Annotated in this window: 115 protein-coding genes, 6 tRNA genes and 1 pseudogene (1 of these 122 only partly in view); 83 read left to right on the top strand and 39 right to left on the bottom strand. The window is 59.9% G+C overall.

What is annotated here, in order from left to right; translation table 11 throughout:
• Positions 1-98 precede the first annotated feature (98 nt).
• The 3 genes from EGJ27_RS08660 to EGJ27_RS25050 are packed head-to-tail and all read left to right on the top strand — an operon-like array spanning position 99 to position 1,863.
• On the top strand, positions 99-329 hold the full coding sequence (locus tag EGJ27_RS08660) for a Cro/CI family transcriptional regulator (protein ID WP_125830315.1): 231 nt from the start codon (positions 99-101) through the stop codon (positions 327-329).
• The gene (locus EGJ27_RS08655; RefSeq protein WP_125830314.1) at positions 326-955 is read left to right on the top strand and encodes a hypothetical protein; all 630 of its coding nucleotides are present in this window, start codon (positions 326-328) and stop codon (positions 953-955) included. Before EGJ27_RS08660 ends, EGJ27_RS08655 begins: the two co-directional genes overlap by 4 nt.
• The gene (locus EGJ27_RS25050; RefSeq protein WP_256672719.1) at positions 955-1,863 is read left to right on the top strand and encodes a hypothetical protein; all 909 of its coding nucleotides are present in this window, start codon (positions 955-957) and stop codon (positions 1,861-1,863) included. Before EGJ27_RS08655 ends, EGJ27_RS25050 begins: the two co-directional genes overlap by 1 nt.
• Positions 1,864-2,528: 665 nt before the next feature.
• On the opposite strand, the gene EGJ27_RS08645 is transcribed toward EGJ27_RS25050, so the two are convergent.
• The 3 genes from EGJ27_RS08645 to EGJ27_RS08635 form a co-directional block, all read right to left on the bottom strand.
• On the bottom strand, positions 2,529-2,804 hold the full coding sequence (locus EGJ27_RS08645) for an ogr/Delta-like zinc finger family protein (protein WP_125830313.1): 276 nt from the start codon (positions 2,802-2,804) through the stop codon (positions 2,529-2,531).
• A gap of 74 nt (positions 2,805-2,878) precedes the next feature.
• Complete coding sequence (locus tag EGJ27_RS08640; protein WP_125830713.1) at positions 2,879-3,748, bottom strand: phage portal protein; 870 nt, start codon at positions 3,746-3,748, stop codon at positions 2,879-2,881.
• On the bottom strand, positions 3,660-5,717 hold the full coding sequence (locus EGJ27_RS08635) for a terminase large subunit domain-containing protein (RefSeq protein ID WP_125830312.1): 2,058 nt from the start codon (positions 5,715-5,717) through the stop codon (positions 3,660-3,662). Before EGJ27_RS08635 ends, EGJ27_RS08640 begins: the two co-directional genes overlap by 89 nt.
• 162 nt (positions 5,718-5,879) lie before the next feature.
• Here EGJ27_RS08635 and EGJ27_RS08630 point away from each other — a divergent pair, with 162 nt between their 5' ends.
• From EGJ27_RS08630 to EGJ27_RS08520, 24 genes are all read left to right on the top strand, one after another.
• Entirely contained in the window at positions 5,880-6,803 is a 924-nt protein-coding gene (locus EGJ27_RS08630; protein WP_125830311.1) for a GPO family capsid scaffolding protein, read from the top strand.
• Position 6,804: 1 nt separating this feature from the next.
• On the top strand, positions 6,805-7,821 hold the full coding sequence (locus EGJ27_RS08625; RefSeq protein WP_125830310.1) for a phage major capsid protein, P2 family: 1,017 nt from the start codon (positions 6,805-6,807) through the stop codon (positions 7,819-7,821).
• Entirely contained in the window at positions 7,821-8,546 is a 726-nt protein-coding gene (gene gpM, locus EGJ27_RS08620; RefSeq protein ID WP_125830309.1) for a phage terminase small subunit, read from the top strand. Before EGJ27_RS08625 ends, gpM begins: the two co-directional genes overlap by 1 nt.
• 97 nt (positions 8,547-8,643) lie before the next feature.
• Entirely contained in the window at positions 8,644-9,108 is a 465-nt protein-coding gene (locus EGJ27_RS08615; RefSeq protein ID WP_125830308.1) for a head completion/stabilization protein, read from the top strand.
• Positions 9,105-9,548 (top strand): phage tail protein, encoded by a 444-nt coding sequence (locus EGJ27_RS08610; protein WP_125830307.1) that lies wholly within the window; start codon positions 9,105-9,107, stop codon positions 9,546-9,548. Before EGJ27_RS08615 ends, EGJ27_RS08610 begins: the two co-directional genes overlap by 4 nt.
• Positions 9,538-10,215 (top strand): phage virion morphogenesis protein, encoded by a 678-nt coding sequence (locus tag EGJ27_RS08605; protein WP_125830306.1) that lies wholly within the window; start codon positions 9,538-9,540, stop codon positions 10,213-10,215. Before EGJ27_RS08610 ends, EGJ27_RS08605 begins: the two co-directional genes overlap by 11 nt.
• An 11-nt stretch (positions 10,216-10,226) precedes the next feature.
• Complete coding sequence (locus tag EGJ27_RS08600) at positions 10,227-11,339, top strand: DUF2586 domain-containing protein (protein WP_125830305.1); 1,113 nt, start codon at positions 10,227-10,229, stop codon at positions 11,337-11,339.
• Positions 11,340-11,342: 3 nt separating this feature from the next.
• A complete protein-coding gene (locus tag EGJ27_RS08595; protein ID WP_125830304.1) occupies positions 11,343-11,795 on the top strand; it encodes a DUF2597 family protein in 453 nt (150 codons plus the stop codon).
• Positions 11,795-12,007 carry a TraR/DksA family transcriptional regulator gene (locus EGJ27_RS08590; protein ID WP_125830303.1) on the top strand — a complete coding sequence of 71 codons (213 nt, stop codon included), beginning with the start codon at positions 11,795-11,797 and terminating at the stop codon, positions 12,005-12,007. Before EGJ27_RS08595 ends, EGJ27_RS08590 begins: the two co-directional genes overlap by 1 nt.
• The gene (locus tag EGJ27_RS08585) at positions 12,004-12,210 is read left to right on the top strand and encodes a hypothetical protein (protein ID WP_125830302.1); all 207 of its coding nucleotides are present in this window, start codon (positions 12,004-12,006) and stop codon (positions 12,208-12,210) included. Before EGJ27_RS08590 ends, EGJ27_RS08585 begins: the two co-directional genes overlap by 4 nt.
• Positions 12,207-12,731 (top strand): lysozyme, encoded by a 525-nt coding sequence (locus tag EGJ27_RS08580; protein ID WP_125830301.1) that lies wholly within the window; start codon positions 12,207-12,209, stop codon positions 12,729-12,731. The genes EGJ27_RS08585 and EGJ27_RS08580 overlap by 4 nt, the downstream gene beginning before the upstream one ends.
• On the top strand, positions 12,728-13,207 hold the full coding sequence (locus tag EGJ27_RS08575; protein ID WP_125830300.1) for a lysis system i-spanin subunit Rz: 480 nt from the start codon (positions 12,728-12,730) through the stop codon (positions 13,205-13,207). Before EGJ27_RS08580 ends, EGJ27_RS08575 begins: the two co-directional genes overlap by 4 nt.
• A 23-nt stretch (positions 13,208-13,230) precedes the next feature.
• The gene (locus EGJ27_RS08570; RefSeq protein WP_125830299.1) at positions 13,231-13,521 is read left to right on the top strand and encodes a putative phage tail assembly chaperone; all 291 of its coding nucleotides are present in this window, start codon (positions 13,231-13,233) and stop codon (positions 13,519-13,521) included.
• 20 nt (positions 13,522-13,541) lie between these two features.
• Entirely contained in the window at positions 13,542-13,685 is a 144-nt protein-coding gene (locus EGJ27_RS24775) for a hypothetical protein (RefSeq protein ID WP_158619342.1), read from the top strand.
• Between the two features lie 5 nt (positions 13,686-13,690).
• Entirely contained in the window at positions 13,691-15,973 is a 2,283-nt protein-coding gene (locus EGJ27_RS08565) for a phage tail tape measure protein (RefSeq protein WP_125830298.1), read from the top strand.
• Positions 15,973-16,290 carry a DUF2590 family protein gene (locus EGJ27_RS08560; protein WP_125830297.1) on the top strand — a complete coding sequence of 106 codons (318 nt, stop codon included), beginning with the start codon at positions 15,973-15,975 and terminating at the stop codon, positions 16,288-16,290. The genes EGJ27_RS08565 and EGJ27_RS08560 overlap by 1 nt, the downstream gene beginning before the upstream one ends.
• Positions 16,287-17,456 carry a baseplate J/gp47 family protein gene (locus EGJ27_RS08555; protein WP_125830296.1) on the top strand — a complete coding sequence of 390 codons (1,170 nt, stop codon included), beginning with the start codon at positions 16,287-16,289 and terminating at the stop codon, positions 17,454-17,456. The genes EGJ27_RS08560 and EGJ27_RS08555 overlap by 4 nt, the downstream gene beginning before the upstream one ends.
• Entirely contained in the window at positions 17,453-17,977 is a 525-nt protein-coding gene (locus tag EGJ27_RS08550; protein ID WP_125830295.1) for a phage tail protein, read from the top strand. The genes EGJ27_RS08555 and EGJ27_RS08550 overlap by 4 nt, the downstream gene beginning before the upstream one ends.
• Before the next feature lie 8 nt (positions 17,978-17,985).
• On the top strand, positions 17,986-20,115 hold the full coding sequence (locus EGJ27_RS08545) for a phage tail protein (protein ID WP_125830294.1): 2,130 nt from the start codon (positions 17,986-17,988) through the stop codon (positions 20,113-20,115).
• A complete protein-coding gene (locus tag EGJ27_RS08540; protein WP_125830293.1) occupies positions 20,112-20,582 on the top strand; it encodes a hypothetical protein in 471 nt (156 codons plus the stop codon). The genes EGJ27_RS08545 and EGJ27_RS08540 overlap by 4 nt, the downstream gene beginning before the upstream one ends.
• Positions 20,572-21,504, top strand: coding sequence for a hypothetical protein (locus EGJ27_RS08535; protein ID WP_125830292.1), 933 nt, complete (start codon positions 20,572-20,574; stop codon positions 21,502-21,504). The genes EGJ27_RS08540 and EGJ27_RS08535 overlap by 11 nt, the downstream gene beginning before the upstream one ends.
• Positions 21,501-22,043, top strand: coding sequence for a DNA-binding protein (locus tag EGJ27_RS08530; RefSeq protein ID WP_125830291.1), 543 nt, complete (start codon positions 21,501-21,503; stop codon positions 22,041-22,043). The genes EGJ27_RS08535 and EGJ27_RS08530 overlap by 4 nt, the downstream gene beginning before the upstream one ends.
• Positions 22,040-22,750: a hypothetical protein gene (locus EGJ27_RS08525; protein WP_125830290.1), complete on the top strand. Its 711-nt coding sequence runs from the start codon at positions 22,040-22,042 to the stop codon at positions 22,748-22,750. Before EGJ27_RS08530 ends, EGJ27_RS08525 begins: the two co-directional genes overlap by 4 nt.
• Positions 22,723-23,694, top strand: coding sequence for a hypothetical protein (locus tag EGJ27_RS08520; RefSeq protein WP_125830289.1), 972 nt, complete (start codon positions 22,723-22,725; stop codon positions 23,692-23,694). Before EGJ27_RS08525 ends, EGJ27_RS08520 begins: the two co-directional genes overlap by 28 nt.
• 53 nt (positions 23,695-23,747) lie before the next feature.
• On the opposite strand, the gene EGJ27_RS08515 is transcribed toward EGJ27_RS08520, so the two are convergent.
• Together EGJ27_RS08515 and EGJ27_RS08510 are read right to left on the bottom strand one after the other, a co-directional pair.
• Positions 23,748-23,951: a hypothetical protein gene (locus EGJ27_RS08515; RefSeq protein ID WP_256672718.1), complete on the bottom strand. Its 204-nt coding sequence runs from the start codon at positions 23,949-23,951 to the stop codon at positions 23,748-23,750.
• A 190-nt stretch (positions 23,952-24,141) separates the two neighbouring features.
• The gene (locus tag EGJ27_RS08510; protein WP_125830287.1) at positions 24,142-25,359 is read right to left on the bottom strand and encodes a phytanoyl-CoA dioxygenase family protein; all 1,218 of its coding nucleotides are present in this window, start codon (positions 25,357-25,359) and stop codon (positions 24,142-24,144) included.
• A 296-nt stretch (positions 25,360-25,655) separates the two neighbouring features.
• Between EGJ27_RS08510 and EGJ27_RS08505 the strand changes: the two genes are divergently transcribed.
• Positions 25,656-26,450 (top strand): DNA adenine methylase, encoded by a 795-nt coding sequence (locus tag EGJ27_RS08505; protein ID WP_125830286.1) that lies wholly within the window; start codon positions 25,656-25,658, stop codon positions 26,448-26,450.
• Positions 26,451-26,453: 3 nt separating this feature from the next.
• Entirely contained in the window at positions 26,454-27,059 is a 606-nt protein-coding gene (locus EGJ27_RS08500) for a hypothetical protein (protein ID WP_125830285.1), read from the top strand.
• A gap of 336 nt (positions 27,060-27,395) precedes the next feature.
• Here the strand turns inward: EGJ27_RS08500 and EGJ27_RS08495 are convergent, their stop codons facing one another.
• Together EGJ27_RS08495 and EGJ27_RS08490 are read right to left on the bottom strand one after the other, a co-directional pair.
• Positions 27,396-27,698, bottom strand: coding sequence for a DNA-binding transcriptional regulator (locus EGJ27_RS08495; protein ID WP_125830284.1), 303 nt, complete (start codon positions 27,696-27,698; stop codon positions 27,396-27,398).
• Positions 27,698-28,012, bottom strand: coding sequence for a hypothetical protein (locus EGJ27_RS08490; protein WP_125830283.1), 315 nt, complete (start codon positions 28,010-28,012; stop codon positions 27,698-27,700). The genes EGJ27_RS08495 and EGJ27_RS08490 overlap by 1 nt, the downstream gene beginning before the upstream one ends.
• Positions 28,013-28,238: 226 nt before the next feature.
• On the opposite strand from EGJ27_RS08490, the gene EGJ27_RS08485 reads away from it, so the two are divergent.
• On the top strand, positions 28,239-30,134 hold the full coding sequence (locus EGJ27_RS08485) for a potassium transporter Kup (RefSeq protein WP_125830282.1): 1,896 nt from the start codon (positions 28,239-28,241) through the stop codon (positions 30,132-30,134).
• Between the two features lie 72 nt (positions 30,135-30,206).
• On the opposite strand, the gene EGJ27_RS08480 is transcribed toward EGJ27_RS08485, so the two are convergent.
• The 4 genes from EGJ27_RS08480 to EGJ27_RS08465 form a co-directional block, all read right to left on the bottom strand.
• Positions 30,207-31,538, bottom strand: coding sequence for a virulence factor family protein (locus EGJ27_RS08480; RefSeq protein WP_125830281.1), 1,332 nt, complete (start codon positions 31,536-31,538; stop codon positions 30,207-30,209).
• Positions 31,538-34,180, bottom strand: coding sequence for a bifunctional lysylphosphatidylglycerol flippase/synthetase MprF (gene mprF / locus EGJ27_RS08475; protein ID WP_125830280.1), 2,643 nt, complete (start codon positions 34,178-34,180; stop codon positions 31,538-31,540). The genes EGJ27_RS08480 and mprF overlap by 1 nt, the downstream gene beginning before the upstream one ends.
• A 352-nt stretch (positions 34,181-34,532) precedes the next feature.
• A tRNA-Met gene (locus EGJ27_RS08470) sits at positions 34,533-34,609 on the bottom strand.
• Positions 34,610-34,834: 225 nt separating this feature from the next.
• Positions 34,835-34,911: transfer RNA gene (locus tag EGJ27_RS08465), tRNA-Met, on the bottom strand.
• Positions 34,912-35,167: 256 nt separating this feature from the next.
• On the opposite strand from EGJ27_RS08465, the gene dinB reads away from it, so the two are divergent.
• Positions 35,168-36,226, top strand: a complete 1,059-nt coding sequence (gene dinB / locus EGJ27_RS08460; RefSeq protein WP_125830279.1) for a DNA polymerase IV — start codon at positions 35,168-35,170, stop codon at positions 36,224-36,226.
• 32 nt (positions 36,227-36,258) lie between these two features.
• Here the strand turns inward: dinB and EGJ27_RS08455 are convergent, their stop codons facing one another.
• The 3 genes from EGJ27_RS08455 to EGJ27_RS08445 form a co-directional block, all read right to left on the bottom strand.
• Positions 36,259-37,209 (bottom strand): hypothetical protein, encoded by a 951-nt coding sequence (locus tag EGJ27_RS08455; RefSeq protein ID WP_125830278.1) that lies wholly within the window; start codon positions 37,207-37,209, stop codon positions 36,259-36,261.
• 71 nt (positions 37,210-37,280) lie between these two features.
• Positions 37,281-38,996 (bottom strand): proline--tRNA ligase, encoded by a 1,716-nt coding sequence (locus EGJ27_RS08450; RefSeq protein WP_125830277.1) that lies wholly within the window; start codon positions 38,994-38,996, stop codon positions 37,281-37,283.
• Between the two features lie 171 nt (positions 38,997-39,167).
• Positions 39,168-40,511 carry an OprD family porin gene (locus EGJ27_RS08445; RefSeq protein ID WP_125830276.1) on the bottom strand — a complete coding sequence of 448 codons (1,344 nt, stop codon included), beginning with the start codon at positions 40,509-40,511 and terminating at the stop codon, positions 39,168-39,170.
• An 852-nt stretch (positions 40,512-41,363) separates the two neighbouring features.
• Here EGJ27_RS08445 and EGJ27_RS08440 point away from each other — a divergent pair.
• Both EGJ27_RS08440 and EGJ27_RS08435 read left to right on the top strand, forming a co-directional pair.
• On the top strand, positions 41,364-41,786 hold the full coding sequence (locus EGJ27_RS08440; RefSeq protein WP_125830712.1) for an HIT domain-containing protein: 423 nt from the start codon (positions 41,364-41,366) through the stop codon (positions 41,784-41,786).
• 5 nt (positions 41,787-41,791) lie between these two features.
• A complete protein-coding gene (locus tag EGJ27_RS08435) occupies positions 41,792-41,998 on the top strand; it encodes a SlyX family protein (protein WP_125830275.1) in 207 nt (68 codons plus the stop codon).
• 55 nt (positions 41,999-42,053) lie between these two features.
• Here EGJ27_RS08435 and EGJ27_RS25295 read toward each other — a convergent pair whose 3' ends face one another.
• Positions 42,054-42,275, bottom strand: a complete 222-nt coding sequence (locus EGJ27_RS25295; RefSeq protein ID WP_004667445.1) for a cold shock domain-containing protein — start codon at positions 42,273-42,275, stop codon at positions 42,054-42,056.
• 105 nt (positions 42,276-42,380) lie between these two features.
• Positions 42,381-42,659 (bottom strand): annotated as a pseudogene (locus EGJ27_RS25290) (cold shock domain-containing protein membrane protein); the annotation flags it as partial.
• Positions 42,660-43,119: 460 nt separating this feature from the next.
• Between EGJ27_RS25290 and EGJ27_RS08420 the strand changes: the two are divergent.
• The 18 genes from EGJ27_RS08420 to nadA all read left to right on the top strand — a co-directional run bounded on the left by EGJ27_RS08420 (position 43,120) and on the right by nadA (position 58,207).
• Complete coding sequence (locus EGJ27_RS08420; RefSeq protein ID WP_125830274.1) at positions 43,120-43,593, top strand: Dps family protein; 474 nt, start codon at positions 43,120-43,122, stop codon at positions 43,591-43,593.
• A 350-nt stretch (positions 43,594-43,943) separates the two neighbouring features.
• Entirely contained in the window at positions 43,944-44,285 is a 342-nt protein-coding gene (locus tag EGJ27_RS08415; protein WP_177522982.1) for a ribbon-helix-helix domain-containing protein, read from the top strand.
• A gap of 291 nt (positions 44,286-44,576) precedes the next feature.
• Positions 44,577-46,352: an aspartate--tRNA ligase gene (gene aspS / locus EGJ27_RS08410; RefSeq protein ID WP_125830272.1), complete on the top strand. Its 1,776-nt coding sequence runs from the start codon at positions 44,577-44,579 to the stop codon at positions 46,350-46,352.
• A 117-nt stretch (positions 46,353-46,469) separates the two neighbouring features.
• Complete coding sequence (locus EGJ27_RS08405) at positions 46,470-47,216, top strand: YebC/PmpR family DNA-binding transcriptional regulator (protein WP_125830271.1); 747 nt, start codon at positions 46,470-46,472, stop codon at positions 47,214-47,216.
• A gap of 128 nt (positions 47,217-47,344) precedes the next feature.
• Complete coding sequence (gene ruvC / locus EGJ27_RS08400) at positions 47,345-47,869, top strand: crossover junction endodeoxyribonuclease RuvC (RefSeq protein ID WP_125830270.1); 525 nt, start codon at positions 47,345-47,347, stop codon at positions 47,867-47,869.
• A 106-nt stretch (positions 47,870-47,975) separates the two neighbouring features.
• Positions 47,976-48,584: a Holliday junction branch migration protein RuvA gene (gene ruvA, locus EGJ27_RS08395; RefSeq protein WP_125830269.1), complete on the top strand. Its 609-nt coding sequence runs from the start codon at positions 47,976-47,978 to the stop codon at positions 48,582-48,584.
• A complete protein-coding gene (gene ruvB / locus EGJ27_RS08390) occupies positions 48,585-49,646 on the top strand; it encodes a Holliday junction branch migration DNA helicase RuvB (RefSeq protein WP_125830268.1) in 1,062 nt (353 codons plus the stop codon).
• A 132-nt stretch (positions 49,647-49,778) separates the two neighbouring features.
• Complete coding sequence (gene ybgC, locus EGJ27_RS08385; RefSeq protein WP_125830267.1) at positions 49,779-50,246, top strand: tol-pal system-associated acyl-CoA thioesterase; 468 nt, start codon at positions 49,779-49,781, stop codon at positions 50,244-50,246.
• Complete coding sequence (gene tolQ / locus EGJ27_RS08380; protein ID WP_125830266.1) at positions 50,236-50,931, top strand: protein TolQ; 696 nt, start codon at positions 50,236-50,238, stop codon at positions 50,929-50,931. The genes ybgC and tolQ overlap by 11 nt, the downstream gene beginning before the upstream one ends.
• A 14-nt stretch (positions 50,932-50,945) precedes the next feature.
• Positions 50,946-51,410 carry a protein TolR gene (gene tolR, locus EGJ27_RS08375; RefSeq protein ID WP_125830265.1) on the top strand — a complete coding sequence of 155 codons (465 nt, stop codon included), beginning with the start codon at positions 50,946-50,948 and terminating at the stop codon, positions 51,408-51,410.
• Positions 51,410-52,471, top strand: coding sequence for a cell envelope integrity protein TolA (gene tolA, locus EGJ27_RS08370; protein WP_125830264.1), 1,062 nt, complete (start codon positions 51,410-51,412; stop codon positions 52,469-52,471). Before tolR ends, tolA begins: the two co-directional genes overlap by 1 nt.
• A 47-nt stretch (positions 52,472-52,518) precedes the next feature.
• Entirely contained in the window at positions 52,519-53,769 is a 1,251-nt protein-coding gene (gene tolB, locus EGJ27_RS08365; RefSeq protein ID WP_256672714.1) for a Tol-Pal system beta propeller repeat protein TolB, read from the top strand.
• Between the two features lie 51 nt (positions 53,770-53,820).
• Positions 53,821-54,318, top strand: a complete 498-nt coding sequence (gene pal / locus EGJ27_RS08360; protein WP_025994450.1) for a peptidoglycan-associated lipoprotein Pal — start codon at positions 53,821-53,823, stop codon at positions 54,316-54,318.
• 6 nt (positions 54,319-54,324) lie between these two features.
• A complete protein-coding gene (gene ybgF, locus EGJ27_RS08355; RefSeq protein WP_125830262.1) occupies positions 54,325-55,140 on the top strand; it encodes a tol-pal system protein YbgF in 816 nt (271 codons plus the stop codon).
• 171 nt (positions 55,141-55,311) lie between these two features.
• A complete protein-coding gene (gene queE / locus EGJ27_RS08350; protein ID WP_125830261.1) occupies positions 55,312-55,959 on the top strand; it encodes a 7-carboxy-7-deazaguanine synthase QueE in 648 nt (215 codons plus the stop codon).
• Position 55,960: 1 nt separating this feature from the next.
• Positions 55,961-56,650: a 7-cyano-7-deazaguanine synthase QueC gene (gene queC, locus EGJ27_RS08345; protein ID WP_125830260.1), complete on the top strand. Its 690-nt coding sequence runs from the start codon at positions 55,961-55,963 to the stop codon at positions 56,648-56,650.
• A 63-nt stretch (positions 56,651-56,713) separates the two neighbouring features.
• Positions 56,714-56,789 (top strand) — tRNA-Lys (locus EGJ27_RS08340).
• A 359-nt stretch (positions 56,790-57,148) separates the two neighbouring features.
• Positions 57,149-58,207, top strand: coding sequence for a quinolinate synthase NadA (gene nadA, locus EGJ27_RS08335; protein ID WP_125830259.1), 1,059 nt, complete (start codon positions 57,149-57,151; stop codon positions 58,205-58,207).
• A gap of 94 nt (positions 58,208-58,301) precedes the next feature.
• Here nadA and EGJ27_RS08330 read toward each other — a convergent pair whose 3' ends face one another.
• Positions 58,302-59,735: a M48 family metalloprotease gene (locus EGJ27_RS08330; protein WP_125830258.1), complete on the bottom strand. Its 1,434-nt coding sequence runs from the start codon at positions 59,733-59,735 to the stop codon at positions 58,302-58,304.
• 163 nt (positions 59,736-59,898) lie between these two features.
• On the opposite strand from EGJ27_RS08330, the gene EGJ27_RS08325 reads away from it, so the two are divergent.
• A complete protein-coding gene (locus tag EGJ27_RS08325) occupies positions 59,899-60,150 on the top strand; it encodes a sulfurtransferase TusA family protein (RefSeq protein ID WP_125830257.1) in 252 nt (83 codons plus the stop codon).
• 79 nt (positions 60,151-60,229) lie between these two features.
• Here EGJ27_RS08325 and EGJ27_RS08320 read toward each other — a convergent pair whose 3' ends face one another.
• Positions 60,230-60,700 (bottom strand): peroxiredoxin, encoded by a 471-nt coding sequence (locus EGJ27_RS08320; protein ID WP_125830256.1) that lies wholly within the window; start codon positions 60,698-60,700, stop codon positions 60,230-60,232.
• Positions 60,701-60,710: 10 nt separating this feature from the next.
• Positions 60,711-61,274 carry a glycine cleavage system protein R gene (locus EGJ27_RS08315; RefSeq protein ID WP_125830255.1) on the bottom strand — a complete coding sequence of 188 codons (564 nt, stop codon included), beginning with the start codon at positions 61,272-61,274 and terminating at the stop codon, positions 60,711-60,713.
• A 324-nt stretch (positions 61,275-61,598) separates the two neighbouring features.
• Between EGJ27_RS08315 and dapA the strand changes: the two genes are divergently transcribed.
• The 7 genes from dapA (at position 61,599) to EGJ27_RS08280 (ending at position 68,365) form a co-directional block, all read left to right on the top strand.
• Positions 61,599-62,477, top strand: a complete 879-nt coding sequence (gene dapA, locus EGJ27_RS08310) for a 4-hydroxy-tetrahydrodipicolinate synthase (protein WP_125830254.1) — start codon at positions 61,599-61,601, stop codon at positions 62,475-62,477.
• 18 nt (positions 62,478-62,495) lie between these two features.
• A complete protein-coding gene (gene bamC, locus EGJ27_RS08305; RefSeq protein WP_125830253.1) occupies positions 62,496-63,611 on the top strand; it encodes an outer membrane protein assembly factor BamC in 1,116 nt (371 codons plus the stop codon).
• Entirely contained in the window at positions 63,612-64,370 is a 759-nt protein-coding gene (locus tag EGJ27_RS08300; RefSeq protein ID WP_125830252.1) for an MBL fold metallo-hydrolase, read from the top strand.
• Positions 64,371-64,398: 28 nt separating this feature from the next.
• Positions 64,399-65,109: a phosphoribosylaminoimidazolesuccinocarboxamide synthase gene (gene purC, locus EGJ27_RS08295; RefSeq protein WP_125830251.1), complete on the top strand. Its 711-nt coding sequence runs from the start codon at positions 64,399-64,401 to the stop codon at positions 65,107-65,109.
• Positions 65,110-65,200: 91 nt separating this feature from the next.
• Positions 65,201-65,290 (top strand) — tRNA-Ser (locus EGJ27_RS08290).
• Positions 65,291-65,747: 457 nt separating this feature from the next.
• The gene (locus tag EGJ27_RS08285; RefSeq protein ID WP_158619340.1) at positions 65,748-67,232 is read left to right on the top strand and encodes a TIR domain-containing anti-phage reverse transcriptase; all 1,485 of its coding nucleotides are present in this window, start codon (positions 65,748-65,750) and stop codon (positions 67,230-67,232) included.
• Between the two features lie 548 nt (positions 67,233-67,780).
• Positions 67,781-68,365: an inovirus-type Gp2 protein gene (locus EGJ27_RS08280; RefSeq protein ID WP_125830249.1), complete on the top strand. Its 585-nt coding sequence runs from the start codon at positions 67,781-67,783 to the stop codon at positions 68,363-68,365.
• On the opposite strand, the gene EGJ27_RS08275 is transcribed toward EGJ27_RS08280, so the two are convergent.
• Positions 68,310-68,774 carry a hypothetical protein gene (locus EGJ27_RS08275; protein WP_125830248.1) on the bottom strand — a complete coding sequence of 155 codons (465 nt, stop codon included), beginning with the start codon at positions 68,772-68,774 and terminating at the stop codon, positions 68,310-68,312. The two genes, EGJ27_RS08280 and EGJ27_RS08275, sit on opposite strands and share 56 nt — an antisense overlap.
• Before the next feature lie 531 nt (positions 68,775-69,305).
• Between EGJ27_RS08275 and EGJ27_RS08265 the strand changes: the two genes are divergently transcribed.
• Complete coding sequence (locus EGJ27_RS08265) at positions 69,306-69,938, top strand: recombinase family protein (protein ID WP_125830246.1); 633 nt, start codon at positions 69,306-69,308, stop codon at positions 69,936-69,938.
• A 73-nt stretch (positions 69,939-70,011) separates the two neighbouring features.
• Here the strand turns inward: EGJ27_RS08265 and EGJ27_RS08260 are convergent, their stop codons facing one another.
• From EGJ27_RS08260 to EGJ27_RS08250, 3 genes are all read right to left on the bottom strand, one after another.
• The gene (locus EGJ27_RS08260; protein WP_125830245.1) at positions 70,012-71,481 is read right to left on the bottom strand and encodes a tyrosine-type recombinase/integrase; all 1,470 of its coding nucleotides are present in this window, start codon (positions 71,479-71,481) and stop codon (positions 70,012-70,014) included.
• A gap of 864 nt (positions 71,482-72,345) precedes the next feature.
• Positions 72,346-72,627 carry a hypothetical protein gene (locus EGJ27_RS08255; RefSeq protein WP_125830244.1) on the bottom strand — a complete coding sequence of 94 codons (282 nt, stop codon included), beginning with the start codon at positions 72,625-72,627 and terminating at the stop codon, positions 72,346-72,348.
• Between the two features lie 103 nt (positions 72,628-72,730).
• Positions 72,731-73,375, bottom strand: coding sequence for an HAD-IA family hydrolase (locus EGJ27_RS08250; protein ID WP_125830243.1), 645 nt, complete (start codon positions 73,373-73,375; stop codon positions 72,731-72,733).
• Positions 73,376-73,684: 309 nt separating this feature from the next.
• Between EGJ27_RS08250 and EGJ27_RS08245 the strand changes: the two genes are divergently transcribed.
• The 4 genes from EGJ27_RS08245 to EGJ27_RS08230 all read left to right on the top strand — a co-directional run bounded on the left by EGJ27_RS08245 (position 73,685) and on the right by EGJ27_RS08230 (position 78,016).
• A complete protein-coding gene (locus EGJ27_RS08245; RefSeq protein ID WP_125830242.1) occupies positions 73,685-75,376 on the top strand; it encodes an NAD-dependent malic enzyme in 1,692 nt (563 codons plus the stop codon).
• A gap of 180 nt (positions 75,377-75,556) precedes the next feature.
• Positions 75,557-76,690 carry a ribonuclease D gene (gene rnd / locus EGJ27_RS08240; RefSeq protein WP_125830241.1) on the top strand — a complete coding sequence of 378 codons (1,134 nt, stop codon included), beginning with the start codon at positions 75,557-75,559 and terminating at the stop codon, positions 76,688-76,690.
• Positions 76,687-76,980 carry a YcgL domain-containing protein gene (locus EGJ27_RS08235; RefSeq protein ID WP_125830240.1) on the top strand — a complete coding sequence of 98 codons (294 nt, stop codon included), beginning with the start codon at positions 76,687-76,689 and terminating at the stop codon, positions 76,978-76,980. The genes rnd and EGJ27_RS08235 overlap by 4 nt, the downstream gene beginning before the upstream one ends.
• Positions 76,981-77,083: 103 nt before the next feature.
• Positions 77,084-78,016 carry a D-2-hydroxyacid dehydrogenase gene (locus EGJ27_RS08230; RefSeq protein ID WP_125830239.1) on the top strand — a complete coding sequence of 311 codons (933 nt, stop codon included), beginning with the start codon at positions 77,084-77,086 and terminating at the stop codon, positions 78,014-78,016.
• A gap of 119 nt (positions 78,017-78,135) precedes the next feature.
• Here EGJ27_RS08230 and EGJ27_RS08225 read toward each other — a convergent pair whose 3' ends face one another.
• Positions 78,136-78,729 carry a nitroreductase family protein gene (locus EGJ27_RS08225; RefSeq protein WP_125830238.1) on the bottom strand — a complete coding sequence of 198 codons (594 nt, stop codon included), beginning with the start codon at positions 78,727-78,729 and terminating at the stop codon, positions 78,136-78,138.
• Between the two features lie 187 nt (positions 78,730-78,916).
• Here EGJ27_RS08225 and EGJ27_RS08220 point away from each other — a divergent pair, with 187 nt between their 5' ends.
• Complete coding sequence (locus EGJ27_RS08220; RefSeq protein WP_125830237.1) at positions 78,917-79,366, top strand: YcgN family cysteine cluster protein; 450 nt, start codon at positions 78,917-78,919, stop codon at positions 79,364-79,366.
• Positions 79,367-79,370: 4 nt separating this feature from the next.
• Here the strand turns inward: EGJ27_RS08220 and EGJ27_RS08215 are convergent, their stop codons facing one another.
• Both EGJ27_RS08215 and EGJ27_RS08210 read right to left on the bottom strand, forming a co-directional pair.
• Positions 79,371-79,754 (bottom strand): DUF2892 domain-containing protein, encoded by a 384-nt coding sequence (locus EGJ27_RS08215; protein ID WP_125830236.1) that lies wholly within the window; start codon positions 79,752-79,754, stop codon positions 79,371-79,373.
• Positions 79,755-79,831: 77 nt separating this feature from the next.
• The gene (locus tag EGJ27_RS08210) at positions 79,832-80,332 is read right to left on the bottom strand and encodes an RNA methyltransferase (protein ID WP_125830235.1); all 501 of its coding nucleotides are present in this window, start codon (positions 80,330-80,332) and stop codon (positions 79,832-79,834) included.
• Between the two features lie 257 nt (positions 80,333-80,589).
• Between EGJ27_RS08210 and EGJ27_RS08205 the strand changes: the two genes are divergently transcribed.
• Positions 80,590-81,267 (top strand): histidine phosphatase family protein, encoded by a 678-nt coding sequence (locus EGJ27_RS08205; protein ID WP_256672713.1) that lies wholly within the window; start codon positions 80,590-80,592, stop codon positions 81,265-81,267.
• Positions 81,268-81,413: 146 nt separating this feature from the next.
• The gene (locus tag EGJ27_RS08200; protein WP_125830234.1) at positions 81,414-82,148 is read left to right on the top strand and encodes a phosphatase PAP2 family protein; all 735 of its coding nucleotides are present in this window, start codon (positions 81,414-81,416) and stop codon (positions 82,146-82,148) included.
• Here EGJ27_RS08200 and EGJ27_RS08195 read toward each other — a convergent pair.
• The 5 genes from EGJ27_RS08195 to EGJ27_RS08175 all read right to left on the bottom strand — a co-directional run bounded on the left by EGJ27_RS08195 (position 82,145) and on the right by EGJ27_RS08175 (position 87,894).
• Positions 82,145-83,005, bottom strand: a complete 861-nt coding sequence (locus EGJ27_RS08195; protein ID WP_125830233.1) for a copper resistance protein B — start codon at positions 83,003-83,005, stop codon at positions 82,145-82,147. The genes EGJ27_RS08200 and EGJ27_RS08195 overlap by 4 nt on opposite strands.
• Positions 83,002-84,708, bottom strand: coding sequence for a copper resistance system multicopper oxidase (locus EGJ27_RS08190; RefSeq protein ID WP_125830232.1), 1,707 nt, complete (start codon positions 84,706-84,708; stop codon positions 83,002-83,004). Before EGJ27_RS08190 ends, EGJ27_RS08195 begins: the two co-directional genes overlap by 4 nt.
• 125 nt (positions 84,709-84,833) lie before the next feature.
• Entirely contained in the window at positions 84,834-85,208 is a 375-nt protein-coding gene (locus EGJ27_RS08185; RefSeq protein ID WP_125830231.1) for a YajD family HNH nuclease, read from the bottom strand.
• Positions 85,209-85,273: 65 nt separating this feature from the next.
• Positions 85,274-85,750 (bottom strand): cyclic nucleotide-binding domain-containing protein, encoded by a 477-nt coding sequence (locus EGJ27_RS08180; RefSeq protein ID WP_125830230.1) that lies wholly within the window; start codon positions 85,748-85,750, stop codon positions 85,274-85,276.
• 83 nt (positions 85,751-85,833) lie between these two features.
• Positions 85,834-87,894: a S9 family peptidase gene (locus EGJ27_RS08175; protein WP_125830229.1), complete on the bottom strand. Its 2,061-nt coding sequence runs from the start codon at positions 87,892-87,894 to the stop codon at positions 85,834-85,836.
• A 133-nt stretch (positions 87,895-88,027) separates the two neighbouring features.
• Here EGJ27_RS08175 and EGJ27_RS08170 point away from each other — a divergent pair, with 133 nt between their 5' ends.
• From EGJ27_RS08170 to EGJ27_RS08145, 6 genes are all read left to right on the top strand, one after another.
• Positions 88,028-88,498, top strand: coding sequence for an MFS transporter (locus tag EGJ27_RS08170; protein ID WP_125830228.1), 471 nt, complete (start codon positions 88,028-88,030; stop codon positions 88,496-88,498).
• 60 nt (positions 88,499-88,558) lie between these two features.
• The gene (locus tag EGJ27_RS08165; RefSeq protein ID WP_125830227.1) at positions 88,559-89,344 is read left to right on the top strand and encodes a class II glutamine amidotransferase; all 786 of its coding nucleotides are present in this window, start codon (positions 88,559-88,561) and stop codon (positions 89,342-89,344) included.
• Positions 89,345-89,391: 47 nt separating this feature from the next.
• Complete coding sequence (locus EGJ27_RS08160) at positions 89,392-89,916, top strand: DUF2937 family protein (RefSeq protein WP_125830226.1); 525 nt, start codon at positions 89,392-89,394, stop codon at positions 89,914-89,916.
• 212 nt (positions 89,917-90,128) lie between these two features.
• On the top strand, positions 90,129-90,881 hold the full coding sequence (locus EGJ27_RS08155) for a 5-oxoprolinase subunit PxpA (protein WP_125830225.1): 753 nt from the start codon (positions 90,129-90,131) through the stop codon (positions 90,879-90,881).
• Complete coding sequence (pxpB, locus tag EGJ27_RS08150) at positions 90,878-91,582, top strand: 5-oxoprolinase subunit PxpB (protein WP_125830224.1); 705 nt, start codon at positions 90,878-90,880, stop codon at positions 91,580-91,582. The genes EGJ27_RS08155 and pxpB overlap by 4 nt, the downstream gene beginning before the upstream one ends.
• Positions 91,579-92,502, top strand: a complete 924-nt coding sequence (locus tag EGJ27_RS08145; RefSeq protein WP_125830223.1) for a biotin-dependent carboxyltransferase family protein — start codon at positions 91,579-91,581, stop codon at positions 92,500-92,502. Before pxpB ends, EGJ27_RS08145 begins: the two co-directional genes overlap by 4 nt.
• 10 nt (positions 92,503-92,512) lie before the next feature.
• Here EGJ27_RS08145 and EGJ27_RS08140 read toward each other — a convergent pair whose 3' ends face one another.
• The 4 genes from EGJ27_RS08140 to EGJ27_RS08125 form a co-directional block, all read right to left on the bottom strand.
• Complete coding sequence (locus EGJ27_RS08140; protein WP_256672711.1) at positions 92,513-93,229, bottom strand: WbqC family protein; 717 nt, start codon at positions 93,227-93,229, stop codon at positions 92,513-92,515.
• A 282-nt stretch (positions 93,230-93,511) separates the two neighbouring features.
• Positions 93,512-94,690 (bottom strand): VWA domain-containing protein, encoded by a 1,179-nt coding sequence (locus EGJ27_RS08135; RefSeq protein ID WP_125830222.1) that lies wholly within the window; start codon positions 94,688-94,690, stop codon positions 93,512-93,514.
• A gap of 34 nt (positions 94,691-94,724) precedes the next feature.
• Positions 94,725-95,570, bottom strand: a complete 846-nt coding sequence (locus EGJ27_RS08130; protein ID WP_125830221.1) for a MoxR family ATPase — start codon at positions 95,568-95,570, stop codon at positions 94,725-94,727.
• Between the two features lie 254 nt (positions 95,571-95,824).
• The gene (locus tag EGJ27_RS08125) at positions 95,825-96,895 is read right to left on the bottom strand and encodes a DUF748 domain-containing protein (RefSeq protein ID WP_125830220.1); all 1,071 of its coding nucleotides are present in this window, start codon (positions 96,893-96,895) and stop codon (positions 95,825-95,827) included.
• A 125-nt stretch (positions 96,896-97,020) separates the two neighbouring features.
• On the opposite strand from EGJ27_RS08125, the gene cysK reads away from it, so the two are divergent.
• The 3 genes from cysK (at position 97,021) to aceK (ending at position 100,897) form a co-directional block, all read left to right on the top strand.
• Positions 97,021-97,995: a cysteine synthase A gene (gene cysK / locus EGJ27_RS08120; protein ID WP_125830219.1), complete on the top strand. Its 975-nt coding sequence runs from the start codon at positions 97,021-97,023 to the stop codon at positions 97,993-97,995.
• A 146-nt stretch (positions 97,996-98,141) separates the two neighbouring features.
• Positions 98,142-99,080: an aspartyl/asparaginyl beta-hydroxylase domain-containing protein gene (locus EGJ27_RS08115; RefSeq protein ID WP_125830218.1), complete on the top strand. Its 939-nt coding sequence runs from the start codon at positions 98,142-98,144 to the stop codon at positions 99,078-99,080.
• Between the two features lie 65 nt (positions 99,081-99,145).
• The gene (aceK, locus tag EGJ27_RS08110; protein ID WP_125830217.1) at positions 99,146-100,897 is read left to right on the top strand and encodes a bifunctional isocitrate dehydrogenase kinase/phosphatase; all 1,752 of its coding nucleotides are present in this window, start codon (positions 99,146-99,148) and stop codon (positions 100,895-100,897) included.
• 6 nt (positions 100,898-100,903) lie between these two features.
• Here the strand turns inward: aceK and EGJ27_RS08105 are convergent, their stop codons facing one another.
• Entirely contained in the window at positions 100,904-104,374 is a 3,471-nt protein-coding gene (locus EGJ27_RS08105) for a PAS domain-containing hybrid sensor histidine kinase/response regulator (RefSeq protein ID WP_125830216.1), read from the bottom strand.
• 268 nt (positions 104,375-104,642) lie between these two features.
• Between EGJ27_RS08105 and EGJ27_RS08100 the strand changes: the two genes are divergently transcribed.
• The 4 genes from EGJ27_RS08100 to EGJ27_RS08090 all read left to right on the top strand — a co-directional run bounded on the left by EGJ27_RS08100 (position 104,643) and on the right by EGJ27_RS08090 (position 107,439).
• The gene (locus EGJ27_RS08100) at positions 104,643-106,517 is read left to right on the top strand and encodes an MFS transporter (RefSeq protein ID WP_125830215.1); all 1,875 of its coding nucleotides are present in this window, start codon (positions 104,643-104,645) and stop codon (positions 106,515-106,517) included.
• Positions 106,518-106,642: 125 nt separating this feature from the next.
• On the top strand, positions 106,643-106,930 hold the full coding sequence (locus EGJ27_RS25185; protein WP_306085278.1) for a hypothetical protein: 288 nt from the start codon (positions 106,643-106,645) through the stop codon (positions 106,928-106,930).
• Positions 106,875-107,030 (top strand): hypothetical protein, encoded by a 156-nt coding sequence (locus EGJ27_RS25180; RefSeq protein WP_306085276.1) that lies wholly within the window; start codon positions 106,875-106,877, stop codon positions 107,028-107,030. Before EGJ27_RS25185 ends, EGJ27_RS25180 begins: the two co-directional genes overlap by 56 nt.
• Positions 107,008-107,439 carry a hypothetical protein gene (locus tag EGJ27_RS08090; protein ID WP_125830214.1) on the top strand — a complete coding sequence of 144 codons (432 nt, stop codon included), beginning with the start codon at positions 107,008-107,010 and terminating at the stop codon, positions 107,437-107,439. Before EGJ27_RS25180 ends, EGJ27_RS08090 begins: the two co-directional genes overlap by 23 nt.
• A 28-nt stretch (positions 107,440-107,467) precedes the next feature.
• On the opposite strand, the gene EGJ27_RS08085 is transcribed toward EGJ27_RS08090, so the two are convergent.
• Positions 107,468-108,430: a bile acid:sodium symporter family protein gene (locus EGJ27_RS08085; RefSeq protein WP_125830213.1), complete on the bottom strand. Its 963-nt coding sequence runs from the start codon at positions 108,428-108,430 to the stop codon at positions 107,468-107,470.
• A 211-nt stretch (positions 108,431-108,641) separates the two neighbouring features.
• Entirely contained in the window at positions 108,642-109,562 is a 921-nt protein-coding gene (gene rdgC / locus EGJ27_RS08080) for a recombination-associated protein RdgC (RefSeq protein WP_125830212.1), read from the bottom strand.
• A gap of 162 nt (positions 109,563-109,724) precedes the next feature.
• Between rdgC and EGJ27_RS08075 the strand changes: the two genes are divergently transcribed.
• The 3 genes from EGJ27_RS08075 (at position 109,725) to EGJ27_RS08065 (ending at position 111,009) form a co-directional block, all read left to right on the top strand.
• A tRNA-Val gene (locus tag EGJ27_RS08075) sits at positions 109,725-109,800 on the top strand.
• A gap of 21 nt (positions 109,801-109,821) precedes the next feature.
• Positions 109,822-109,898: transfer RNA gene (locus tag EGJ27_RS08070), tRNA-Asp, on the top strand.
• Positions 109,899-110,079: 181 nt separating this feature from the next.
• The gene (locus EGJ27_RS08065; RefSeq protein ID WP_125830211.1) at positions 110,080-111,009 is read left to right on the top strand and encodes an AEC family transporter; all 930 of its coding nucleotides are present in this window, start codon (positions 110,080-110,082) and stop codon (positions 111,007-111,009) included.
• A gap of 44 nt (positions 111,010-111,053) precedes the next feature.
• Here the strand turns inward: EGJ27_RS08065 and EGJ27_RS08060 are convergent, their stop codons facing one another.
• Positions 111,054-111,767: the 3' portion of a dicarboxylate/amino acid:cation symporter gene (locus EGJ27_RS08060; RefSeq protein ID WP_125830210.1), read on the bottom strand. It continues 597 nt past the right edge of the window; only the last 714 of its 1,311 coding nucleotides appear in the window; its start codon lies off the right edge, out of view; the stop codon is at positions 111,054-111,056.

The following is a 111,767-nucleotide window of genomic DNA, read 5'->3' as shown; positions in this document are numbered from 1 at the left end:
GAGTTAGGATCGCTGTGTAAGCCTGTGGCGTATTTATCTTGATCCAATAAAAGCCATAGGCTAATATCCGGGCTTCGCAGACCCAGAGGTGTAGAGCCGTGGAACAAATATCGTTGAGAGATTTCGTCAGGAAGGTCGGGCAGGCCCGGGTTGCTCGCGCTCTTGGCGTCAAACCCGCATCTATTGCAAAAGCCTTAAAAATGGGTCGCAACATTGAAGTCACCGTCGCTGATGATGGTAGTTGCGTAGCTTCTGAGGTGCGTCCATTCCCGTCCAATGCCCAAGATGACCCGGCGTCTGTCCAAGCTAATAGCAGCAGCGCCGCATGAACACGTCTAACCCCGGACAGCTGTCGATCTCCCGTGATCAAGTCTTGGTTGCCCATGCCGCAGATATGATCGTGCGGACCGGTTTCAGCCAGGACGACTTCGCCCAGGCGCTGAGCAGCAATCTGCACATATTGATTCCCGAGAAGGCCACCGGTAAGGACGTGCCAGACTTCGATAAGTTGGCCCTTGGCAATGACACTACGGAGTTCCTGCGAGCATCGGGAGCATGGCTGCGCCGGGTGAGCCGGTGGTTAAGTGGTGAGGTGGACCTGCCTAGCTGGATCGAGGAGGCATGGGTCCAGTCATTGACTGGCGAGTTCCATGAATGCTGCGTCAATGAGCTGGCAAGCCGCCATGGCCTGACCGGCGCGCGCCAGGTTGATGGCGATGGTAACCCGGTAGGTGCCTTCGGCCTGCTAGTTTCCAGGCTCGGCAGCGTTGTGCAGCTCGGCAGCGAGATCCTTGAGGACGGTCGGATTGACGTCGAGGACTTGAACTCCCTTCCAGAATTTGTTGAGCGTCTGCTGTCCGTCGAAGCGCGTAGCTGCGAGCTGCGGCTGCGTGCCGAGGCAGTACTGCAGAAGCAGTCTGCATCCCCAGTACTGCACCAGGTGAAAACGCGATAGTGAATTCCCTGGATAAGAACAGCGCCCCGCGCACCAATCGCAAGGCCGGCCCAGTTAAGAGCCGGCCTACTGCTGTGCGTCGCGACAAGAAGGATCCTCACTCAGCGCTGCGTGCGCCGATCCGGCCCGAGCGATATCGTGAGAAGCGAACGCTAACCGCTGAACAGCGCAAAAACCCGCTTCTGCGTATGGCGTTCGCACGGCTTAGCCAAGCACCCGAGCTACGAGGCCAGTATTTGCGTGCCCTGGACACCCTCCACGGCAGTCGCCGGACGCGGTCTGAGAAGTTTGATGCACTGGCCAAGACGTGCGAGCAGATCCTGCTGCGTTTGGACCTGGCCACGGGCGTATTGGGCTGGCTTGATGTCGAGCGGGGTGAATACTTTCTGAACACTCAATGCGGCATTGCAGAAGACAGCGGCGTGTCTGCGCCGGCGTTCAATCGTTTGATCCACAGTCTTGAGACAGTAGGCTACGCCTATCGCCGGATCGAACGCGTCCGCCTCGACGAGAAGGACGCGGCCGGTCTGAATTTGGTCCGCACGCGAGTTTTGATCCGCCTGACCGAACAATTTTTCGCAGACCTTGGTCTGCGGTACTTGTGGTATCGAGCAAAAAAAGCTGCGAATAAAAAGCGTGAAAAAGAGCTGCGCCAGGTTGGTGATATTCGTATGGCTCGACAAGAACGCGCTTCCCTGGAGCAACTGAGACGCGAGAAGTCGCGGCGGAACTGGGAGAACAGCGAAGCTCGCAAAGCAGCGCAGAACGACCTGCCGGCCCCGGCATCACCATCTGAGATTTCACGTGGGCCAGAGCCACCCAGACAGCACGATCGAGGCGCTGTGAAGCCGTCAGCCCTCATGGATCGACTCTTAACCAAGATCGGCAAGACCCCCCCGCTTAGTTAATCGCATCCCCTGCGAGGCCAGACCACGTCTGGCAGCTCCAAAAACCCCTTTCACTCGCCTACCGCTGCTGGTTGTACCGGCAAAACGCCACCCGTGCGTCTATTTTCCAGCGTCATTTTCTCGCTCCGCCGGCGGAAGCACCGAGCAACCGTAAAGCATTTGAATTAAATGGAATTTTAAACCCCCTCCAGCAACCCCGATGGGTATAAAAAGAGACTTACGGTGTGTTCTGGGAGGCCGCAGTGTTGGGTACAAGATGATGCCTTCGCCCAAGGGCTCAGCTCGCTACGCTCAGCTTTCTAGAGGATCGCGGGCTGCGCGCCCGCACCAGCGGCAGGGCAGTGCCCTGCACCCATCCCCGGATCACCTGCACCATGTGCAGGCAGTCCGGGGGGCGAAGAGCGGTAATTGAGCGCGCCGAGGTGCAGTCGAAATCTTGCCGCCGGCGCACGCGGGCCAAGCGCGGAGGCGCAGCCGGAATTTTCGGGTGCGGGTTTGTCAGACAACCGGCCGCTGCGCGGGTTCCGCCGCGCCGCTATTGCGGTCCGTCAACTGAGATAGGGGAGGCGGCTTATATGCCTGCTGTGCAGGCATGTAGGCGGTGGTGCGTGGGAAGATTCTAGGCAGGCGTCACGACGCGTGGAGCGGCAGAATCAGCAGACGAGTCAGATTCCCGGCTGCTGTCCGAGTTGGGCGATTAGTTGTTGCTTCTGCGCTGGCGTCATGTCGCGCAGCTGGTCGAGCAGACGATCGTCAACCTCCAGGGTGTCGAGCCTGCGAACGGGAGCGTTGAGCGAGTGCGAGAAGGTCAGGTGGGCGACCCAGGTGTGTCCGCATTCGGGGTTCAGGCACAAGCAATACAGCTTGGTGAAGCCCTTGGTTTGTTCCCTGCTGGAGCTGATTTTTCCTTTGCTATTGCAGGCTGTGCAGTAGACGCGCATTGGCCCCTCCGTCGTTCTTTTACATGGCAGCATTTTGCCACATTTTCAAGTGAAACACCCTGGATTCTGGTGTTTTATACAGTGCTTTCTGCTTGAGTTGGCACCGGTCTCCAGCTGAATCTTCTGTCTTGGCGTAGGCACTGATTTGCCTGGTCAAACAGCTGGCAGATCGGCCTGATTTCGTTGCTGGTGTACACGCGATCGATCTTCTCGATGTCGCCGAATCCCGCGCTGTTCTCCGGAATGATGCCGGCGAGGGCAGGGTTCATGCGCCACGCCGCGATGACGTCGTTTCGCGTGATGTTCTTGACCTTCTCCAACTCGTCCTTGGCCTGAAAGTCACCCACCGGGATGATCTGGATGGCGTTTTCCTTGCCGTTGGGAATGTTGACGAACATTGACCGGAAGTTGCCCACGCCCTTGCTGGAGCTGATCTGGGCGCGCAGCTCATCTTCGTCTTCCTCGGTCATGTCCGGATCATTGGTGTAGAAGATGTATCCGGCGTGGGCTCCATTGCTGTAGTACCGGCGGCGAAAAAGTGTTGCCGCCTCATTGAGCAGCAGCGCCTGCAGGCCGCCGAGATAGTCCGGGATCCCGTAGATATTCTGCTCCACGTCGTAATCCATGACGTGCTCGATCTCCTCCTGGTCGAATTCCATTTCCTCGTTGTCGGGCAGCAGCATCACGTACCCACCGCCGACCTTCACGCGCATGTTGATGGCGGGCAGGTGCTCCAGCTCCAGGACTTCGCCGAACGCGCTGCGGTTGCGATAGAGATACGCCTCGCCGAACACCATGTAGTCCAGTCCCGCACGGCCCATGGTCTGGGCGCTGCAGCCGGCTGACGGGACGAACTCACGCAGCAGCAGGTTGCGCTTGAATTTGGGGATTGCGCCGTGGTGCGCGTTGGCACGCAGCAGCTTGGCCAGGCCCGCCCGCGACACCGGCGGCTTGTAGATCTTGCCGTCGTCGCTGGGGAACACCCCCACGTACTCGCCGATGTTGCCGCTCAGGACCTGCTCCGGCTCGCCGAACGTGAACGACCGGACGGGCTGCTGCTGTGGGGCCTGCTGTCTGACCTGGTGTTTTTTGCGTCGATTGGGCATTGCTTCCGCTCATGAGGTAGCGGCTACGACGCCGCTTGTTCGTGTTCAAGGGTTCGTTGGCCAGGGCATGCATGATTGCCCAGGCGATATCGGCGTGGCCGGTGGCTTCCGTGCGGCTGGCGCTGTAGGTGATCTGGCCACCGTTGGTGGTGCCGCGCTTGATGGTCAGGAACGCCTGGGCGATATCCGTCCAGCCGGCATCCCACTCGATGCGGCTGCCCTGGATCGTGTCCTGGGCCTTGAGCACCAGCGTGTTCTTGGCCTCAAGGCTGTAGTGGATCGGTGTGACCTTCGCGTAGAAGTCCCGCACCAGGTCGAATACGCCGTAGCCCACGCCGGTGATGTCGATGCCGATATGCTGGACGTTGAAGCGCTCGGTGAGCTTTTTGACCTGGGCGGCCTGATGAGTGAACGACGTCCCTCGCCAACTGTGCTTTTCCAGGATCCGGAACTTGGCCCCCGGTTCGAGCGGCGGCGCAACCACCACGCAGGTGGCATCGTCGCGGGTCCGGCTCGGGTCGTAGCCGAGCCAGACCGGACTGTTGCCGAACGGGCGGTCCAGTTCGGGGTTGTAGTCGTCCCACAACGTAAGGTCGGAGTAACAGCGCTCCAGGTCCTTGAGGCCGAAAGCGCTCTGCGTGCTGTCGATGAACTTGCAGTAGAACAGCTGCTGAAACTTGTCTTCGTCGTACTCCAACTGCAGCTGCTCGATGTCGAACAGATCGCACCCGCCGGCGATCGCATCGTCCAGCGTGATCGTCTTGCGCCATTGACCGTCTGGGCACAGTGCGCCTTTCGTGTAGGCCGCCTCGGTCGGCCACTCGCCGCCGGCTTTCTTGCCGCGCTTGCTGTTGCGGAAGGCCTCGCCGGTCCAGAACGGATACGCCTGGTGCGACACAGCGCTGGGCGTCGAGAAGTAGGTTTTGCGCCACTTCTTGTGGGTGCCCATGGCGCTGGCCACCGTGCTCAGTTTCTCGAAGTCACGGATCCAGAAATATTCGTCGACGTAGACGTGGCCATGGTAGCCCTGGGCGGTGCTGCTGTTGGTGCTCAGGAATCGCAGCTCGGCACCGTTGCTCAGGGTGATCGGGTTGCCGGTCAGCTCGATGCCAAACCACTTCTGGGCAAATCCGATGATGTAGCTGCGGAAGATCTCCGACTGCGCCCGGGAGGCCGACAAGAACACCTGGTTGTCGCCGGTCAGCACGGCGTCCATGAACGCCTCCCCGGCGAAGTAGTAGGTCAACCCCACCTGGCGACTTTTGAGGATGTTCCGGATCCGGCACGTCAGCGGGTTCTGTTTGGCCTCGAACAGCTCTTTCTGGTAGTCGAACATCTGGCTGATGAACTTATCCAGGAAGTCGACTTCAGTGAGGCCGCTGACGTCGTTCTTGGCCTTCTTCTCGCGCTTCTTCTCGCTCTTGTCGCCTCGGCCGCCACGCGGTTTGCGGGCAGGCTCGTTTCGGCCGCTGCTGTCGTCGTCCTCGCTGGCCGGCGCACCTGGTGCCGCCGGCACCGACTTGACGCATTGCTTCGCCAGCCGCTCGCGCAGGGTCGTCAGCCGGTCGAGTTCGTCCAGCTCGCCCTTGCTGAGGACGTCGGTTTTTTCCAGCAGTAAGGTGATACGCCGACTGACCGCCGTCAGCGGTTCCTCGTCAGTGAGCATGTCTTCCCAGCCCCCGACGCGGATCCAGTGATAGACGATCCGGATGTTGGGCAGGTTGAGCTGCGCCTGAATTTCCTTGGCCTTGTAGCGGCGCAGAAACAGGCGTTTGGCGGCTTCTTTAACTTCGGTCGAGTAGTACATGGGCCGCAGTCTATGCGGCGAAAACAAGGAAAACGTGTGGATAAAATCCGCATTTGTCCTCGATTTCAAAACAAGGACGAATGCGGATTTTATTCGTTTGTTGAGGCGGTCGGCGCTCCCTATCTTGGGGCCTCACTTCATCGATGAGCGCAGTCCAAGCCAATGCCCCGTTCCCTTGTAAGCTTCTGGAAACGAGTTGCCACCAGTGGTCCCACCATTGATGGGCGCGTGATTACCGTCCAGGAACTGCGCGACATCGCCGAGACGTACAACACCGCTACCTACACGGCGACGATCTGGTCCGAGCATGAGCGCTGGCCGGGCTCATACGGCACCGTGTTTGCCGTCCGGCTGCTGGAGAGTGTGGACGGATTGAAGCCAGGCCAAGTCGCACTGGAGGCGCAGCTCAAGCCTAACGACAAGCTCCTGGCTTTGAATGACCAGGGCGAAAAGCTGTTCACCAGCATCGAGATCACCCCGAATTTTGCGAATACCGGCAAAGCCTATCTGTCGGGTCTGGCCGTCACCGACTCGCCGGCAAGCCTTGGCACTCAGGAACTCTACTTTTCCCGCAAGACCGGCCAGCCGGTGCATTTCGCTGCCGCCGTGCCCCTCGGCTCCCTTCAGGAAGATGAATCAAAGAGCGAGCTGGCCAAGCTGTTCAGCGCCTTGGCCGGACTGTTCAAGGGCTTCGCCTCGGAGCCGGCCGCCGAAGACAACCCAACCCCAACCACCGAGAGCAAACCCCCAATGGATGAAGCTACCGCAACGGCCCTCAAGGCCCTGCTGGCACAGCTGCTGGTCGTCGCTGCCGGCATCCAGGCTGTGATTGAGCCTGCCGCCGCAGATGCACCCGAGCCTGAACAGGCTCCGATCGACGAGGTAACCACCGCTGTGGACGCGATCGTCACCACCGCCGAAGAGGAGCGCGAATTCGCCCGCACCGGTGGCGCGTCGAACAAGGCCGTTCTGGCTGCGCTGACGGAAATGCAGAAGCAGTTTTCCGCGCTCCAGAACACCCCGACCGGCCGTGTAGTTCCTCGCACGACCGGTCCCGCTGCCACCACTGCCAAGAAGGTGCTCTGACATGGCCCAGTCTTTGAGCAAATACGGCGCGCAGATGTTCGCCAAGTTGCAACTGGCGCTGGCCGAGAGCTACGGCGTTGAGCTGGCCAGCAAGACGTTCAGCGTTGAGCCGACCATTGCCCAGGAACTCAACGACGCGATCACGGCCAAGTCGGACTTCCTGAGCCGCATCAACGTCATCGGCGTGACCGAGATTAAAGGACAGAAGGTATTCCTAGGCGTCTCTGGTCCTGTGACCGGCCGGACTAACACCAAGACCAAAGATCGCGAAGCCAAGGACGCATCGGCCCTGGATGACAGCACCTACGAGCTGTTCTCCACCGAATCCGACGTCAGCCTGCCTTACGCCAAGATCGACGCCTGGGCGAAGTTCCCGGACTTCCAGCAGCGCTATTCCGCCGCCGTGCAGAAGCAGATCGCGCTGGATCGCATCATGATCGGCTTCCACGGCCTTAAAGCCGAGGCGCAGACCGACATCGTCACTTACCCGATGCTCCAGGACGTGAACAAGGGCTGGCTGCAGATCGCCCGTGAGCAGATCCCGGCGCAAGTGCTCAAGGAAGGTAAGGAAGTCGGTAAGGTGACCCTGGGCGTTGGCGGCGACTACGCCAACCTTGATGCCCTGGTACACGACACCAAGCAACTGGTGGACGAGCGTCTGCGCGACGGCGGCGACCTGGTGGCGATCATTGGCAGCGACCTGCTGGCCGCTGACAAAGCCAAGCTGTACGCCAAGCAAGGCGACATCCCAACCGAGAAAGAACGCATTGAAGACGCTCAGGTCATCGCCACTTACGGCGGTCTGCCGAGCTTCAGCGTGCCGTTCTTCCCGGTCAATGCCGTGGTCGTCACCAGTTGGGACAACCTGTCGATCTACTTCCAGGACTCCAGCTGGCGCAAGCAGACCGTGGACAACCCCAAGCGCTCCCGCATTGAGGACTACAACAGCCGCAATGAAGGTTACGTGATCGAGCAGCTGGAAAAGTTCGCGCTGACCGAAAACGTGGAGCTGGTCTGATGAGCTTGGCCCTGGCGCATAAACGTCGCACCCAGGCCCTCGGCAGCGCAGCGCTTGTAAGCGCTGCGGCCGCCGCCGCCTTGCCGTACTCGGCTGCCGAAGCCTTGAGCAGCCCCGCCAATGCGCGCAAGCACCTGGCCCTGCAGGAAGCGGCACTGGATCAGGATCTTGAACGCCTGAGCGCGATCAAGGGGCTGGCCGGGCGTCAGGACCTCAAGCGCAACGAGCTGCTGCCCAAGTACCAGGACTACATCCAGCGCTACTGCGAGTCGGGTCTGAACTTCCCGAACCGCGTCCTGGTGCAGGTGTTGATCTGGCTGTTCGACACCGAGCAGTTCGTGGACGGAATGGAGCTGGCCGACATCGCCATCGAGCAAGGCCAGCAGATGCCTGAGCGCTTCAAGCGCCGCGACATCCAGACCTTCGTCGCCGATGCGGTCATCGAGTGGGCTTACGCCGAATACAACGCCAATCGCAGCCCGGAGCCGTACCTGTCCGATCTGCTGCCGCGTGTGGACGGCGAATGGGACCTGACCGAACAGATCCCGAGCAAGTACCACAAGTTGATCGGCATGCGCGCCATGGAGGCGGGGGAGCTGGAAACAGCACTCAAGCATCTGGAGCGCTCGACCGAGCTGTACGCGAAGGCCGGTAACGAAACACGCATCAAAAAGTGCCGGCTGGCACTGGCCAAACAGCGAGCCGGCATCACCGGCACCGAATAACCGACTACCCCCCGCAGGGAGCTGCCACGGAAAGACCGAGTCATTCATGACCCCGGCCTCTCCCGAAGCCGCAACCTGCCCTATTTGAGTGGCCAGCATGAGCGGATTTGGCGGTAAGCCCACCAGCCTGGTGGAACAGAACATCGAGAACGACGGCTTCTGGCCGGACCTCTCCGTGTCCGAGTTCCAGAAGGGCTACCGGCTTCCGGCTGAGTACCTGCAGGACATGCTGGTCGCTGAACTGACCACGGCCATGGTCGAGGTAAACACCGACCTGGCCAAGTGCAAAGCGCGCTGGCAGGACGCTGGAGTGTCAAGCGTTGAGTCTGCAGACACCACCGTCCTGCCAGAGCGCACATACAAGGTCGCGCTGTACAAGCGGGCCGTCTACACCCGGGCGAAAGCCACCCTGTTGACCCAGTTCGCGACGGTGACCCGCCGCGACGTGGCCGAGAACACTGCCAAGGAGCTGCCCGAGCGCGGCGAAGTCTTCCTGGAGTTCTGCCAGCAGGCAGTGCGCGCCCTGCAGGGCCGTGGCCGCATTACGGCGGTGCTGCTGTGATCAAGCTCCGTGCCCTGACCACCTACCTGATCGAACGCGGCCTGGTTGCCCCGGAACAGCTCGACAGCTGGACCGACCAGGTGCAGGTGGAATTGATCTGGAAGCCCGACACCCAGGGCATGCACATGGGCGACATGAACTACGGCGCGACCATTGCCATCGAGCGGTTCGCGGACAACCCGGCGCGTCTGTTCGCCCTGGTGGGCAGCTGGCTGGAAACCCACGACCAAGACCGCGACGGCCTGCCTGCCGTGGTGTTCGATGTGGTTATGCTCGACAACGACCTGGCTGACGTCGACATCAAGCTGTCGTTCATCGAGGCGCAGTACCTGGCCGAGGATCTGGAAGGCGAGATCGAGGCCTACGGCAAGACCTGGTCGTTCGTGCCGTTCGATCTGTGGATCGCGGAATCCGGTGAGGTGACCAGCCATGGCGCGTAGCACGTTCGAGCTGGACATTCGCGGCATGCTCGAAGCCCAGGATCTGCTGGCCCTGATGGAGCTGCCCGTGCCCAAGCGCAAGCGGTTGCTCAACAACGTCAGCAAGCGCGTGCGCAGCCTGAGCCGTCAGCGGATCCGTAACCAGGAGAATCTGGACGGCACGCAGTTTGAGGCGCGCAAGGACACCAGCAAGGGCAAGAAGAAGATGGAGGCGGGCCTTGGCAAGTTGCTGGAGGTCACCCGCCTGAGCCCCAACGAGGCCGAGCTGGGGTGGCGCAACCAGCTGACCCGCTGGATCGCCTCGCAGCAACACAACGGCGTATCCGAACGCCGCACTGCCGCACAAATGCGCCAGTGGAACCGGGTGCCGCCTGGCACCGCGGCTACCGAGAAACAGGCCAAACGCCTGCGTCAGCTGGGCTTCAAGGTCCGTCAGCCGGGCAAGAAAGCCGCGTCCCGTCCGGCCGTTGCCTGGATCCAGCAACACCTGAACTACGCCCGGGCGGGATTGTTGATCCGCGTCCTGGACACCGAACGAACCGCGACAACCGGCGCGCAGAGCTGGGACATCACCCTGCCGAAACGCCAGTTCCTCGGCGCAAGCAACAGCGAAACCAGCCAGCTGGTGAACCTGGTGCTGCAGCAAATCATCAATTCACCCCGCTAACGAGGCATCACATGGCACTCGGCAAAGTCAGCGTCAACAATCTCAACCTCGGCCAGGGTGCCGTGACCGAGATCGAGCGCTATTTCCTGTTCATCGGCCCGGCGTCCAAGAACGTCGGGAAGCTCATCCCCCTGGACACCCAAAGCGATCTGGACGTCCAGCTGGGCATTCCGGACAGCGACCTCAAAACCCAGATTACCGCTGCGCGCCTCAACGGCGGCGATCGCTGGGCGTGTGTCGCGGCCCCGATCGGCAACGACATCACTTGGCAGCAGGCGTTGGAAAGCGCGACCCGCAGCTATTCGTTTGAAGCGGTCGTGATCGTCGCGCCTGCCACGACACAGGCTGAGCTGGCCGCCATGCATACGGCTGCCGTCAATCTGGGCAACACCCTTGGCCGCCGCATTTTCGTGATGGCGGCGACAGCAGGCATCGCTCCCCAGCTCAGCTGGGATGCGTATGTGGTCGAGCAGAAAGCGCTCGTCGACGGCCTAGCCGCGCCTCGCGTTCTGGCGGTCCCTCAACTCCACGGTAACAACCTCGGCGTGCTGGCCGGCCGCCTGGCGAACGCCGCCGTGAGCGTGGCCGACACGCCCATGCGGGTCGCGACCGGTGCAGTCGTGGGGCTAGGCGCAGAACCCGTCGATCTGGACGGTATCCCGCTGCCGTCAGCCGTGCTCTCCCAGCTGGACGCCGCACGCCTTTCGGTACCGCAGAGCTATCCGGACTACCCGGGCACGTTCTGGGGCGACGGCAACATGCTTGACGCTCCGGGCAGCGACTTCCAGGTGATCGAGAACCTGCGTGTGGTCGACAAGGCCGCGCGCCAGGTGCGGATCCTGTTGATTCAGTACGTCGGCAATCGCAGCCTCAACAGTTCAGCCAACAGCATGGCCACCACGGTCTCGAAGCTGATGACTCCGCTGCGTGCAATGGCCAAGTCCACCACCTTTGCTGGCCGTGTGTTCCCGGGCGAGATCGAGCAGCCCAAGGACGGTGACATCGTCCTGAACTGGAAGACCAAGACGGCCGTCGAGGCTTACCTGAAGTTGCGCCCCCTCAATTGCCCGAAAGACCTGACCGCGAACATCGCGCTGGATCTCTCGACCACCGAAACGGAGTAAGTCATGGCTGCAAAGATTGGCGGCAAGAATTTTGACGTGAACTTGGGCGATTCACTCGTTCACGTCGAGGCGGCGACCCTGGACATCACCGATAACAGCACGGTCGCCCAGACAAAAGGCGTGCCCAACGGGCACGTCGACGGCGACGTAGCGGCGGCCGGCGAGATCGAGGTGGATACCACCAACTTCAACCTGATCGTCGAGCAGGCCAAATCGGCGGGCAGCTTCCGCGAGCTGGAGCCGTTCGACATCGTGTTCTTCGCCAAGGCCGGTGAGGAGGAACTGCGCATCGAGGCATTCGGCTGCAAGTTGCGCGTCTCCAGCCTGCTGAGCATCGATCCAAAGGGCGGCGCGAAGAACACCCACAAGATCCCGTTCGACGTGACGTCGCCAGACTTCGTGAAGATCAACGGCGTGCCATACCTGAGCGCTGCAGAGATCGAGGGTCTGACCTGATGGTTTGCCCGTTCGATCGCGCCCAGGCCCTAGAGCAGCGGCAACGCGACCAGGCCATTGCGGCCCAACTCGCCCGCAAGCGCCCGAGCGGGCCAAGTCTGACCCATTGCCAGGACTGCGACGCAGAGATCCCGGCAGCGCGCCAGGCGCTGGGCGGTATGACCCGTTGCGTGCCGTGCCAGTCCACTTTCGAGAAAGAGGCTCGTCGATGAGCGCGAATCAGGTTGTTCAGGACACCGCGATTGCGGTGGCCAAGGTATCGCCCGCCATCGGTGTAGCCGCCACGGGTGCCACCGGTGCCGTCGACTGGTCGGCAGTGGCCTACATGCTGACCGCCCTCTACATGGTGCTGCAGATCGTGCTGCTGGCCCCCAAGTACCGGCAGATGCTGCGCGACTGGAAGGTAAAGCCATGAGCCTGCGCGCCAAGATCGCCGCCGGCGTCATTGTGCTCTGCAGCGGCACGCTGACCGCGTTCCTGGGCCACTGGGAAGGCGAGGGGCAGAACATCGTCTATGCCGACCAACTCGCCCAGGGATTGCCGACCGTGTGCAAGGGCATTACCCGCTACACCAGCCCGCAGCCGGTGATCGTCGGTGACTATTGGTCCGACGCGCGCTGCGCCGAAGTGGAATCCCTGGTGATCGCCAAGGGGCAACTGACCCTGGCCGATTGCCTGACCAACCAGGCGATCGGGCAGAACACTTTCGACGCCCTGAGCAGCCACGCACACAACGTCGGCACGCCGAGCACCTGCGCCAGTCGGGCCGTGGGCCTGATCAACGCCGGACGCATTGCCGAAGGCTGCAAGGCGTTGGCATGGGGCACGGATGGCCGGCCTGTGTGGGCATCGGTGACCCAGGCCAACGGCAAGAAGCGCTTCATTCAAGGGCTGCATAACCGCCGCCTCGCTGAAGTGAGGCTGTGCCTGTCATGACCATCGGCCCGCTGCAGCTGCTGTTTCGCGCCCTGTTCGTTGGCCTGGTGATCTGGCTCGCCGTCGACTGGGCGCTTGACCGGTACGACACCGTTGTCCAGCAACGCGACAGCGCCGTCAGCGAGCGCGATGCCCTGCGCGAGGCTGCACGCATCACCAGAGAAAAGCTCGCCGCCCGCGATTCAATCGACCTTCAACGCACCGAGGAACTGAACCGTGCGCTTACCAAGAACAGCGACCTGCAGCGCGCTGTCGCTGCTGGTCTTGACCGGTTGCGCGTCCACGCCACCTGTCCAGCCGTACACAGCGCCGCCGGCACCGCCGGCGTGGCTGATGCAGACGCCGCCGAACTCACAGCAGACGCTCGATCGGCTTATTTCACCCTCCGGGACGAACTCGCCCGCAGTCGGGAAATGATTCTCGGCCTGCAGGACTACATCCGCCAGGTCGTGCAAAGCACACCGGCACAACCCTGAACCACACACTATTGGAAAGCACCATGACCGAAGTAAACCGCGACATCACCCTGGAAATCGGCGAGCAGGAATTCACCTTCAGCCTGACGCCCCAGGACATCACCAAGTACTTCAACTCGACGACCCAGGCCAACAAGGTCGCCCCGGCGCACAACCTGCTGATGGGCACTGTAAAGCAGGACGAGAAAGCCGCGCTCAAGCCGCTGCTGGAAAACCCGGTCAGCACCATGACCATCGCCGGCGCGCTGCTTGAGGAGTACTCGCCTGACGTGGAAGTGATCGTAAAAAAGCCATCGCGCACGCCGAAGGCCTGACCGAAGACGGACTGGGCCAGTTGCTGGCCCTGACCCAACGCTGGCTACCCGGCGCGCCGCCCTCGATCGAGAACATGGGCACCGCCAAGTGGCTGGAAGACGAACACTGGAGACGCATGGAAATAGCCGTGGCCAACGGCATTTCTGTTGCCTTTAACGGATAACCCTGATGGCTGACCGTTCCGCCCGCCTGGCTTTCATCCTGAGCCTGACCGACAAGGTCAGCGCGCCCCTGGGCAAGGTGAAAACCAGCTTTACCGACCTTGCCGACCAGGGCCAGCAGAACATCGTCAAGATGGGCGCGGGCCTGGCCGGGATGGTGGGCGCAGGCGTGGCCATCACCGAATCCCTGGAACCGGCGTTGGAAGTCAATCGGGCACTGGGGGACGTACGTGCGCTGGGTGTTGCTGAAGATGCGCTAACCGCGCTCAACAGCAAGGCGCTGGAATTCTCCGTGACTTACGCGACCAGCGCCGCCGAGTTCGTGGCGTCGTCGCGCACCATTGAAGGCGCGATCAAGGGCTTGGTCGGCGACCAGCTGGCATCAATCACCGCCGCAAGCGGCCTGCTGGCCAAGGTGACCAAAGCCGACGCCGAAACTACCAGCGCCTATCTCGGCACCATGTACACCCTGTTCAAGACCGAAGCCGACAAGATGGGCAAGGTCGAATGGGTCGAGCAGCTGACGGGGCAGACCGCCCTGGCGGTGAAGCTGTTCCGCACCGACGGCGCGCAGCTCAAGGACGCCTTCAAGGAAGTCGGAGCGATCGCCACCACGGCCGGCATCAGCGTGGCCGAGCAGATGGCGGTGATCGGTACGCTGTCGAGCACCATGGAGGGCGGCGACGCCGGCGGGCGTTACAAGGCGTTTTTCGAGAACATCGGAGCTGCTGCAGAGAAAACCGGCCTGTCATTCACCGACGCCGCCGGCAACACGCTGCCGATGATCCAGATCCTGGACAAGCTGCAGGGCAAGTATGGCGACCTGACCACGGCGGCTGCCGGCACCAAGCTGACCGAGGCCTTCGGCGGGGAGGGTGCCCAGGTGATCGCGGCCCTGGCCAAGGACACCGACCGCCTGCGCAGCGGCATCAGCGAGCTGGGCAAGGTGCGCGGCCTGGAGAACGCCGAGAAGATGGCCAAGGCCATGGTCGACCCGTGGCAGCAGTTCACAGCCGCGGTGCAGGCGTTGCGCATCGCCTTCGGCCAGGCGCTGATTCCGATGCTTACGCCACTGATGGACCGGCTGGTCGGTATTGCGTCAACGCTGACCCGCTGGACGCAGCTATTCCCCAACATCACTCGCGTGCTGGGCATCACCGTACTGGCCGTGTTCGGCCTGGTCGCGGCGATGTCCGCCATGACCCTGGTGGTCGGCGTCAGCAAGATGGTCTGGCTGGCCCTGGTGACGGTTTGGAAGATCCTGACCTGGACCGGTTTCCGCTCGATCGCCATGTTCCTTTACCACACCGTCATGGTGACTGCGTTCGTGGTCGGCCTGGTCGCGATGTACTCCTGGATGGCTCTGGTGCGCACCGGTATGTTGCTGTGGCAGGGCGCGATCTGGCTGGTCAACGCCGCGATGCTCGCCAACCCCGTGCTGCTGATCGTCGCCGGCATCCTCGCCCTGGGCGTGGCTGTCGTGGCAGCGGTCGTGTACTGGGATCAATGGACGGCGGCGCTGATGAACACCGCCGCGTTCCAGTGGATCAGCGACAAGTTGGCCAGCCTTTCGAACTGGTTCGGCGCGATGGGCGGCTGGTCCGGCATTGCCAAGGCCGCGTGGGACAGCATCCTGGCGACCGTGAAGGGCGCAATCAACGGCCTGATCGAGATGGCCAACAAGATTCCCGGCGTCAACATCGAGACGACCTTTGGCGAATTGCCGGAACCACCCAAGGTGCCAGACGTGCCAGGCGCGGTGGTGACGCCCGGTCCGGAGTTGCCCGGCGTTACCAGTCCCCCAGTCGGCACCATTCCCGGGCCGACAGCTGCAGCTCAACCGATCGTGGCTCCGCGCGTCGAGGTGCTGCCTGGGCCGCCGGTGAGCCTCCCGCAACCCAACCTTCTGCCCTTCCAGCCGCTGCAGCTTCCAGTCCCGCAGATCCAGGAAGTCGGCCCGGTCAAGATGCCAGCGGCGTCTGTTGATCTGTTGCCCATGCCGGCCAAGACCGCACTGCCAGAGCGCGTCGAGAAGACCGTTCAGCTCCCAGCCCAGGCAGAGCAGGGCATTGAAGCCCGTAAGGCGGTCTCGGCGAATACCTCGATCAGCCCCACCAAACCCCAGGCCGTCCCGAAAGGAGGACTGATGCAAACGTTCCAGAACCAAATGAGCGCCGCAAGCCCGAACGGCCGGCCTCCAGTGCACGTCGAGAAGATCGATATTCACAATGCCAAGCCCATGACCCCGCTGGAAATGGAAAACATGCTGGCCATGTCGGTGGGTGGCTGATGAGCGAGTATGTGGATCTGCTGATCATGGACAACGACCTGGTGCTCGATCCTGCCCGTCAGCCGATGCTGGTCGACGACCGCGCTTCGATCGCTCAGGACATTGCGCACCTGATCCGCGAAAGCGGCCTGCTGATCACGCTGGTGGCCGAGCGCGATCGCCTGCGTCAGCGAGACTGCATTCAGCAGATGGAATTGCTGGTCGAGGATGACGAACGCCTGGTGCCCGGTACCGCGCAGATCGAGCAGATCCGCCCTGGTGTTTACCTGGTGATGGCCACGACCGTGAAGTTCGGTCCTCTGGAGATCACCCTATGACTGTGGATTTCAAAAAGGCGCTGAGTGATTCGGGCGTACCGACCACCGAGGCGCAGCTGAAGCAGGCGTGGGAAAAGCTGGCTGTTGAGCAGGGCAGCACGCTGAGCAACACCAGCGCATACAGTCCGTTCTGGCGAATCATCACCGCACTGGTCACCAAGCCTGTGCTTTGGCTGCTGGAGTTCGTCAGCGGCACCGTGCTGCCAAACTTCTTTGTGAAAACCGCGACCGGCCAGTGGCTGGATATGCTGGCCTGGGCGGTCAACGTCGAGCGCAAGTCAGCGACGGTGGCCGCTGGTGAACTGCTGTTCACGCGAGCCAACACCGGCGGCGAACTGGAAGTGCCGATCGGCACGGTGATCCAGTCACCAACCCTCAACGGTCATATTTATCAGCTGGCCACGACCGAGCCGCGCAGTTTCGAGGAAGGCCAGAGCCAACTGGTCGTACCGGTCAAGGCCGTGGGTGCGGGCAGTGGCTATAACCTCGCGCCTGGTTACTACGCCGTGCTGCCCCAGGCGGTGCCTGGCATCGTCCAGGTGGTCAATACCACCGATTGGCTGCAGACACCCGGTGCGGATGCCGAGCATGACGATCAGCTGCGCCTGCGCGTGCGCAACCAGTTCTCGGCGGTCAACCAGTGGCACACCGATGCGGTGTACCGGGCGATCATCACCGGCTTCCCTGGCGTGGCAGCGGACGGCGTGTATTTCGAGCACGGCGCGCCGCGTGGTCCGGGCAGCGCCAATGCCTTTGTGCTGTTCGACGCCGGCGTGCCGGCCGACACCTTTCTTGAACAGATCAATACGCATATCCGCGACGGCGGCAACCATGGCCACGGCGACGATCTGCTGGCCATGGCCATGCCTGAAACCTTCCACGCAATCAGCGTTAACGTCTGGCCGGTGGCCAACCTTACCGCGCTGCAGTTGCAGACGCTGCAGACCGAAGTCGGGCTGTTCATTCGGGCTGCGTTTCGCGAAAGCACACAGAGTGACTATGCCCCTACGCGGACGTTTCCTCAGTCGCGCTTTAGCTTCAGTCGGCTAACAGAAGAGCTGCACGTCCAGTTTCCAAACATCAGTTCGTTGCGGTTCGCCAATGCCGACATCGTGTCCGCGTTGACCATCCCTCGGATCCAGAGTCTGGCGGTGGTGTTGCAATGATCAAGCTCAAATTGCCGTTCTGGCTGGAAGGCCCGGAGCTGACCACGCTGGTGGCCACCGCGCAGATCTGGTGGGAGCGGGCGACCGAGTGGCTGCGCTGGCCGTACCTGCAGTTCGATCCCGACACCTGCCACTTGTCCATTCTCGAACTGTGGGCATGGCAGCGGGACGTCACGCGCTTTGCCAACGAGCCGGAGAGCCTGTTCCGGCTGCGGGTCAAGTACGCCTTCATCAACTCTGTGGACGCCGGCAGCACTGCAGGGCTGAAACGGATCCTGGAGCGCCTGGGCGTCGGCTATGCCGAGATCCAGGAGCGTATGCCCGATCGGGACTGGGACGTGGTCCTGCTCACGCTGAGCGACTCGCAATTGTCCGAAAACCCCGACCTGCTGCGGGTGCTGATCCGTCAGTACGGCCGTACCTGCAGACGGTATGACTTTGTGACTATCACCCCCGTGCGGCTGGTGGTCGCCCTGGTTGACTTCAATGACGATCAGCAAACGCTGGTCGCCAGCCTTTAGGAGCCCTCATGGCTGCAAGCATTACCCTCGCCGGCGAAAAGCTGATTGCTCAGAAGCAAGCGGCGAACCTTCCCCTGACCGTCGCCCGGTTCATTCTGGCCAACGTGCCAGGCCTCAACGTGACCGGCCCGGTCGATCGCGCCGGCGTGAAGCCCGCGGCGGCGCAGATCATGTACACCGCAAACGTCACCCAGCAGGGTTACGTCAACCCGAACCAGGTCGTTTACAGCCTGCTGATGGGCACCGATATCGGTGACTTCGACTGGAACTGGATCGGACTGGAGACCAGTGACAACGTGCTGCTGTCGGTGGCTTACGTGCCGCTCCAGCAAAAGCGCAAGAACGTGCTGCCCGATCAGATCGGGAACAACGTGACCCGCAATTTTCTGGTGGTGTTCGACGGCGCGCAGCAGCTGACCAACATCAAGATCGATGCCAGCACCTGGCAGTTCGACTACACCGCGCGAATGAAGGGTATCGACGAGCGCGAGCGCCTGAGCAACCGTGACATGTTCGGTCGCGCCTGCTTTTTCGGTAGCGCGCTGCAACTGCAGAAGATCGGTGACGCCTATCAGGTCGCCCCCGGCACCGCGTACGTTGAAGGCGTGCGCTTGCAGCTAGGCGAAGCGCTGCCGGTGACCGTGCCGACTATTCCAAACAAGGCCTGGCTGGATGTCGTGCTGCAGCGCGAGTTGAACGACGTGGTCGCATCTTTCAAGGTCGTGTTCGGCCAGGAAGGGAAGGCCGACTACATCGATGGCGCATCGGCCCGTCACTACCTGGTGCCGCTGGCCGACATCAACGGCACCACCAACCTGGTCGACCTGCGTCCGATCGAGGCGATCGACCGCGAGCTGATCAAACACTTGGCGGCGCGTGTCGGGGACTATCCGGATCTGCGTGCGCGGGCCACGACCAAAGAAGACGTCGACCTCGGGAATATTCCCAATGCGATCAGCGATGACGTGAGCAGCAACAGCAGCGCCGTACTGGCCACTACCAGGATGGTCAGTGCGGTCCGTGCTGCGCTGGACAAAGTGATCGCGGCAATCATCGACGGCACCACCGTCGTTGGCAGAGCCGCTCGCTTGTCCACGGCGCGGGCATTTCGTTTCAAGGGCGCGGCGACAGGTAGCGCCAATTTTGACGGCGGGAACGATGTCGACATCGAGCTGACTTTGGCAGACAGCGGTGTGGTAGCTGGCTCGTTCACGAAAGTGGCCGTCAACGGTAAAGGTCTTGTCACTGGCGGCAGCAATCCTACAACGGCGGCCGGCTACGGTATCAGAGACGTGTACACGGCCACGCAGGTGGACAATATGGTAGGCGGGCGTGTCATAGCCGACGCGATTACCCATGCCGGTTTTGCCTCCGACAGCGTTGATTACCCGTATTTTCGTCGTTTGTCGGACCAAGGCGTTTACTACCTGCAGCCGCGAATTGGCTACACGACCCTGCAGCAGGGCGGAGGCATTGGCCAGAAAGCCAACAAGATCTATATCGGCTGGTCGGATGTCGGACTCAAAGCGACGGTGGACGGCGTAGATCTCGGCCGGATCTGGACCGAGTACAGCTTCAATCCGGACAGCAAGGCCAACAAGGCCAATTCGATCGCCGGTTACGGGATTCTCGACGCCTATACGACCAGCCAGATCAACACGCTGCTGAACCAACGAGTTGCGGCGGACGCGATTCAAACTGCTGGTTTTGCTGCCGACAACCCGGACCTTCCTTACTTCCGTCGAACCTCAACCGGCCTCGTCCACTATCTGCAGCCCCGCCTGGGCTTCACGCCTCCCCAGCAGGGCGGGGGTGCCAACCAGGCCGCTAACACGTTGCGGCTCGGTTGGTCGACCAAGGGTTCAGGCCTGCGCCTGCAGGTCGACACGCTGGACCAAGGACTGCTGTGGGGAGAGGCGAATTTCTATCGCCCAGAGGGGAGCAACTTCATTTCTGCTCAAGGTGGATCTTCATCCATCCAACTGCCTCCGGGCGGCACCTGGTGCTATTCATTCATGCATTTCGGCGCTGCCGGCAACGGCATTACCGGACGCAGCGGTCAGGCTCCTGGCGGGACAGTCATTCAGTTCACTGGTGGCGACACAACTTATGGATTTGCGTGGAGATTCGCAGCATGACTGAGCAAGCATTGGCACTGATTGAAGATACCCCGCAGCCTGTGGCTTGGGTGTTCTCAGATGTCGCCGTCAAAACTGACGGTACGTTCGTGGTGACGCTGGAAGGTAACCGGTGTCATGTGACACAGGACTACAACCCATCGTTGTACCAGGCGGTTCTCGACCACCTGGACGCCGGGGGAGAGTCATCGGAGTACGCCGAAGACATTCTCGTTGAAGCCGACCCGCTGCTTCTGGGCAGGCTGTGGGTTGAGGCCAGCCTCAAAGATTCCGAACCACTCGTTTCCGAGTACCGTGATGCGCGGGATCTGGGCACCGCGCTGCCCATCACGGCCACGCAGTTCAGCGAATTGTTGACCTGGCGTCAGGTGGTTCGCGAGTGGCCGCAGGTTGCAGGCTACCCCGACGCGGCTACCCGGCCTGCCGTTCCGGCCTGGATTCAGAAGGTGCTCAGCAATGGCAATTGACTGGGCACCGGTCAGGCTGCGCTGGCCGGAGCAAGCCACGCAGTGGATGAGCCAGATGGGATCTGCTCGCGACCTCATACAGACCGAGATGGCCAGCACAGGTGAGCGCGTATCAAAACTGGCCGACATCGCCACGACCAGCCCTGGCCAGATCGCCGGAGTTGCAGGCGCGGCCATCAGCGCAGGGCGCAGCGCGCTTACCCAGCAATTCGAGAACGTGCCTTCCTGCATTGTGGTGACGCCGTTCCAGCACGGTATCGGCCAGGGAAGCGGTGGCCATCAGCGCTTCCTGTCCGCGCCCAACCTGCTGCAGCTGCTCGCCGACAAATTGACCGATACCACCGACGCGGTACGGCCGCAGGGCCAGCAGAGCGCGTTGGTGGTCATGTTCCTGGCAACACGGTTGGACCAGCTTGCAACAACGCTGGGCCGGTTCAACGCGGTGCTGCCGATGCCTGACCTTGTCAAAGCCGAACGGCGTGCAGAACACCTGGCCCGCCTGGAAGTTGAAAAGTGGGTGATGCCCAGCGCGGGACAAATGCCGCTATGGGGCCAGTTGCCCCTGCAGCGTTGCCCGATCACCAAGCTGGCCAGCCAGTCCATGGCAGGTCAACTGGCTGTGCTGGAGGGCTACGCCGCAGACAGCTCGCCGATGGCTGACCTTGCAGATCTGCAGGCGCGCAAAAAGGCTCAGGCTCAGGAGCGTGACCAGCAATTGGCCGACCTGAAAGCCCAATTCACCAACAGCGCAGACGACGTATCGATTCAGTCGCGTGCGCTTGGGCCAGGTGACGCTGGCCAGCTGCGGCGCGAATTGCTCAGTGGCGAGTCACCGGGTCATGAGTGGCCGCTGTGTGCCGGCGCGCTTCTGGTCGGATCCGCCGAGGGCCTGAGTTTCGTTCGCGAGTTGGTGGGCCTATGACGTTATTGCTAAACGGTGAACAGATCATCGGCAACCGCATGAAGCTGACGGCCAACTTGCGGATCGAGGCGGACGAGCTGGGCGGCCAAACCTCCGGTACCGAAAAATCGCACAAGGGTTTCAAGCCCAAAACACTGACCGTCGCGCTCACGGTCCCTTACAAGGGGCTGGAGAATCTGCGCACCATCATGCGCCTGGCTGAGGCCACCGAAGCGGGCGGACAACTGCGCACCTATCGCATCGTCAATGATACGGCCAAGGCGTTCGGCATTCGCCAAGTGACGTTCTCTGACGGTGTGAGCGCCCGCGAGGACGATTCACTGGCGCAATGGATCATTCAGTTCACCCTGAGCGAAAAGTTATCGAATCCGGAAAAGGTGGAGAACCGCCGGGCCAGCAACAGCGTGACCTCGCAATCCGCCCCGGGAGACGGGGTATCGGGCAGCGGGGGATCAGATACGTCAGGTTCGCCTGCAGAACTCACCGGCTTTGAAGCCGTGCTGAAGAAGGTGGACACCTACCTGGGCGGCACGGCATGAGCATGAAGTTGCACAAGGTGCTGACGATCGGCGGGGAAGTGCTCCAGCTGGTGAACGACGACGTCCGCCTCGATCTTAGAAGCCCAGGCCGAGCGACGTTCACAATCCGCGCCGGCGCAACCGTGAAAGGGTTGGTGACGCTCGATATCGGCTACAACGAAGCGGCGCTGCAGCGGCACTTCATTGGCTACGTGGAGCGGTGCACAGCCACCAACGGGATCGAGCAGGTAGTGCTGTGTCGAGAATTAGCTGCGGTGCTCGCCAATCCGTTGCCGCTGAACCTGCGTCATGCAGATCTGCGCTCAGTGCTGGCCGAGATCAGCACCAAGACGGGGCTGCGCTTCCGGGTGCCTGATCAGGCTTACACCCGCATCAAAACGCCGTTTTTCTACAACCTCGCGGCCGGCTATCAAGCCCTGGACAGCGTTGCGCGCGTGTTCGGAATAAAGGACTGCATCTGGCAGCAGCAGGGCGACGGCGAAATCTACGTCGGCACATGGGCGGACAGCTTCTACGGTGCCCGATCGCCGCTGCAGCTTCCGGTCAACCTGTTTGACGGGTACCAGGGAAACCAGAGCGCGATGATCGCCGCCTTACCGGGCTTGCGACCAGGCGTATCAATCAACCAGGGCGAGCGCATCACCAATGTGACGCTGGCTGGCACACAGATGGCTATCAAATGGACGACGCAATCAAGCGCAGCGTAGAGCGCCAGTTTCCCGAACTCACCGGCGGATATCACCTGCCACGCTTCGCCCGCGTGGTTGCGGTCGCCGACGCGCCGGCCAGCGCCGGTCTCTGTGACGACTTCCGCCCTCGCTACGCCGTCGACGTCGAAGTGCTGACTTCTGACGGCGAGGCTGATCCGGATCTGCCTGTGCTGACCGGCGTGCCGCTGCCGCTGGCAAACGGTGGCCAGGAGATGGGCATGTACGGATTCCCGGAAGAGGGCACGCAGGTCGTGGTCTGTTTTGCCTATGGTTTGCCGCACAAGCCCTACATCCAGACGATCCTGCCCCACGGGCTGACTTTGCCGAGGGTGCCCAAGGGCGACCAGATCTGGCAGCACAGCGAAGCGGTGCAACAGCGCGTCGACGCGGACGGCAACTGGACGCGCCAGACCGATGGCAAGATCCGTGACCAGGCGATCGAGCGGGAGGTGGAAGCGATGGCCAATACCGAGAGCTTCCAGAGCCACACCAGGACCGTGGACGACCATTCGACCGAATCGGTAGGAGGCGTGAAAAAGATCGAGGCGCTGGGCGCGCTCAAGCTGCTGTCAGGTGGATCCGCGAGCCTGGCAGCGGTCGACGACCTCCACCAGGCGACTGGCCGAGATCTGAACCTGGTGGTCGGGCAGAAGCACAACGCAACGGTCGGCGGCGATATGCAAGAGCGCATAGAAGGGCTGCGTCAGAGCCTTGTCCAGGAGAGCCAGCGCTTCCAGGCACCCAAAAGCTGGGTAGGGTCCGAAAGCGTCAACATCTTCCAGATCTTGTGCGACACGCTGGATTTACTGCAGCAAATGAATGGCCAGATCGCTGGGCACGTGCACGGGTCATCCCCTGTACCAAGCAACGCTGCGGCTTTCACCTCAGGGGGGGCAACTGCAGCGCAGCTGCTTGCCAAACTCAAGTCTGTAACCCTATAGGAACGGCAGGGCCAGAGCGTTCCGGCTCACACAGTGACCGCTCCAACGCTGCCTCAGTCTGGATACTGATCTTTCTTCAGCAGTGCAAGGCGCTCCCCGACCTCTTTCTCGAAGCCGAGATAGAGGTCCTCGATTACAGCCTCGCTATAACCTCCTGAAGTTTCAAGACCAAGCACGAAACCATCAGCTCGCTGCTCTGCCATGCGCAAGGCCTGGATTGTTTCAGCAGCCTCTACCGAACCAAGAAGACGCAGCACGAGCTGTTTTACTCGTGGGGGCAAAACCTGGTCTCTCAAACAGGGACGTCTCATGATGCTCTTTCCACACCCAATGCCTGCGTACCGTCACCCGCTGTAGTTTTGCTGGTGCTTGGGGGCACCAGCATGGGATAGAGAGCGACCAGCTATTGCGTGCAACGGTACCGCAATAACAATCGGAACGTTGCTTTTAGGGCCTAGGAGGGAGCGTTCCAGCCGCTTCACCGGGCACTGGCTGATGGGCTCTATACATCCAAAGGCCGCCGTCCTTCGGAACGAGTTCAGGACCCTTGGCGCAGTCGGATTCACCGTAGTAGTGAAATACTAGACTCTTGCGCGTGCGGGAAGGGTCGTTGATCGGACTCCCGCCATGAAGCAGGTAGCAGCTCCAAATGAACACGTCGCCTTTTTTTGCAGCGAATATCTTAGGCTCCAGATTGAGGCGGGCTACTTCTTCTTCCATGTATTCATGCCACTGGTTCATTTCACTCGGAATGAAATGAGTGGAACCATCTGAGAAGACGTGCTGCTTGATCTTATGGCTGCCTGGATAATACCGAAGAGGGCCGGCATCTAAGTGGCAGTCTTCTAATGCGACCCATATCGCGATCAAGTTATGAGGCGTCTGCGGTGTCATGTAAATAGCGTCAACATGATCGGGTTGACTGCTGCCTTGATCAAAACTCAGCGAGTTGCAAAGAACGGTTGTTTCGCCCAAAAGATCATTCAGGATCGGGGTGATTCTTTTGTTGATCGCGAGATTCCTGATCTCTGGAAGCTCCAGATATAAGTCGTTCAACTTGAATCTGTGTGTTGCGCGGTCAGAGCTATCCACGTCCATCAGCCGCTTGCGCATGCCTGTTACGAGGTCGTCAACCACGATCCGTTGGTGCGATTCGGACCACGCTTGCTGCTGAGCGGCGCAGGCTGCATCTATCTCTTTTTCCGAATAAAAGCCTGGGAGTGCATAGAAACCGTCGCGGTCCCACTGTTCTTTGCTTACCTTAACGCGTTCGTTTCTTTCAAAAAAACTCATAAAGCCCATCTTGACCTCCATACCTGTATGGGAAAAGTCTGAGTGATGGCGAATCATCATGCAAGGGGCAGTGCGGGAGAAAAGGACTGGCGTAAAATCGATGATATTCGTCTGGATAGACGACCAGCCCGTTGCATATCCGGCGCAATGGGCAGCGCACCGAAAAATTGCCCAAGGCCATGTGAAAATCACTTCTTGCAAAAAAAATCTTCCTGAAAAATCACTTATCCCCCTCCCGCCGACGGGCTTCGTGTCCCAAAAAAGTGCAAACACTCGGTGTGGTGTAAATGATGCTTCCGGCCAGGCAGGCTGCGGCGTCGCTCTGGGCTGCGGCGTTTGCATAACGTGCAAAGCTTTGCGAAGAAATGTCATGAGCTTGCACTGGATACTGCGAGCCGGCGCAAAACCATCGGTTCCGTGAGCGCCCGGCCCGTTTGGACAAAAAAAGGAAAACGGTCGAATAGGCAGGTTTTCATGTCCAGCATCGCTGAGTTTCAACAAGGAAAAGTAAAAAACGTCTACTGCTCGCCGCTACGCGTAGAGCCGCCTAGTACGTGGGTTACAGCCACCATGGAAAGGTATGAAACTTTGCATAAATACGCATCGCAATGTAACGCTTTCAGGTATCATCAAATACTGTTCATGCATACAGTATAAGGATCGTTTTGATGTCCTCACCCATCATTCCCTGGATGGGCGGCAAGCGCCGTCTCGCCGACCGTTTGATTCCATTGTTCCCCCCACATGAATGCTATGTGGAAGTGTTTGCAGGTGGGGCTGCTCTGTACTTTATGCGGCCCCAAGGCGCGCCTGTGGAGGTTCTTAACGACATAAATGGCGACCTGGTAACGCTATACCGGGTGGTGCAAAACCATCTTGAGGAGTTTGTCCGCCAGTTCAAATGGGCGCTCAGTTCCAGGCAGGTTTTCGAATGGCAGAAGATGACTCGACCTGAGACGTTGACAGACATTCAGAGAGCTGCGCGTTTCTTCTACCTGCAGCACCACGCCTTCGCCGGCAAAGTGACTGGTCAAACCTTCGGCACAGCTACGACGGGGCCGGCCATCAACCTGCTGCGCATAGAAGAGAATCTGTCTGCGGCTTGGCAGCGCTTATCGGGAACTTACGTGGAGAACCTACCTTGGCTTGATTGCGCCGAAAGGTACGACCGCGCCCATACGTTCCACTACATGGATCCGCCATACTGGCAGACGGCTGGATATGGAGTGGACTTTGCCTTTGAGAATTACGAGCGTATGGCTGACTTCATGGGGCGGTGCAAAGGGAAGGTGATGGTAAGCATTAATGACCACCCGGACATCCAGGAAGTGTTCAAGGACTACCATTTCGAGCGGGTTAGCTTGCGTTACAGCACCAACAACCAAAGAGTGGGAAAAGCAGAGGTAACGGACGAGCTGGTGATTACCAACTGGGAACCCTCAGCCCTCGGAGGTTTGTTTTAAGCGTTGTTGAAAGCCTTTTTAGCGCCACACAGCGATTTGCTTAAAGTAGGCTATCATGCGGCAACGTTAAGGGAGCTGGCAATGGGCTGTTATTCAAGGAATTTCACGCTTTCTATATTAAGAGATAAGCCTTATTTCAATAGGCTCTCAAAGTTTTTGATTGAGCAAGTCGTTGGACTGTCCTGCAACAGTCTTGCTTACTTCACGCGGGCTTTGGACGCACTAGAGGAGGGAAAACCAACGACGCGATTCCCTGGCGACTTTGGCCAGGCCGGGCTTTTGGCTGGCTATGGGCATGTTCATTTCAAACGGGAAGACTGGGCAGCGTGCAACTTAGCACTCGAAAACAGGCTGCCCGTCACTCTGAGTATCGATGACGCGCTGGAGCAGATAGTCCAGTCGCTGCTGCAGAAGGGGAAAGGGTATGAAGGCGTGAAAGCCACTGCTGAGCGGTTCGCTGATCGCGCATCATCAAGGGCGACAGGGGACTGGGTAATCTACCGGAATGGGGACAGCGGATTTGAGTATCTCGCCATTCATGAGCATACAGAGCGCGGCTCAGCGGAGGAGCAAAGCTTGAGACGACTGTTGGATGCGCTGCAGATGTAACCCTGGTCCACTCAGTTCAAAACCCGAAAGATGGAGCCCGGTGTCTCAGCAGGACGTCGGGTTTTTTTCCGCACAGATGCCAAGTTTATTCTGAGTATCGTTCGGGCATCCGAGTGAGACAAATCCGACCTTTGGGGCGGACGGCGTGGTGACGGTGGACATGGCAAACCTCGGCGTAAGGGCTGCCCGGCGAAAATCGCACAGGCGCCGACTGGGCGCTTGTGGCGCCTCTGATCAAAAAGTGCGCAATTCTAGCGGCGAGCGCGGTCGATGACCAGTGTTTAACGGAGATTTGCGACGGTTCGTGATAACCAGAGCAATGCTGTAGCGCAATGCTCAGGCAGGACGGTTTTGATTCAAGGCAGCCATGACATGTACCGGATCATTATGAAGAGCCCGCAGTAAGGCACGAGCGGGGCCTTCGGGCTCGCGGCGGCCCTGTTCCCAGTTGCGCAAAGTGCCGACAGCCACGTCGATGCTTTTGGCGAACGTCGCTTGCGATTGTCCTGTTGCCTGGCGGATCTTTTTTACTTGAAGCGCATTAACGTGAAATTCGCGTGACGGCTCGCGCTCTCCGCAAGCGATCTCATCCATTTGTTTCATGCTGTCTACAAGCCGATCAAAGAGATTGATTTCCATCACTTCCATCCTTTATTGATTGCACGTAGCTGCGCTTTTTGCTTATCAGTCAAAGAATCCATTATTCCTTTCCGGTAAATCAGCAGCATACGAATCTGATAGGCAGAGCAAAGGTGGTAATAGATTATCCGGACTCCGCTGCTCTTGCCTTTTCCATGAGCTGCCCAGCGGATTTTTCTGAGGCCGCCAGTGTCCTCGATGAGGGCACCAGATCGTGGGTCCTCTGCCAAGTGCCGCTGAAGCATTCCGTATTCTTCGTCACTCAGGTGGTCTTTGAGGTCCGCGGTAAAAATTGGAGTCTCAATGAAAATCATGCATTCCCTGCTATGCGTCATTGGCGTAGCCGAATTTTAAGCTGGTGCACTTCCCTTGTGCAACGGGCGGCCGATAACCTGAGGTAAACGAAGAATTACCACCCCTGCTGCGCTATGCTTCGCGCCGCTGCACTCCAGGTTGTCAATACAGAGTGCCAAACAGAATTGTTGCGTAGTGTGAAGTCGAAAACGCTTCGGCTATCGAGTCGGGTTTCAGGAGTAGCGGATGAGTCAAGCAGGCAGTCATGCTGAGTCGGGGGGCGCGGCCAAGCCATTGGGGTTGCTGATCGCGGCCGTGGGCGTGGTGTATGGAGATATCGGCACCAGTCCGCTGTATACGCTCAAGGAGGTCTTTCAGGGCGGCTATGGGGTTCAGGTCACGCATGACGCGATACTTGGCGTGTTGTCGCTGATTTTCTGGTCGTTGATCTGGGTCGTGTCCTTCAAGTACATGGTGTTCATCCTGCGCGCCGACAACCAGGGCGAGGGCGGCATCATGGCGCTGACTGCGCTGGCGCGGCGTGCGACTGCCAGGTTTCCGAAGTTGCAGATGATGATGGTGGTCTTCGGTCTGTTCGGTGCCGCGCTGTTTTACGGCGACAGCATGATTACCCCGGCAGTCTCGGTGCTCTCGGCGATGGAAGGGCTGGAACTGGCGTTCGACGGTCTCGAAAACTGGATTGTGCCGATGGCGCTGGTGGTGCTGGTCGGGTTGTTCCTTATCCAGAAGCACGGCACGGCACGGATCGGCGTGCTGTTCGGGCCGGTCATGGTCATCTGGTTCCTGGTGCTGGCGGCTCTGGGTATCTACGGCATCCTGCATACGCCGGAAGTGCTGCACGCGGTGAATCCTTCATGGGGCGTGCGCTTCTTTGTCCTTCATCCGGGAATCGGCGTCGCCATTCTCGGCGCGGTGGTGCTGGCGCTGACCGGTGCCGAAGCCTTGTATGCCGACATGGGGCATTTCGGCCGCAAGCCCATTTCCCGCGCGTGGTTCATTCTGGTGTTGCCGGCACTGCTGCTCAACTATTTCGGCCAGGGCGCCCTGGTGCTGGAGCATCCCGAAGCGGTGCGCAATCCGTTCTACTTGCTGGCGCCGAACTGGGCGCTGCTGCCATTGATCGGACTGTCGACCATGGCGACCATCATCGCCTCCCAGGCCGTGATTTCCGGCGCGTTCTCCATGACGTTGCAGGCGATCCAGTTGGGCTATATCCCTCGCATGTATATCCAGCACACCTCCAGTGACGCGCAAGGCCAGATCTACATCGGTGCCGTGAACTGGGCGCTGATGGCCGGCGTGATCCTGCTGGTGCTGGGCTTCGAGTCTTCCGGCGCGCTGGCTTCGGCCTACGGTGTAGCGGTAACCGGCACCATGCTGTGCACCACGATCCTGGTGTCGTCGGTCATGTTGCTGCTGTGGAAGTGGCCGCCGCTGTTGGCCGTCCCGTTATTGCTGGGCCTGTTGCTGGTGGACGGTCTGTTCTTTGCCGCCAACGTTCCGAAAGTGATACAGGGCGGGGCATTTCCGGTTCTGGCCGGTGCGGTGTTGTTTATCCTGATGACCACCTGGAAGCGCGGTAAACAAGTGCTGGTCGAGCGCATCGACGAAGGCGGGTTGCCGTTGCCGATCTTCATCGGCAGCATCCGCGTGCAACCGCCGCATCGCGTTCAGGGTACGGCGGTTTTTCTGACTGCACGCTCGGACGCCGTGCCTCACGCGTTGCTGCACAACATGCTGCATAACCAGGTGCTGCACGAACAGGTGGTGCTGTTGACCGTGGTGTATGAGGATCGACCGCGGGTGCCGGTGAGTGAGCGATTCGAGATCGAATCCCACGGCGAGGGCTTCTATCGGGTCATTCTGCATTTCGGCTTTATCGACGAGCCGGACGTTCCCGCGGCGCTCGGCCTCTGTCAGCTTGCGGATCTGGATTTCAGCCCGATGCGCACTACCTATTTCCTGAGCCGGGAAACCGTCATCCCTTCGAACATGGAAGGCATGGCGCGTTGGCGCCGCGTGTTGTTCGCCTTCATGCTCAAGAACGCCAACGGCAACCTGCGGTTCTTCAAGCTGCCTTCCAACCGGGTGATCGAGTTGGGAACGCAGGTCGAGATGTAGAACTCGCCGGCCAGATACGAAAAATCCCGGTCACCTCACAGTGCCGGGATTTTTCATGCCTGGTTGAACGGCTTACTCAGCCGCAGGTTTGACCTGACGCTTGTCGATGGCGTCGATCAGGCGCTTGGCCAGGGCAGGGTAGTCCTCGTCGAAGTGATGGCCGCCGGGCAGCTTCACCGCTTCGCCGACCGCAGTAGAGTCGGTGCAGCCACTGGTCTTCGCCTCTTCGACGCCGTATACACAGAACACCTTGGCAGGCGGCAGCTTAGCCATTTCCGGACCGGTGATTGCTTCTTCGCCTGCCTTGCCCAGCCAGCCGTCAACGCGAATCTCGAAACTTCCGGAGCGTGCGAAGGCCAGCAGAATGATGCCGTCGATACGGTTCTGGTCTTGCGCTGCGAGACGGTTGTAGACCGCAGGCATGACGTCGGCGCCGAATGAATAACCGGCCAGGATGAAGCGCTTGGCACCCCATTTCTGACGATAGTGATTCATAAGATCTGTCAGATCGATGGCGGTCTGTTCCGGAGTTTTGTGTTCCCAGTAGTAGCGCAGCACATCGATGCCCACCACCGGATAGCCCATCTTCGCCATGTCGCCGGCCACGACCTTGTCCAGGTCGCGCCAGCCGCCGTCGCCGGACATGAACAGCGTTACTGTATCCGACGGTTTGCTGGCCGGGACTTCCACGATCGGAACGCCCAGCCCGCCGCCGTCGTTCTCACCCAGCAGCATATGGCGCAGTTCGGTGTTCAACACTTGCGGCAGAGGGATATCGTAGTCGCTGATGCTGGTAGCGGCATTTGCCTGATCCCGCACGAATGCGGCACTCGGATCGTCCGGCGCGTCGTTCCACGCGGCCAGCCAGTGGCCATGCGGCGCGGTTTGCGGGAGCGGCACGTCGCAGATGCGCGGTGGCGTGTCGCCTTCCTCCACTACCGGCGGCGGATTGGAAACATGCTCAAGGGCAAAGCCGACGGAGATCGCCTGGGCCTTGTCGTCCTTCTGGCCTGCCAGCCAGCGCCAGGCCAGGGTTGCGCCCGGGCCGATGCCGGCGACCAGCGCGGGTGCGCCGTCCAGGCTTTGCAGTGCCGTCTGAAACGTCTTCTGCTGCTGGACGCAACCATCCTTGGGCAGCACCACCTGAACGATGCGCGCCGAGGCATCCTTGCTGATGGCCAGCAGTTGTTTGTCGCTGAGCATCTCTTCGGCGGTCACCGCCAGGGCAATACGCGTCTTGACGCGGGTGGCGGGGGTCACGCTGATCAGCGCGGCGCCGTCATCCAGGGTCGAACGCTCGAGGCTGGCTGGCGGTGCCGGTCGGCTCCACAGCCAGACACCCAGGGCCACGAGAAATACACAGGCCAGTGCGATCAGCACATAGCGCCAGGAACGTCGAATCATCAGCGTTTCACCAATCCAGTCAGGCCGCCCGCAATCAGGGCGGCAGTGTCAGCCAGTGCCACGAGCGGATCGAGTCCGGCCGGCACGGCCATATAGCGGGGTTCCCAGTCCGGCTGGAACTTGTCCTTGAAGCGGCGCAGGCCCTGGAAGTTGTAGAGCTGTTCGCCACGACGAAACACCATTGAGCCCAGACGCTGAGTCAGGGGTGCGCCGCGCCGTGGTTGCAGGCCGGACAACGGCACCATGCCCAGGCTGAAGCGGGCATAGCCTTGCTGTTTGTAATGTTGGATCAGGCCCACCATCATGAATTCCATGGTCAACTTCGGCGCGTCCGGGTGAGCGCGCATCAGGTCCAGGCTTGCAAGTTCATGGCTGGAGGTTTCCAGCAGGTTGGCGAATGCCACCGGCTTGCCTTCGAAGTGAACGATGGCGATGCGGAAATACTGCAGATAGGCCGGGCTGAACCGGCCCAGGGAAAAGCCTTTCTCACGCACGTTCTTGCCGGTCAGCCAGGCGTCGGAGATCACCTTGAGTTCGTCTATCGGCGCTTGCCCTGTCTCATAGATCTCCAGCGACAAGCCGTCGCGACCGCCGCGATTCCAGGTGTAGCGCAGGTCCTTCATCTCCTTGCCCTTGGCGTCGATGTCGAACCGGCGCAGATCGACCCGGGCTTCTTCGCCCAGCTTGATCGCCGTCAGGCCGATGTCCATGTAGAACGGCAGGTTCTCTGCTCGTACCTGATAGAACACAGGGCGCGCGTGGTGGACGTCGCACAGGTCGCGGAACTGCCAGATCAGCTCGGCACGTTGCTGCGTCGGTCCGATCGGATCGTAGAGTGCGACCAGGCTGCGTCCGCGATGGGAATACATCAGGAAGGCGTTGCCGTCGGGATGAAACAGAATCGCCTTGTCGCCGGTCAGGACCAGGCCGCCATCCGGTTGGCTGGACGCCCTGAGAATCTCTGCCGCCTTCTTCAGGTCTTCGCTGTCGGGCAACTTGATCACCGGGCGTGCGGTGCGCAGCAGCCAGGTCAGCGATACCACCACCAGCAGCACCGCGCTGCCCAGCGCTGAGCGCAGGCCGCGCGGCGCATCGGCATCCAGGGTGAACTGCCACCAGAGCTGATGGCTGTAGGGCACATCCTGATAGGCGAACAGCAGCAGCCATATAGAAGCACCGACCACGCAGGCGCTGGCAATCAGGTAGAGCGGCGAGAATGGCAGCTCCAGCAATCGGCTCGGGCGATAGAACGAGCGACGAAACGTAGCCAGCAAGGCTGCGGTCAGCAGCAGCAGACTGGCTTCTTCCCAGTCAAAGCCTTTGAGCATCGAACACGCCGCACCGACCAGCAGCAAAATGACCGTCAGCATCCAGGCTGCCGAAAGGCGCCTGCGCAGCCCTTGGGCCAGCAGCAGGCACAACACACCCACCAGGCTGGCGCCGAAGTGCGACGCGTCGATCAGGCGATGGGGAATCATGAAGCCGACGCTTTCCAGGCGAGTATCGATTTCAGGAGTGGCGCCAGAGAAGAGCAGCACCACCCCCGACAAAAAAACCAGTAAGGCCAGGATCGGGGCTGCAAGCCCGGACGCGACCCGGATTGCCTGCTTGGTAGGCAGCAGGCGTTGCGCTTCGGTGAACAGCAAGGTCAGGCATGCCAGCAGCAACGGCAACACTACATAGATCAAACGGTACAGCAACAGCGCGGCGGCCAGCGGCGCGGCGCCCAGTTCGTTGGCAAAGGCCGCCAGCAGAATGGCCTCGAACACGCCGACGCCGCCGGGCACATGGCTGAGCACCCCGGCGGCCAGCGCCAGCAGGTAGATGAGCATGAACGCGCCCAGGGGCGGCGCCTGCGGTAGCAACAGATACAGCACCAGCGCCGCAGCCGCCACGTCCAGGGCGGTGATCACCAGTTGGATCAGGGTCAGGCGCAAGTCCGGCAGGCGCAAGGTGCGGCGTCCGGCGCGGACCAGGATGTTGTGCGGAATATCCTGTTCCGGCAGGCGGCGGCGATACACCGCGACCGCCAGCAAGGCGCTGCCGATCAGCACCACGATGGCAACCACAGCCAGCACGCTGACCGGAAGCTTGAGTGCCAGCGAGGCGCCGGACAGGTTGCTCAGGGTGGCAAGCGCAGCCAGAGGCGGTAGCGCGCAACCCAATGACAGGCTGGCGAACACGGTCATCCGGGCGATTTCCATCGCACCTACGCCGTATCGGGAATAGAGGCGGTAACGCACCGATCCGCCTGAAAGCATCGACAGGCCCACCGCGTTGCCGATGGCGAACGAGGTAAATCCGCCCAGGACCAGTGTGCGGGTTGGCAGCTTGACGTTGGCATAGCGGCTGGCCGACAGCTCGTAACCCATCAGGATCACGTAGCCGATCACGGCCGCCAGCAGCGCGCCGCCGAGCGAGGGCAGGGGCACTGCGAACAGGGCATCGCGCAGTGCATAGAAGTCCATTTCGATCAGCATGTGCCGACAGGCGATCAGCGCCATGCCGAACAACATCAGCATGACCGCCAGGCCAATGGGCTGTCGGTATTTGCTCAGCCACTCAAGCCAGCGCAGGCTGGTACGAGGGATCGGTTGATTCGCAGCTTCTGCTTCATTGGAATCTGACGGGTTATCGCGCATCAATCACTCCTTGGATCGTGCGCGACAGGATGGAGGTATACAGCCAAGTTACCAATCCCTACGCAAAAAATATTTCGAGATGTTAGCGCGTGAACGTCTAACGAGCGAATAGCCAGTGCAGCGGGGTGAGGCTGTCCCGCTGTGATTCAGCTGTGATTCAGCTTAGTAACCATCCTATCGGCAGAAGAATAAAAAACTGTCGAGGGGATCGGCATCCGACGCGGGCGGGACGAGAGCGTTTCCGCAGAGCAAGCGTTATTGCCTTGGGTATCAGGCGGTTAGCCGCAGGGACGGGACCTTTTTCTTGCACGCACAAAAAAGGCCACTCTTTCGAGTAGCCTTCTTTGATGTTTGGTTGCGGGAGCCGGATTTGAACCGACGACCTTCGGGTTATGAGCCCGACGAGCTACCAGACTGCTCCATCCCGCGTCTGTGTGGCGGCATTCTACAGTGGAACGCCAGGGTGTCAACCGCTAATACTGAAAACCGGCAAATGAGTGGTTTTTAATGATCGGCGGGCCTAAGTGACTAGGGCGAAAGGATTTTGCATGGTTGTGTAGAAGCGGATCGCCGTGCGGTCCGCGCTCACATCATCCTCCACAAAACCTGCGCGCACAAAAAAGGCCACTCTTTCGAGTAGCCTTTTTTGATGTTTGGTTGCGGGAGCCGGATTTGAACCGACGACCTTCGGGTTATGAGCCCGACGAGCTACCAGACTGCTCCATCCCGCGTCTGTGTGGCGGCATTCTACAGAGGAACGCGAGGGTGTCAACCGTTAATTCTGGAAAACTGCTTTTTCTTCAATTGGTTACCCTCTGCCCACACTGGTCCGGGCGCGCTGCGGCGCGTGCCGCACGGGCGTTTCCCGCAATGAGCGCTGTCTTTTCTGATCCTGTGGGCGACGTTTAACCTTCAATCGACGTGTCACATCGCGACGCCAATGAGATACTGCGCGGCCCATTGTCAGTTAAACGCTTCAGGCTATCGATGCAGCGCAAGATCATCCATATCGACTGTGACTGCTTTTATGCAGCCATCGAAATGCGCGACGACCCGAGTCTCGCGGGCAAGCCGCTGGCGGTGGGTGGCGCTGCGGACCGCCGCGGGGTGATCGCGACCTGCAATTACGAGGCGCGAGCCTATGGCGTACGCTCGGCGATGTCCTCTCACCACGCGTTGAAGCTGTGTCCGGACCTGACTATCGTCAAGCCACGTTTTGATGCCTATAAAGAAGCATCGCGGGAAATCCACACGATCTTTCGCGACTACACCGATCTGATCGAGCCGCTGTCTCTGGACGAGGCTTATCTGGATGTCTCACAGGCCAGCCATTTCGCTGGCAGCGCGACCCGCATCGCCCAGGACATTCGCCGCCGAGTCTCGAACCAATTGCATATCACCGTCTCGGCCGGCGTGGCGCCTAACAAATTTTTGGCCAAAATCGCCAGCGACTGGAAGAAGCCCAACGGTTTGTTCGTCATTACGCCCGACAAGGTCGAGGAGTTTGTGGCTGTGCTGCCGGTCAACAAACTGCATGGTGTGGGCAAAGTGACTGCCGACAAGCTCGCACGATTGGGGATTGCGACCTGCACCGATCTGCGTAGCTGGAACCGATTGGCGTTGGTACGGGAATTCGGCAGCTTTGGCGAGCGGCTCTGGAATCTCGCGCATGGAATTGATGATCGTCCCGTGCATAACGATAGTCGGCGTCAGTCAGTGAGTGTCGAAAATACCTACGACAAGGACCTTCCGGACCTGGCTAGCTGTCAGGCCAAGTTGCCGGCCTTGCTGGAGACCCTGGAAGGCAGAATCACGCGCATGGAAGGGCAGTATCGTGCCGGCAAGCCGTTCGTAAAGGTGAAGTTTCACGATTTCACTCAGACGACGCTGGAGCAGGCTGGTGCGGGAAGGGATCTGGGCAGTTATGAGCAGTTGCTGGCTCAGGCCTTCGCCCGGGGCAACAGGCCGGTTCGGTTGCTGGGCATCGGTGTGCGTTTGCACGACCTGCGCGCCGCCCATGAGCAACTGGAATTATTTGCCCGATAGAGGCTCCGGTTCAGAGCCTCGGTCGTCAGGGTTTATTGTGCAGAAGGCGCGACCAGTCGACCGGCATCCTTGGCCAGGGCTTTGAGAAACTCAGCTTGCAGTTGCGGATCGTTGCGGGTCAGTTCGATCAGGCTTTGCTCAAGTTCACTGGCCTGTTCTTCCAGCCCCAGCTCCGAGAGGCGCTTGACCCGATGAACCCACTGGCTGACCTCGTCATCTTCCAGATCGTCATAGATCAGTGCATGGGCTTCCAGCAGCTTGCCCCGTAGCGATCGGCTGACCGGCAGGCTAGCGTCGGCACGCGCGTTGTCCTGCTCATCTTCCACGTTGATGTAAAGACGAGTGACACGACTCAGGTCCTGTTCGGCGAACGGGCTGTCGAGCAGGTTCACACGCAGAACACCATTACGGTCGGTACTCAACTCGTGGGTTTCATTGCCCGCCTTGACCAGCACCGGGCGCTCGTTCCACGGCAGCGTCGAGTTTTCGATGCGCTTGTCAGTCTGCACTTCGTCGATCCCGGCCAGGTTCTGCTGGGCGCGACCGTTGGACGGTGCATTCATGAAAGGATTGAGCCCGGCCACGCCGTAGCTGATCCAGTCGCGGGTCACGCTGTCCGGAAGAGTGCCCAGCGCGATGATATTGACCACGTTAGCGCCGACACCGGCGACCACTGCGACCGCGCCCAGGGGAATCTCGTAGATTTCCCGCCAGGGCTGGTAAGGCGTATAGCGATCGTAATGGCGGGTTACTTCGAAGTCGGTGACCTCGAAGGACTTGTATTCGTGGATCCGCACGCGACGCTGCGGCAGCTCCAGTGTCTTTGGCTCACCGAGATCGACCTGCAGCTTGTGCTCAAGCAGTTTCCGCTCGATGCGCTCTTCATGCTCACTGCGCTGAGACAAGTGATTGGCACAACCGCTGACCATGAAAGCGCCGCACAGGACGACGCTGCCGAGGGTTAAGGTGCTTGGTTTGAACATGGGATCTCTTGATGCGGATAGGGCGGGGTGACAGGCGTGCCCCGGCGAATGTTCGCCGGGGCACAAGCCGGTCAGCGCTTCACGCGGCCCTTGATGAACGACAGCACGTCTGCAACCGCAATGGCTTGAGGTTGCGACTCGGTTCGACTCTTGTACTCAAGATTGCCTTCGGCCAGGCCGCGGTCGCTGACCACGATGCGATGCGGAATACCGATCAGCTCCATGTCCGCGAACTTGATGCCCGGGCTGGTTTTCTTGTCGCGGTCGTCGAGCAGCACTTCGAAACCGGCGGCAGTCAGCTCGGCGTACAGATTGTCGGTCGCCTCGCGCACCGCGTCGGTTTCGTAGCGCAGCGGCACCAGGGCGATCTGGAATGGCGCCAGGGTGTCATTCCAGATGATGCCGTTCTCGTCGCTGTTCTGCTCGATGGCCGCGGCGACCACGCGGGAAACGCCGATGCCGTAGCAGCCCATGGACAGGTTGACCGGCTTGCCGTTCTCGCCCAGCACCTGGCACTTCATCGCTTCGCTGTACTTGGTACCCAGCTGGAAGATATGACCGACTTCGATGCCGCGCTTGATTTCCAGCGTGCCCTTGCCGTCCGGGCTCGGGTCGCCGGCGACCACGTTACGCAGGTCGGCAACGGTCGGGACCGGCAGGTCGCGTTCCCAGTTGACGCCGAAGTAGTGCTTGTCGTCGACATTGGCGCCTACGCTGAAGTCACTCATCAGCTCGACGGAGCGGTCGATGATGCACGGCAACGGCAGGTTGATCGGGCCAAGCGAGCCGGCACCGGCGCCGATGGCGTCGCGCAGCTCGGCATCGGAGGCCATGACCAGCGGGCTGGCGACCTGCTCCAGTTTGGAGGCCTTGATTTCATTGAGTTCGTGATCGCCACGCACGATCAACGCGATCAGCTTGCCTTCTTCGGCTGCATGGACGATCAGCGTCTTGACGGTCTTCTCGATCGGCAGGCCATAACCTTCGACCAGTTGGGCGATGGTCTTGGCGTCCGGGGTATCGACCAGGCGCAGCTCTTCGGTCGGTGCAGGCCGCGACGTCTCGCGCGGCACGGCTTCGGCCTTCTCGATGTTGGCGGCGTAGTCCGACGCATCGCTGAACACGATGTCGTCTTCACCGGATTCGGCCAGTACGTGGAACTCGTGGGAACCTGCACCGCCGATCGAACCGTTGTCCGCCTCGACCGGGCGAAATTTCAGGCCCAGGCGAGTGAAGATGTTGCTGTATGCCTGATGCATGCGGTCGTAAGTTTCCTGCAGCGAAGCAGGGTCGGCGTGGAAGGAGTACGCGTCCTTCATGATGAATTCGCGACCGCGCATCAAACCGAAGCGTGGCCGGATCTCGTCACGGAATTTGGTCTGGATCTGGTACATGTTGATCGGCAGCTGCTTGTAGCTGTTCAGCTCGTTGCGCGCCAGATCGGTGATGACTTCCTCGTGGGTCGGACCCAGGCAGAACTCGCGGCTGTGCCGGTCGACCAGGCGCATCAGTTCCGGGCCGTATTGTTCCCAACGCCCCGATTCCTGCCAGAGCTCGGCAGGCTGGATGCCCGGCATCAGAATTTCGAGCGCGCCGGCAGCGTCCATCTCCTGGCGAACGATGGCTTCTACCTTGCGCAATACACGCAGGCCCATGGGCAGCCAGGTGTAGAGGCCGGAAGCCAGTTTGCGGATCATGCCGGCACGCAGCATCAGCTGATGGCTGACCACTACCGCATCGGAAGGAGTTTCTTTCTGTGTGGCGAGCAAAAATTGACTGGTGCGCATGGTTGGCCGTTGTCGGTTGCTGTGACTGGAAATGACCCGGCATTGTACGGCGGTGTGCCGGTCGCGTACAGGGCGAGGCGGCCATGCAGGGCGCATCAGCAGGTTATTGATGCTGCAAGAAAAAACCCGGCCAGTGCCGGGTTTTTTCAATGGAGCGAGTTGCCTGGACGATTACAGGATCGAAATCGGGTAGTCGACGATCAGGCGGAACTCGTTGACATCGCCTTCGCCCTGATCGGCGTTGGCGCGGTGCCAGGCTTGACGGATGCGGAAGGACAGGTCTTTGGCCGGGCCGGTCTGAAGCACGTATTTGGCTTCGAAGTTGGTTTCGTGGTGTCTGCCGTCGGCGCCGTAAAGCGGGACGCCGGTTTCGGAATTGCGATACGCAGAGTCCGTTGGCGCCTTGGTGCCGTCGATGTCGGTACCCTTGATGTAGCGGGTCATGAAGCTCAGGCCCGGAACGCCGTAGGGCGCCATGTTCAGGTCGTAACGAATCTGCCAGGACTTCTCGCCAGGACCGTTGAAGTCGGAGTACTGGATCGAGTTGTTCAGGAAGATCGAGTCGCCGCCGCGGTTGTTATCACCAATACCGATGTAGTCGAACGGGGTGTCGCCGTGGACTTTCTGGTAGGCCAGGGTCAGGGTGTGCGCTGCTGCGAACGAGTAGGCAACCGAACCGGACCAGGTGGTGTTGCTGATCGAGCCGGCTTCGGCACTGCCTTCATCCGTAGTGCGATAGATATTCGCATCGAAAGCCAGCGACTGGTCATCGCTCAACGGCAGGGCGTAGTTCACGTTACCGTAGTATTGATCCCAGATGTCTTCGAGCTTGGCGGCGTAGAACGCAACACCCAGGCTGTCGCTGATGGCATATTTGCCGCCCACGAAATCTGCGCTGTTAGCTTCGACGCCGGCATAGTTGGCAAAGATGGCGCCGCTGTGGGAGGTGTCGTCCTGACTGGTGCCGGAGTAGAAATGGCCGGCTTCCAGATCAAGGCCTGTGATCTCGCTGCTTTGCAGGCTCAGGCCGCTGGCGGTCTGTGGCAGCAGGCGGGAACCGCCGACCGCGAATACAGGGGAGGTAGGCTGCATGTCGCCGACCTTCAGCTCGGTTTTCGAGACGCGGAACTTGACCGCGCCGCCTACCTTGCCCTGAGTCTCTTCGTTTGCTCCTGAGCTGCTGCTGACAAGGTTGCCCGAACCCGAGTACTTGTCCGGCCCCCACAGCTTCAGACCAAAGTAGCCGAATGCATCCACGCCTACGCCGACAGTGCCCTGAGTGTAGCCGGAGGAGAAGTTGGCCCAAAGCCCTTGGGTCCAGTCACGGTCGTCCTGGTTGCCGTCGCCTTTCTTGTCACGGTTGTAATAGTAATTGCGCAGCTTCAGATCAAAGGCGCTGCCCTCGACAAAGCCCTTGGCTTCAGCTTGATCGCTGACGAACGGCGCGGCCGTTGCCAGTTGTACGCTGGCTGCCGTAACGGCCAGTGCGATTGCGCTCCACTTCATCACTCTCATCGTGATTGCTCCTTTGGTTTTTCAGAAGAGTTCTGCCGTCCCACCTGTTTTTTTATCTGGGCGGCTCTTTCTTTTTTGTGTCGGCGGAAAATCTATATCACGCTGACCAGGGTTGCGATTGCTACAGCTTTATCCTTGCGGAATCTTTACGGCGGTGTCGCTACCGGTTGCGTTCAGGTCGCTTGCAGCGCACCTGCGTTCTGCCGGGCCGCCAGACATTCTCGCCGGTTCAATGCCTGTTTTCCGCCAGGTGCCGAACCGATCTGTGGGTGATATAGCAACAAGCGTGCTCAAAGTTCCGCCAAATCGAAAAAAAACGTGAAAATTCACTCGCTACCTTGAGTCTCTTCGCTAATACCCTGTTTTTCAGCAGGTTTTGTCTCGAAAAAAGTCTGCTTGCGCATCATGGGGTTTATCTGAATGACGGGTTGTTACTGACCGTTTGTTACCGCCGCAAGGGTATGTGGGTAATTTTTGGATATCCCGGCCGGTCTGGGCCTGGGTCATTGGGTTGTTTTGGTGCACTGGCCATGCACGGTGCCTGAACTTGGGTCAGCGCCGCGGGGGTCGTGCACGTTCACGAGCGTTCTGCTTCATTTGTAGGCTCCAGAAGCATGCATCGCCGATCTTTTAACCGGTCAGGCGACGGCCGGTTATGCGGCGGGAGGGTTTTCGGCGTCGGTGCGAGACTCAAATCGGTGCAGCGGCAGCGGGCGGGGAGACAGGATGGTGCGCGTGGCGACGGTGGTCCGCGCGTGTCGGCCGGTCCAATCCCGCGTATCCTTCGACGCATTACCTGGCGCCGCCGGCTGCGGCGCGCCAGTCATTCATCTGCTGATCAGGAGTTTCATCGTGTTCGTTCTGGATCCGCGTCTTTTGCAAGACACCCTGCCTCTGGGCGACTTCCCGCTCTGCCGGCTGCTGCTCTCCAATGATTCCAACTATCCTTGGTTCATTCTGGTGCCGCGTCGTGCCGACATCAGTGAGGTATTCCAGCTCGAGCCGGTCGATCAGCTGCGGCTCTGGCAGGAGACCACCGTCCTGGCTGAGCGGCTCAAGGAGGTCTTCGACGCTGACAAGCTCAACGTGGCGGCATTGGGTAACGTGGTCAGCCAGCTCCATATGCATGTCATCGTCCGTAGGCGTGACGACATTGCATGGCCTGCGCCGGTGTGGGGCAGGCATCCAGCCGTTCCTTATACGGACGAGCAACTGGAGGCAATCAGGGAAAAGTTGAAGCAGGTTTTGAGTGATGATTTTCGGTTTGAGGGGTAACCACCATGAGCCTAGATGAGCGAGTCATGGAACTGGAGAGTCGTCTGGCTTTTCAGGACGATACGATCCAGGCATTGAACGATGTACTGGTGATTCAGCGTCGCGAGCTGGATTACCTGCAACAGCAAATGGCGGCAATGCTCAAGCGGCAGGAGGAAATCGGCAATCAGTTCGAGACCTTCGAAGAAGATGTTCCGCCACCGCATTACTGACCGGCATAAAAAAACCGCGACCCTGAGGCCGCGGTTTTTTTATCGGTGAAGCGGATCAGCGACGTGGCAACGCCGCAATCACGTCTTCGGCTTGCAGGCCTTTGTCACGGTTCATGACCGAGAATTCGACACGCTGACCCTCGACGAGAACCCGGTGGCCTTCGCCGCGGATAGCACGAAAGTGCACGAAGATATCGTCACCGGAATCGCGGGAGATGAAGCCGAAACCCTTGGACGTGTTGAACCACTTCACGGTGCCGGTATCCCGATTGCCCAGGTCATGGCTCTGTGGGGCAGGCGAGGCGGACGGACGGTAGAAGCTGATGGCCAGATGCAGCGCCACCGCGGCCACCGCGATCAGCAGGCTGACCATGATTGCCGGCTGGCCGGCGAAGGCCTGCAGTGGGACCAGCAGGGTCAGCGTCTGGGCGACGACGGCGATGACAAGCAAGGCACTGACAAGATTTTGCAATTTGTAGCGTGAACCACGGTGCCAGCGCGGAATCACTGGAGCGATCAGCAGATTGAGAAGGCCGAAGAACGCCAGGTAAAGCGCATCGGGCTGTTGCAGGTAGGACGAAAACGCTTCACTGCGCAGGCTGGGTATGAAGGAAAGCAGCAAGGCCGCTGCCCCCGTTACCAGGTGGACGATTTTCAACATTTTAAAAAGCTCACATGTAAGAAGGATCACAAGAAAAAGCCGGGAACGCCCGGTACGCTTCTGGAAAATTGAAGGCGCGATGCACGAGCGAAAGACGGCCTGCGCACTGCAGCCGGATGGCAGGCCTGCAATGACACGCCGTGTATTTAACAGCAAAGCCTGATGCTACTCAAATCAAGTACATGCGCAGCATGCGGTGTTTTTCAGGGCGCGCCTGGCCGGCTTCCGAAAGGGGCTCCAAGACCCCTGATCCAGAGCCTTCCTGCGCTTGGGCAGGGATGTTTCCGAAAGGCCGGCCTGGTGCGCTGCAGACGCCGGACCATCGCCGCTCGGGCAATTTCCTGAATCGATGTGCTGATCTTTATCCTTCAGGGCACAGAAAGCTGCACCCCCCTGGGATCTCTTGATAGAGTAGTCCTTGTTACCGCTTTCCAATCCTCATTAAAAAAGGGCATGAAACATGGCAATCGATATCGGTATCAACGAAGAGGATCGCAAGTCGATCGTGGACGGCCTGTCGCACCTGCTTTCGGATACTTATGTGCTGTATCTCAAGACTCACAACTTTCACTGGAATGTCAGCGGGCCTATGTTCCGCACGCTCCACTTGATGTTCGAAGAGCAATACAACGAGCTGGCACTGGCGGTCGACTCCATCGCGGAGCGTATCCGGGCATTGGGTTTTCCGGCGCCGGGCACTTATTCGACCTACGCTCGTCTGTCTTCCATCAAGGAAGAAGAAGGTGTACCAAGTGCTGAAGACATGATCAAAAGTCTGGTGCAGGGTCAGGAAGCTGTAGTCCGCACCGCGCGTAGTATTTTTCCTCTGTTGGATAAAGTAAGCGACGAGCCGACGGCCGACCTGCTGACCCAACGTATGCAGGTGCATGAAAAAACTGCATGGATGCTGCGTTCGATGCTCGAAAGCAAGTAATCTCGCTGGACGAGTGGCATCAACTGCCGCTCGTCCCCGAAGCCGCGTCAACGCTTCGTCTGCGTGCTCCCTGCGATCAGCGACCATGCCCCGGTTGCGGCTGGGTGGAAGAGTAGCTCGATCGAGTGCTCAAAAAGTATATAAATATTAAACGCCCTGCAAACTTTATATTCAGGTATGTCTGTGCGGTAGTGCACTATTCCTTAGTAAACTGTAGTTATGTCCTACAACATTCGCGTGCATGCTCTGCTGGATATGGCCTCGATATTCGGGCTTGATAGCGCTTACATTTATGTATTTATAAATGTTTCCTTCAAGTTATCGAATTACGTTGTCCAGAGGGTACTGTCATGGTTCGAGGTGTTGAACGCGGGGTAAAAGATTCAAATCGCAGTGTGGCTATAAGTGATGATCCATTTGTCGAAGGCTTCAACATGAACCTGGCCCAGCCGTATTCGAAGTCGGTCCGGCTCAATGGGCTGGCGACCTGCCTGCGGCTGGAGAAGGTGTATTGGAATATTCTGTCGGCGATAGCGCAGTCCAATAATTGCTCGGTCAATGCCGTGCTTTCCTATATCGACCGGGAGGTTCACCTGCGCTACGGCGGCGTGAAGAATTTCAGTGGTCTGATTCGCGTGGTCTGTGTTTCCCATCTGATCAAGGCCGGCTGCCTGGATCTGAGCAAGGCCTAGCTGCATTTTTCCCCCGATTCCGCGGGCTCGCCTCCGAGCGAGCCTGCCATTACGGCGGCACGGGCAGTGCGTCCGGGCGCCGGGCCGTGAGACGAACTTATCCTGGCTGGATAGGTTCGTTCGGCTGCACGGCTGCGATTAACTCTATATAATCCTTCGCCTTGCTGACGGGCGTGACTCTGGGTGGGCGGGGACTGGCTTGAACTGTATGCCGGTGCCTTGCACTATTGAGCCCAGGCCAGGAGCGAAAGCCCCACCGAATTTCGAATTACGAGAAGTGAAAACACCATCATGATGCGCAGCCATTATTGCGGCCAACTGAACGAGAGTCTGGAAGGTCAGGAAATTACCCTTTGCGGATGGGTCCACCGTCGTCGTGACCACGGGGGCGTTATCTTCCTCGATATTCGCGACCGTGAAGGCATGGCCCAGGTGGTGTTCGATCCCGACCGTGCCGATACCTTCGCCGCTGCCGACCGTGTGCGCAGCGAATATGTGGTCAAGGTTGTCGGCAAGGTACGTGCGCGTCCTGCCGGTGCCGTCAACGCCAACATGGCCTCCGGAGCCATCGAAGTGCTGGGCTACGAGCTGGAAGTATTGAACGAGTCCGAGACTCCGCCATTCCCGCTCAACGAGTTCTCCGACGTCGGTGAAGAAACCCGCCTGCGTTATCGCTTCATCGACCTGCGCCGTCCGGAAATGGCCGAGAAGCTGCGTCTGCGTTCGCGCATCACCACCAGCATCCGCCGCTACCTGGATGACAACGGTTTCCTGGACGTCGAAACGCCGATCCTGACTCGCGCCACCCCCGAGGGTGCTCGCGACTACCTGGTGCCGAGCCGCACACACCCGGGCAGCTTCTTCGCGTTGCCGCAGTCGCCCCAGCTGTTCAAGCAACTGCTGATGGTGGCCGGCTTCGACCGTTACTACCAGATCGCCAAGTGCTTCCGCGACGAAGACCTGCGTGCCGACCGTCAGCCTGAATTCACTCAGATCGACATCGAAACCAGCTTCCTGAACGAAGAAGACATCATCGGTCTGACCGAAAAGATGGTGCGTCAGCTGTTCAAGGAAGTGCTGGACCTGGAATTCGGCGACTTCCCGCACATGACCTTCGAAGAAGCCATGCGTCGTTATGGTTCCGACAAGCCGGACCTGCGCAACCCGCTGGAACTGGTTGACGTGGCCGATCAGCTCAAGGATGTCGAGTTCAAGGTGTTCAGCGGCCCGGCCAACGATCCGAAATGCCGCATTGCCGCCCTGCGCGTTCCAGGCGGGGCAAGCATGCCGCGCAAGCAGATCGACGATTACACCAAGTTCGTCGGCATCTACGGTGCCAAGGGCCTGGCGTACATCAAGGTCAACGAACGCGCCAATGGCGTTGACGGCCTGCAGTCGCCTATCGTCAAGAACATCCCGGAAGCCAACCTCAATGTGATCCTCGATCGCGTTGGTGCGGTGGACGGCGACATCGTGTTCTTCGGTGCGGACAAGGCCAAGATCGTCAGCGAGGCCCTGGGCGCGCTGCGTATCAAGGTCGGTAACGACTTCAAGCTGCACACCTGCGAGTGGGCGCCGATGTGGGTCGTCGACTTCCCGATGTTCGAAGAGAACGACGACGGCAGCTTCACCGCCTTGCACCACCCGTTCACGGCGCCTAAGTGCACCCCGGAAGAGCTGGAAGCCAACCCGGCGACCGCGCTGTCCCGTGCCTACGACATGGTGCTCAACGGCACCGAGCTGGGTGGCGGTTCGATTCGTATCCATCGCAAGGAAATGCAACAGGCGGTATTCCGTCTGCTGGGTATCAACGAAGACGAGCAGCAGGAGAAGTTCGGCTTCCTGCTCGACGCCCTGAAGTACGGCGCACCGCCGCACGGTGGCCTGGCGTTCGGTCTGGACCGTCTGGTCATGCTCATGACCGGCGCCCAGTCGATCCGTGAAGTGATCGCCTTCCCGAAAACCCAGAGCGCTGCGGACGTCATGACCCAGGCGCCGGGCGTGGTCGATGCCAAGGCATTGCGCGAACTGCACATCCGTCTGCGCGAGCAGCAAAAGCCGGAGTGATGCGGGCAGGGCGCGTCGCTGCGGCGCGCCCTGATGTTGTTCTTGAATTGAGTGAAGCCTTTTGCAGGCTGGTTTCTGCGAAAGGTGAAGGTGTTTCAAAAGAATCTGGAGCAAGAGATGGCAGGTCATTCTAAGTGGGCGAACATCAAGCACCGCAAAGAGCGTCAGGATGCCAAGAAAGGCAAGATCTTCACCAAATGGATTCGTGAACTGACTGTCGCCGCTCGTCAGGGCGGCGGCGACCCGGGCTCCAACCCTCGTCTGCGTCTGGCGCTGGACAAGGCCCTTGGTGCCAACATGACGCGTGACACCATTGATCGTGCGGTGGCGCGCGGCGTCGGGGCCTCCGATGGCGATGATGTCGTCGAGCTGGGTTACGAAGGTTATGGTCCTGGCGGGGTGGCGGTGATGGTCGAGGCCATGACCGACAACCGCAATCGCACCGCGGCTGCCGTTCGCCATGCATTCACCAAGTGCGGCGGCAACCTGGGGACGGATGGGTCGGTTGCCTACCTGTTCGATCGCAAGGGTCAGATCTCCTTTGCCGCCGGCGTGGATGAAGACGCACTGATCGAAGCGGCCATGGAAGCGGATGCGGATGACGTGGTGAGCCACGAAGACGGTTCCGTCGATGTGTTCACGTCGTTCTCCAGCTTCTACGCGGTGCGTAATGCCCTGGAGGCTGCCGGCTTCAAGGCGGCCGACGCCGAGATCGTCATGCTGCCGACCACCAGTGCCGTGCTCGACCTGGAAACCGCGGAAAAGGTACTCAAGCTGATCGACATGCTCGAAGACCTGGATGACGTGCAGAACGTCTATTCCAACGCGGAAATCCCTGACGAAGTCATGGAGCAGCTCGGCTGACTGCGAGCTGCAAGGGTTACATCGGGGCCGGAGGCACGAAGCGATGATCATCCATCGCTATCGGCCTCCGGCTTCTGCCTTTATGCTGCGCTCATTGTGACAAGACCCATCTTCAAGCTGCAGGCGTTATGACACTTATTCTAGGTATCGACCCCGGTTCGAGAATTACCGGCTATGGCGTTGTACGTGATACCGGGCGTGGTTGCGTCTACGTGGCGTCGGGTTGCATCCGTACCGGCGGTGGCGAGCTGCATGAGCGGTTGCAGATCGTGTATCGCGGTGTGCGGGAAGTCATCAGCACCTACGGCCCGGTGACCATGGGGATCGAAAAGGTCTTCATGGCGCGTAATGCCGACTCGGCCCTGAAGCTGGGGCAGGCCCGGGGTGCGGCCATCGTGGCTGGCGCCGAGGAATCGCTGGAGATCGCCGAGTACACCGCCACCCAGGTCAAGCAGGCGGTAGCCGGGACGGGTGGGGCGAACAAGGAGCAGGTGATGATGATGGTCATGCATCTGCTGAAACTGACGCAGAAGCCGCAGATCGACGCCTCCGACGCGCTGGCCATCGCGTTGTGCCATGCCCACACCCGCTCCAGCCTGATTCCCCATGGGTTGAACACTGCGCGCAGTCGCGGCGGGCGGTTACGCCTCTGACTGCATCATTCGCACGCATTTTTTTACTTGCAGGTCTGCCATGTCCTGTAATGATTGTGCCCAATCTTGTCGCGCGAGCGACGGGCTATTCGAAAGGATCTGATTCGTGATTGGACGTTTACGCGGTTCACTGGCCGAGAAGCAGCCTCCGCATCTGGTGCTGGACGTCAATGGCGTCGGCTATGAGCTGGAAGTGCCCATGACCACGTTGTATCGGCTGCCTCATGTGGGTGAACCAGTGACCTTGTTCACTCATCTGGTGGTTCGCGAAGACGCGCATCTGCTGTACGGTTTTCATGAAAAACGCGACCGTGAACTGTTTCGGGAACTGATTCGCTTGAACGGCGTAGGCCCCAAGCTGGCGCTGGCGCTGATGTCGGCGCTGGAGGTGGATGAGCTGGTGCGTTGCGTTCAGGCTCAGGATACCTCGGCGCTGACCCGTGTTCCGGGCGTCGGCAAGAAGACTGCCGAGCGCCTGCTGGTGGAGCTCAAAGACCGCTTCAAGGCCTGGGATGCGTTGCCTGGAACCTTTACGCTGGTCTCCAGCGGGCCGAATCCGCTTGAACCGGTGGCGACCGCCGAGGCTGATGCGGTCAGCGCGCTGATTTCCCTGGGTTACAAACCGCAAGAGGCGAGCAAGGCCGTCTCTGCCATCAAGGATAAAGGCTTGAGCAGTGCAGATCTGATCCGACGTGCGTTGAAGGGGATGGCATAAGTGATTGAAGCCGACCGCCTGATCACCGCCAGCAACGGCCGTGACCGAGAAGAGCAACTGGACCGTGCCATCCGGCCCTTGAGCCTGGCCGACTACATCGGTCAGCCGACCGTGCGCGAGCAGATGGAACTGTTCATTCAGGCTGCCCGTGCTCGCAGCGAATCTCTGGATCACACCTTGATCTTCGGCCCGCCGGGGCTGGGCAAGACCACCCTGGCCAATATCATCGCCCAGGAAATGTCGGTCTCGATCAAGAGCACGTCAGGGCCGGTGCTGGAGCGTCCGGGTGACCTGGCGGCGATCCTGACCAATCTCGAACCCAATGACGTGCTGTTCATCGACGAGATCCACCGGCTCTCGCCCATCGTCGAGGAAGTGCTGTACCCGGCGATGGAGGATTTCCAGCTCGACATCATGATCGGTGAAGGCCCGGCGGCGCGGTCCATCAAGCTGGATCTGCCACCGTTCACCCTGGTGGGTGCCACGACCCGTGCCGGAATGCTCACCAACCCGCTGCGCGACCGCTTCGGCATTGTTCAGCGCCTGGAGTTTTACAGCATCGCCGACCTGTCGACCATCGTTACACGCTCGGCTGGAATCCTGGGGCTGGTGATCGAGCCTGAAGGTGCATTCGAAATCGCCCGTCGTGCCCGTGGCACGCCACGTATCGCCAACCGTTTGCTGCGCAGGGTGCGGGATTTCGCTGAAGTGCGCGGCAATGGGCAGATTACCCGGCAGACCGCGGACAAGGCTTTGAACCTGCTCGACGTGGACGAACACGGCTTCGATCATCAGGACCGGCGGCTGCTATTGACCATGATCGAAAAGTTCGACGGCGGGCCTGTCGGAGTCGACAGCCTGGCGGCGGCCATCAGCGAGGAGCGGCACACCATTGAAGACGTGCTGGAACCCTATCTGATCCAGCAGGGCTACATCATGCGCACGCCTCGCGGGCGCGTGGTGACAAGGCACGCGTACCTGCATTTCGGGCTGAATATTCCTTCAAGAATGGGAGACATGCCCGTCGCCGAGGATCTTGTGAATGGCACAGCCGATCAGTAGCCTTGCGATCGACTTATTCCGGGTTTGCGTGGTCAGAATGCCAGTCTCGACGCCGAGACACCTGATTGGCTGTAAATGGTTGAAAAACAGTTGCCTCACCCGATTGGCAACCTGAGGAGTAAGCACTAGAGTATGCGCGCGCAAAACGGGGACCAGTCGTTCGCACATCGCTGTCGCGTTTATTACGAAGACACCGATGCCGGCGGCATCGTTTACTACGTCAACTACCTGAAATTCATGGAGCGGGCTCGAACCGAGCGGCTGCGCGAACTGGGTTTTGCCCAGTCTGAGCTGGCGCAGGAGAACCTGCTGTTCGTCGTGCATTCCAGTGAAGCTCGTTATCACAAGCCTGCGCGGCTGGATGACGAACTGCTGGTCAGCGCGGATGTCATCGAATTGAACCGGGTCAGCCTGCGCTTCAAACAGCAGATCAGGCGGGCTTCGGATGCAACATTGCTCTGTGAGGGGCAGTTTTTAGTGGCGTGTGTACGCGCCGATAGTATGAAACCCCGGGCCATTCCCGAAGCCTTGCGTGCGGCCTTTGCCGACCAGGGCGGTGCGGGCACACTTTCAGAGCAGGAGATAAAGCGTGGAAGCTAACGTCGTCGACCATTCCTCCATGTGGAGTTTGGTCAGCAATGCCAGCATTGTTGTTCAGTTGGTGATGCTGATTCTGGTGGCAGCCTCAGTCGCCTCATGGGTCATGATTTTTCAGCGCAGCAACATGCTGCGTGCAGGTCGGCGTGCACTGGACAGCTTCGAGGAGCGTTTCTGGTCGGGTATCGACCTGTCCAAGCTGTATCGTCAGGCCGGCAGCAACCCGGATCCGGACTCCGGCGTGGAGCAGATCTTCCGTGCCGGCTTCAAGGAATTCTCCCGTCTGCGCCAGCAGGCAGGCGTCGATCCGGATGCGGTGATGGAAGGCGTGGCCCGTGCCATGCGTGTCGCCATCTCCCGTGAGGAAGAAAAACTCGAAACCGGCCTGCCGTTCCTGGCCACCGTGGGTTCCACCAGTCCGTACATCGGCCTGTTCGGTACCGTCTGGGGGATCATGAACTCCTTCCGTGGTCTGGCTACTGCGCAGCAAGCCACCCTGGCAACCGTTGCTCCGGGTATTGCGGAAGCTCTGATCGCTACCGCTATCGGCCTGTTCGCGGCCATTCCGGCGGTGATCTGTTACAACCGCTTCTCCGCTCGCAGCGAAACGCTGATCAGCCGTTACTACACCTTCGCTGACGAGTTCCAGGCCATCCTGCACCGTAAAGTGCATACCAGCGAAGAGTGAGCAGGTAATTCCCCATGGCTTTAATCGCTCGAGATCGTCGCAAGAAACGCAAGCCGGTCGCCGAAATGAACGTGGTGCCGTACATCGACGTGATGTTGGTGCTGCTGGTCATCTTCATGGTCACGGCTCCCATGATCAACCAGGGCGTGAAGGTCGATTTGCCCAAGGTCTCCAGCGAGGCCTTGCCGCAGGACAACAACAACCAGGTTCTGACCATTTCGATCAAGGCTGACAAGACCTACTACTGGAACCTTGGCAGCGAAGTCGATACCGACAAGCAGATGGACAAGGCAATGACCCTGCCGCAACTGACCTCGGCGGTGACCAAGATCGTCGCTGCCGGTCGTGATGCGGGCAAGCAGACGCAGGTGTTCATTCGTGGCGACAAGACCGTGGATTACGGCTCTGTCATGGGCACGATGGGCGGGTTGCAGAAGGCCGGAGTCGGCAATGTTGGTCTGATTACCGAGGCACCCTGATGCAGCCGATTCGAGAGCCGTCCGCCTCGGAGAGCTACTTCTGGCCCGGTGTCTGGGCCGTGGCGTTGCACATCCTGATTTTTGGCCTGCTGTTCGTCAGCTTTGCCATGACTCCGGATCTGCCTGAAGCCAAGCCTATCGTTCAGGCGACGCTCTACCAGCTCAAGTCCAAGAGCCAGGCCACGACTCAGACCAACCAGAAGATTGCCGGTGAGGCGAAAAAAACTGCAGCACGCCAGACGGAAGTCGAGCAGCTGGAACAGAAGAAGATCGAGCAGGAAGCCGTAAAGGCTGCGGAACAAAAGAAAGAAGAAGCGGCTCAAAAGGCCGAAGAACAGAAAGCGGCCGCTGACGCCAAGAAGGCAGAACAGAAAGCCGAGGAAGCCAGGAAGGCTGACGACGCCAAGAAAGCCGACGAAGCCAAGAAGGTGGCTGACGCGAAAAAGGCCGAAGAGAAACAGCTCGCCGATATCGCCAAGAAAAAAGCTGAAGACGAAGCGAAGAAGAAAGCCGAGGAAGACGCAAAGAAAGCCGCTGCCGAGGAAGCCAAGAAACAGGCTGCCGATGAAGCCAAGAAAAAAGCGGCCGAGGATGCGAAGAAAAAGGCTGCCGAAGACGCCAAGAAAAAAGCCGCTGCCGACTCCGCCAAGAAGGCGCAGGAAGCTGCACGCAAATCTGCAGAAGACAAGAAGGCGCAGGCACTGGCCGATTTGCTTTCCGATAAGCCGGAACGGCAACAGGCTCTGGCAGACGAGCTGGGCGATGAGACCGCAGGCAGTTTCGATGATCTGATTCGTGTCAGGGCATCGGAAGGCTGGAGCCGTCCGCCGTCGGCGCGTAACAACATGTCGGTAACGTTGCAGATCGGGATGCTGCCGGATGGCACCATCGCATCGGTATCGGTTTCCAAGTCCAGTGGCGACGGACCGTTCGACAGCTCTGCGGTTGCAGCGGTGAAGAACATTGGACGTTTGACAGAAATGCAGGGTCTGAAGCCGGCTGACTTCGCTCCCTATCGTTCATTCAAGATGACATTCACACCTGGAGATCTAGCCTTGTGATCAACCTTTTTCGAGGACTGCTAGTCGTTCTTTGCTGTGCAGCCGGAATGGTCGCCGCAGAAGAGAAGAACATTCTGGTCACCAGCGGCAGTGACCGTGCTACCCCCATTGCTGTCGTGCCGTTCGGTTGGCAGGGCGGCAACGTGCTGCCCGAAGACATGTCGGAAATCATCGGCAACGACCTGCGCAACTCGGGTTACTACGCGCCGATTCCAAAGCAGAACATGATCAGCTTGCCGGCCCAGGCCAGCGAAGTCATTTTCCGCGACTGGAAAGCGCTGGGTGCGCAGTACGTGATGGTGGGTAATATCGTGCCTGCGGGCGGTCGCCTGCAGATTCAATACGCACTGTTCAACGTTGCCACCGAGCAGCAGGTGCTGACCGGTAACGTCTCGGGCACGACTGACCAGCTGCGCGACATGGCGCACTACATCTCTGACCAGTCGTTCGAGAAGCTGACCGGCATCAAGGGCGCGTTCTCGACTCGCATGCTGTACGTGACCGCCGAGCGTTTTTCCGAGAGCAACACCCGTTACACCCTGCAGCGTTCGGATTACGACGGTGCCCGTGCGGTAACGCTGTTGCAGTCGCGTGAGCCGATCCTGTCGCCACGTTTCGCGCCGGACGGCAAGCGTATCGCCTATGTTTCGTTCGAACAGCGCCGCCCGCGCATCTTCGTTCAGCACATCGATACCGGCCGCCGTGAACAGATCACCAACTTCGAAGGCCTCAATGGTGCCCCTGCGTGGTCGCCCGATGGATCGAAGCTGGCTTTCGTATTGTCGAAAGATGGCAATCCGGAAATCTATGTCATCAATCTTGGTTCGCGTCAGTTGAGTCGTGTCACCAATGATTCTTCCATCGATACCGAACCTTTCTTCGGTAAAGACGGTTCGACGCTGTACTTCACGTCGGACCGCGGTGGCAAGCCACAGATCTACAAGACCAATATCAATGGCGGTGGTGCCGAGCGCGTCACGTTTGTAGGCAACTACAACGCCAACCCGAAATTATCGGCCGATGAAAAGACGCTGGTAATGATTCACCGACAGGAAGGCTTCACTAACTTCAAGGTTGCAGTGCAGGATCTGGCTCGCGGTAATGTAAAGATCCTGACTGATAGCAACCTTGATGAGTCGCCTACTGTTGCGCCCAACGGCACCATGGTAATCTACGCCACCCGCCAGCAGGGCCGGGGAGTCTTGATGCTCGTGTCCATTAATGGACGCGTAAGGCTCCCGCTTCCTACCGCACAAGGCGAAGTCAGAGAACCGTCCTGGTCCCCTTACCTGAACTGACGCGGCGCTACAAGATTTGCTTAACACACTGGGGTTCATTAGGAGTTTCAAATGGAAATGCTGAAGTTTGGTAAATTTGCTGCCCTGGCTCTGGCCATGGCTGTAGCTGTAGGTTGCTCGTCCAAAGGCGGCGATAACGCCGGCGCTGGCGCTGTCGATCCTAACGCTGGTTACGGTGCCAACACTGGCGCTGTTGATGGCAGCCTGAGCGAAGAAGCTGCTCTGCGCGCTATCACCACGTTCTACTTCGAATACGACAGCTCGGACCTGAAGCCAGAAGCCATGCGCTCCCTGGACGTTCATGCAAAAGACCTGAAATCCAACGGCGCTCGCGTTGTTCTGGAAGGCAACACCGACGAACGTGGTACTCGTGAGTACAACATGGCACTGGGCGAGCGTCGTGCGAAAGCCGTTCAGCGTTACCTGGTACTGCAAGGTGTTTCCCCAGCTCAGCTGGAACTGGTTTCCTACGGCGAAGAGCGTCCAGTTGCTACCGGCAACGACGAGCAGTCCTGGGCTCAAAACCGTCGCGTCGAACTGCGTAAGTAATTCGACATGCGAACGTGCCGACGTGCTCTAACCGTTTTGGCCCTCGCCCTCCCGCTTACAGCGTGGGGCGCGGTACCTGTGGTCGATGACAATTCTGGCTCTGGCAGCAGCAGTTATCCGCCAGCGGGTTATGGCACGTCCGGCGCCTATGCCGGGGGAGGGGTTACGGCCCCTGCCTCGGCACAGGGTCAGCTGTTCATGCAGCTGCAACAAATGCAGGAAGAAATCGCGCGTTTGCGCGGTATGGTGGAAGTCCAGCAAAACGATATCCAGCGCATGAAGCAGGAAGCACTGGAGCGTTACCAGGAACTCGACCAACGCATAGCCAGCGGCGCTGCTGCTTCGGCTAGCAATAATTCTCAACCCTCTGGTGGCGCTGTTGACGCCAGCGGGACGCCTTCGGCCCCAGCGGCCCAGGCGCCGACAGCAGGCACCGAGCCTGCTGATCCGGCGAAGGAAAAGCTTTACTACGAAGCGGCCTTCGACCTGATCAAGGCAAAGGATTTCGACAAGGCCAGTCAGGCCTTCACCGCTTTCCTGCGCAAGTACCCCAACAGTTCGTACGCGGGCAATGCCCAGTACTGGCTGGGCGAGGTGAATCTGGCCAAGGGCGACCTTCAAGGTGCCGGCCAAGCCTTTGCCAAGGTGAGTCAGCAGTACCCCAAGCACGCAAAAGTGCCTGATTCGCTGTACAAGCTGGCTGACGTCGAGCGCCGCCTCGGTCACAACGACAAGGTGAAAGGTATTCTGCAGCAGGTCGTGGCCCAGTATCCGGGTACATCTGCCGCTCAGCTGGCACAGCGCGACCTCCAGCGTCTGTAGTGCCCAGCCTGAAACTCAAGAAAGCCGCGCTAGTCGCGGCTTTTTTCGTTAGAATCCCGCACCCGAAATTCCGGTAACTATTACGCTTCTCTGGATTCTGCGAGCGCAGGGTGCACTTGAAGTGCCTGACGGAGGCGGACGGCCTGTCTAGCTGTTACGCCCGTGGCCCATATGCAACAAACATTACGTATCACCGAAATATTTCACTCTTTGCAGGGTGAGACCCGCACTGCCGGCCTGCCGACCGTATTCGTGCGTCTTACAGGTTGCCCGCTGCGCTGTCAGTACTGCGACAGCGCCTACGCGTTCAGCGGTGGGACCGTCCAGACGCTGGACGATATCGTCGGGCAGGTCGCTGCCTACCGTCCTCGCTACGTCTGCGTGACCGGCGGTGAGCCGCTGGCCCAGCCCAATGCGATCCCGTTGCTCCAGCGGCTGTGCGATGCCGGCTACCAGGTTTCCCTCGAAACCAGTGGCGCCCTCGATATCTCGGCCGTAGACCCGCGGGTCAGCCGCGTGGTGGACCTCAAGACCCCCGGCTCCGAGGAGGTCTCTCGCAACCGCTATGAGAACCTGGATCTGCTCACGCCAAATGATCAGGTCAAGTTCGTGATCTGTTCGCGGGATGATTACGACTGGGCCGTTTCCAAGCTCATCCAGTACGGCCTTGACCGACGTGCAGGCGAAGTCCTGTTTTCCGCCAGTCATCATCAACTCAAGGCGCGGGATCTGGCTGACTGGATAGTGGCCGACAATCTGCCGGTCCGCCTGCAAATGCAGCTGCATAAATATCTTTGGGACGACGAGCCGGGGCGCTGAAATGACTGATTTGAACACTACTGAAAAGAAAGCCGTGATCCTGCTGTCTGGCGGCCTGGATTCGGCCACGGTCGTCGCCATGGCGCGCGCCGAGGGTTACACCTGCTACACGATGAGCTTTGACTACGGCCAGCGTCACCGCGCCGAACTGCAGGCTGCTGAGCGAGTGGCGGGTGATCTGGGCGTTGTCGAGCACAAGGTAATCGGCCTGAATCTCAACGGCATCGGTGGCTCCGCGCTGACCGACAGCTCCATCGCCGTACCAGAGGCGCCGACCGAAGGCATCCCGGTTACCTACGTTCCGGCCCGCAACACGGTATTTCTGGCTCTGGCTCTGGGCTGGGCAGAGGTGCTCGGCGCCCGGGACATCTTTATCGGCGTCAACGCAGTGGACTATTCCGGCTATCCCGATTGCCGTCCCGAATTCGTCGAGTCGTTCGAGCGCATGGCCAATCTGGCGACCAAGGCCGGTGTAGAAGGGCAGGGCTTCACCATTCGCGCGCCTTTGCAGAACCTCAGCAAAGCCGACATCGTTCGCGCCGGTACGGCGTTGGGCGTCGATTACGCGCTGACCGTTTCCTGCTATCAGGCCGATGACCAAGGCCGTGCATGCGGTAAATGCGACAGTTGCCGCCTGCGTGCCGAAGGCTTTGCCCATGCCGGTGTTTCGGACCCAACACGTTATTTTTGAAATATTTAAAAAAAGGTGTTGAATAACTGATAAAAATCAGTAATATACGCGCCACACAACAGAGGGTCGTTAGCTCAGTTGGTAGAGCAGTTGGCTTTTAACCAATTGGTCGTAGGTTCGAATCCCACACGACCCACCATATTTGAAGCGGTACAAAAAAAGCTGGAAGGCCACATGAAGATGTGGACTCCAGCTTTTTTTTGCGTTGAATTCGGGTCATGGCATGTCTAAGTGGTGTCGGTTGATAACCGTTCTCATTGATGCCTGGCGCACTAAAAATTTGTGTCAATTGGGTCGGTTAGCGGTAAAATCCGCACGCCTTCTGACGCAGCGCATGATGCATGTTGGCCAGTATTTGGACAGCGTGGATGATGAGCTGCCAGGCACGTACTTGAAGCTGGAAGGCCCACCGCGAGTGAGGCCTCCCGGCTTTTTTAACGCCTGCCCAACGGGTGTAAACTTGCCTTTCGCGCTTTGGCGCCTTCAGGTCTCGCTAACATGACGCAGATTTCCGAACGCTTTCTGGTGCAGGCGCACCTCGATGCCAAGCAGCCCAAGGCGTTGAGTCCCGCAGAACAGGCGCATTACCGCGCTGAAATCGCCGCTGAGCTCAAAAAGCAGGACGCGGTGCTGGTTGCCCATTACTACTGTGATCCGGTTATCCAGGCCCTGGCTGAGGAGACAGGCGGTTGTGTGTCTGATTCGCTGGAGATGGCGCGCTTCAGCAATAACCATTCGGCGAAAACCGTTCTGGTGGCCGGTGTTCGGTTCATGGGCGAGACTGCCAAGATTCTGAATCCGGAAAAGCGGGTACTCATGCCGACTCTGGAGGCGACCTGTTCGCTCGATGTCGGTTGCCCGGTCGATGAGTTCTCGGCGTTCTGCGATCAGCACCCGGAGCGCACCGTGGTGGTCTATGCCAATACCTCGGCCGCCGTGAAAGCGCGTGCCGACTGGGTGGTGACCTCAGGCTGTGCGCTGGAAATCGTCGAGAGCCTGATGGATAACGGCGAGAAGATCATCTGGGCGCCGGATAAACATCTGGGGCGCTACATTCAACGGCAGACGGGCGCTGACATGCTGCTGTGGGACGGTGCCTGCATCGTCCATGAAGAGTTCAAGTCCAAGCAGCTTGAAGACATGAAGGCGCTGTATCCCGAAGCGGCAGTGCTGGTGCATCCGGAATCGCCGGAGTCGGTGATTGAGCTGGCCGATGCCGTAGGGTCCACCAGTCAGATCATCGCTGCCGCGCAGCGCATGCCGAACAAGACGTTCATCGTGGCGACCGATCGCGGCATTTTCTACAAGATGCAGCAGCTGTGCCCGGACAAGATCTTCATCGAAGCGCCCACGGCCGGTAACGGCGCAGCATGCCGCAGTTGCGCGCATTGCCCGTGGATGGCGATGAATACGCTTGAGCGCACCTTGCAGTGCCTTAGAGAGGGCAGTAACGAGATCTTCGTCGACCCGGCGCTGATTCCCCAGGCAGTGCGCCCGTTGCAGCGTATGCTCGACTTCACCCAGGCTGCACGCCTGCGTCAGGCGGGGAATGCGTAGGAGCGGACTTGTCCGCGAAGCGCGAAGAGTGTGGTGCATCCGCCGCAGGTGTGCGGCCTGACACCCCGCCTTCGCGGCGAGCGTGCTCCTGCAGTCAGTTCATCATTCCTTTGACCATCCGCTCCTGTTCGATCAGGTCTTTCTGCCTTGCGTCGATCCGTGACGCCAGCTGGAAGTTGTTACTGGCGCGGCGCTTGGCGAAGTCCAGTTGCTGGATGGCTTGCCGGAAATCTCCCACCAGCGCGAAGTATTCAGCGCGAGCCTGATGCAGGCCGATGGTGTTGCCGTTCAGGCCGCGGGTTTCCGCCACCACATACCAGATGTCTGGATCGTCTGGGCGGGTTTTCAGCAGCGCTTCAAGCGCCTTTTCCGCCTCGGCGGTGCGGTTCTGCTTGAGCAGCACATCGATGCGCACGTCATTGAGCGGATAGTTGGCCGGATACAGGCCCAGCATGCGGTCGACCCGTTGCTGCGCGTCAGCCAGGCGGTTGTTGGTGATGTCCAGCTCGATCTGGGTCAGGTTGTAGGTGATGTCGTTAGGTGCCTTGTCCAGCAACGGCTTGAGGCCTTCCCGAGCTTCGTTGAGCTGGCCGCCCTTGATCTGCGCGATAGCCAGGCCGTAACGCGCAGCATCGGATTTGGGATTCTCGGTCAGCTGCGCGCGGAAGCGCTTGGCGGCGATGCCAGGGGTTTCCTCGTAGATCAGCGCGACACGGGCACGCATCAACTGATACAGCAGGCTGTCTTCCTTGCCGCCGGGTTTGGACTGCTCGGCACGGTTGCGGGTGTCGGCGATCCGCGATTCGCTGACCGGGTGAGTCAGCAGGAATTCCGGCGGGCGGGCGTCGAAACGGTATTGCCGCATCAGGCGCTCGAACATGGTCGGCATATTGCGAGGGTCGTAGCCGGCACGCTCCAGGTTGAGGATGCCGATCCGGTCGGCTTCCTGTTCGTTCTGGCGTGAAAAGCGGCGTTGTTCCTGAATGGCGGCGGCCTGGGAACCGGCAATGGCGGCAATGCCCGCGTCCCCCGCGCCAGCGGCGGCCATGACGATGCCGGCAAGCATGGCGGCCATGACCGGCACCTGCATGCGCTGTTGGGCCTCGATACCGCGAGCGAAGTGGCGCTGTGACAAGTGCGCCAGTTCGTGGGCCAGCACCGAGGCGTATTCCCCTTCGGTCTGCGCGTTGAGAAACAACCCGCCATTGACCCCGATGATTCCGCCCGGTGCCGCGAAGGCGTTCAACTGGGGGCTGTTGATCAGGATGAACTCAAGGCGGCGATCCTGGACCTGGCTGGTCTCGGCCAGCCGGTAGACCGAGGTCTCGACGTAGTCCTTGAGCTGAGGGTCGGATAATTGGCTGACCTGACCGCGCAACAGGCCCAGCCAGGCGCGTCCGAGCTGGTGTTCCTGTTCGGGCGAGACGATGGCGGAGCTGGCGTCGCCCAGCGATGGAAGATCATCGGCCAGGACGGGCGCGCTGAGCAGGCAGGCGAGCGTGAGCAGTGTAGGACGCAGAAAATTCATGCACGAAGCTCTGGGCTGGTGAGCACGTACTGTAGCTGGCTCAATGGCTTGCTGACCAGAGTGCGGTATCCTTGCCGTCTTGTCTGAAATGTCCGAGAGCTGCCTGTTCGTCCTGCCGTGCGAGCCAAGGCGTGCGTCTGGAGCGTTCCTTTGGAGAGAAAAAATGTCTGACGCTGTAGCCCGCCCTCAAGCCTGCGACGCCGAGCTGGACGCCAGCGGACTCAATTGCCCGCTGCCCTTGCTCAAGGCCAAGATGGAACTCAATCGCCTGGCCAGCGGCGCGGTGCTCAAGATCGTGGCGACCGACGCCGGATCGCAGCGCGATTTCCGCACCTTCGCCAGACTGGCGGGGCACGAGCTGCTGCATGAAGAAGTGGTAGCGGGCGTCTACAGCTACTGGTTGCGCAAAGCCTGAGCCTGCACGAACGCCTGTTCCGGCGGCCGAAATCGACCAGCCACTGCGACACGTTGCATGTCGCAGCGAATGCCGGCTGTCAGCCGTTGAGTGCCTGTGCCTTGGCAAGCACGTCGGCGATGTGGCCTGGCACCTTAACGCCGCGCCATTCGTGACGCAGGATGCCGTCCTTGTCGATCAGGAACGTGCTGCGATCGACGCCCAGATATTCCTTGCCATACAGCTTCTTGAGCTTGATGACATCGAACAGCTGGCAGAGCGCTTCTTCCTTGTCCGAAATCAGCTCGAAGGTGAATGACTGCTTGGCCTTGAAGTTCTCGTGGGTCTTGAGGCTGTCGCGGGATACGCCGAACACCAGAGTGTTGGCCGCCTCGAACTGCCCGATGTGATCACGGAAGTCCTGGCCCTGGGTGGTGCAGCCGGGCGTGTTGTCCTTGGGGTAGAAATAAATCACTACCTGTCGGCCCTTGAGTGCCGAAAGACTCACGGCCTGTCCGCTGGTGGCGGCGGCCTGGAAGTCTGGAACGGGTTGGTCTACTGCTACGGCCATCGGAATTTCCTTACATGGGTGCCTGTGGGCGCCACGGTTCGATCAGGGCGTCGAGATTGAGTGCGTCGGCGAAATCGAGGAACTGATCGCGCAGCCAGCTGATCTGGGTGCCGGCCGGCAGCGTCACCGTGAACGTGGCATTGAGCATGGTGCCGCCGGTCTGCGGTGCCAGGTAGGTATCGCAGATCAGGTTTTCCAGTTCGACGTTATGGTCGATGAAGAACTGGCACAGCTCATTGATGATGTCCGGGCGGTACGCCGAGCTGACGTACGCCACGTAGGGCAGGGCTTCCGGTCGGCTTTCGAGCGTTGCGCTGCGCACCACGCTGATGGTGAACGCGTGCTTCTTGGACAGACCGGGCAGGCCGGTCTCCAGGCGTGCCAGCGCATCCCAGCTGCCCGACAGCTGGAGGATCAACGCGCTGCACTCGCCGTGACGAGTCAGGCGCGAGCTGACGACCGAGCAGCGGGCTTCATGGCTGGCGCGGCACAGGACGTTGGTCAGCTCCATGGGGTTGGCGCCAAGGGCACTGATGACAAGGAATTGTTCGCGAACTGTGGGGGTGGACGACATGCAGCTTTCCTAGACGATGAGCGGTCGGTACATTTTCGGACCTGCCGGGGCGATTGGGTGATCGAGCGCGCGCCATGTTCTTTCGACTCAAGCGCGACAAACCCGCATGGCAACGCCATGGCGGGGCTGCAGGGCGCCGGAGCAGGGCTTCTGGCGGCAGAATCGACCGATTGAATGAGGTGCGCGGCGGGCCAGTACCGATCAAAGCAAGAAGGGTAGCGAAAACCAACGCTCAGGGGAATGCTCGCAGCGCGGTACTTTGCTTGTACAAGGCTGATGGCGCCAGTACCATTACCGCTCTCTTTTTCCGGCAGGAGCGGTTGCATGATTGCGGGCAGTATGGTGGCACTGGTCACACCCATGGATGCACAAGGTCGTCTGGACTGGGACAGCCTGAGCAAACTGGTGGACTTCCACTTGCAAGAGGGCACCAACGCCATCGTTGCCGTCGGCACGACGGGCGAGTCGGCGACCCTGGACGTGAGCGAGCACATCGAAGTCATTCGTCGCGTGGTCGATCAGGTGGCCGGTCGCATTCCGGTCATCGCCGGCACGGGTGCCAATTCGACCCGCGAGGCCGTCGAGCTGACGACCAACGCCAAGACCGCCGGTGCCGACGCGTGCCTGCTGGTGACGCCTTACTACAACAAGCCGACCCAGGAAGGCCTGTTCCAGCACTTCAGCCATATCGCCCAGGCGGTAGACATCCCGCAGATCCTCTACAACGTGCCGGGCCGTACCGCTTGCGACATGCTGGCCGAGACCGTCATTCGCCTGTCGTCGGTCCACAACATCGTCGGCATCAAGGAAGCGACCGGTAACCTGCAGCGCGCCAAGGACATCCTGGCCGGTGTGAGCAGCGATTTCCTGGTCTATTCCGGTGATGACGCTACGGCGGTCGAGCTGATGCTGGCAGGCGGCAAGGGCAATATCTCGGTGACCGCCAACGTTGCCCCGCGCGCCATGAGCGAGCTGTGCGCAGCCGCCATGCGTGGCGATGCCGAGACTGCCCGGGCGATCCACGAAAAGCTCATGCCGCTCAACAACACACTGTTCATCGAATCCAACCCTATCCCCGTGAAATGGGCCTTGCATGAAATGGGTATGATGCCGGACGGGATTCGTCTGCCGCTCACCTGGCTCAGCGCAGCCTGTCACGAACCGCTGCGACAGGCCCTGCGCCAGTCCGGCGTATTGGTTTAATTGAGGAAGCACTACGCAATGAAGCGATTGGCCGGACTTTCCGCACTTGCCTTGATTATCTCCAGCACCAGCGGTTGCGGTTGGATCTGGGGTGAAGATGGCTACTTCCGTGATCGCGGCAGCGATTACCTGGAAGCCACCCAGACCCCAGCCATGCAAGTGCCTGGTGACATTTCCAGCAGCAAGCGGCTCGACCCGCTGTTGCCGATCCCGCGCAACGTGGCCGACAGCACCGTGAAGGGCGAATACGTCGTGCCTCGTCCGCAGCCGCTGGCCACCAGCTCGGATTCGAGCGATTTCAGCCTGCAGCAAAGCGGCGACGCGCGCTGGATCCTGGTTCAGCGTCCGCCTGCCGAAGTCTGGCCGGTGGCGCATCAGTACTTCGAAGACAACGGTTTCCGCATCGCTGAAGAGCGTCCGCAGACTGGCGAATTCAGCTCCACCTGGCAGCGTCTGGATGAGCTGTCCGCTTCGGTTGCCCAGCGCATGAGCGCCAGCGGTACCGCCGCCGATGCCGAGACTCGCGTGCGGGTTCGCATCGAGCCGGGCGTGCAGCGCAACACCAGCGAAGTCTACGTCGTCAGCGTTGAGCGCCCGGCAGGCAGCACGGCGCAGGCCGAGTTTCCGTCGCGCACCACCAACGTCGGCCTGGACGCAGCCCTGACCGACGATCTGCTGGCCAGCATGAACCGCAACGCCGAGAAGGGCGGTTCGGTTTCCCTGCTCGCCGCCCAGGACTACGACACCCCAAGCCGCGTTTCGCTGAGCGAAGACGGCAGCGGCAACCCGGTGCTGAGCGTCGGCGCGGACCTGGATCGTGCCTGGTCCAGCGTAGGTCGCGCCCTGGATCAGGGCGACTGGCGCGTGGAAGACATCAACCGCAGCCTGGGCTTGTACTACATCAACCTGGCCGAAAAAGCCAAGACTCCGGAAAACCAGCCAGGTTTCTTCGGTCGTCTGTTCGGCAGCGATGCCAGCAAGGAAGAAATCGAAGCCCGTGCCGAACGCTATCAGGTCCGCTTGAGCAAAGTGGGTGACAGCGTGCAGGTGACCGTCGAGAAGAACATCAACACCGTAGCGCCGGCCGATGTCGCACGCCGGGTGTTGAGCGTTATTCAAGACAACCTGGGTTAAGTGCGTTTCGCGGTTCTGGGCAGCGGCAGCCGTGGCAATGGCACGCTGGTCGCAAGCAACGATACGTACGTGCTGGTCGATTGCGGTTTCTCGCTGCGGGAAACCGAACGGCGTCTGGCCCGACTCGGTATCGGCGCCGAGCAGCTGAGCGCGATCCTGGTGACCCACGAACATGCCGACCACGTGCATGGCGTGGGTTTGCTGTCTCGGCGCTACAATCTGCCGGTCTACATGAGCAACGGCACCTTGCGCGGGATGCGCAAGCCGGTTGAGGTCACAGGTACGGTGGCGTGCGGGCAACGGCTCGAAGTGGGTGGGCTGAACATCGATGTGGTGTCGGTATCCCACGACGCGCTGGAGCCGACGCAATTCGTTTTCAGCGATGGCCGCCGCCGTTTCGGTGTGCTGACCGACCTGGGGTCTTACTGCGCCAGGGTGCTGGACCGTTATCAGGGCCTGGATGCCTTGATGATCGAAGCAAACCACTGTCGCGACATGCTTGCCCGAGGCCATTACCCGGTCTTTCTCAAGCAGCGCGTGGGGTGTGAGACCGGACATTTGAACAACCATCAGGCCGCCAACCTGGTGAGCGAGCTGGGGTGGAAGGGGCTGCAACATCTGGTGCTGGCCCACATCAGCAGCAAGAACAACCTGCCGCAGCTGGCCCGGCAATGTTTCGTCGACACCCTCGGGTGCGACCCGGACTGGCTGCAACTGGCCGATCAAGATTCAGGGCTCGACTGGCGACATATCGCCTAGCCCAACTACTTAGCAAGCGGAGCCCATCATGGAAAAACGTGAAGAACTCTACCGCGGCAAAGCCAAGTCGGTTTACAAGACCGACGACGCCGACCGCTTGATCCTGCTGTTCCGTAACGACACCTCGGCGTTCGACGGCAAGCGCATCGAACAGCTGGACCGCAAAGGCATGGTGAACAACAAGTTCAACGCCTTCATCATGCAGAAGCTCGAAGAAGCCGGCGTGCCGACTCAATTCGACAAGCTGCTGGGCGACAACGAGTGCCTGGTCAAGAAGCTGGACATGATCCCGGTCGAGTGCGTCGTGCGTAATTACGCAGCCGGCAGCCTGGTCAAGCGCCTGGGCGTGGAAGAGGGCATGAAGCTCGAACCGTACACCTTCGAACTGTTTCTGAAAGACGACGCCAAGGGCGACCCGTTCATCAACGAATCCCACGTCGTGGCATTCGGTTGGGGCACCGCCGAACATCTGGCGCGCATGAAAGAGTTGTCCCTCAAGGTCAACGACGTGCTGACCAAGCTGTTCGACGATGCCGGTCTGCTGCTGGTGGACTTCAAGCTTGAATTCGGCGTGTTCCACGGCGAAATCGTCCTGGGCGACGAATTCAGCCCTGACGGCTGCCGCCTGTGGGACAAAGACACCCGCAAGAAGATGGACAAGGACCGCTTCCGCCAGGGTCTGGGCGACGTGATCGAAGCCTACGAAGAAGTCGCCAAGCGCCTGGGCGTGCCGCTGTAAGGTCGCAAACGACGCAAGCGCTTGATAGCACGAAAAAAATCCGCGTAAAGGCTTCGCCTTTTCGCAATGTCCTGTTATCATGCGCGCCGTTGGAGAGATGCCAGAGTGGCCGAATGGGACGGATTCGAAATCCGTTGTACCTTCACCGGTACCTAGGGTTCGAATCCCTATCTCTCCGCCATATATAGAAAAGCCCCGTAAATCAATGGTTTACGGGGCTTTTTCTTTTTCGAATGTACTACTCGTTTGTACTACTCTTTATCCCTATCCGAGCGTCACCATCACCAGTCTTTTTTCGATCACGTGTTCAGTGATGGGCGAATGTCCTTGACGGTGTAGGCGTCTCCTCACCAGCTACCAGCGATGATGCCTGTTCGCAAGGCGACCCTTTGATGGCTTTCTGAGTCAATTCACCTTGGTCTGGGTTGAATTACCATCAGAATGCTGGCATAAAGACTCTAGGCACCCCCAACAGCTTTAACTATGCAGTGTGACCACTGCAATGATCTTTGATGTATGCACAAATGCCACTCGGGTTACGCCATGACCCTTGGAGGTTACGTTACGGTTCGTGATGGGCGTAAGGTAAATAGCGGGGGGTGCCGCTTATCTCTGAGTGGAACAGCCCGGAGATGGCCTTGAAGCTGCTAAACCCTACTGCTAACCCGTTGTTCAGGCTTAATAGCTTGGACGCCCTCAGTGGCCTCCTAGAAGTCAAGAAAGGGCATTTGTTGTACATCTGCTACAAGCGGGCAGATGTCCACAAATACAAATCTTTTGAGATACCTAAAAAAAATGGCGGGATAAGGAAGATTGACGCGCCGTTGAAAGGTCTTCGTCTTATCCAAAATCGGTTAGCCGCAATATTAACTGAGAACATAGAGTTTAAGTCTTGCGTTAAAGCCTTCGTTAAGGGTGAGGGGATATTCAATAACGCAGTGCTGCATAAAAAGTCTGACTGGGTGTTGAATGTTGATGTCAAAGATTTTTTTGGATCAATAAACTTTGGTCGAGTCCGTGCTGTGTTTATTGCAAAGCCCTTTGAAATGCATCCTGATGTGGCGTCCGTAGTAGCGCAGATATGTATATTCCAAAACTCCTTGCCTCAGGGGGCGGCCACCTCTCCAGTTGTGGCTAATATTGTTGCTAGTATGTTGGATAATAAAATTATCAAGCATATCAATGGTGTTAAGAGTGGGCGGCTAGTTTATTCTCGTTATGCTGATGATATAACTATATCCGCGAAGCGTTTCTTTCCAAGTGAGATTGCACACCTGAGTGAAGGGAAAACCATTGTTGGTGAAAGCTTAGTTAATTTGTTTTCTCGATCAGGTTTTGTCATTAATGATTCCAAAAGCCGGTTGCAGCCTAAAATTAACCGGCAAGAGGTCACTGGGCTGGTTGTTAATAAGAAGGTAAATATTCCGTCCGAGTATAAGAATAAATTACGCTCTGCCATTTCTCAATGGATATTGAACCCTAAGGAAGCTGAGCGTAAGTATTTTGTAGATATACTGGGTTTGAATGAGTCCGAGTTTGAGGCTTCGGCAACGGGTGAGAATCTAAAGCGTAACATATATGGGCGGCTTTCATTTATGTCGATGGTGAAAGGTAAAGATGATCCGACATATTTGAAGCTGATATTGAAAATGGCGGAGCATGATGATTCTCCACCAAAATTCGTAAGACTGATTAGGGCACAGCATAACATGTATGATGTATTTATTTGTCACGCATCCGAAGATAAAGCTGAAATAGCAGAGCCTTTGTATCACGCCTTGACTGCACTTGGTCTTAACGTGTTCTATGATGCTGAAAGTATCGAGTGGGGCGACTCGCTAATTGAGACTATTAACAAGGGTTTGTATAAGTCAAAATATGTGATAGCCATCATGACTGATAATTCAGTTGTGAAAAAGTGGCCGCAAAAAGAAATCAATGCGGTATTGAATAGTGATATATCGGGAGGTCAGAATCGCTTGCTGCCTTTGATACATGGCGATGCCGAAAATATCTTGAGTGCAAACTTTCTGATGAGTGACAAGTTGTATGAGGTGTGGAAGGGTAATGCTGAGGAAATTGCTGGAAAGGTGAAAGTTAAGATCGAAGGTCGGGCTCGATAAAAACTTGTGCTCATGTGATCGGCTTGCGGTGAGCGGCTGTGGGGTTAGGCGATGGGGCGCGGGAAGGGTGGCTTGCCGCAGAAGGCGAGACTTAGCCCTTGCCCACCCAAGGTAAGCGTTTCTGCGATACGTTTTGTATTCGTATTTGGATTTTTTTTCAGTGTTTAGAATGGGCATTTTCTGTGCCATAATCAGCATCGATTCCCCCTGTTTTTACCTCGATTGACTGAGCCGCAAGCCGCTGATGTCGCTGGCTCTAGCGAAATCCATTGCTGTATAGGATTATTATTTAATATGCCACTTTGTCTTAATGGCGTGTTGCAGTGGTGTGTGCGACGTACTTCTGCTTTCCGAGGCTTGGGGGCGCTGAGCAGGGTTGTGTTCTAAAATTTATTTTCAATGAAAATTGAAGGTTTAAAATTAAATAAAAAGAGGATTCACGTTTTGAATTTTGATGGTTGACTGTCACGATAACTTACTCCCATGAATATCGAAGTTATCCGATATTGTATTGTCCGGCCCGTAAATTCGGGATTGTTACCGAAATTATGCGTCGCGTCATTGGTCAAGTTGAAGCTTTGCTCAGCTGGCATTCGCGGATAAATGTGATTCGATTCGACTGCCACTTTCCTCAAGGATGGAAGAACGATCATAAGCTAGAAAACAAGGTGATGTCTGCTTTCACCAAGATGCTTAAATCGAAGCTTCGAACCAAACAATGGCTGGGGCATGATCACGTGATCACTGGATGGTCATATGAGGTTGGTGAAGAAAATGGGAATGGGCATTACCACTTTTTTGTGGGCTTTGAGGCTCTGTACCGTCGCCTGGGAAGCTTTGAGGGTGGTATCTATACCGGCCTATATGGTTTGATAAAAGATTGCTGGAAGCGCGTTATAGGCGGCCATATACACTTCTCCAAAAGTCGTATAGTTAAAAGGTCGAATGTAACTCAAATCCATCAATGTGTGAGGCATTTGAGTTACATTGCGAAAGATGTGACTAAAGGGTTTGGGTCAGGTTGCACGGCCAAGAACTATGCGCTGTCGAGGCTTAAACCGAAACCGAAATCGGAATCTACTGATATGAAGGGCGTCCAGTTTTCTGATTGTGCTGGCGCCCTTGCTGAATAATCATCTGTCCGACCCCGCCAACGTAATTGGGTAATGTGTAACCCCAGTATCCACCTACGCGTACTTTAGCAACGCCGTACATTGATTCCGGTCGCTTCTTGCCTGAAATTTTTGCGGTCCGTATAGCTGTGATGAAGGCTGAACTGGCCGGAATTTCCTGGCATTCACCGTTCGATACCAGTCGGTCAATCTTCGCTATGTACGCTTGGATATGGGGTTCTTTGGTGTCATCTCCATATTCAGCCAAGGTTTCGTACATCTTGAACAGCACCATAGGGTCTTTGCACAAGGTGCCTTGCATGTAGTCTTCTTGGATGCCGATGTTCAAGTCCCCAGAGACGTCATACACCTTGGCGTGGGCTGACCAGGGCAGGGCTAGGAACAAAGCAGTGAGGGTCCATTTCGTCATGGGATCGTCCATAGGGCGGGTAATGTGCTTTAGCCAAAATACTCGTTTTTCGAGTAATGCAAAAGCCGATCCTATCTTGCTGGCTGCTTTTTACCGGCCAGCCCCATGCCAAAATCGATCCACACTCACGACTATCAGGTACTGGTTGCACTCCTACGCGAATTCCGGCTTGCAGCCGATCTGACGCAGGTTGGACTTGCCGCCCGACTGGGTAGGAAGCAAGCGTTTGTTTCTGCCGTAGAAGTAGAAGGCAGACGACTCGATCTGTTGCAGCTTGGCGAGTGGGCAGTTGCGTGCGATTCGGACTTGATCACGCTGGTCACGGTGTTCGAGGATCGCCGGGCACGCGGATAGCCAATCACCTGCCTTAGTCTCACCCCGTTCACCAGAAACCCCGTCAAACCTTTCTCATAAGACTCTACTGCTAGGGTAGGTCCGCTCATATCAACACCGTCGTATCAGAAAGCTATTGTAGATAGCTATACGATTAAATTATCATAGGTCTATAAATTTTGAGAGTAAAAGATAAAAATGAAAACACACCTTTACCTTCGGGCTAGCACGAACGATCAGGATGCAATGCGAGCACGAGCTTCCCTTGAAGTGTTTGCGGCTGAAAAGGGCATGACGATTGTTGACGTCTACTCTGAGAACATCACTGGTACCCAGCTTGATCGGCCGGAACTCAACCGATTGTTGGAGTCAGCGTCAGTTGGTGAAATCATTCTGTGTGAAAGCGTGGATCGCCTTAGTCGAATGACTTCGGCAGATTGGGAGCAGCTAAAGTACACGATACGCCAGAAGGGCCTTCGGTTGGTTGTCGCGGACCTGCCCACCACCCACGTGTTGATCCAAGATGCTGGTATCAGCGGGCAGGTCATGGGGGTTGTCAACGGAATGCTTCTCGACTTGATGGCGACTATGGCCTACCTCGATCAACAAAAGCGTGTTGAGCGAATCCGTGAAGGGCTAGCAAACAAACGTGTAGCCGACCCATTGTGGAAGCCAACCGGAAAGCGAAGAAATGAAAATACTTGGAAACGTGTAGAAGACCTGATGTTGAAACATCCGACGATGAGCGCCGCTGACATCGCAAAATTAGCAGATGTCGGAACGGCTACGGTCTATCGTATCAAGAAAGCCTCCCGCCCCGTGGTGGGGTAAATATTTTAGGGTCCCATCCGGGTATCAGGTACATGGTACCCGCTAGTGGGTACCAATACCTTTCTCTATTGGGTCATTGCTGATTCGGCAATATTGAAATCAGTTTAGATATTGCTGAGACCAATTGAGCGGGGCTTGCCCCCTTGCTGTAAACGTCAAAGGTTACAAGCCCAGTTTCGTGACCTACCAACTGTGCAACGATTGGCCCGGGTACGTCATGACGCAGCAACTGCGTGATAGCCGTAACTCGGACGCTATGGAACACATGGCTTCGTCCAAATCCTAGTCTAGTCTTGAGCCGTCCAAATGATTTTGAAAGGGCATCAGCTCGCTTGTTGTATTTGTTTCGACTGGTTGAAGGGATCAAGAACCCGTCTATAGAGTCTTTCACAAGACGCTGCACCGTTTCCATAACGCACGGATGAATAGGTACTCGGCGGATGCCAGCCGCAGTTTTGCTGTCTTTGATGTCAAAGAAATCAACATCCTCGATCTTGATAAGGTCGCTACTTTTGAGTTGACACAGTTCTTCAATGCGTGCACCAGTAAAGTAGCCCAGCAATGTCAGGTCTACCAAAGTCTGTTTGCCCTGCTGTTGCGCCGCTTCCATGAGCCTTTTTAAGTCAGCTAGGGTGTAGTCCATCCTACGTGCGTCCGCCTTTGCCTTTCCTCGAACCTTCGGCAAATCATGGTTTTCAAATGGGTTTGCCCGATCCTTGAATGTTGAACGCCACTGTTCATCGTGTCGTATCGCCCATTTCCAGTACATGCTTCCAGCAAGCAAATACTGGGTCAAGGTTTTTGAAGCGAGCCCCAAGGTTCGCAACCAATCTCCAACACTATCCGATGTCAAATTTTTAGTATTGTTTTTCAGGTAGCTTGCCAATTTTTGAAGCTTGGATTCTTGTTGGTCAATGGTTTTAAGCTCGATGCCTTGTGCTTGCCGGTGAGCCCTAAACCTTGCTAGTCGAGCGGTTGTAATTTTGGGTTCAATTTGTTGGTTGTTAGGGGTGTCGATCAGTTCGTGAAGGTCCGCTTCTTGATCGTTATCAAAACTGTATCTTTCAATAAAGGCACCCCCGATCACATCCTTCAACAAGTCCGAAACGGCAGAGTACGCATTTAGCTTGTCTTGCATTTCATTCCCGGTTTTGGGGGGAAGAGCGTTCTCGATGGTCGCCACAATATCCGGGTTGTTCTGAACAAATTCTTGAATTTCTTTCTCGGTGCGACGTGGCCCATCGTACCGTTCGCCAATCAATGCACGCCGACGTGCCTGGATCAGACCCTCCACTGAAACGGTTGTTTTCACGACTTGTTCTTGCCAATCGTCAGGCAGTTTCCGCTGGCCTCTCGCTTCGGATATTAGCTTTCGCCATTCGGCAAGGTGCGCATGCCGAGCATGCAATGCTTCTCGGTGAGAGGTGGTTTTCAGCGATTTGATGAATACGCTGTGACCAATTTTCGTCACCACATCCTTGGGGACCTTGAGTCTGACGTACCAAGTATCTTCCCCTTTTTTTCTGATCAAATGGTCAGCCATATCCCACCGGTCATCAGTTCTGTTGTACTACTCAATTGTACCACTTTAACGGTTTGGTAGCCAATGACTGCGGTAGTTACGGCCTTTTGTAGTGAATGGCTTCGTCTCCCTATCTCTCCGCCATACATTTGAAAGCCCCGGAAGTTATGCTTCCGGGGCTTTTTTGTGTGCCTTGGATTACGCCGACGTCTCCTTCCAGCGTGCACTGGCTGCGCGGCGCAGGCGGTTGGGCATTGAGCAGTCGGACGAGCAGCACACCGGCTGACCAAACCCCAGACAAAGAAAAGCCCGCGATGGGGGAGCGGGCTTAAGGGGATTCACACTTGGGAGCGAGTTCAAGATGCCTCAGCGGCTGTGAAAACCTCGTGAATAATTCGTCGGCGTTTCAGTTACTCATCCAACTTTGATCCGGCGTCTGGATCGAGGCTCGGCCGTCAGGCAGCCAGCGCTTCTCACGAAGCCCTTGCCCCCATTAACGCGTTCGGTTGAAGGGGCAAAAACATCCCGCTGATCTCGAAGCTCTCCGAGACTCCGGCTTTCGGGAAACGGACCAGCATGGTGGCCGGCCTCAGGCGCATCAGACGATGTTGTTTTCGTCATTCATCGCAATGTCTATCACCTCCTGTTACAGCGGTGGCTGCCAAGGCGCAGCTTCGTACTCAGGCGAGTCCGTCTGTAGCGCTGGATTCGCTCTTGAAGCCTGGAACAGGAGCGTGGGGGAGATAGCGGTTCAGCAAACCCCGGACAAAGAAAAGCCCGCGATGGGGGAGCGGGCTTAAGGGGATTCACACTTGGGAGCGAGTTCAAGATGCTCCATCGGCTGTGAAAAGTTCGTGAATAATTCGTCGCTGTTTCAGAGGCCGATCATTTCTGTTCTGGCGTCTGGATCGAGGCAGGGCCGTCGGAGTCCGGAACGAAGGTCTTGTTCTCTTCGGCGCGGGCTTCGCGGGCCTGGGCGTGGTCTTTGCCGGCTTCGATGTTCTCTTTCTTGGCATCCTGCATCTTGTCTTGGGCAGTCTCTACTTTCTGCTGCGCATTCTCGGTATGGGCTTGCGCGTCCTGGGCTTTCTGCTCGGATTTGCTGTCGCAGGCGGCAAGGCCCAGCGAGGCGGAGAGGACGAGGGCGTAGGCGAGGACTTTGGACATGAAAGGCTTTCCTTAACAGAGCAAATGTATGGCTTTGAGCCACAGGCGCCTGTTGAAGTTCAGGTCGATTGCCCGCTGCGACGATCCGCCACTCCCTCAGGGTTCACCTGAAAGCGAGCAGCCCGCCGTCGGCCAGGATTTGCAGCCCGTTATAGCTGGGCAGGGTTACGTCGTCGGTTTCGAACGGGTGCAGGTGCGCGGCAGTCACCACCGCAACACTGGCTCCGGCGGCCTTGGCAGCGGCGATGCCGGCAGGTGCATCTTCGAAAACCAGGCAGTCCCGCGCCTCCACGCCCAAGCGTCTGGCAGCCAAAAGGAAGCAGTCCGGTGCGGGTTTGCCTTGGGCCACGTCTTCGGCGGTAACCACGACGTCCGGCAGCTGCAGGCCGGCGGCACCCATTCTTGCCCGCGCCAGGGCGATCGGCGCAGAGGTAACCACCGCCCAGCGATCTTTGGGCAGCGATGCGAGAAATTCCGCAACGCCTTCAATCGCCACCACGCCCTCGACGTCCTCGATTTCCGCCGCTGAAACGGCAGCGGCCTCGAACTCGACATCGATGCCCGGCAGGTTTTGCTTGCGCACGGTGTCGATGCTGCGCACACCGTGGATGGTCGGCAGGAAGGCTTCGACATCCAGACCGTGCTTGCGCGCCCAATTGGCCCAGACGCGTTCGGCGGCAACCACCGAGTTAAGGAGCGTCCCGTCCATATCGAACAAAAACGCAGCGAATCGCTTCTCGTGAAACATGCAGACCCCTTGGCAGTCGGTGATAAACAGTGGAAAGCGCCCACGATGCCGTGCCTGACCGAACCTGCGCAAGGGCGAAACGGCGACGGCCTGCAGGCGCGGCAACATCATTTTGCTAATCAGGCCGCGACAAAATGCCGCAATTTGTGTCGTCGCGAGTAATATGTGCCCTCTGAAGTCATACCAGATTGAATCGGAAAGGCCTGATACAGCGCTGGCGAATAGAAAAATCACAAGAACCGAAAGCCAGGCTGCCCGCCCCGGTCGACGCAAAGTATCAACGAGCAGACGAAAAAGGCGATTAGAAAAATGACCACCACTTCGCGACCTTTGTATATTTCCTACGCAGGCCCGTCCCTGCTGGAGATGCCCCTGTTGAACAAGGGCAGTGCCTTTACCCCGCAAGAGCGGGTCGAATTCAACCTCATCGGGCTGCTGCCGCAGAACGTAGAGACCATCGAGGAGCAAGTGACGCGCGTGTACAGCCAGTACAAACAATGCGCGAGCGACCTCGATAAACACATCTACCTGCGCTCGATCCAGGACAACAACGAAACCCTGTTCTTCCGCCTGCTGGACTCGCATCTGGATGAGATGCTGCCGATCATCTACACCCCGACCGTCGGCCAGGCCTGCCAGGAATTCTCCAAGATCTACCGCACCCACCGCGGGCTGTTCATCTCTTACCCTGAGCGGGATCGTATCGACGACATCCTGCGCAGCGCCACCAAGGACCGCATCAAGATCATCGTGGTCACTGACAGCGAGCGCATTCTGGGCCTGGGCGACCAGGGCATCGGCGGCATGGGCATTCCGATCGGCAAGCTGTCGCTGTACACCGCCTGCGGTGGCATCAGCCCGGCGTATACGCTGCCCATCGTGCTGGACGTCGGCACCAACAACCGCGAGCTGCTCGACGACCCGATGTACATGGGCTGGCGCCACGAGCGGGTAACCGGCAAGGAATACGACGACTTCATCGCGCTGTTCATCGATGCCGTGCAGCGTCGCTGGCCGGACGTGCTGTTGCAATTCGAAGATTTCGCCCAGTCCAACGCCATGCCGCTGTTGGAGAAATACCGCGACCAATTGTGCTGCTTCAACGACGACATTCAGGGCACGGCCTCGGTCGCAGTGGGCACCTTGCTTGCCGCCTGCAAGGCCAAGGGCGAGACCCTGGCGCAGCAGAAAGTGGTGTTTGTCGGCGCCGGTTCGGCCGGCTGCGGGATCGCCGAGCACATCATCGCCGCGATGCAAATCGAAGGCTTGAGCGAAAGCGCGGCGCGCCAGCGCATCTTCATGGTCGACCGCTATGGCCTGCTGACCGACGGCATGGACAACCTGCTGGACTTCCAGCGTCGCCTGGCGCAGAAGTCTTCGGACGTTGAAGGCTGGACCGCAGGCGACGAAGCGTTCCCCACGTTGCTGGACGTGGTCAGCAATGCCGGCGCCACCGTGCTGATCGGCGTGTCGGGCCAGCGTGGCCTGTTTACCGAGCAGGTCATTCGTGAGCTGCACAAGCATTGCCCCAAGCCGCTGGTCATGCCGCTGTCCAATCCGACTTCCAAGGTCGAAGCCACACCGCAGGAGATCCTGCAATGGACCGACGGCAATGCGCTGGTCGCGACCGGCAGCCCGTTCGCTGCGGTGGAAATCAACGGCCGCACGATCCACATCGCGCAGTGCAACAACTCCTATATCTTTCCGGGGATCGGCCTGGGCGTGGTGGCCTGCAACGCCTCGCGCATCACCGACCGCATGCTGATGGCCGCGTCCAACGCGCTGGCCGAATGCTCGCCAATGGTCACGGGGCAGGGCGATGCGGTTCTGCCGCCGCTCAAGGAAATCCAGCAGGTCAGCCGCAAGATCGCATTGGCGGTGGCCAAGGAGGCGCAAGCCGAAGGCCTGGCGCTGGAGACTTCCGAAGAAGTGCTGCTGGCCGCCATCGAGCGCCATTTCTGGACACCGGACTACCGCGCCTACCGTCGTCGCTCGTTGTGATCCGGCGCTGTTAAGCCCTGACGCCTTCGCCGGTTCGCCTGCGAAGGCGTTTTTGTTCGGGCCTGAACGGTGCCTGAAGCGACAGGTTATCGACAGCAAGATCGTGCAGACTTGGATGACAGACGCGCGGTAATAGCCGGTAGCGATATATACTGCGCGCCATTGTTAAGGGAGAGCCGTGTGGCCATCGATATTCACTGGATTCGCGACGACGACAGCCTCGCCCGCCATTGCGCAGAGTGGCAGACCCTGCCTTTTGTTGCGCTCGACACCGAGTTCATGCGGGTCGATACCTTTTATCCCATTGCTGCACTGTTGCAGATCGGCGACGGTTCCAGCGCCTGGCTGATCGATCCGTTGTTGATCAACGATTGGGGGCCGCTGTCGGCGTTGCTGGAAAACCCCGAGGTCATCAAGGTCGTGCACGCCTGCAGCGAAGACCTCGAAGTCTTGTTGCGCCTGACCGGCAGCCTGCCGGTGCCGCTGTTCGACACCCAACTGGCGGCCGCGTACCTGAATATCGGGTTTTCCATGGGTTACTCGCGTCTGGTGCAGGAAGTGCTGCAGATCGAACTGCCCAAGGGCGAAACCCGCTCTGACTGGCTGCAACGCCCGTTGTCGGAAACCCAGATCAGCTACGCCGCCGAAGATGCCGTGCACCTGGCCGAGTTGTTCGAGGCGCTGCGCCCGCGGCTGTCCGATGAGAAATACGCCTGGTTGCTGGACGACGGTGCCGAACTGGTCGCCAACCTGCGGCGCGAAATCGACCCGCAGGAGGTCTACCGCGACGCCAAGCTGGCCTGGAAGCTGTCCCGTGGCCAACTGGCGGTGTTGCGCGAGCTGTGTGCGTGGCGCGAGGTCCAGGCGCGCAGCCGCAACCTGCCGCGTAACCGCATCGTGCGCGAGCATTCGCTGTGGCCGCTGGCCAAGACTCAGCCTGACAACCTCGGCGCGCTGTCGCGGATCGAAGACATGCACCCGCGCACCGTGCGTCAGGACGGCGAGTTTCTGCTGGAGCTGATCAAGACCGCCAGCAGCCTGCCGCCGGAACAATGGCCGCCGGCGTTGCCCGAGCCGCTGCCCATCGATGCATCCGGCGTGCTCAAGCGCCTCAAGGCCATCGGCCAGGCCTACGCCGATCAGCTGGACATGGCGCCTGAGCTGATGCTGCGCAAGAAGACCCTCGAAGCCCTGCTCAAGAGCGGCTACCCCGACGGTCCCTATCAATTGCCCGATTCGTTGCGTGGCTGGCGCCGCGAATTGATGGGCCAGGCCTTGCTCGACAGCCTGGCCGGCTCCGGAGAACAGTCTTGAAACGTATTTGCTCGATTTATCGCAGCCCGAAGAAAGCCGGCATGTACCTCTACGTGCTCAAGAGCGATGTGCTCGAACGCGTACCTGAATCGTTGCTGGTCGCCTTCGGCAAGCCGCAGCATGCCTTCGACCTGGTGCTCACGCCGGAGCGGGCGCTGGCTCGCGAGGACATCCACAAAGTGCTGGAAAACCTCGACGGACAGGGCTATCACCTGCAGATGCCGCCTGCCGAAGACGAATACATCGAGCATTTGCCCGAAGAGCTGCTGCGCCGCAACGACCCGGTCTGACCCCAAAGTGACAGACGCTGCCGCCACGTCCGCGCTCATTCGTCGAGTCGGTGTGTGCGGCGCCGCCTGTTGCCGTTTGTCCCGTTTTTAAGGTTTTTGAAACATGCGCGTCCTGATTGCCGAGCACGACTACCCCATCTACACCCAATTGCTGCGCAAGGCTGCGCCAGACCTCGAAGTGCTGAGCAGTGGCGATTCTGCCGAGCTGTCGCGCATGGCCGCCGATTGCCCGGTCTGGCTCGGGCAGCCGGACCTGCTCGCCAACCTGCTGCGCCAGGGGCATTCGCCACAGTGGCTGCAATCGACGTGGGCTGGGATTACACCGCTGCTGGTCGAGGGGCTATCGCGGGATTACCGGCTGACGCGCGCCGTCGGAATTTTCGGGCAGGTGATGGCTGAATACCTGCTGACCTACATGCTGGGTCATGAGCGTGAAGTGCTGGCGCGGCTGATGAGCCAGGTCGAGCGCAAATGGGACAACCGAGCCGGGCAGAGCCTGGCCGGGCGCAAGGTGCTGATTGTCGGCACCGGCGATATCGGCCAGCGCGTCGCGGAGTTTCTGGTTCCGTTCGGCGTGCAGGTGCATGGCGTGGCGACGGCGGCGCGTGTTCAGGAGCCGTTCGTCGAGGTATCGGCGTTGAGTGACCTGGCGGAAAAGGTCGGCGACATGGACTACGTCATCAATTTGCTGCCCGACACGCTGCAGACCCACGACCTGTACGATGCGAAGCTGTTTGCCCGGTTCAAGCCCTCTGCGCTGTTCATCAACGTCGGCCGTGGTGTTGCGGTGGTCGATGCCGATCTGGTCGAGGCGCTCAAGGAAGGGCATCTGACCGGTGCCGTGATCGACGTCTGTCGCCAGGAACCGCTGCCCCAGCGTCACCCGTTCTGGACCGCCTATGGCCTGCTCCTGACCGGCCATAGCTCGGCTCCGACCTCGCCGGTAGCCATGACCCGGTTGTTCATCGACAACCTGAAAGCCTTCCAGACTGGCGAGCCGCTGCGCGGTGAAGTGGATTTCGCGAAGGGGTATTGAGCCTGATAAGCCTGACGCTGTAGGCGCGCGCTTGCCCGCGACGGGGCCGTCACATCCACACGATGTGCATCGATCTGACCTCCGCTTTCGCGAGCAGGCTCGCTCCTACAGGAGGACCGTTACAGCGTGAAATCACCTTCAGCTGCCAGCTCGGATACCGGGCGGCGTGGGCTTGGGGTTTCGCGGCCTTGCAGGTATTCCGGCAGGGTCGATTTGTCGCCCAGTTTGCCGATGACCACCGCAGCGTGGATTGCGTAATCCTCGGGGATGTTCAGCTCCTTGCGGGTCAGTTCCTGATCGAAACCGGCCATGCCGTGGGTGTGCCAGCCGCTCAGGCTTGCCTGCAAGGCCAGGTGAGCCCAGGCGGAGCCGGTGTCGAAGGTGTGCCACAAGGCCGGGCTTTCTTCAGTCGCGCCGGGCGCGGTGAAGGTGGTCTTGGAAATCACAATCACCAATGCCGACGCATGCTGTGCCCAGCCACGGTTGAATTCATTGAGCAGGCCCAGGAAACGCTCCCAGTTCGGCGTGTCGCGGCGCGCGTACAGAAAACGCCACGGCTGCGAGTTGTAGGCTGACGGCGCCCAGCGCGCGGCTTCGAAGAAACTGAGCAGGGTGTCCTGGGAAATGCTGGCCTCGGCAAAGGCGCGGGGCGACCAGCGCTCGGTGAACTGTGGGTCGATGGCATGATCGGCGATGCGAGTATTGATGCTCATGAAAGTCCTGTCGCGGGTAGGTGGGAAGCGAGCTTGTGCGGGGTGGGTATCGACTCAAGCGCTCTAACGCTACTGTTTTGCCTTCCCGGTGACAAGTCTGCGCTACCGACAGTCGTAAGCGCTTGGCCCGCGCGCGCCGTGCCACTAGACTGGCGGCCTTTTCACTACCGATGCCGTTGCCCGAACCATGGCCGCTAAAGTTGAACCCTTCTGGATACGCAAAACCCTCGACCAACTCGATCAGGCCGAGTGGGAGTCACTGTGCGACGGCTGCGGATTGTGCTGCCTGCAGAAACTGGAAGACGAAGACGACAACAGCGTCTATTACACGCGCATCGCCTGCACTTTGCTGGATCTGAAAACCTGCCAGTGCTCCGACTACGCCAATCGCCGCGCGTCAGTGCCGGACTGCATCCAGTTGACGCCGGGCCAGGCCGACGAATTCAAATGGCTGCCGCCGACCTGTGGTTACCGCCTGGTCAGCGAGGGCAAGGACTTGCCCCTTTGGCACCATCTGGTCTGTGGTGACCGCGACGCGGTACACCACGAGCGCATCTCCCAGTCCGGTCGCATGCTCAGTGAGAACAGCGTGTCCGAAGACGACTGGGAGGATCATCTGATCTTTCGCGCAGGCTGAGGGCCTACAGGACCGGCTTGGTCGGGTCCTTGAGCGCGTCGATGCCATTGCCGACTGCGGTCTTGGCGGCGGACGTGGCGTCGTCCTTGAGCTGAGACAACTCGGCTCCGGCGCGCTCGATGTCGCTACGCACGGCGCGCAGGTTGCTGCGGCCTTTCTCCAGCTTCGACTTGGCCGAGCAATGGCCGGTGATGCCGCGCGCCAGCGCCGCGCCGCCGATGGCCAGCTGCACCAGCCCGACAATGCCGCCACGACGCAGGCCTTTGCCCATCATCAGCACGCCACCGGCCAGAGAGCCGATACGCTCCCAACCCTGGACATTCTGTTGTGGCAGCGGGCTGACAGTGCCGGTGGTGTCGATGCGTTCAATGATTGGGGTATCGCGCATGATGGCTCTCCATGAAGTGGTAGGTCTGTTCAAGAGAAACTGACTGCCCACAGGCGAAACTGTTCAATGCATTCACATCAGCGGTCGTTCGACGGGTCGACGCGTTCCCGGCCGAACTGCGGACCGGAACGGGTGTTGTTGCCTTTGGCCATGCGGTCGTAGAGCACGACGTTGACCGTCGCCGCCAGGTTCATGCAGCCCTCGGTGGGGATGTACACGACGTCTTCGCACCAGTCGCGAATCTCCTGATCCAGCGAACCGTCCTCCGGCCCGAAGATATACAGCGCCCGATCCGGGTGCGTGTATTCCGGCAAGGCCCGTGCGCCTTCGACCAGTTCCACCGCCACCGGAATGCAGCCCAGCGGCAGGATGCTCTTGAGGTCTTCGATGCCGATCAGCGGGATGTCCTGATGAATCTTCTTGGTATCGGTGATGAAGTCCCGCGCACGCTCGTAGCGCTTGCCGGTATAGAAAACCGAAGCCGCACCGTAGCAACCCGCGGCACGCATGACCGAGCCGACGTTTTCCGGGGATTTGGGGTTGTAGAGACCGATGCAGGCGTACCGTTTGTTTGCCACGGGGAAGTGCTCTGGAGAAAAGCGCCGATTATACGGCAGCCTGGTCACTTCAGTCCGCTATGTCCCATGGCTGATCTGTAAACCCTGCGGTATGTCCGTGGCCCACGCAGCTGCCTTGCCCCGGCGTTTTGACCGATTTTTGACATCAGCTTCACCGCGCAACCACGATCCGGACTCTATCTTGCCGTCTGCAAAGCGTGGCGCTCACAACGACGTGAGCGATGCCACCTCAATACATGCATGACAGGAGCAGCACCGTGGCGAAAGCGTGGATCCAGGATCTCAGACCCGTTGGCCGTTTACCGGCCTTCAAGCAGTTGCACTTGGTGCTGGCCGTTGTACTGGTCGCCCTCGTTGCCGTGGTCGGCTGGTTTCTCACCGCCACGCATGTCGTCGATCTCAGCGTGCACAACAACCTGGTCAAGTCGGGTTTGCATGACAGCTGGCTGCAAGGTGACGTGGTGGTGATGGTTCGGCATGCCGAGCGTTGCGACCGTTCGCGCAATCTCTGCCTGGACAGCGCCGACGGCATCACCGTCGAAGGCAGCAAGGCTGCGCTCGCGGTAGGTGCGGGCTTGAGGGATATGGGCCTGGAGCACGCGACGTTGATTGCCAGCCCGTTGACCCGTACCCGGCAGACCGCCGATTTCATCGCGGGCCACACGGTGGTAACCGAGCAATGGGTCAGTGAGTGCAACCAGGATTTCAAGGATGCGGTGGTGGCCCACAAATCCAGGGGTGAAAACCTGGTCCTGATCACTCACAGCGGCTGCATAGACCATTTCGCGCGCCAGATGGGCGTGGCGGCGGGCGAGCGCTCCAGCGCTTACACCGAAGCGTTCTTTATAACGATTGGTGATTCGGGCAAGCCCAGGCTCTTGGGTTCTTTGGTTGCCGGGCGTTGGAATGCATTGTCGGGTGAGCAAATCAACTGATCGCAGAGTTTGTAGCCGAAGCCGCGAACAAGTGGTGTGACAAAACTTTATCCACGGTTCGCCAGTATATGAATGCTGCTGCGCAAACTGCCGCAATCCGTAGTGTCGTAGCGTGCGAATATATTCGACTGATCATTGAGGACTAAATGAACCCTGCGCTTTCGCCACCGGTTTCTCGCTTTTTCGACTTTCGTCTTGCGATAGGCATTACGCTGGCATTGATGACGTTGCTGTTGTTGCTGGACCCCTCGGCCGTGGACCTGTACATCGCCGGGCTGTTCTATCAGCCCGGAGAAGGATTCGTCGGTCGCCGCAGCTTCTGGCTGGAGACCGTTGTTCATGATCGGGCCAAACTGGCGGTCATCGGGCTTGGCCTTGCCGTCTGCCTCAGCTTCATTGCGAGCCTGGTGTTGTCTCGATTTGCCGCGTGGCGGCGCCAATTAGCATATCTCGTGGTCGCGATGGCCATTTCAACCGCCGTGATCACGCCGCTCAAGGCGTTGACCGCGGTTCATTGCCCCTGGAGCCTGACCGAGTTCGGCGGTGTCGAGACTCATACAGCATTGCTCAGCCCGCGAGCCGAGACGGCCAAGCCTGGTCGGTGCTGGCCCGGCGGGCATGCGTCGACCGGCTTTTCGCTATTGGCGTTCTTTTTCGCGTTACGCGACCGCTATCCACGCAGCGCACGGGTTGCACTGGGCCTTGCGCTTGGGCTGGGCGTGGTCTTTTCCGTCGGCAGAATGCTTCAAGGCGCGCACTTTCTGTCTCACAACATCTGGACGCTGCTGATTGACTGGCTGATCTGCGTGCTCTGTTATCGATGGATGCTCTATGTGCCGCAAGAGGCGAGCATTCGCGCCTCCTGCGTGCAAACGCGTTAGAACCACATGCGCACACCGACCACCAGCCGGGCTTCCCGGGTCTCTTCACCTTCTTCGCGAGCATAGTCGGCGGTCTTGCCGTAACTGCGGTTCCAGGTCACGCCGACGTAAGGTGCGAACTGCGGGCTGATTTCGTAGCGCAGGCGCACGCCGATGTCGCTGTCCGAAAGACCTGAGCCGATCCCGCGTTGCGGGTCGTTCCTGCCGTGCAGATTGAACTCGGCTGTTGGCGCCAGGATCAGCTGGTTGGTCAGCATCAGGTCGTAATCGAATTCGAGCCGGGCTGCGGTTTGCCCGGCTTCGCCGACGAACGCGGTCAGTTCGGCTTCGATATCGGACAGCGGTGTACCCTGAATGCCGAACGCGGCCCAGGTCTGCGGCGCGCCGGGTTTGAAATCCTGCCGCATGCCCGCGACCAGATCCCACCATGGGCTGATCGCATGGCCCCACAGCGCCTGGATTTCGGCTTCTTCGGTGTGGCCGTTGGTGCGCTCGCCTTCGGAGCGCAGCCACAGCCGGTCGATGTCACCGCCGATCCAGCCCGACACATCCCAGTCCAGCGCGCTGCCGGCGTCGGCATCCTGCCATTCCAGTTTCTCGGCCTCGAAGTAACTGTTGATCGCGCTGTCATGCAGGACGTGGCCGGCGTGGCTGGTGTAGACCGCCGCTCGATCCGCATCGGTAATGGCCGGAATCGGCGTGCGGCTCTGCGTGGATGCGGCCGGGACGTGCTGCGCGGGCACGGCGTGCATCGAATGCTCGCCATGCTCCATGCCGGGCATCGCGGCTGCCGTGGCGGTCATCGGCAGCGCCAGCAGGCACAGCATGAAAGGGAAGGGTTTGATCATGCTGTTCATTCTTCCACCCGCACTTCACGAAACATGCCCATTTCCATGTGGTACAGCAGATGACAGTGATAGGCCCAGCGCCCAAGGGCGTCGGCGGTGACCCGATAGCTGCGTCGGGAGCCGGGCGGCATATCGATGGTGTGTTTACGGACCATGAATTGGCCGTTCTCATCTTCCAGATCGCTCCACATGCCATGCAGGTGAATCGGGTGGGTCATCATGGTGTCGTTGACCAGCACCACGCGCACCCGCTCGCCGTACTTGAGCATCAGCGGCTCGGCGTCGGAAAATTTCACGCCGTCGAACGACCAGGCGAATTTCTCCATGTGCCCGGTCAGGTGCAGCTCGATAGTCCGGCCAGGCTCGCGGCCGTCCGGGTCGTCGAAGGTGCTGCGCAGGTCGGAATAGGTCAGCACCCGGCGACCGTTGTCGCGCAGGCCGATGCCGGGGTCGTCGAGCCTCGGTGAAGTGCTCATGGCTTGCATGTCCACCAGCGGGTTGCCGTGCTCGGACGTCGGGTGCGATTGCCCGTCCATCTTCATTGGCCTGTTGTCGTGATCCATGCCATGCATGGATGCTGCGCCGTGATTCATCTGGCCGTGCCCCATGTCGCCCATGCCGAGCAGCGGGCGCGGGTCCAGCGGCGGGATGGGCGCTACCGTTCCGAGGGTGCTGGTCAGGGTGCCGCGGGCGAAGCCGCTGCGGTCCATCGCTTGGGCGAACAGGGTGTAGGCGCCGGCTTGCGGTTCGACGATCACATCGAACGTCTCGGCGACCGCGATCCGCAGCTCATCGACGCTGACCGGTTTGACATACAGACCATCGCTGGCCACCACGGTCATTTTCAGGCCGGGAATGCGCACATCGAAGTAGCTCATGGCCGAGCCGTTGATGAACCGCAAACGGATGCGCTCGCCCGGCTTGAACAGCCCGGTCCAGTTCATGTCCGGCGTCTGGCCGTTGAGCAGGTAGGTGTAGGTGTCGCCGCTGACGTCAGCCAGGTCAGTGGGGTCCATGCGCATCTGCGCCCACATCTTGCGGTCGGCGGTGGTCGCGCTCCAGCCTTTCTCGCCCACATCGGCGATGAAGTCGCCCACGGTGCGCTTGTGGCTGTTGTAGTAATCGGACTGCTTCTTGAGCTTGCCGAGCACCCGAGCCGGGTCTTCGTCGGTCCAGTCGCTGAGCATCACCACATAGTCGCGCTCGTAGCTGAACGGCTCCGGTTCCCTGGCCTCGATCACCAGCGGCCCGTAGACCCCGGACTGTTCCTGAAGGCCCGAGTGGCTGTGGTACCAGTAGGTGCCGTTCTGACGGATCTTGAAGCGGTATTCGTACAGGCCGTCCGGCGCGATGCCCTCGAAACTCAGGCCCGGAACGCCGTCCATGTTGGCCGGCAGCAGGATGCCATGCCAATGGATGGAGGTGCTTTCCGTGAGCCGGTTCCGGACCCGCAACGTGACCGTGTCGCCTTCGCGCCAGCGCAGCAAAGGCCCCGGCACGCCGCCATTGATGGTCAGGGCGGTTTTTTCGTGTCCGGTGAAGTTCACCTGGGTTTCGCCGATGTACAGGTCGAATTCGGTGCCGGACAGCTCGGCGGGCTGGCCATGCCCGGCCGAGGCCCACACCGGCCGCCCCAACAGTCCCAGCCCTCCCAGAATACTGCCGGCGGCAAACCCTTTTACAAAGGTTCGTCTCGATGTCTTGTAGGGCATGCGGGTTTCCAATGCGTGGGGAAGGCTTTTGCAGGAGCGACCTTGGTCGCGAAAGGGCCGTGACAGGCGACGTCTATGTAGCGTCTGCCATGGCCTCTTCGCGACCAAGGTCGCTCCTGCAGTTGTCAGTCGTCTTTTTTCATCAACCCGGCCAGTGCGGCGAACGGGTTGTGAGTGGCCTTGGCGGCTTTGGGCGAGTTCAGGGAAGTGTCGGAAAAATACTGCTGGTCGGTATAACGCGAGTGCTCGTTGTCGTGGCAATACAGGCACAGCAGTTCCCAGTTCGAACCGTCCTGGGGATTGTTGTCGTGGTTGTGGTCACGGTGATGCACGGTCAGTTCGCTCAGGCGCTTGCCGGCAAACTCGCGGGCGCAGCGGCCGCAGACATGCGGATACATGCGCAGCGCCTTGTCGCGATAACCCATTTCGCGGTCGCGCTGGGCGTCGGCGAGGATGCGATCCAGCTTGGCGGTATGGGAAGGAGGATTGGCCGTGCTCATGGTGTCACCTGTGTCTGATTCGTGTGGAGGCGGATGCCGGCCAGTTTAGCGCCGTATGGACAAACTCACACCTGCTGCGCCAACAGCTGACCGTCGACCATGCGCAGACGCTTGGACAGCGAAATGGCCAGGGCGCGGATGATCTTGGCGGCAATCTTCGGTGCCTCTTCCAGCATCCGGTCCAGCGAGTCGCGGCCCAGATTGAGCAATTGGCATTGAGTTGCCGCGATACAGCTGGCCGAACGTCGTTCGCCATCCAGGACAGCCATCTCGCCAAACGAACGGCCACGGCGCAACGTGGCGATTTCCACCTGCTGGCCCTCGGGATTGAGTTTCTGCACCGAGACCGTGCCCTGATGGATGATGCACATGAAGGTGCCGGCATCGCCTTCGGCAAAGATGCTCTGACCCTGCTCGATGTCGCTGATGCTGAAATAGCCGGCCACCGTCAGGTAGTCGCCAGGCAACAGGGTGTCGAACAGGCCGCAATCGAGCAGCATGTCGCGGATCGCGTTGTTCAGGTATGACGGTTGTTCTGCCATGGTTCGATCTTGTTCTGGGTCGGTGATGGGGGCAGGCGGTGCCCCCGGATGCTACTAAGACAGGCAATGCCGTCCAAGTTCATTCATTCATTCAACTTCAATACTTTGAAGATGAAACCGTATTCCAGCGCCACGTCGCGCAGGCCCTGATAGCGGCCGCTCATGCCGCCGTGACCCGCGCCCAGTTCGGTCTTGAGCAGCAGCAGGTTGTCGTCGGTTTTGCTGGTGCGCAATTTTGCCACCCACTTGGCCGCTTCCCAATACTGCACACGGCTGTCGTTGTAGCCGGCAATCACCAGCATCGCCGGGTAAGCCTGGGCGCTTACGTTTTCATAAGGCGCATAGGATTTGATGCGCTCGTAAACTTCGGGCTGCTGCGGATTGCCCCATTCGTCGTACTCGGTGACAGTCAGCGGCAGATCTGGGTCGAGCATGGTGTTGAGCACGTCCACGAACGGCACTTCGGCGATGGCCGCCTTGAACAGGTCCGGACGCTGGTTGAGCACCGCGCCGATCAGCAGCCCGCCCGCGCTGCCGCCGCTGATGACCAACTGATTGGCGCTGGTCAGGCCGTTGGCGATCAGGTGTTCGGCGCAGGCGATGAAATCGCTGAACGTGTTGTGCTTGTGTTCCTGCTTGCCGTTGCGATACCACGCTTCGCCCAACTCACCGCCGCCGCGCACGTGGGCGATGGCGAATGCCACGCCTCGGTCCAGCAGGCTCAGGCGCGCATGGGAAAACCACGGGTCGAGGCTTTCGCCGTACGCGCCGTAGCCGTAGAGGTAGAGCGGGGTGGCCTTGCCGACCAGATCACGGCGTACTACCAGGCTGATCGGCACTTGGGTGCCATCGGCTGCAGTCGCCCACAAGCGCTGGCTCACATAAGCGTCGGCATCGAAAGTGCCCAGCACCGGGGTTTCCTTGAGCACTACCTGATCGCCGGTGGCCAGATCCAGCTGACGCACCTGCGGCGGGCGGTTGAGCGACTGGTAGCGCAGGCGAATCCTGTCGCTCTCGAACTCCAGTGTGTCCTGCACGAACAGGCTGTAAGCCGCGTCAGGCAACTGCACCCGATAAGCCGGCAAGCCTTGCGGACGAACTTCGATGATCGGCAGCCCGCCTTCACGCAGGCTCAGGCTGATGCCGCGGGCGTTGAGGCTCATGTCTTCGAGCATCACCGCGTCATCGTGGGGAACGAGTGTCTGCCAGACGTCGCGGGTCGGCACGCCGCTGGCCTGCTGGGGCGAGTGATACAAGGCGAAATTGATGCCGCTTTGATTGCTGCGGATGAACCAGGTCCACACGCCATCCAGCAGGCCGTGGTCCGGGAAATATTCGTGGCCTTCGGACCGTGGCGCCAGGCAGACGAACGCCTGCTCTGGATGTTCCGCGTCGAGCACCCAGGCTTCGCTGGTGGTCTTGCTGTTGAGTACCAGGATCAGCTGGCGCTCGGAGCTGCTGCGGAAACAGTGCAGGAAGAAACGGCCGTCCGGCTCGTTGAACACCAGATCTGCGCAGGCGTCACCCAGGCGGTGGCGGTACAGCTTGTGTGGCCGGTGCGTTTCATCCAGCTCGCCGAAGAACAGGGTGTTGCTGTCATTGGCCCAGGTCATGCTGCCGTCGCAGTCCTCGAACGGCAGGCTGCTGACGGCGCCGCTGCTCAGTTCCTTGACGTACAGCTGATAAACCTCATCGCCGCTGGTGTCCAGGCTGTAGGCCAGGCGCTGGTGGTCCGGGCTGATGCTGAACGCGCCTAGCGAGAAGAAACCGCCGGCGGCCAGCACATTGGGATCGAGCAGCAGTTCCTCCTGGCTTTCGTCGATGCTGTTGGAGTCATCGGCCGGGCGCGGGCAGCGATAGTGCCGCGCATATTCATCGCCTTCAGTGGTGCGCGTGTAATACAGGTACGGCCCCCACGGCGAGGGCAGCGATAGATCCGTTTCCAGGATGCGGCCCTTGATCTCCTGGAACAGGGTTTCACGCAGCGCGGTCTGGTCGGCCAGTTGCTGCGCCTGATAGTCGTTTTCGGCCTTGAGGTAGTCGAGCACTTCATCGCTGTCGCGGTTCTGCAGCCAGGCATACGGGTCAGAGCCTTGGGCCTGACGCGCGATCGGGGCACTCGGGGTGGCATTCGGGAAGGACATGCGGGGCTCTCTTTAAAGGCGTCGTATCGAAGAAGTATCGGTACACGCTGAACCGAATACTCAAGCCAGGCAAGCCGGGCCGGTGAAAAGTCGTTATGATAAACGCCACTTTACCTGCCTTGCCACGGACCACATGACCGAGAACGACTATCTGACCGCGTGGGGCCTGTACCTCTTCGCTGCCCTGGGCTGCCTGCTGGTGTGGTTCCTGATGACCCGCTGGATGTGGCGCTACCTCAAGGAGCCGCTGCTGGTGCTGGTCGCCGTCCTGCTGTTCACGCCGACCATGGTCGATCCGGTCAAGGATGCGATGGCGCCCGCCGTTGCGATCACCGCGCTGGATCTGCTGTTCAAGGTCGGCAGCAATGTCTGGACCGCCGTTTCGGACCTGGTCATGTACGGCATGTTCGCTTTCGGCGCTTATCTGCTGTTCGTGCTGGTGCGCTGGCCGATCGAGAAGAACCGCAGGGCGCGCCAGCCTCGCGCCGTGGATCAGCCGGCCGAAGATCACGCCGACGCGGCGGACGAGCCCTACGCCCGCAACGACCGCCAGACGGCGCCATTGGTTACCGGTAACCGTGCACGGGTCGAGCCGCGCCTGTAACGGGTCGCTTCGTTGACCGCGTTTCGCCGGTGCCAAACGTCTTGAAGCGAGAAGCTGAGCATGTGTGAACTACTGGGCATGAGTGCCAATGTCCCGACCGATATCGTTTTCAGCTTTACCGGGCTGATGCAGCGCGGCGGCCGCACCGGCCCGCACCGCGACGGCTGGGGCATCGCTTTCTATGAAGGGCGCGGCCTGCGCCTGTTTCAGGACCCGGCCGCCAGCAGCGAATCGGAAGTCGCCCAACTGGTGCAGCGCTATCCCATCAAGAGCGAAGTGGTGATCGGCCATATCCGCCAGGCCAATGTCGGCAAGGTGTGTCTGTCCAACACCCATCCGTTCGTTCGCGAATTGTGGGGTCGCAACTGGTGTTTCGCCCATAACGGCCAGTTGGCAGGTTTCGAACCCTTGGCGACCTTTTACCGACCGGTGGGCGACACCGACAGCGAAGCGGCGTTCTGCGATTTGCTCAACCGGGTCCGCGCAGCATTTCCGGAACCGGTCGAGGTCGAAGAGCTGCTGCCCACGCTGATTCAGGCGTGCACCGATTACCGCACCAAGGGTGTCTTCAACTGCCTGCTCAGTGACGGCGACTGGTTGTTCTGCTTCTGCACCACCAAACTGGTGCAGATCACCCGTCGCGCACCTTTCGGCCCGGCGCGCCTGAAGGACGTCGACGTGATCGTCGATTTCCAGGCCGAGACCACGCCCCACGATGTGGTGACGGTCATCGCCACCGAACCGCTGACCGAAAACGAAACCTGGGACCGCTACGAGCCGGGTCACTGGAGTCTGTGGCGCAAGGGCGAATGCGTTGCGCGAGGTTGTGCCGACCCGGCTGCGTGAGTGCTGGAAACGACTGACCATCAGAAAAAACCATAAGAGGGATCTCAATGCTGCGAAGTTATCTGCGATTGGTCTTGTTCACGACGGGCCTGCTGTTTGGCGTACAGGTGCCGGGTTTCATCAGTGACTACAGCAAGCGCGTCGAGGCTCACCTGATCGAAGCGCAGCAGGCCATCAAGGGCTTCAACGCGACTGCGCAGCAGTTCTTCAAGGGTGACGTCCAGGCGCTTATCCAGCATTACCGCAGCAGCGAAGACCCGGTATTTCGTCAGGACGCGAACAACATCGAAAACCTGCTGACCCGCACCCACGCCCTGGAGCGTCAGTGGCTCGGGCTGCAAGGCCCCTGGTATGCCCGTGCCTGGCATGTGGCGACCAAGGCCGATCCGGACATCCGCCGCGAGACCTACAACGGTTATACCTGGCAGGTGCTGCTGGCGCCTGACGTCATCGCCTGGGGCATTGTCTGTGCCTTGTTGCTGGCGCTGCTGATCGAAACCCTGTTCGTGGCCCTGGCCTGGGTCATTCATGGCGGGCGCCGCAAGCCCCAGATCGACCGCGACTGGCGCTGAGAGCGCTGCCGGCCGGGCGTATACGGTGCCCGGCCGGCGCCATCACTTTTTCTTATCCGGCCTGCCTGCTTTTATTAGTTGGACGCTTCGACGGCGCCCGACCAAGAATGCGTTGCATACGGCAGGCTGGGTGCAACGACATGCCCTTCACGGGTAAGCGTTAGACTCTGACTCTGTTAACCGATATTTCCCACGCACACAGGAGATAGCCGATGGGCAGCCTGTTACTCAATTGCGACATCGGCGAGAGTTACGGCGCCTGGACCATGGGGCTGGATGCCGAGGTCATGCCATTTATCGATTGCGCCAACATTGCCTGCGGCTTCCACGCCGGCGATCCGAGCGTGATGCGCAAGACGGTAGCGCTGGCGCTGGCCCACGACGTGATGATCGGTGCTCATCCTGCCTACCAGGACCTGGCCGGGTTCGGACGCCGCTCAATGGCCTACGGTGCCCAGGAATTGCAGGACCTGCTGCATTACCAGATCGGCGCCCTCGACGGCATTTGCCGCGCTCAAGGCGGGCGGGTGCGTTACGTCAAACCCCACGGGGCGATGTACAACGACATGATGGCCAACCCGGCGCAGTTGCGCGCCGTGATCGAAGCCATCGCCCGTTACGACGATCAACTGCCGCTGATGCTGCTGGCCATGCGCGACAACAGCGCCGCGCAGGCCATCGCCGCCGAGTTCGGCGTGCAGCTATGGTTCGAAGCGTTCGCCGACCGGGGCTATGACAGCGTGGGTCGCCTGATGCCGCGCCAGTCGCCGGGCGCGGTGCATCACGATGCCGAGGTCATCATCGGCCAGGCGCTCAAGTTCGCCCGCGGCGAAGCCTTGCTGGCCAGTGACGGCAGCGAGCTGCTGCTCAAGCCCGATACCTTGTGCGTACACGGCGACAACGCCGGCTCGGTCGCGGCGGTGCAACGCATCCGCCTGGCCCTGGGCGAGATGTCCGCCTCATGAAACTGCGTATCGAGGTCGTGGCGATCGATTGCCTGATGGTGCGCCTGTTCGATGTCATCGACGAAGCCAACATGCCGTGGATGCTGGCCGCCGCTGCGCGGCTGCGCCAGGCGTTTGCCGGGCAGTTGATCGATCTGGTGCCGTCCTACACCACCTTGATGGTGCATTACGATCTGCTGGCGCTGACGCCGGAACAGGCCCGCTTGACCATCCTTGCAGCGCTGGACCAACTGACCCCCGCCGACGAAGCCCAGGGCCGCGATCACGTGTTGCCGGTCTGGTATGACCCAAGTGTCGGGCCGGAACTCAGCCTGTTGTCGAGCCGCAGCGGCTTGTCGGTCAGCGAAGTGATTGAGCGCCACAGCGTGCGTGTCTATCAGGTGTTCGCCCTGGGCTTCGCGCCGGGGTTCGCCTTCATGGGGCTGGTCGAGCAAGCCCTCGCCGCGCCCCGTCTGAATACGCCACGTAAACGCGTGGCAGCGGGCAGCGTGGGCATCGCCGAACGCCAGACTGCGGCGTACCCGGTGGTGTCGCCTGGCGGCTGGAACCTGATCGGCCGCACGCCGAGCAAGCTGTTCGATCGGCAGCTGGACGGCTACAGCCTGTTGCAGCCCGGCGACCGGGTACGTTTTGCCGCCATCGAGCGCGCTGAATTCATCCGCCTGGGTGGCGACGATACACCGTTGGAGGTGCTGGCATGACTGCATTACGGGTCGAGAAAAGCACGCCCTTGTGTCTGTTGCAGGACGCAGGCCGCTTTGGCGTCAGGCATCTGGGCGTGACTCAGGGCGGCGCGGCAGACTGGGTGTCGATGTCGTGGGCCAACCACCTGTTGGGCAACCCGCTGGACGCGGCGGTCATCGAGGTGACGCTCGGTGGCCTGGTTCTGGAGGCGGAGCGGGATTGTTGCCTGGCGCTGGCGGGCGCCGATCTGGGTGCCATGCTCGATGACCGGCCGATTGCACCGTGGCGCAGTTTTTTCGTCGGCCAGGGCCAGCGGTTGAGTTTTGCCCAGCCGGTACAGGGCGCTCGCGCCTACCTGGCTGCACCGGGCGGCTTCGCTGCGCCTGCGGTGCTGGGCAGTTGCGCCACCGTTGGACGGGAAGCATTGGGCGGGCTGGACGGGCTGGGCAAGTCGCTGGCGCATGGTGATCGACTTCAGTATGCGGGCGCCTCGTTCATGCTGGGCGCGTTGCCCCCCGAACAAATCCCGGATATCGGCAGCCCGGCTGCCCTGGACGTAGTCTTGGGCGCGCAGATCGGCCAGTTCAGCGGGCAAAGCCTGTTCGATCTGTTCAATAACGACTGGACGCTGGACAGCCGCGCCGACCGCATGGGCATTCGCCTGCTGGGGCCAGAGCTTGAGTATCAGGGCCAGCCGATGATTTCCGAAGGCATCCCGCTGGGCGCGATCCAGGTCCCGCCCGACGGCCAGCCCATCGTGTTGCTCAATGATCGACAAACCATTGGTGGCTACCCGCGCATCGGTGCGCTGACGCCCCTGTCGCTGGCACGACTGGCGCAACGGCTGCCCGGCAGCACCCTGCGTTTGAAACCTATGGTGCAGACGGCCGCCCATCAACAACACCGGGCTTACGCCCAGCGATTCACGGCACGGTAAACAACCGGCTTCATTCAACTACCTGCGTGTGGTCGCGTATATAACGGGTGACGGTATCCGGCGCGTTCCACATCAGAACATCCAGGATGGAAAGGTTTTCCTCAAAGTTATACGGCGAAGTGCCATAGATGAACGATGAAGGCGCGATAAACCGCAATTCTATGCCGCGTTGTTGCCACTCCTGCGCCACGAATATGTCCCGGCCACCGGGCAGATTGACGTAACGCTGCGCTTCCATCCGGCTGCTGATTTCCAGTGCCCATTGCCCGGCGTGCTGGATAGGCGGCAAGTCCAGCTGCATGTTCGAACAGGTCGACCACTTGAAGTCCAGGCCCAGATATTCACACACCACACTCAGTGACCGGGTATTCAACTCGCCAATGCCCGGGGTGCGCGTGCTGGTAAACGCGCCATCGACCAACTGCACGACCTCGCGGAAAAACGGCGCCTTGCCCCGGTAATGCTCAAGCTGCCCGCGGATCTGTCGCTGGGCGGCAGCCAGGTCGATCACTCGGGCATCCTTGATCAGCGTGCCTTCACTGGTCTTGACCGGCACATTGATGTACTGCCAGCCGCCGTTGGCAGTGAGTATCCGGTTACGGTTCATCCAGCTTTTGCGCTTGTACTTGACGATATCGAAGATGATTCCCTCCTGCACCGAGGCAATAAGCTGGAAGTATCCCAGGTAAGGAAAGAAATAAGGTTGCATGATGCCGAGTGTGCGCATTTATTGAACTCATTGATTGCTCGCGACCCGGCGAGGGCCGGAACGAAAGTTGGTCTGCGGCCAGGCGATAAAATTCAACTACCCCGATTGCAGATTAGTAGTGGCGTGAAAACGGTGGAGGATATTTGGTCGGATATTCCGTCATGTCGAAACGCAGCGCGAAAGTCTCGACCGAAAAATGTCAGACACATAAAGAGAATTCAATGCAGGCGCGACTAGTTGCCGGCTGACAGTCGGTTTTAAAGACTGTCAGCAGACAGGTTGTGCAGTGATGGCCGCCCGCTACTTCGCCAGATACCGCATACCTTCCTCCAGCCCGCTCAGGGTCAGCGGGTACATGTGGTCTTCGACCAGGTCGCGCACGATGTGAGTGGAAGTGGTGTAGCCCCAGGTCTCCCTGGGGTAGGGGTTGATCCAGATGATTTTCTTGAACTGCGCTTTGAAACGCTGCATCCAGACGTGGCCGGCTTCCTCGTTCCAGTGCTCGACGCTGCCGCCCGGCTGGGTGATTTCGTAGGGCGCCATGGCGGCGTCGCCGATGAAGATCACTTTGTAGTCCGCGCCGTATTTATGCAGCAGGTCGAGGGTGGCGGTGCGTTCGGAGTTGCGGCGCAGGTTGTTTTTCCACACCGCTTCGTAAATGAAGTTATGAAAGTAGAAATATTCCATGTGCTTGAACTCGGTCCGGCAGGCGGAAAACAACTCTTCGCAGACTTTTACATGGGCGTCCATCGAGCCGCCGATGTCGAACAGCAGCAGTAACTTGATGGTATTACGCCGTTCCGGGCGCATCTGGATGTTCAGCAGCCCGGCATCGCGGGCGGTGTGGTCGATGGTGCTGTCGATATCCAGCTCGTCGGCCGCGCCCTGGCGGGCAAACCTGCGCAGGCGGCGCAGGGCGATCTTGATAGTGCGGGTGCCCAGTTCCACCTGATCGTCGAGGTTCCTGTATTCGCGCTGGTCCCAGACCTTGACCGCCTTGCCCTGCCGCTCACCCGCGTCGCCCACGCGAATGCCTTCGGGGTTATAGCCACCGGAACCGAACGGGCTGGTGCCACCGGTGCCGATCCATTTGTTGCCGCCGGCGTGGCGCTCTTTCTGTTCTTCCAGGCGTTTCTTGAACGCCTCGATCAATTTGTCGAGGCCGCCCAGGGACTGGATCTGCGCGCGTTCTTCTTCAGTCAGCGAGCGTTCGAATTCCTTGCGCAGCCAGTCTTCGGGAATCAGCGCCTGTAAATGGTCATCGAGGTTGTGCAGGCCGTTGAAGTAGGCGCCGAACGCCCGGTCGAACTTGTCGAAGTGGCGTTCGTCCTTGACCAGGATGGTGCGCGCCAGAAAGTAGAACTCGTCGATATCGGCGAAGATCACCCGATGTTTGAGCGCATCGATCAGGTCCAGCAGCTCGCGCAGGGACACCGGCACCTTGGCGGCGCGCATTTCGTTGAACAGGTTGAGCAGCATGGCCGTCGCCCTTTATGAAAACGGGATGGAAGAATCAGCGGCTACCGCGACGGCTCATGAACGCCAGGCGTTCCAGCAGATGCACGTCCTGCTCGTTCTTGACCAGCGCGCCGGCCAGCGGCGGAATGGCTTTGGTCGGATCGCGCTCGCGCAGTACCGCTTCGCCGATGTCGTCGGCCATCAGCAGTTTGAGCCAGTCCACCAGTTCCGAGGTCGAGGGCTTTTTCTTCAGGCCCGGCACCTTGCGCACGTCGAAGAACACGTCGAGGGCTTCGCTGACCAGGTCCTTCTTGATGTTGGGGTAATGCACGTCGACGATCTTCTGCAACGTAACGCGGTCAGGGAAGGCGATGTAGTGAAAGAAGCAGCGCCGCAGGAAGGCGTCCGGCAGCTCCTTTTCGTTATTGGACGTAATGATGATGATCGGGCGATGTCTGGCCTTGATCGTCTCGTCGATCTCGTAAACGTAGAACTCCATCTTGTCGAGTTCTTGCAGCAGGTCGTTGGGGAATTCGATGTCGGCCTTGTCGATTTCGTCGATCAGCAGGACCACCCGTTCTTCAGACTCGAACGCTTCCCACAGCTTGCCTTTCTTGAGGTAGTTGCGCACGTCGTGGACTTTATCGACGCCCAGTTGCGAGTCACGCAGGCGGCTCACCGCATCGTATTCATACAGCCCCTGATGGGCCTTGGTGGTGGACTTGATGTGCCAGGTGATCAAGCGCGCGCCGAAAGACTCGGCCAGTTGCTCGGCCAGCATCGTCTTGCCGGTGCCCGGCTCTCCCTTGACCAGCAGCGGCCGCTCCAGCGTGATGGCGGCGTTGACCGCAAGCTTGAGATCGTCGGTGGCGACGTAGGCGTGGGTACCTTCGAACTTCATCAATGAATCCTCTCGCGTGACGCGCAGGGACGTGGCCTGCATCGTTTTCAATGGTGGCGAATGCTGCAGCGACTATAGCGTGAGGCGGATGCTTGTGCAGCCGGTTGAATCGGACACACCTGCGGCCTCCTGCCCCGATTGCAGTAGGAGTCAGTTTGCTGGCGAAGGCGGGTGTCCACACGATGTAAATGGTGCGGCCGTACCGGCCCTCTTCGCCAGCGAGCTGGCTCCTACAGATGGCATTTGGGTGCCGCTCAGGAATCCCCGCTGCCTTCATACCGCGTATTGAATGCCTGGATGAACGCATTGCGCAGGATTTGCAGAAAGGCCTGCAAGCCGCTGATGTCCTGTTGCTTGACGCTGCCGCTCAGGTCTACCCGGGTGGCGAACTGGTTCTGTTTCTGGTTCTTGAGCACGGTTTCAGTGCCGCCGACCACCGCTTCCCAGATCGAACGGAAAAAGCCTTTGTTCTGGTTCTCCACATCCTGGCCCCAGTTGAATACGTCGACATTGCGCAGCAGTGGCTTGATGTAGCCGCTCAACCGACCATTGTCGGCCTTGGCTTCGATGACCAGGTCGCCGCTGCCGGCGTTGAAGTCGAACTTGCCGTAGGCCGAGGAGAAGTCGTTGAGCCGGCGCAACTGGATGCCGGTGGCGCGCAGGTTGAAGTCGAAGTCCTGAAAGTCGCTGAGCGGGTCGAAGGTGGCAGAGGTTTCCAGGTTGCCATGGCCCAGCAGTCGCGCCTTGCCTTCGAACCGCGCATCACGCTTGCCTTCGACATCGACCACATTGGTCAGGTTGTACAGGCTGGCATTGACTCGATCAGCCTCGATCTTCACCTTGGGCTTGGAGTTGAAGTTGCTGAAGGTAATGCGCCCGTTGCTGATCCGCGCTTCGTTGAGGGTCATGGGCAACAGTTTCTCGACCTGATCGCGCCAGTCGGTGCCGCGACCGGTCTGCGACGCCTGCTTGTCCGCGCCGCCGTCGACGAAGTTGACTTCCGGTTCGATGAACACCGCTTCGGCGACCACCGCATGGTCGTACCATAGCGAGTGCCAACTGACGGCCAGGTCGATGACCGGCGCCTTGACGAACGGCACCGGCACCTTGCCGTCCACCTTGACGATGTTCAGCCCCTTGATCCGATACGCACCGCGCCACAGGGCCAGGTCGATGTCAGTGATCTGGCCACGGTAGTCGCCCATGTCCGCGAGCTTGTCATTGAGGTAGTTACGTACCAAGTAGGGCAGGGCGATGTGAGCGGCGATCAACAGTACAACGAGCGCGACCACCGTCCACAGCGGCCAGCTGTAGCGACGTTTCATGGCATAGGCCTCCGAGTCCAATGACAGGTTGACTGCGCAGGTGCCGTTCCGTTCGGTGCGACTGGACGCCTGCCGGCCGGGGGCATAGGCTTTGCCTTTTATTGGATGTGGACAAGGATACGATCATGAGCCGTATTTACGCTGACAACGCCCACTCGATCGGCAATACGCCGTTGGTACAGATCAACCGTATCGCGCCGCGGGGCGTCACCATCCTGGCCAAGATCGAAGGGCGCAACCCGGGCTACTCGGTGAAATGCCGGATCGGCGCCAACATGATCTGGGACGCTGAAAGCAGCGGCAAACTCAAGCCCGGCATGACCATCGTCGAACCGACGTCCGGCAATACCGGTATCGGCCTGGCCTTCGTCGCCGCTGCCCGCGGTTACAAACTGATGCTGACCATGCCGGCGTCGATGAGTATCGAACGACGCAAGGTGCTCAAGGCCCTGGGTGCCGAGCTGGTGTTGACCGAGCCGGCCAAGGGGATGAAAGGTGCCATCGCCAAGGCCGAGGAGCTGGTGGCCGGCAATCCTCAGACGTTCTTCATGCCGGCGCAGTTCGACAACCCCGCGAACCCGGCCATCCATGAGAAGACCACCGGCCCGGAGATCTGGGAAGACACCGACGGCGCCATCGATGTACTGGTCGCAGGCGTCGGCACCGGTGGCACCATCACCGGCGTGTCGCGCTACATCAAGAACACCGCGGGCAAGCCGATCATTTCCGTGGCGGTCGAGCCGGACGCTTCGCCGATTATCAGCCAGGCGCTGGCCGGCGAAGAGATCAAGCCCAACCCGCACAAGATCCAGGGCATTGGCGCCGGTTTCATTCCCGCCAACCTGGACTTGTCCATCGTCGACCGCGTCGAACGCATTACCGACGACGAAGCCAAGGCCATGGCCCTGCGCCTGATGCAGGAAGAAGGCATTCTGTGCGGAATTTCCTGCGGCGCCGCGATGGCCGCCGCCGTCCGCCTGGCGGAAAAGCCGGAAATGCAGGGCAAGACCCTTGTCGTGATCCTGCCCGACTCCGGCGAGCGGTACTTGTCGAGCATGCTGTTCAGCGACCTGTTTACTGAACAGGAGCTGCAGCAGTAGGCCATCTTTATGCGCGGACACTTCTTGGCCGTGCGCCAAGGGTTTATGATGACCGGCTCGTGATCGCCGGCTGACCGGCGATCTTAAGCCGTCGAACAAGACAGCCGGCGTGGTTGCGCGCAGGTGTCCGCTTCAGGGAGAGTTGCATGTCCTTTTCATTTGCTGCCAAGGCATCGATCCTGATGATTTTCCTGGCCAGCACGCTGTATGTGCATTTGCGGGGGCGGGCGCGCTTGCCGGTGTTACGGCAGTTCGTCAATCATTCGGCCTTGTTCGCACCCTACAACGCCCTGATGTATCTGTTTTCCCGCGTGCCGTCCAAGCCTTATCTGGACCGCAGCCAGTTCCCCGAACTGGATGTGCTCAAGGACAACTGGGAAGTGATCCGCGAAGAAGCCATGCACCTGTTCGACGAGGGTTACATTCGCGCCGCCGAGAAGAATAACGACGCCGGCTTCGGTTCGTTCTTCAAGAAAGGCTGGAAGCGCTTTTACCTGAAGTGGTACGACAAGGCGCTGCCCTCGGCCGAGGCGCTGTGCCCGCGCACCGTTGAACTGGTCAACAGCATTCCCAACGTCAAGGGCGCGATGTTCGCGCTGTTGCCCGGCGGCAGCCACCTCAACCCGCACCGCGACCCGTTTGCCGGTTCGCTGCGCTACCACTTGGGGCTGTCTACGCCCAATTCCGATGCCTGCCGGATCTTCGTCGATGGTCAGGAATACGCCTGGCGTGATGGTCAGGACGTGATGTTCGACGAAACCTACGTGCACTGGGTCAAGAATGAAACGGACAAGACCCGGGTGATTCTGTTCTGCGACGTCGAGCGGCCCTTGAGCAATCGCTTCATGACGCGCATCAATCGCAGCGTCAGTGCCTTCCTGGGCCGGGCGACCGCGCCGCAGAACCTGGATGACGAGCGCGTCGGCGGCATCAACCGCGCCTACGCTTTCAGCAAGCGTTTTAGCGATGGCTTCAGCGGCAAGGTCAAGACATTCAAGCGTGCCAATCCCAAGGCGTATCGTGTCCTGCGCCCGGTATTGGCCGTGGTCGTGCTGACCTTGCTTGGTTACTGGCTGTTCGGCTGAACCCAGGCCGCTGCCTTCCTTGTGCCTGCTAGGCTTGCAAACACAAGCCCAGCAGGAATCTCACCATGTCTGCCGCCTGGCCAGCCGTCCAGATCGCCCGATCAATACTCGACGGTTTCGATGATTATCGAGCGCATTTCCATCGCATCACCGCCGGCGCCCGGAGGCGCTTCGAGCAGGCGCGCTGGCAGGATATCCAGGACGCGTCGGCGGCGCGCATCAGCCTCTACGAGCAGAAAGTCAGCGAATCCCTTGACCGGCTCAAGAATGCGTTCCCTGTCGGGCAGTTGCAGGACGTAGCGGGCTGGCCGCAGGTCAAGGCCGCTTACATCGGGCTGATCGACCCGCGTCCGGACGATGAACTGGCCGAAACCTGGTTCAACTCGATCTTCTGCGGCCTGTTCAGCCATGACCTGATCAGCGACGGCTGCATGTTCATCCACACTACGCGCCCTTCGCCGCTCAGCCTCGAACATGCCGGGCGTGAGCAGGCGACACAGGTTCGCCTGTACCGACCGTGCGGCGATCTGCCTGCGATGCTGCGCCAGTTACTGGCCGATTATCCATTCGACGTTCCTTATGCCGATCTCTCCGGCGACCTGGCGCGCCTCGACGCTCAACTGCGCCAGAGCCTGCCGGACTGGGTCTGCAAGGACCGGGCGCTGTGCGTCGAACTGTTCTGTTCGGTGTTCTATCGCAACAAGGGCGCGTACCTGATCGGCCGCGTGCACGCCGGGCAGGAGCAATGGCCGCTGGCGCTGGCACTGCTGCATCGTGAAGGGCAGGGAATAGTGGCGGACGCGGTGATCACCGACGAGGCCGAGGTGTCGATCATCTTTTCCTTCACTCGCTCGTACTTCATGGTCGACGTGCCGGTGCCGGCGGCTTTCGTCGGCTTTCTCAAACGCATCCTGCCGGGCAAGCACATCGCCGAGCTGTACAGCTCCATCGGTTTCTACAAGCAGGGCAAGTCGGAGTTCTACCGCGCACTGATCGGCCACCTGAGCGCCACCGATGACCGCTTCGTCATGGCGCCGGGGGTGCGTGGCATGGTCATGAGCGTGTTCACCCTGCCGGGCTTCAACACCGTGTTCAAGATCATCAAGGATCGCTTTTCACCGTCCAAGAATGTCGACCGCGCCACGGTGATCGACAAATACCGGCTGGTGAAGAATGTGGATCGGGTCGGGCGCATGGCCGACACCCAGGAGTTTGCCGACTTTCGTTTTCCGGTGAGCAAGTTCGAACCGGCCTGCCTGACCGAGCTGTTACAGGTGGCGGCGTCCACGGTGCACCTGGAGGGCGACGATACGGTGCTGATCCGCCATTGCTGGACCGAGCGGCGGATGATCCCGCTCAACCTCTACCTGGAGCACGCCAGCCCGGCGCAGGTTGAACAGGTGCTGGACGATTACGGCCTGGCGATCAAGCAGCTGGCGGCGGCGAACATCTTTCCCGGCGACATGCTGCTGAAGAACTTCGGCGTGACCCGCCATGGCCGCGTGGTGTTCTATGACTACGACGAGATCTGTTTCCTGACCGAAGCCAACTTCCGCCGCATTCCGCCACCGCGCACCCCGGAAGACGAAATGGCGTCGGATCCCTGGTATTCGATCGGACCGCTGGACGTCTTCCCCGAGGAATTTCCGCCCTTCCTCTTCGCTGACCCGCAGCAAAGGCGCCTGTTCGCCAGCCTGCACGGCGAGCTGTACGACGCGCAGTACTGGAAAACCGTGCAGGCTGCGATTCGCGCCGGCCAGGTGATCGACGTGTTTCCCTACCGGCGCAAGGACCGAAGGGATGATTCGATCATCTGAATCGACTCAGTTGAGGCTTACATGGCGGCTCAACAGCGCACGCAGAGCGGCAGGCTTGACCGGTTTGGGCAAATAGTCGAGGCCCGCGGCATGCACCTGATCGATTAGTTCCTGGCGACCGTCGGCGCTGATCAGCACGCCGGGTACCGGCTGCCCGAGGCGCTTGCGCAGCCAGACCATCAGCTCGGTGCCGGTCTCGCCTTCGTCCAGGTGGTAATCCACCAGCGCCACCTGCGGGCGAATGCCATTATTGAGCAGCGCCTCGCATTCCTGCCGGTTGCGCGCCGTCCACACCTGGCAGCCCCAGCGTGACAACAGGCTGTTCATGCCGATCAGGATGCTGTCTTCGTTATCGATGCACAGCACCTGAGTCCCGTTCAGCTGCGGTTTGGCCTCGGCCGGCAGCTCGGCGGCGGTGGGCAGGGCACGGGCCAGCGGCACGCGAACGCTGAACACGCTGCCTTTGCCCGGCCAGGAGCGGACTTCCAGCGGGTGGTCCAGTACGCGACAGAGCCCGTCGGCAATCGCCAACCCAAGGCCCATGCCTTTGATGGCGTGGGTCTGATGGCTGTCCAGGCGTTTGAACTCTTCGAAGATCACCTTGCGCTTGTCGTCGGGAATGCCGGGGCCGCGATCCCAGACTTCCAGGCTCAACTGCGCACCGCGCCGCCGCACGCCCAGCAGGATCGGGCCTTTGGCATAGCGGAAGGCATTGGTCAGGAAATTCTGCAACACGCGCCGCAGCAGCTTGATATCGCTGTCGACCCGCAGCTTGCTGCCCGTGACCCGGAAATCCAGGCCCTGCTCCTGAGCCTGGGCCTTGAATTCGGCGCCCAGGGTGTCGAACAGCGCATTGAGCGGGAAGGGCTGGCGTTCCGGGGTGATCTTGCCGTTTTCCAGGCGGGAAATATCCAGCAGGTCGCTGATCAGGTCTTCGGCCGAGCGCAGCGAACTGTCCAGGTGCTGGACCAACTGCTGAGCCTCGCCGGACATGCCTTCTTCCTGATGCGACAGCGCGGCGGAAAACAACCGTGCGGCGTTCAACGGTTGCATCAGGTCGTGGCTGACGGCGGCCAGAAAACGGGTCTTGGATTCATTGGCCGCCTCGGCGGTGCCCTTGGCTTCGGTCAGCGCGTGGTTGAGCTGCGACAGTTCGTGGGTGCGCTCGGCGACGCGCTGTTCCAGGCTCTCATTGACGCCTTTGAGCGCCTGTTCGGCGGCGCGAAACGCGGTGATGTCGGTGAAACTCATGACGAAACCGCCGCCGGGCATCGGATTGCCGATCAGCTCGATGACTCGCCCATTGGGAAACAGTCGCTCGGAGGTATGCGCGCGGCCCTGGCGCATCCAGTGCAGACGGCGGGCGACGTGAACTTCGGCTTCACCCGGCCCGCACAAGCCGCGTTCCGCGTTATAGCGAATGATGTCGGCGATGGGGCGGCCGACGCTGATCAGGCCTTCCGGGTAATTGAACAGCTCCAGGTAACGGTGATTCCACGCCACCAGCCGCAGCGACTGGTCGACGACGCTGATGCCTTGGGTGATGTTCTCGATGGCGCCTTGTAGCAGGGCGCGGTTGAACTGCAGCACTTCGGACGCTTCGTCGGCGATGCGCACCACGTCTTCCAGTTGCATGTCCCGCCCTTCGATGGCGGCCTTGACCACCGCGCGGGTCGAGGAAGTACCCAGCACGCCGGCCAGCAGACGTTCGGTGTGGGCAATCCAGTCGCCGTTGGCGTTCTGGTTGGCGTTGAATTCCTTGCCCTGACGGTAGGCGAAGCGCAGGAAGCTCTGCCGCGCCCGGTCCTCGCCGACGAAGCGCGCCGCCAGGTTCAGAAGGTCTTCGACCTGCACCGCCAGCAGTGGCCGATAGATGCCACGGCTCTGGGTTTCCTGGCCGATGAAACGTCCGGCCTGCCAGTGCTCTGACACCCGCGTGCGCGACAGCACCGACACCCAGGCGAACAGCGTGCAGTTGCCGGCCATGGACAGCACCACGCCCTGGGTCATGGGCGTGATCGGCAGGTTCAGCGGATTGCTGTGCAGCCAGGCCAGCAGCGGGAAGTTCTCCAGCGACCAGCCCATGCCGGTGGCGGCGACCGGCAACACCAGGGTGTAGAACCAGATAAAGATGCCCGCCGCCAGACCGGCGAATACGCCGCGGCGGTTGGCCTGCTTCCAGTACAGTGCGCCGAACATGGCCGGCGCCAGCTGGGTGATGGCGGCGAAGGCGATCTGGCCGATGGTCGCCAGGCTCGCCGTCGAGCCGAGCATGCGGTAACTCACGTAGGCCAGCAGCAGAATGACCACGATGCTGATCCGCCGCACCGAGAGCATCCAGTGCCGGAACGCTTCGAACGGGCGCTCGGTATTTTTGCGGCGCAGCAGCCAGGGCAGCAGCATGTCGTTGGAAATCATAGTCGACAGCGCCACGCAGGCGACGATCACCATGCCGGTGGCCGCCGATGCGCCCCCGATGAACGCCAGCAAGGCCAGCGACGGATGGGCATGGGCCAGCGGCAGGCTGATCACGAATGAATCGGGAAGCATGCTGTCGGGCAACAGCATCTGCCCGGCCAGAGCGATGGGCACCACGAACAGCGCGGCCAGCGCCAGGTAAAGCGGGAACACCCACTTGGCGAGATTCAAATCCTGCGGCTCGATGTTCTCCACCACCGTGACATGGAACTGCCGTGGCAGGCAGACAATCGCCATCATCGCCACGCCGGTCTGCACGATCATCGACGGCCAGTTGATGGTCTCCTTCCAGTACTCCTCAAGCCGCGGCGCAAGCATGGCCTGGTTGAACAGATCGCCGAAGCCGTCGTACAGGCCGAAGGTCACGAACACACCGACGGCCATGAACGCCAGCAGCTTGACCAGCGCCTCGAAGGCAATCGCCAGCACCATGCCCCGGTGGTGCTCGGTGACGTCCAGATTGCGGGCGCCGAACACGATAGTGAACAGCGCCAGAATCACCGACACCACCAGCGCGGTGTCCTGGGCGCGGGTGCCTGTGGAATCGGCCACCGCGCCGATCAGAATGTTGACCCCCAGCACGATGCCTTTGAGTTGCAGGGCGATGTAAGGAAGCATGCCGATCAGGCAGATCAGCGCGACCATCACCGCCAACGGCTGGGATTTGCCATAGCGAGCAGCGATGAAGTCGGCGATGGAGGTGATGTTTTCCTGCTTGCTGATCAGCACCATCTTTTGCAGCACCCAGGGCGCCAGCACCATCAACACGATGGGACCCAGATAAATCGGCAGGAATGACCAGAGCTGTTCGGCCGCCTGACCGACCGCGCCGAAGAACGTCCAGCTGGTGCAGTAGACCGCCAGCGACAGGCTGTACACCCATGCGCGCATGGACGGGCGCAGCGAGGCGCTGTAGCGGTCGCCGTAGAAGGCAATGGCAAACATGATGGCCATGTAGGCCAGGGCAACGGCCGCGATCAGCCCGCTGGACAGCGACATGAAAAATTCCGGAACAAGTCGATAACGCCCAGTCTCGCATGATGCCCGGCGTTCGTCTTTGTCGACCAAGGTCGAGCGTGGTGTGATGTCGCAGTGGCATTGGCCTGTAAGTGAGGCAGCAGCTGTTTGCGGCGGATGCACAACCTGCGCGCAAAGATCTGGCAAACGGAGACTTTTGAACTTGATCCGTATGTGTACAAATTGTCTATCGACATCCGCCTCGCTTGCGTCTTCAATGTGCCTCGCCAGCCACTCAGGACCATGGACGATGAGCCAACAGTCACAATTTGCCCTGCTGGGAAAGCGTCGCTTCCTGCCGTTTTTCATTACTCAGTCGCTTGGGGCCTTCAACGACAACGTGTTCAAGCAATCGCTGATCCTGGCGATTCTCTACAAGCTGAGTATCGACGGTGACCGGTCGATCTACGTCAACCTCTGTGCGTTGCTGTTCATCCTGCCGTTCTTCCTGTTCTCGGCGCTGGCCGGGCAGTTTGGCGAGAAGTACCCCAAGGACACACTGATCCGGCTGATCAAATTCGGCGAAATCGCCATCATGGCGGTCGGTGCAGCGGGGTTTCTGTTCAATCACCTGTGGCTGATGCTGCTGGCGCTGTTTGCCATGGGCACGCACTCGGCGCTGTTCGGCCCGGTGAAGTATTCGATCCTGCCCCAGCACCTGCGCGAGAACGAGCTGGTCGGCGGGAACGCTCTGGTGGAAATGGGTACGTTTCTGGCGATCCTGGCGGGCACCATCGGCGCGGGTGTCATGATGTCTTCTGCGCATTACGGCTATGTGGTTTCCGGCGCTATCGTGCTGATTGCCGCGTTGGGCTTCATCGCCAGCTTCGGCATTCCGCATGCCGCTGCGGCCACGCCGGATATGCGGATCAACTGGAACATCTTCAGCCAGTCCTGGGCCACCTTGCGCATGGGGCTTGGGCAGACCCCGGCGGTGTCGCGCTCGATTGTCGGCAACTCGTGGTTCTGGTTCGTGGGCGCGATCTACCTGACGCAGATCCCGGCCTATGCCAAGGAGTGGATGTACGGTGACGAGACCGTGGTCACCCTGATTCTCACGGTATTTTCCATCGGCATCGCCCTGGGCTCGCTGTTGTGCGAGCGCCTGTCCGGGCACAAGGTGGAAATCGGCCTGGTGCCGTTCGGTTCCATGGGCCTGACCCTGTTCGGCCTGCTGTTGTGGTGGCATTCGGGCGGCTTCCCGCAGAACGTCCAGGCCAATGACTGGCTGGCGGTGTTGTCCTTCAGCGAAGGCTGGTGGGTGCTGTTCGACATTCTCGGTATCGGCGTGTTCGGCGGCTTCTATATCGTGCCGCTGTATGCGCTGATCCAGTCCCGCACCGCAGAGAAAGAACGCTCGCGGGTCATCGCTGCCAACAACATTCTCAACGCGCTGTTCATGGTGGTGTCGGCGCTGGTCTCGATTCTGCTGCTCAGTGTCGCAGGCCTGTCGATCCCCGAGCTGTTCCTCGTCGTGTCGCTGATGAACGTCGCGGTCAATGTGTACATCTTCAAGATCGTGCCCGAGTTCACCATGCGCTTCCTGATCTGGCTGTTGAGCCATTCCATGTATCGGGTCGAACATCGCAACCTCAACCAGATCCCGGAAGAAGGCGCGGCGCTGCTGGTCTGCAACCATGTGTCCTTCGTGGATGCGCTGCTGATCGCGGGCGCGGTACGCCGGCCGATCCGCTTTGTCATGTACTACAAGATCTACCGCCTGCCGGTACTCAACTTCATCTTCCGTACTGCCGGCACCATTCCGATTGCCGGGCGCAACGAAGACGTGGATATCTACGACCGTTCGTTCCAGCGCATCGCGCAGTACCTGGCCGATGGCGAACTGGTGTGCATCTTCCCCGAAGGCAAACTGACCACGGACGGGGAAATCAGCGGGTTCAAGAGCGGCATGAAACGCATCATCGAGGAAACGCCGGTACCGGTGATCCCCATGGCGTTGCAGGGCCTGTGGGGCAGCTTCTTCAGTCGCGACCCGGACAAGGGCCTGTTTCGGCGCTTCTGGTCAAAAGTGGTGCTGGTCGCCGGCCCAGCCATTGCGGCAGAGCATGCGGCGCCAGTGGATGTTCGTGAACAGGTGAAAGTCTTGCGCGGAGCAGGCCGGTAGCGCTCGTTCATACCGTGAGCGAAGGTCTGAGGATCGCGTGGGAAAGATCCCGAAGGTCGCGCCCTGGCGCAGAGGCGCCCGTTCTTCGATAGGCTCTTGCGCTCACGTTGAGCAGGGAGTAGGCCGTGAACGAACCCATGGCACCACCAGGCGTATCGCTTGAGGACAACATGCGGATTGCACAGTCCAAGGCCGAGTATTTCAGCCGAGGGGGAGATGCGTTTCTTCTTAGCTGGTTCTACTCACAGGTTAAAAATCGTGGGCCGTGGGATTTCAAGCAGCGAGGCCCACAGTATGAAAACTTCGGTAATTTTCATTACGGTGCAGTAGGCCACCGCTGCAGGGATTTCTTCGCAAATGCTGCTTCGCGCGGCCGGAGCGGCACAGTCCCGGGCGGGTACCAGCAACGTTGAATTCGGTTTTTGGTGGTCAGCGGCACCCTACGGTGACGATCCTGGAGACCAGCACTGGATAAGCAAAGGCATCGAGTATGCAAGGTCGAAACAAAGTTAAAACGTTGCTGGGCCTGGTGCTGGCCGCCTGCATGATCAGCGGCGTATGGCTGGTCACGCGCACTCCTGCGCCCGCCTTGACGAAGGTTCTGGCAACTTATCCGGTCGGGAGCAACGGTACGTTGTACGTGGTGCTCAGCGACGGCGGCGGTGCGACGGTGCCTGCGACATACCGCTATTACCTGTACAAGCGCATGGACGACACCTCGCAGGCGCTGGCGTCGTTGCGTCGGGAAGGCGTGGCATTTCTGGTCACCCGAGACGCCGACGGGCGGGTGGAAATTGAAGGGGAGGTGGTGAAAATCGCAGTCAAAAAGGCGGTTTACAGCTTCAATACACCGACGCTTTTTCGGCATGAGGGTGGTTACACAGCGGTAGACGTCTGGCTGCAGGCGCAGCCAGGCGAATGAAGGAATAGCGGCTACCGCAACGTCAGTTTTAGTCAGTCGCTGATTTGCCGATCACCGGTGTTGTTTCCTCCGGCATCTTCCTGAAGTACGTTGAGAGCAACGCGCCGGAGATGTTGTGCCAGACGCTGAACAGCGCGCTGGGCACGGCGGCCAGTGGCGAGAAGTGGGCGCTGGCCAGTGCGGCGCCCAGCCCTGAGTTCTGCATGCCGACTTCCAGTGCCAGGGATTTGCGCTGCGGCAGCGGCAGCTTGAACACCTTGCCGGTGAAATAGCCCAGCAGGAAACCGAACGAGTTATGCAGGATGACCACGGCCATGATCAGCAGGCCGGACTCGGCGATCTTCGCCTGGCTGGCGGCGACTACGGCGCAGACGATCAGCACGATGCTCACCACCGACACCAGCGGCAGCACGTCCACTGCGTAGCTGACCTTCGCGCCGAGCACACGCTGAGCCAGTACGCCGAGCACGATGGGCAGCATCACCAGTTGCAGGATCGACCAGAACATATCCAGGAAGGACACCGGCAGCCAGGCCGACGCCAGGAACCAGATCAGGGTCGGGGTCAGCAATGGGGCGAGCAGGGTGGTGACGGCGGCGATTGCCACGGCCAGTGCCAGATCGCCCTTGGCCAGCCAGGCCATGACATTGGATGACGTGCCGCTGGGGCAGCAGCCGACCAGAATCACGCCCACCGCGATTTCCGGCGGCAGATGAAAGACCTGGCACAGCAACCAGGCCACACCCGGCATGATGACGAAGTGCGCGACCACCCCCAGCGCGACGCGCCATGGATTGCGGGCGACTTCCGAGAAATCTTCCAGCTTGAGGGTCAGGCCCATGCCGAACATCACCAGCCCCAGCAGCGGAACGATCCAGCCTTTCAGGCCGATGAACGCTTGCGGGAACAGAAACGCCAGCACGGCGAATAACAGAACCCAGTAGGCAAAGGTGTTACCGACGAAACGACTCAATGCTGCCAGTGCACGCACGGTTGGTTCCTTTCTTGTGTTTATTGATTGAGAGAGCGGAGCCACCTATATAGGTGGCTCCATGATGTTGCGGTCCCTGTGGGAGGGAGCGGGCGGCGATCCGTCTTGCTCGCGACTGCAATATACCTGTCCCTGCAATGGCGCCACACACACACACCGCAGTCGCCAGCAAGCTGCCTCCCACCAAAGCGCAAGACAGATGGCGAATTGATCAGATCCCCTGCGGAATTTCTTCGCCGCCCAAGGCTTCGAACAATTCCGGCAGGAATTCGCCGAAGGTCAGCATCATCAGGGTGAAGCTGGCGTCCAGCTGGCCAAGGGCTTCGTCGCCGCCGTCCTGTTCGGCCTGGTCTTGCAGCAGGTCTTCGAATTTCAGGCGCTTGACGACCATCTTGTCATCCAGCACGAAGGACAGTTTGTCCTGCCAGGCCAGGGACAGTTGGGTGACCACCTTGCCGGTGCTCAGGTGCAACTGGATCTCGTCACTGGTCAGGTCCTGACGCTTGCATCGCACGATGCCGCCGTCTTCGTGGGTGTCGCGCAGTTCGCATTCATCCAGCACGAAGAAGTTGTCGGCGGCTTTCTGCGAGGTGACCCACTCGGTCATGACGGCTGTCGGTGCGGTCTTCACGGTCAGCGGACGGACCGGCAGCGAGCCGATGACTTCACGCAGGGTGGACAGCAGGTCTTCGGAGCGCTTCGGGCTGGCCGAGTTGACCAGGATCAGGCCTTGTTTCGGCGCAATGGCAGCGAAGGTCTGCGAGCGACGAATAAAAGCGCGGGGCAGGAAGGCCTGGATGATTTCATCCTTGATCTGGTCGCGTTCCTTCTTGTAGACCTTACGCATCTGCTCGGCCTCGATTTCTTCGACCTTCTCCTTGACTGCGTCACGCACGACGCTGCCCGGCAGAATGCGTTCTTCCTTGCGTGCAGCGATCAGCAGAAAGTCACCGCTGACGTGTACCAGCGGAGCATCTTCGCCTTTGCCGAACGGGGCGACGAACCCGTAAGTGGTCAACTCCTGGCTGGCGCAGGCCCGCGCAGGTTTGGTCGCCAGTGCGGTTTCCAGAGCCTCGGCGTCAAGAGGCAGGTCCTGGGTCAGGCGATAGACAAGCAGGTTTTTGAACCACATGAAGTGAATCTCTCTTTACATACAAAAGGGGGGCATTATTCGCTGCTCCGGCCTTGCGGCCAACCCTGCGCTAAGCCTTTGGTACGATTATAAAAATTATTTGAAAAAGTGCTTGCCAGAGTAAAGGTCGCTCCGTAGAATGCGCGCCACACCGAGAGTGAAGGGTGATTAGCTCAGCTGGGAGAGCAGCTGCCTTACAAGCAGCGGGTCGGCGGTTCGATCCCGTCATCACCCACCATACTCACTTCAAGTGTTACGCGCAGCGGTAGTTCAGTCGGTTAGAATACCGGCCTGTCACGCCGGGGGTCGCGGGTTCGAGTCCCGTCCGCTGCGCCATATTCAAGTATCAAGGCCCTTGAACTCCTTGATACGAACAAGAAAGCGACCTTAGGGTCGCTTTTTTGCTTTCTGTCGTTCGCGTTTCTCCCTCCATTTCTTCGTTCGCAGGCTCTAGCCTTGGACTCTGCCGCCGTTCGGTCGTAAGCTTTTCGATTTTTCCGGATGGCGGCCCGTTCCCATGCATACCGTTCTCGCTGTCGTGCTCCCTATCTTCGCCTTGATTCTGGTGGGCTATATCTGCCGCAAGACCAATCGGCTGGGGGAACGAGCAGCTTCCGAGATCAATCGCATGGTGGTCTGGCTATGCCTGCCCGCGCTGCTGTTCAAAGTCACGGCCACCACCACCTGGGCGCAAATCTGGCAGCCGGGCTTCATCATCAGTTTCGGGGCCGGCACGCTGGCCGTCTTCGTCGCGACGCTGGCCTGGCGCCTGGCCAGGCGCGAAAGCCTGGTGGTGGCCAGCATGGACGGCCTGACCGCCGGCTACGCCAACACCGGCTATATCGGCATTCCGCTGTGCCTGCTGGTGTTCGGCCAGGCTGGGCTAGAGCCCGCGTTGATTGCCTCGCTGATCGTGGTGTGCGTGTTGTTTGCGGTGGCGGTGGTGTGCATCGAGATCGGACTGCAGCAGGAGCGCCATGTCGGACGTGCCGTGCTGACGGTGCTCAAGGCACTGGCGAAGAACCCGTTGGTCATCACCCCGATCCTTGGTGCCTGCTGGGCGGCGACCGGTCTGGGGCTGGCCGAGCCGGTCATGCACTTTCTCGACATGCTGGCGGCCGCGACCACGCCGTGCGCGTTGATCTCGCTCGGCCTGTTCCTCGCCCGGAAGCAGGCCGCGCCCAAAGGCGGTGCCTGGCCGTTGGTGTGGATCAAGCTGATCGGCCAGCCGCTGATTACCGGTGTGCTGGCATTCAAGGTGTTCAACCTGCCCACGGTCTGGGCGCAATCTGCAGTGCTGCTCAGTGCGCTGCCCACCGGCACCGGGCCGTTCATGCTGGCCGAATACTACGAACGAGAAGCCGGTGTCATTTCCCAGGCCATTCTGTTTTCCACTCTGGGTTCACTGGTGACGCTCGCGGGGCTTTTGTACTGGCTGGGCGTGTGACAGGGGCCTGACGCCTGCTTGCGCGTCAGGCCGGGTCGTTCCCGTCAGCTACGGATCACGTCGGGGAGCTGGGGAGTGACGGCGGGCTCCGTACGGCTTCGGGTTTGCTCGCCGTTGAGGGCTTTGTGCATCTTTTCCGTGTCCAGCGCGCCGACCCACTTGGCAATCGCCATGGTGCCGACGCCGTTGCCGATGGTGTTGGTGATCGCCCGCGCTTCGGACATGAAGCGGTCCACGCCCAGCAGCAATACCATGCCGGCCACCGGTATGGTGCCCAGTGAGGCCAGGGTCGCGGCGAGGATGATGAACCCTGAGCCGGTCACACCCGCCGACCCCTTGGACGTAAACATCAGCACCACCAGCACGATCAGCTGGTCGGTCAGGGTCAGCGGCGTGTTGGTCGCCTGGGCGATGAAAATCGCGGCGATGGTGTAGTAGATGGCCTGGCCGTCCGGGTTGAAAGTCAGCCCGGAGGGAATGATCATCCCGGCCACCGGTTTGGACACCCCGGCGTCTTCCATTTTCTGAATCATCTGCGGCAGCACCGATTCCGACGAACTGGTGCCCAGCACGGTGAACAGCTCTTCCTTTATAAAGCGCAGGAATTTCCACAGGCTGAACCCGCTGTAGCGACAGATCGGGCCGAGAATCACCACCACGAACATCGCACAGGTCAAGTACACGCAGGCCATCAACTTGCCCAGCGAAAACAGCGAGCCGAAGCCGTACTTGCCGATGGTGAAGGCGATGGCGCCGAA

Origin of the sequence: Pseudomonas sp. v388, from assembly GCF_003935425.1 — a bacterium.
Lineage (GTDB): Bacteria > Pseudomonadota > Gammaproteobacteria > Pseudomonadales > Pseudomonadaceae > Aquipseudomonas.
The sequence above is the reverse complement of the archived record's forward strand: the minus strand, read 5'-3'. Positions and strand labels throughout refer to the sequence as shown.

Bases quoted from the DNA above. Each gene is read 5' to 3' on its own strand.
- EGJ27_RS08655 (WP_125830314.1), top strand. From the start codon at position 326: ATGAACACGTCTAACCCCGGACAGCTGTCGATCTCCCGTGATCAAGTC.
- EGJ27_RS08645 (WP_125830313.1), bottom strand. From the start codon at position 2,804: ATGCGCGTCTACTGCACAGCCTGCAATAGCAAAGGAAAAATCAGCTCC.
- EGJ27_RS08635 (WP_125830312.1), bottom strand. From the start codon at position 5,717: ATGTACTACTCGACCGAAGTTAAAGAAGCCGCCAAACGCCTGTTTCTG.
- EGJ27_RS08630 (WP_125830311.1), top strand. From the start codon at position 5,880: ATGCCCCGTTCCCTTGTAAGCTTCTGGAAACGAGTTGCCACCAGTGGT.
- EGJ27_RS08625 (WP_125830310.1), top strand. From the start codon at position 6,805: ATGGCCCAGTCTTTGAGCAAATACGGCGCGCAGATGTTCGCCAAGTTG.
- gpM (WP_125830309.1), top strand. From the start codon at position 7,821: ATGAGCTTGGCCCTGGCGCATAAACGTCGCACCCAGGCCCTCGGCAGC.
- EGJ27_RS08615 (WP_125830308.1), top strand. From the start codon at position 8,644: ATGAGCGGATTTGGCGGTAAGCCCACCAGCCTGGTGGAACAGAACATC.
- EGJ27_RS08605 (WP_125830306.1), top strand. From the start codon at position 9,538: ATGGCGCGTAGCACGTTCGAGCTGGACATTCGCGGCATGCTCGAAGCC.
- EGJ27_RS08600 (WP_125830305.1), top strand. From the start codon at position 10,227: ATGGCACTCGGCAAAGTCAGCGTCAACAATCTCAACCTCGGCCAGGGT.
- EGJ27_RS08595 (WP_125830304.1), top strand. From the start codon at position 11,343: ATGGCTGCAAAGATTGGCGGCAAGAATTTTGACGTGAACTTGGGCGAT.
- EGJ27_RS08590 (WP_125830303.1), top strand. From the start codon at position 11,795: ATGGTTTGCCCGTTCGATCGCGCCCAGGCCCTAGAGCAGCGGCAACGC.
- EGJ27_RS08585 (WP_125830302.1), top strand. From the start codon at position 12,004: ATGAGCGCGAATCAGGTTGTTCAGGACACCGCGATTGCGGTGGCCAAG.
- EGJ27_RS08580 (WP_125830301.1), top strand. From the start codon at position 12,207: ATGAGCCTGCGCGCCAAGATCGCCGCCGGCGTCATTGTGCTCTGCAGC.
- EGJ27_RS08575 (WP_125830300.1), top strand. From the start codon at position 12,728: ATGACCATCGGCCCGCTGCAGCTGCTGTTTCGCGCCCTGTTCGTTGGC.
- EGJ27_RS08570 (WP_125830299.1), top strand. From the start codon at position 13,231: ATGACCGAAGTAAACCGCGACATCACCCTGGAAATCGGCGAGCAGGAA.
- EGJ27_RS08565 (WP_125830298.1), top strand. From the start codon at position 13,691: ATGGCTGACCGTTCCGCCCGCCTGGCTTTCATCCTGAGCCTGACCGAC.
- EGJ27_RS08560 (WP_125830297.1), top strand. From the start codon at position 15,973: ATGAGCGAGTATGTGGATCTGCTGATCATGGACAACGACCTGGTGCTC.
- EGJ27_RS08555 (WP_125830296.1), top strand. From the start codon at position 16,287: ATGACTGTGGATTTCAAAAAGGCGCTGAGTGATTCGGGCGTACCGACC.
- EGJ27_RS08550 (WP_125830295.1), top strand. From the start codon at position 17,453: ATGATCAAGCTCAAATTGCCGTTCTGGCTGGAAGGCCCGGAGCTGACC.
- EGJ27_RS08545 (WP_125830294.1), top strand. From the start codon at position 17,986: ATGGCTGCAAGCATTACCCTCGCCGGCGAAAAGCTGATTGCTCAGAAG.
- EGJ27_RS08540 (WP_125830293.1), top strand. From the start codon at position 20,112: ATGACTGAGCAAGCATTGGCACTGATTGAAGATACCCCGCAGCCTGTG.
- EGJ27_RS08535 (WP_125830292.1), top strand. From the start codon at position 20,572: ATGGCAATTGACTGGGCACCGGTCAGGCTGCGCTGGCCGGAGCAAGCC.
- EGJ27_RS08530 (WP_125830291.1), top strand. From the start codon at position 21,501: ATGACGTTATTGCTAAACGGTGAACAGATCATCGGCAACCGCATGAAG.
- EGJ27_RS08525 (WP_125830290.1), top strand. From the start codon at position 22,040: ATGAGCATGAAGTTGCACAAGGTGCTGACGATCGGCGGGGAAGTGCTC.
- EGJ27_RS08520 (WP_125830289.1), top strand. From the start codon at position 22,723: ATGGACGACGCAATCAAGCGCAGCGTAGAGCGCCAGTTTCCCGAACTC.
- EGJ27_RS08510 (WP_125830287.1), bottom strand. From the start codon at position 25,359: ATGACATTTCTTCGCAAAGCTTTGCACGTTATGCAAACGCCGCAGCCC.
- EGJ27_RS08505 (WP_125830286.1), top strand. From the start codon at position 25,656: ATGTCCTCACCCATCATTCCCTGGATGGGCGGCAAGCGCCGTCTCGCC.
- EGJ27_RS08495 (WP_125830284.1), bottom strand. From the start codon at position 27,698: ATGGAAATCAATCTCTTTGATCGGCTTGTAGACAGCATGAAACAAATG.
- EGJ27_RS08490 (WP_125830283.1), bottom strand. From the start codon at position 28,012: ATGATTTTCATTGAGACTCCAATTTTTACCGCGGACCTCAAAGACCAC.
- EGJ27_RS08485 (WP_125830282.1), top strand. From the start codon at position 28,239: ATGAGTCAAGCAGGCAGTCATGCTGAGTCGGGGGGCGCGGCCAAGCCA.
- EGJ27_RS08480 (WP_125830281.1), bottom strand. From the start codon at position 31,538: ATGATTCGACGTTCCTGGCGCTATGTGCTGATCGCACTGGCCTGTGTA.
- mprF (WP_125830280.1), bottom strand. From the start codon at position 34,180: ATGCGCGATAACCCGTCAGATTCCAATGAAGCAGAAGCTGCGAATCAA.
- dinB (WP_125830279.1), top strand. From the start codon at position 35,168: ATGCAGCGCAAGATCATCCATATCGACTGTGACTGCTTTTATGCAGCC.
- EGJ27_RS08455 (WP_125830278.1), bottom strand. From the start codon at position 37,209: ATGTTCAAACCAAGCACCTTAACCCTCGGCAGCGTCGTCCTGTGCGGC.
- EGJ27_RS08450 (WP_125830277.1), bottom strand. From the start codon at position 38,996: ATGCGCACCAGTCAATTTTTGCTCGCCACACAGAAAGAAACTCCTTCC.
- EGJ27_RS08445 (WP_125830276.1), bottom strand. From the start codon at position 40,511: ATGAGAGTGATGAAGTGGAGCGCAATCGCACTGGCCGTTACGGCAGCC.
- EGJ27_RS08435 (WP_125830275.1), top strand. From the start codon at position 41,792: ATGAGCCTAGATGAGCGAGTCATGGAACTGGAGAGTCGTCTGGCTTTT.
- EGJ27_RS08420 (WP_125830274.1), top strand. From the start codon at position 43,120: ATGGCAATCGATATCGGTATCAACGAAGAGGATCGCAAGTCGATCGTG.
- EGJ27_RS08415 (WP_177522982.1), top strand. From the start codon at position 43,944: ATGGTTCGAGGTGTTGAACGCGGGGTAAAAGATTCAAATCGCAGTGTG.
- aspS (WP_125830272.1), top strand. From the start codon at position 44,577: ATGATGCGCAGCCATTATTGCGGCCAACTGAACGAGAGTCTGGAAGGT.
- EGJ27_RS08405 (WP_125830271.1), top strand. From the start codon at position 46,470: ATGGCAGGTCATTCTAAGTGGGCGAACATCAAGCACCGCAAAGAGCGT.
- ruvC (WP_125830270.1), top strand. From the start codon at position 47,345: ATGACACTTATTCTAGGTATCGACCCCGGTTCGAGAATTACCGGCTAT.
- ybgC (WP_125830267.1), top strand. From the start codon at position 49,779: ATGCGCGCGCAAAACGGGGACCAGTCGTTCGCACATCGCTGTCGCGTT.
- tolR (WP_125830265.1), top strand. From the start codon at position 50,946: ATGGCTTTAATCGCTCGAGATCGTCGCAAGAAACGCAAGCCGGTCGCC.
- tolA (WP_125830264.1), top strand. From the start codon at position 51,410: ATGCAGCCGATTCGAGAGCCGTCCGCCTCGGAGAGCTACTTCTGGCCC.
- tolB (WP_256672714.1), top strand. From the start codon at position 52,519: ATGGTCGCCGCAGAAGAGAAGAACATTCTGGTCACCAGCGGCAGTGAC.
- pal (WP_025994450.1), top strand. From the start codon at position 53,821: ATGGAAATGCTGAAGTTTGGTAAATTTGCTGCCCTGGCTCTGGCCATG.
- ybgF (WP_125830262.1), top strand. From the start codon at position 54,325: ATGCGAACGTGCCGACGTGCTCTAACCGTTTTGGCCCTCGCCCTCCCG.
- queE (WP_125830261.1), top strand. From the start codon at position 55,312: ATGCAACAAACATTACGTATCACCGAAATATTTCACTCTTTGCAGGGT.
- queC (WP_125830260.1), top strand. From the start codon at position 55,961: ATGACTGATTTGAACACTACTGAAAAGAAAGCCGTGATCCTGCTGTCT.
- nadA (WP_125830259.1), top strand. From the start codon at position 57,149: ATGACGCAGATTTCCGAACGCTTTCTGGTGCAGGCGCACCTCGATGCC.
- EGJ27_RS08330 (WP_125830258.1), bottom strand. From the start codon at position 59,735: ATGAATTTTCTGCGTCCTACACTGCTCACGCTCGCCTGCCTGCTCAGC.
- EGJ27_RS08325 (WP_125830257.1), top strand. From the start codon at position 59,899: ATGTCTGACGCTGTAGCCCGCCCTCAAGCCTGCGACGCCGAGCTGGAC.
- EGJ27_RS08320 (WP_125830256.1), bottom strand. From the start codon at position 60,700: ATGGCCGTAGCAGTAGACCAACCCGTTCCAGACTTCCAGGCCGCCGCC.
- EGJ27_RS08315 (WP_125830255.1), bottom strand. From the start codon at position 61,274: ATGTCGTCCACCCCCACAGTTCGCGAACAATTCCTTGTCATCAGTGCC.
- dapA (WP_125830254.1), top strand. From the start codon at position 61,599: ATGATTGCGGGCAGTATGGTGGCACTGGTCACACCCATGGATGCACAA.
- bamC (WP_125830253.1), top strand. From the start codon at position 62,496: ATGAAGCGATTGGCCGGACTTTCCGCACTTGCCTTGATTATCTCCAGC.
- purC (WP_125830251.1), top strand. From the start codon at position 64,399: ATGGAAAAACGTGAAGAACTCTACCGCGGCAAAGCCAAGTCGGTTTAC.
- EGJ27_RS08280 (WP_125830249.1), top strand. From the start codon at position 67,781: ATGCGTCGCGTCATTGGTCAAGTTGAAGCTTTGCTCAGCTGGCATTCG.
- EGJ27_RS08275 (WP_125830248.1), bottom strand. From the start codon at position 68,774: ATGACGAAATGGACCCTCACTGCTTTGTTCCTAGCCCTGCCCTGGTCA.
- EGJ27_RS08265 (WP_125830246.1), top strand. From the start codon at position 69,306: ATGAAAACACACCTTTACCTTCGGGCTAGCACGAACGATCAGGATGCA.
- EGJ27_RS08260 (WP_125830245.1), bottom strand. From the start codon at position 71,481: ATGGCTGACCATTTGATCAGAAAAAAAGGGGAAGATACTTGGTACGTC.
- EGJ27_RS08255 (WP_125830244.1), bottom strand. From the start codon at position 72,627: ATGTCCAAAGTCCTCGCCTACGCCCTCGTCCTCTCCGCCTCGCTGGGC.
- EGJ27_RS08250 (WP_125830243.1), bottom strand. From the start codon at position 73,375: ATGTTTCACGAGAAGCGATTCGCTGCGTTTTTGTTCGATATGGACGGG.
- EGJ27_RS08245 (WP_125830242.1), top strand. From the start codon at position 73,685: ATGACCACCACTTCGCGACCTTTGTATATTTCCTACGCAGGCCCGTCC.
- EGJ27_RS08230 (WP_125830239.1), top strand. From the start codon at position 77,084: ATGCGCGTCCTGATTGCCGAGCACGACTACCCCATCTACACCCAATTG.
- EGJ27_RS08225 (WP_125830238.1), bottom strand. From the start codon at position 78,729: ATGAGCATCAATACTCGCATCGCCGATCATGCCATCGACCCACAGTTC.
- EGJ27_RS08220 (WP_125830237.1), top strand. From the start codon at position 78,917: ATGGCCGCTAAAGTTGAACCCTTCTGGATACGCAAAACCCTCGACCAA.
- EGJ27_RS08215 (WP_125830236.1), bottom strand. From the start codon at position 79,754: ATGCGCGATACCCCAATCATTGAACGCATCGACACCACCGGCACTGTC.
- EGJ27_RS08200 (WP_125830234.1), top strand. From the start codon at position 81,414: ATGAACCCTGCGCTTTCGCCACCGGTTTCTCGCTTTTTCGACTTTCGT.
- EGJ27_RS08195 (WP_125830233.1), bottom strand. From the start codon at position 83,005: ATGAACAGCATGATCAAACCCTTCCCTTTCATGCTGTGCCTGCTGGCG.
- EGJ27_RS08190 (WP_125830232.1), bottom strand. From the start codon at position 84,708: ATGCCCTACAAGACATCGAGACGAACCTTTGTAAAAGGGTTTGCCGCC.
- EGJ27_RS08185 (WP_125830231.1), bottom strand. From the start codon at position 85,208: ATGAGCACGGCCAATCCTCCTTCCCATACCGCCAAGCTGGATCGCATC.
- EGJ27_RS08180 (WP_125830230.1), bottom strand. From the start codon at position 85,750: ATGGCAGAACAACCGTCATACCTGAACAACGCGATCCGCGACATGCTG.
- EGJ27_RS08175 (WP_125830229.1), bottom strand. From the start codon at position 87,894: ATGTCCTTCCCGAATGCCACCCCGAGTGCCCCGATCGCGCGTCAGGCC.
- EGJ27_RS08170 (WP_125830228.1), top strand. From the start codon at position 88,028: ATGACCGAGAACGACTATCTGACCGCGTGGGGCCTGTACCTCTTCGCT.
- EGJ27_RS08165 (WP_125830227.1), top strand. From the start codon at position 88,559: ATGTGTGAACTACTGGGCATGAGTGCCAATGTCCCGACCGATATCGTT.
- EGJ27_RS08160 (WP_125830226.1), top strand. From the start codon at position 89,392: ATGCTGCGAAGTTATCTGCGATTGGTCTTGTTCACGACGGGCCTGCTG.
- EGJ27_RS08155 (WP_125830225.1), top strand. From the start codon at position 90,129: ATGGGCAGCCTGTTACTCAATTGCGACATCGGCGAGAGTTACGGCGCC.
- pxpB (WP_125830224.1), top strand. From the start codon at position 90,878: ATGAAACTGCGTATCGAGGTCGTGGCGATCGATTGCCTGATGGTGCGC.
- EGJ27_RS08145 (WP_125830223.1), top strand. From the start codon at position 91,579: ATGACTGCATTACGGGTCGAGAAAAGCACGCCCTTGTGTCTGTTGCAG.
- EGJ27_RS08140 (WP_256672711.1), bottom strand. From the start codon at position 93,229: ATGCGCACACTCGGCATCATGCAACCTTATTTCTTTCCTTACCTGGGA.
- EGJ27_RS08135 (WP_125830222.1), bottom strand. From the start codon at position 94,690: ATGCTGCTCAACCTGTTCAACGAAATGCGCGCCGCCAAGGTGCCGGTG.
- EGJ27_RS08130 (WP_125830221.1), bottom strand. From the start codon at position 95,570: ATGAAGTTCGAAGGTACCCACGCCTACGTCGCCACCGACGATCTCAAG.
- EGJ27_RS08125 (WP_125830220.1), bottom strand. From the start codon at position 96,895: ATGAAACGTCGCTACAGCTGGCCGCTGTGGACGGTGGTCGCGCTCGTT.
- cysK (WP_125830219.1), top strand. From the start codon at position 97,021: ATGAGCCGTATTTACGCTGACAACGCCCACTCGATCGGCAATACGCCG.
- EGJ27_RS08115 (WP_125830218.1), top strand. From the start codon at position 98,142: ATGTCCTTTTCATTTGCTGCCAAGGCATCGATCCTGATGATTTTCCTG.
- aceK (WP_125830217.1), top strand. From the start codon at position 99,146: ATGTCTGCCGCCTGGCCAGCCGTCCAGATCGCCCGATCAATACTCGAC.
- EGJ27_RS08105 (WP_125830216.1), bottom strand. From the start codon at position 104,374: ATGTCGCTGTCCAGCGGGCTGATCGCGGCCGTTGCCCTGGCCTACATG.
- EGJ27_RS08100 (WP_125830215.1), top strand. From the start codon at position 104,643: ATGAGCCAACAGTCACAATTTGCCCTGCTGGGAAAGCGTCGCTTCCTG.
- EGJ27_RS25180 (WP_306085276.1), top strand. From the start codon at position 106,875: ATGCTGCTTCGCGCGGCCGGAGCGGCACAGTCCCGGGCGGGTACCAGC.
- EGJ27_RS08090 (WP_125830214.1), top strand. From the start codon at position 107,008: ATGCAAGGTCGAAACAAAGTTAAAACGTTGCTGGGCCTGGTGCTGGCC.
- rdgC (WP_125830212.1), bottom strand. From the start codon at position 109,562: ATGTGGTTCAAAAACCTGCTTGTCTATCGCCTGACCCAGGACCTGCCT.
- EGJ27_RS08065 (WP_125830211.1), top strand. From the start codon at position 110,080: ATGCATACCGTTCTCGCTGTCGTGCTCCCTATCTTCGCCTTGATTCTG.